At 62.3% G+C, this 101,243-nt stretch carries 89 protein-coding genes, 1 tRNA gene and 2 pseudogenes; 41 read left to right on the forward strand and 51 right to left on the reverse strand.

Annotated features, from left to right (window positions below; translation table 11 throughout):
• Positions 1-166: 166 nt before the first annotated feature.
• A pseudogene (tnpC, locus tag KG088_RS10590) lies at positions 167-1,117 on the reverse strand (IS66 family transposase); the annotation flags it as partial.
• A 324-nt stretch (positions 1,118-1,441) separates the two neighbouring features.
• On the opposite strand from tnpC, the gene KG088_RS10595 reads away from it, so the two are divergent.
• Positions 1,442-2,224 (forward strand): alpha/beta fold hydrolase, encoded by a 783-nt coding sequence (locus tag KG088_RS10595; RefSeq protein ID WP_213825500.1) that lies wholly within the window; start codon positions 1,442-1,444, stop codon positions 2,222-2,224.
• Between the two features lie 75 nt (positions 2,225-2,299).
• Here KG088_RS10595 and KG088_RS19580 read toward each other — a convergent pair.
• Positions 2,300-2,567: pseudogene (locus KG088_RS19580) on the reverse strand (IS481 family transposase); the annotation flags it as partial.
• Between the two features lie 133 nt (positions 2,568-2,700).
• Here KG088_RS19580 and KG088_RS10605 point away from each other — a divergent pair.
• Positions 2,701-2,892: a hypothetical protein gene (locus tag KG088_RS10605; RefSeq protein ID WP_213825501.1), complete on the forward strand. Its 192-nt coding sequence runs from the start codon at positions 2,701-2,703 to the stop codon at positions 2,890-2,892.
• A 24-nt stretch (positions 2,893-2,916) separates the two neighbouring features.
• On the opposite strand, the gene KG088_RS10610 is transcribed toward KG088_RS10605, so the two are convergent.
• From KG088_RS10610 to KG088_RS10645, 8 genes are all read right to left on the reverse strand, one after another.
• Positions 2,917-3,549 carry a DUF938 domain-containing protein gene (locus KG088_RS10610; protein ID WP_213825502.1) on the reverse strand — a complete coding sequence of 211 codons (633 nt, stop codon included), beginning with the start codon at positions 3,547-3,549 and terminating at the stop codon, positions 2,917-2,919.
• A 34-nt stretch (positions 3,550-3,583) separates the two neighbouring features.
• The gene (gene rluF / locus KG088_RS10615; RefSeq protein WP_213825503.1) at positions 3,584-4,603 is read right to left on the reverse strand and encodes a 23S rRNA pseudouridine(2604) synthase RluF; all 1,020 of its coding nucleotides are present in this window, start codon (positions 4,601-4,603) and stop codon (positions 3,584-3,586) included.
• Between the two features lie 196 nt (positions 4,604-4,799).
• Entirely contained in the window at positions 4,800-5,117 is a 318-nt protein-coding gene (locus KG088_RS10620; protein ID WP_213825504.1) for a cytochrome C oxidase subunit IV family protein, read from the reverse strand.
• A 21-nt stretch (positions 5,118-5,138) separates the two neighbouring features.
• Positions 5,139-5,849, reverse strand: coding sequence for a heme-copper oxidase subunit III family protein (locus tag KG088_RS10625; RefSeq protein WP_213825505.1), 711 nt, complete (start codon positions 5,847-5,849; stop codon positions 5,139-5,141).
• 14 nt (positions 5,850-5,863) lie between these two features.
• On the reverse strand, positions 5,864-6,526 hold the full coding sequence (locus KG088_RS10630; RefSeq protein WP_213825506.1) for a cytochrome c oxidase subunit 3 family protein: 663 nt from the start codon (positions 6,524-6,526) through the stop codon (positions 5,864-5,866).
• Complete coding sequence (locus tag KG088_RS10635) at positions 6,523-8,313, reverse strand: cytochrome c oxidase subunit I (protein WP_213825507.1); 1,791 nt, start codon at positions 8,311-8,313, stop codon at positions 6,523-6,525. Before KG088_RS10635 ends, KG088_RS10630 begins: the two co-directional genes overlap by 4 nt.
• 3 nt (positions 8,314-8,316) lie before the next feature.
• Entirely contained in the window at positions 8,317-9,717 is a 1,401-nt protein-coding gene (locus KG088_RS10640; protein WP_213825508.1) for a c-type cytochrome, read from the reverse strand.
• Positions 9,718-9,776: 59 nt separating this feature from the next.
• Positions 9,777-10,313, reverse strand: a complete 537-nt coding sequence (locus KG088_RS10645) for a DUF1269 domain-containing protein (RefSeq protein ID WP_213825509.1) — start codon at positions 10,311-10,313, stop codon at positions 9,777-9,779.
• Positions 10,314-10,636: 323 nt separating this feature from the next.
• Here KG088_RS10645 and KG088_RS10650 point away from each other — a divergent pair, with 323 nt between their 5' ends.
• The 7 genes from KG088_RS10650 to KG088_RS10680 are packed head-to-tail and all read left to right on the forward strand — an operon-like array spanning position 10,637 to position 18,567.
• Complete coding sequence (locus KG088_RS10650) at positions 10,637-13,399, forward strand: cation-translocating P-type ATPase (RefSeq protein WP_213825510.1); 2,763 nt, start codon at positions 10,637-10,639, stop codon at positions 13,397-13,399.
• Positions 13,399-13,884 (forward strand): Na+/H+ antiporter subunit E, encoded by a 486-nt coding sequence (locus KG088_RS10655; RefSeq protein ID WP_213825511.1) that lies wholly within the window; start codon positions 13,399-13,401, stop codon positions 13,882-13,884. The genes KG088_RS10650 and KG088_RS10655 overlap by 1 nt, the downstream gene beginning before the upstream one ends.
• Positions 13,884-14,174, forward strand: a complete 291-nt coding sequence (locus KG088_RS10660; RefSeq protein ID WP_213825512.1) for a monovalent cation/H+ antiporter complex subunit F — start codon at positions 13,884-13,886, stop codon at positions 14,172-14,174. Before KG088_RS10655 ends, KG088_RS10660 begins: the two co-directional genes overlap by 1 nt.
• Positions 14,167-14,511 (forward strand): monovalent cation/H(+) antiporter subunit G, encoded by a 345-nt coding sequence (gene mnhG, locus KG088_RS10665; RefSeq protein WP_213825513.1) that lies wholly within the window; start codon positions 14,167-14,169, stop codon positions 14,509-14,511. Before KG088_RS10660 ends, mnhG begins: the two co-directional genes overlap by 8 nt.
• The gene (locus tag KG088_RS10670; RefSeq protein ID WP_213825589.1) at positions 14,508-15,434 is read left to right on the forward strand and encodes a hydrogenase subunit MbhD domain-containing protein; all 927 of its coding nucleotides are present in this window, start codon (positions 14,508-14,510) and stop codon (positions 15,432-15,434) included. The genes mnhG and KG088_RS10670 overlap by 4 nt, the downstream gene beginning before the upstream one ends.
• Positions 15,431-15,712 carry an NADH-quinone oxidoreductase subunit K gene (locus KG088_RS10675; protein WP_213825514.1) on the forward strand — a complete coding sequence of 94 codons (282 nt, stop codon included), beginning with the start codon at positions 15,431-15,433 and terminating at the stop codon, positions 15,710-15,712. The genes KG088_RS10670 and KG088_RS10675 overlap by 4 nt, the downstream gene beginning before the upstream one ends.
• Entirely contained in the window at positions 15,709-18,567 is a 2,859-nt protein-coding gene (locus KG088_RS10680; protein ID WP_213825515.1) for a proton-conducting transporter transmembrane domain-containing protein, read from the forward strand. Before KG088_RS10675 ends, KG088_RS10680 begins: the two co-directional genes overlap by 4 nt.
• Before the next feature lie 15 nt (positions 18,568-18,582).
• On the opposite strand, the gene hrpB is transcribed toward KG088_RS10680, so the two are convergent.
• Complete coding sequence (gene hrpB / locus KG088_RS10685; RefSeq protein WP_319941422.1) at positions 18,583-21,069, reverse strand: ATP-dependent helicase HrpB; 2,487 nt, start codon at positions 21,067-21,069, stop codon at positions 18,583-18,585.
• Positions 21,044-21,712: a TetR/AcrR family transcriptional regulator gene (locus tag KG088_RS10690; RefSeq protein WP_213825516.1), complete on the reverse strand. Its 669-nt coding sequence runs from the start codon at positions 21,710-21,712 to the stop codon at positions 21,044-21,046. Before KG088_RS10690 ends, hrpB begins: the two co-directional genes overlap by 26 nt.
• Positions 21,713-21,883: 171 nt before the next feature.
• Between KG088_RS10690 and xdhA the strand changes: the two genes are divergently transcribed.
• The 5 genes from xdhA (at position 21,884) to KG088_RS10715 (ending at position 29,386) form a co-directional block, all read left to right on the forward strand.
• On the forward strand, positions 21,884-23,374 hold the full coding sequence (xdhA, locus tag KG088_RS10695; protein ID WP_213825517.1) for a xanthine dehydrogenase small subunit: 1,491 nt from the start codon (positions 21,884-21,886) through the stop codon (positions 23,372-23,374).
• Positions 23,358-25,973: a xanthine dehydrogenase molybdopterin binding subunit gene (gene xdhB, locus KG088_RS10700; protein WP_250148200.1), complete on the forward strand. Its 2,616-nt coding sequence runs from the start codon at positions 23,358-23,360 to the stop codon at positions 25,971-25,973. The genes xdhA and xdhB overlap by 17 nt, the downstream gene beginning before the upstream one ends.
• Complete coding sequence (xdhC, locus tag KG088_RS10705; RefSeq protein WP_250148201.1) at positions 25,970-26,857, forward strand: xanthine dehydrogenase accessory protein XdhC; 888 nt, start codon at positions 25,970-25,972, stop codon at positions 26,855-26,857. Before xdhB ends, xdhC begins: the two co-directional genes overlap by 4 nt.
• A 9-nt stretch (positions 26,858-26,866) precedes the next feature.
• The gene (gene guaD, locus KG088_RS10710; RefSeq protein WP_213825518.1) at positions 26,867-28,192 is read left to right on the forward strand and encodes a guanine deaminase; all 1,326 of its coding nucleotides are present in this window, start codon (positions 26,867-26,869) and stop codon (positions 28,190-28,192) included.
• Between the two features lie 204 nt (positions 28,193-28,396).
• Positions 28,397-29,386 (forward strand): cytochrome-c peroxidase, encoded by a 990-nt coding sequence (locus KG088_RS10715; protein WP_213825519.1) that lies wholly within the window; start codon positions 28,397-28,399, stop codon positions 29,384-29,386.
• Positions 29,387-29,440: 54 nt separating this feature from the next.
• Here the strand turns inward: KG088_RS10715 and KG088_RS10720 are convergent, their stop codons facing one another.
• From KG088_RS10720 to KG088_RS10745, 6 genes are all read right to left on the reverse strand, one after another.
• A complete protein-coding gene (locus KG088_RS10720; protein ID WP_213825520.1) occupies positions 29,441-30,436 on the reverse strand; it encodes an adenosine deaminase in 996 nt (331 codons plus the stop codon).
• 82 nt (positions 30,437-30,518) lie between these two features.
• Positions 30,519-32,234 carry a thiol reductant ABC exporter subunit CydC gene (gene cydC, locus KG088_RS10725; RefSeq protein ID WP_250148202.1) on the reverse strand — a complete coding sequence of 572 codons (1,716 nt, stop codon included), beginning with the start codon at positions 32,232-32,234 and terminating at the stop codon, positions 30,519-30,521.
• Entirely contained in the window at positions 32,227-33,915 is a 1,689-nt protein-coding gene (gene cydD, locus KG088_RS10730; RefSeq protein WP_213825522.1) for a thiol reductant ABC exporter subunit CydD, read from the reverse strand. Before cydD ends, cydC begins: the two co-directional genes overlap by 8 nt.
• A 39-nt stretch (positions 33,916-33,954) precedes the next feature.
• Complete coding sequence (gene cydB / locus KG088_RS10735; protein WP_213825523.1) at positions 33,955-34,956, reverse strand: cytochrome d ubiquinol oxidase subunit II; 1,002 nt, start codon at positions 34,954-34,956, stop codon at positions 33,955-33,957.
• Between the two features lie 3 nt (positions 34,957-34,959).
• Positions 34,960-36,372, reverse strand: a complete 1,413-nt coding sequence (locus KG088_RS10740) for a cytochrome ubiquinol oxidase subunit I (RefSeq protein ID WP_213825524.1) — start codon at positions 36,370-36,372, stop codon at positions 34,960-34,962.
• A 306-nt stretch (positions 36,373-36,678) separates the two neighbouring features.
• Positions 36,679-37,662 carry a calcium/sodium antiporter gene (locus KG088_RS10745; protein ID WP_213825525.1) on the reverse strand — a complete coding sequence of 328 codons (984 nt, stop codon included), beginning with the start codon at positions 37,660-37,662 and terminating at the stop codon, positions 36,679-36,681.
• Between the two features lie 91 nt (positions 37,663-37,753).
• Between KG088_RS10745 and KG088_RS10750 the strand changes: the two genes are divergently transcribed.
• From KG088_RS10750 to KG088_RS10790, 9 genes are all read left to right on the forward strand, one after another.
• Positions 37,754-39,139 (forward strand): PqiA/YebS family transporter subunit, encoded by a 1,386-nt coding sequence (locus KG088_RS10750; protein WP_213825526.1) that lies wholly within the window; start codon positions 37,754-37,756, stop codon positions 39,137-39,139.
• Positions 39,136-40,833 carry an intermembrane transport protein PqiB gene (pqiB, locus tag KG088_RS10755; RefSeq protein ID WP_213825527.1) on the forward strand — a complete coding sequence of 566 codons (1,698 nt, stop codon included), beginning with the start codon at positions 39,136-39,138 and terminating at the stop codon, positions 40,831-40,833. Before KG088_RS10750 ends, pqiB begins: the two co-directional genes overlap by 4 nt.
• Positions 40,830-41,423, forward strand: a complete 594-nt coding sequence (locus KG088_RS10760) for a PqiC family protein (RefSeq protein ID WP_213825528.1) — start codon at positions 40,830-40,832, stop codon at positions 41,421-41,423. Before pqiB ends, KG088_RS10760 begins: the two co-directional genes overlap by 4 nt.
• Before the next feature lie 79 nt (positions 41,424-41,502).
• A complete protein-coding gene (locus KG088_RS10765; RefSeq protein ID WP_213825529.1) occupies positions 41,503-41,982 on the forward strand; it encodes a helix-hairpin-helix domain-containing protein in 480 nt (159 codons plus the stop codon).
• Positions 41,983-42,165: 183 nt separating this feature from the next.
• Complete coding sequence (locus KG088_RS10770; RefSeq protein ID WP_213825530.1) at positions 42,166-43,479, forward strand: DEAD/DEAH box helicase; 1,314 nt, start codon at positions 42,166-42,168, stop codon at positions 43,477-43,479.
• 96 nt (positions 43,480-43,575) lie between these two features.
• Complete coding sequence (locus KG088_RS10775; RefSeq protein ID WP_213825531.1) at positions 43,576-44,118, forward strand: hypothetical protein; 543 nt, start codon at positions 43,576-43,578, stop codon at positions 44,116-44,118.
• A 10-nt stretch (positions 44,119-44,128) separates the two neighbouring features.
• Complete coding sequence (locus KG088_RS10780; RefSeq protein ID WP_250148203.1) at positions 44,129-45,325, forward strand: MFS transporter; 1,197 nt, start codon at positions 44,129-44,131, stop codon at positions 45,323-45,325.
• 78 nt (positions 45,326-45,403) lie between these two features.
• Complete coding sequence (locus KG088_RS10785; RefSeq protein WP_213825532.1) at positions 45,404-46,444, forward strand: asparaginase; 1,041 nt, start codon at positions 45,404-45,406, stop codon at positions 46,442-46,444.
• A gap of 123 nt (positions 46,445-46,567) precedes the next feature.
• Positions 46,568-46,804, forward strand: coding sequence for a DUF2789 domain-containing protein (locus tag KG088_RS10790; protein ID WP_213825533.1), 237 nt, complete (start codon positions 46,568-46,570; stop codon positions 46,802-46,804).
• A 97-nt stretch (positions 46,805-46,901) separates the two neighbouring features.
• On the opposite strand, the gene KG088_RS10795 is transcribed toward KG088_RS10790, so the two are convergent.
• The 3 genes from KG088_RS10795 to trhP form a co-directional block, all read right to left on the reverse strand.
• Complete coding sequence (locus KG088_RS10795) at positions 46,902-47,213, reverse strand: hypothetical protein (protein WP_213825534.1); 312 nt, start codon at positions 47,211-47,213, stop codon at positions 46,902-46,904.
• Positions 47,197-47,607 carry an SRPBCC family protein gene (locus KG088_RS10800; protein ID WP_213825535.1) on the reverse strand — a complete coding sequence of 137 codons (411 nt, stop codon included), beginning with the start codon at positions 47,605-47,607 and terminating at the stop codon, positions 47,197-47,199. Before KG088_RS10800 ends, KG088_RS10795 begins: the two co-directional genes overlap by 17 nt.
• A 72-nt stretch (positions 47,608-47,679) precedes the next feature.
• Positions 47,680-49,104: a prephenate-dependent tRNA uridine(34) hydroxylase TrhP gene (gene trhP / locus KG088_RS10805; protein WP_213825536.1), complete on the reverse strand. Its 1,425-nt coding sequence runs from the start codon at positions 49,102-49,104 to the stop codon at positions 47,680-47,682.
• A 245-nt stretch (positions 49,105-49,349) separates the two neighbouring features.
• Between trhP and queC the strand changes: the two genes are divergently transcribed.
• Genes queC through KG088_RS10825 form a run of 4 tightly spaced genes read left to right on the forward strand, consistent with a single transcriptional unit; the run spans position 49,350 to position 51,905 of the window.
• Positions 49,350-50,126, forward strand: a complete 777-nt coding sequence (gene queC, locus KG088_RS10810) for a 7-cyano-7-deazaguanine synthase QueC (protein WP_213825537.1) — start codon at positions 49,350-49,352, stop codon at positions 50,124-50,126.
• Positions 50,126-50,770, forward strand: coding sequence for a 7-carboxy-7-deazaguanine synthase (queE, locus tag KG088_RS10815; protein WP_213825538.1), 645 nt, complete (start codon positions 50,126-50,128; stop codon positions 50,768-50,770). The genes queC and queE overlap by 1 nt, the downstream gene beginning before the upstream one ends.
• Positions 50,770-51,615, forward strand: coding sequence for a 6-pyruvoyl trahydropterin synthase family protein (locus KG088_RS10820; RefSeq protein WP_213825539.1), 846 nt, complete (start codon positions 50,770-50,772; stop codon positions 51,613-51,615). Before queE ends, KG088_RS10820 begins: the two co-directional genes overlap by 1 nt.
• Positions 51,612-51,905, forward strand: a complete 294-nt coding sequence (locus KG088_RS10825) for a YkgJ family cysteine cluster protein (RefSeq protein ID WP_213825540.1) — start codon at positions 51,612-51,614, stop codon at positions 51,903-51,905. Before KG088_RS10820 ends, KG088_RS10825 begins: the two co-directional genes overlap by 4 nt.
• A 35-nt stretch (positions 51,906-51,940) precedes the next feature.
• On the opposite strand, the gene KG088_RS10830 is transcribed toward KG088_RS10825, so the two are convergent.
• Positions 51,941-55,846, reverse strand: coding sequence for an AAA family ATPase (locus tag KG088_RS10830; RefSeq protein WP_213825586.1), 3,906 nt, complete (start codon positions 55,844-55,846; stop codon positions 51,941-51,943).
• A 33-nt stretch (positions 55,847-55,879) separates the two neighbouring features.
• The gene (gene miaE, locus KG088_RS10835; RefSeq protein WP_213825541.1) at positions 55,880-56,533 is read right to left on the reverse strand and encodes a tRNA-(ms[2]io[6]A)-hydroxylase; all 654 of its coding nucleotides are present in this window, start codon (positions 56,531-56,533) and stop codon (positions 55,880-55,882) included.
• Positions 56,534-56,872: 339 nt separating this feature from the next.
• Between miaE and acnB the strand changes: the two genes are divergently transcribed.
• From acnB to KG088_RS10850, 3 genes are all read left to right on the forward strand, one after another.
• Positions 56,873-59,476, forward strand: a complete 2,604-nt coding sequence (gene acnB, locus KG088_RS10840) for a bifunctional aconitate hydratase 2/2-methylisocitrate dehydratase (protein WP_213825542.1) — start codon at positions 56,873-56,875, stop codon at positions 59,474-59,476.
• A 274-nt stretch (positions 59,477-59,750) separates the two neighbouring features.
• A complete protein-coding gene (gene rraA / locus KG088_RS10845) occupies positions 59,751-60,239 on the forward strand; it encodes a ribonuclease E activity regulator RraA (protein WP_213825543.1) in 489 nt (162 codons plus the stop codon).
• A gap of 147 nt (positions 60,240-60,386) precedes the next feature.
• A complete protein-coding gene (locus KG088_RS10850; RefSeq protein ID WP_250148204.1) occupies positions 60,387-62,219 on the forward strand; it encodes a glycerophosphodiester phosphodiesterase family protein in 1,833 nt (610 codons plus the stop codon).
• Positions 62,220-62,284: 65 nt separating this feature from the next.
• On the opposite strand, the gene ggt is transcribed toward KG088_RS10850, so the two are convergent.
• The 3 genes from ggt to KG088_RS10865 form a co-directional block, all read right to left on the reverse strand.
• Positions 62,285-64,060: a gamma-glutamyltransferase gene (gene ggt, locus KG088_RS10855; protein ID WP_250148209.1), complete on the reverse strand. Its 1,776-nt coding sequence runs from the start codon at positions 64,058-64,060 to the stop codon at positions 62,285-62,287.
• A 250-nt stretch (positions 64,061-64,310) separates the two neighbouring features.
• Positions 64,311-66,695 carry a phosphoenolpyruvate synthase gene (gene ppsA, locus KG088_RS10860; RefSeq protein ID WP_213825546.1) on the reverse strand — a complete coding sequence of 795 codons (2,385 nt, stop codon included), beginning with the start codon at positions 66,693-66,695 and terminating at the stop codon, positions 64,311-64,313.
• Between the two features lie 203 nt (positions 66,696-66,898).
• Entirely contained in the window at positions 66,899-68,368 is a 1,470-nt protein-coding gene (locus KG088_RS10865) for an Nramp family divalent metal transporter (protein ID WP_213825547.1), read from the reverse strand.
• 94 nt (positions 68,369-68,462) lie between these two features.
• Here KG088_RS10865 and ppsR point away from each other — a divergent pair, with 94 nt between their 5' ends.
• Entirely contained in the window at positions 68,463-69,296 is an 834-nt protein-coding gene (ppsR, locus tag KG088_RS10870; RefSeq protein ID WP_213825548.1) for a posphoenolpyruvate synthetase regulatory kinase/phosphorylase PpsR, read from the forward strand.
• Positions 69,297-69,311: 15 nt separating this feature from the next.
• Here the strand turns inward: ppsR and KG088_RS10875 are convergent, their stop codons facing one another.
• The 5 genes from KG088_RS10875 to KG088_RS10895 form a co-directional block, all read right to left on the reverse strand.
• The gene (locus KG088_RS10875) at positions 69,312-70,517 is read right to left on the reverse strand and encodes a CaiB/BaiF CoA transferase family protein (protein ID WP_213825549.1); all 1,206 of its coding nucleotides are present in this window, start codon (positions 70,515-70,517) and stop codon (positions 69,312-69,314) included.
• 27 nt (positions 70,518-70,544) lie between these two features.
• Positions 70,545-71,726 carry an acyl-CoA dehydrogenase gene (locus KG088_RS10880; RefSeq protein WP_213825550.1) on the reverse strand — a complete coding sequence of 394 codons (1,182 nt, stop codon included), beginning with the start codon at positions 71,724-71,726 and terminating at the stop codon, positions 70,545-70,547.
• Between the two features lie 101 nt (positions 71,727-71,827).
• Entirely contained in the window at positions 71,828-72,733 is a 906-nt protein-coding gene (mmsB, locus tag KG088_RS10885) for a 3-hydroxyisobutyrate dehydrogenase (protein ID WP_213825551.1), read from the reverse strand.
• A gap of 86 nt (positions 72,734-72,819) precedes the next feature.
• Positions 72,820-73,959: an enoyl-CoA hydratase/isomerase family protein gene (locus KG088_RS10890; protein ID WP_213825552.1), complete on the reverse strand. Its 1,140-nt coding sequence runs from the start codon at positions 73,957-73,959 to the stop codon at positions 72,820-72,822.
• 21 nt (positions 73,960-73,980) lie between these two features.
• Complete coding sequence (locus tag KG088_RS10895; protein WP_213825553.1) at positions 73,981-75,147, reverse strand: acyl-CoA dehydrogenase family protein; 1,167 nt, start codon at positions 75,145-75,147, stop codon at positions 73,981-73,983.
• A 138-nt stretch (positions 75,148-75,285) separates the two neighbouring features.
• Here KG088_RS10895 and KG088_RS10900 point away from each other — a divergent pair, with 138 nt between their 5' ends.
• Positions 75,286-75,729, forward strand: coding sequence for a MerR family transcriptional regulator (locus tag KG088_RS10900; protein WP_213825554.1), 444 nt, complete (start codon positions 75,286-75,288; stop codon positions 75,727-75,729).
• 53 nt (positions 75,730-75,782) lie between these two features.
• Entirely contained in the window at positions 75,783-77,552 is a 1,770-nt protein-coding gene (locus tag KG088_RS10905; RefSeq protein WP_213825555.1) for an AMP-binding protein, read from the forward strand.
• 26 nt (positions 77,553-77,578) lie between these two features.
• Here KG088_RS10905 and KG088_RS10910 read toward each other — a convergent pair whose 3' ends face one another.
• The 4 genes from KG088_RS10910 to KG088_RS10925 form a co-directional block, all read right to left on the reverse strand.
• Entirely contained in the window at positions 77,579-78,157 is a 579-nt protein-coding gene (locus tag KG088_RS10910; RefSeq protein WP_213825556.1) for a hypoxanthine-guanine phosphoribosyltransferase, read from the reverse strand.
• Positions 78,158-78,258: 101 nt separating this feature from the next.
• Complete coding sequence (gene nagZ, locus KG088_RS10915; protein ID WP_213825557.1) at positions 78,259-79,272, reverse strand: beta-N-acetylhexosaminidase; 1,014 nt, start codon at positions 79,270-79,272, stop codon at positions 78,259-78,261.
• Positions 79,273-79,353: 81 nt separating this feature from the next.
• Positions 79,354-79,875 carry a L,D-transpeptidase gene (locus KG088_RS10920; protein WP_213825558.1) on the reverse strand — a complete coding sequence of 174 codons (522 nt, stop codon included), beginning with the start codon at positions 79,873-79,875 and terminating at the stop codon, positions 79,354-79,356.
• Positions 79,875-80,540, reverse strand: coding sequence for a TetR/AcrR family transcriptional regulator (locus KG088_RS10925; protein WP_213825559.1), 666 nt, complete (start codon positions 80,538-80,540; stop codon positions 79,875-79,877). Before KG088_RS10925 ends, KG088_RS10920 begins: the two co-directional genes overlap by 1 nt.
• Before the next feature lie 205 nt (positions 80,541-80,745).
• Here KG088_RS10925 and lexA point away from each other — a divergent pair, with 205 nt between their 5' ends.
• Positions 80,746-81,393: a transcriptional repressor LexA gene (gene lexA, locus KG088_RS10930; RefSeq protein WP_213825560.1), complete on the forward strand. Its 648-nt coding sequence runs from the start codon at positions 80,746-80,748 to the stop codon at positions 81,391-81,393.
• A gap of 24 nt (positions 81,394-81,417) precedes the next feature.
• Positions 81,418-82,464, forward strand: coding sequence for a DNA polymerase IV (gene dinB, locus KG088_RS10935; protein ID WP_213825587.1), 1,047 nt, complete (start codon positions 81,418-81,420; stop codon positions 82,462-82,464).
• A gap of 97 nt (positions 82,465-82,561) precedes the next feature.
• On the opposite strand, the gene KG088_RS10940 is transcribed toward dinB, so the two are convergent.
• Together KG088_RS10940 and purU are read right to left on the reverse strand one after the other, a co-directional pair.
• Complete coding sequence (locus KG088_RS10940) at positions 82,562-83,233, reverse strand: energy-coupling factor ABC transporter permease (RefSeq protein WP_213825561.1); 672 nt, start codon at positions 83,231-83,233, stop codon at positions 82,562-82,564.
• Positions 83,234-83,245: 12 nt separating this feature from the next.
• A complete protein-coding gene (gene purU, locus KG088_RS10945; RefSeq protein WP_213825562.1) occupies positions 83,246-84,100 on the reverse strand; it encodes a formyltetrahydrofolate deformylase in 855 nt (284 codons plus the stop codon).
• A 241-nt stretch (positions 84,101-84,341) separates the two neighbouring features.
• On the opposite strand from purU, the gene KG088_RS10950 reads away from it, so the two are divergent.
• A complete protein-coding gene (locus tag KG088_RS10950; protein WP_213825563.1) occupies positions 84,342-85,943 on the forward strand; it encodes a ribonuclease J in 1,602 nt (533 codons plus the stop codon).
• A 75-nt stretch (positions 85,944-86,018) separates the two neighbouring features.
• On the opposite strand, the gene KG088_RS10955 is transcribed toward KG088_RS10950, so the two are convergent.
• The 7 genes from KG088_RS10955 to mobA form a co-directional block, all read right to left on the reverse strand.
• Positions 86,019-86,309: an H-NS family histone-like protein gene (locus tag KG088_RS10955; protein WP_213825564.1), complete on the reverse strand. Its 291-nt coding sequence runs from the start codon at positions 86,307-86,309 to the stop codon at positions 86,019-86,021.
• Between the two features lie 202 nt (positions 86,310-86,511).
• Positions 86,512-87,510 carry a GTP 3',8-cyclase MoaA gene (gene moaA, locus KG088_RS10960; protein ID WP_213825565.1) on the reverse strand — a complete coding sequence of 333 codons (999 nt, stop codon included), beginning with the start codon at positions 87,508-87,510 and terminating at the stop codon, positions 86,512-86,514.
• A 2-nt stretch (positions 87,511-87,512) separates the two neighbouring features.
• On the reverse strand, positions 87,513-87,962 hold the full coding sequence (gene moaE, locus KG088_RS10965; RefSeq protein ID WP_213825566.1) for a molybdopterin synthase catalytic subunit MoaE: 450 nt from the start codon (positions 87,960-87,962) through the stop codon (positions 87,513-87,515).
• Positions 87,963-87,964: 2 nt separating this feature from the next.
• Positions 87,965-88,768, reverse strand: coding sequence for a cyclic pyranopterin monophosphate synthase MoaC (gene moaC, locus KG088_RS10970; RefSeq protein ID WP_213825567.1), 804 nt, complete (start codon positions 88,766-88,768; stop codon positions 87,965-87,967).
• A 22-nt stretch (positions 88,769-88,790) separates the two neighbouring features.
• Entirely contained in the window at positions 88,791-90,044 is a 1,254-nt protein-coding gene (gene moeA, locus KG088_RS10975; RefSeq protein WP_213825568.1) for a molybdopterin molybdotransferase MoeA, read from the reverse strand.
• On the reverse strand, positions 90,041-90,634 hold the full coding sequence (gene mobB / locus KG088_RS10980) for a molybdopterin-guanine dinucleotide biosynthesis protein B (RefSeq protein WP_213825569.1): 594 nt from the start codon (positions 90,632-90,634) through the stop codon (positions 90,041-90,043). The genes moeA and mobB overlap by 4 nt, the downstream gene beginning before the upstream one ends.
• Entirely contained in the window at positions 90,631-91,236 is a 606-nt protein-coding gene (mobA, locus tag KG088_RS10985; protein ID WP_213825570.1) for a molybdenum cofactor guanylyltransferase MobA, read from the reverse strand. The genes mobB and mobA overlap by 4 nt, the downstream gene beginning before the upstream one ends.
• Positions 91,237-91,485: 249 nt before the next feature.
• On the opposite strand from mobA, the gene KG088_RS10990 reads away from it, so the two are divergent.
• Positions 91,486-92,079, forward strand: a complete 594-nt coding sequence (locus KG088_RS10990) for a cupin domain-containing protein (protein WP_213825571.1) — start codon at positions 91,486-91,488, stop codon at positions 92,077-92,079.
• Positions 92,080-92,085: 6 nt separating this feature from the next.
• Here KG088_RS10990 and KG088_RS10995 read toward each other — a convergent pair whose 3' ends face one another.
• The 6 genes from KG088_RS10995 to KG088_RS11020 all read right to left on the reverse strand — a co-directional run bounded on the left by KG088_RS10995 (position 92,086) and on the right by KG088_RS11020 (position 97,689).
• Entirely contained in the window at positions 92,086-93,330 is a 1,245-nt protein-coding gene (locus KG088_RS10995; RefSeq protein ID WP_213825572.1) for a uracil-xanthine permease family protein, read from the reverse strand.
• Positions 93,331-93,463: 133 nt separating this feature from the next.
• Complete coding sequence (gene upp / locus KG088_RS11000) at positions 93,464-94,093, reverse strand: uracil phosphoribosyltransferase (protein ID WP_213825573.1); 630 nt, start codon at positions 94,091-94,093, stop codon at positions 93,464-93,466.
• 106 nt (positions 94,094-94,199) lie between these two features.
• Positions 94,200-94,898 (reverse strand): uracil-DNA glycosylase, encoded by a 699-nt coding sequence (gene ung, locus KG088_RS11005; protein WP_213825574.1) that lies wholly within the window; start codon positions 94,896-94,898, stop codon positions 94,200-94,202.
• 61 nt (positions 94,899-94,959) lie between these two features.
• The gene (locus KG088_RS11010) at positions 94,960-95,505 is read right to left on the reverse strand and encodes an adenine phosphoribosyltransferase (RefSeq protein WP_213825575.1); all 546 of its coding nucleotides are present in this window, start codon (positions 95,503-95,505) and stop codon (positions 94,960-94,962) included.
• A gap of 39 nt (positions 95,506-95,544) precedes the next feature.
• Complete coding sequence (locus KG088_RS11015; RefSeq protein ID WP_213825576.1) at positions 95,545-96,849, reverse strand: NCS2 family permease; 1,305 nt, start codon at positions 96,847-96,849, stop codon at positions 95,545-95,547.
• A 201-nt stretch (positions 96,850-97,050) separates the two neighbouring features.
• Entirely contained in the window at positions 97,051-97,689 is a 639-nt protein-coding gene (locus tag KG088_RS11020) for a riboflavin synthase subunit alpha (RefSeq protein WP_213825577.1), read from the reverse strand.
• A gap of 206 nt (positions 97,690-97,895) precedes the next feature.
• Between KG088_RS11020 and KG088_RS11025 the strand changes: the two genes are divergently transcribed.
• The 4 genes from KG088_RS11025 (at position 97,896) to KG088_RS11040 (ending at position 101,026) form a co-directional block, all read left to right on the forward strand.
• Positions 97,896-98,939, forward strand: coding sequence for a methionine ABC transporter ATP-binding protein (locus KG088_RS11025; protein ID WP_213825578.1), 1,044 nt, complete (start codon positions 97,896-97,898; stop codon positions 98,937-98,939).
• Positions 98,920-99,573, forward strand: a complete 654-nt coding sequence (locus KG088_RS11030) for a methionine ABC transporter permease (protein ID WP_213825579.1) — start codon at positions 98,920-98,922, stop codon at positions 99,571-99,573. Before KG088_RS11025 ends, KG088_RS11030 begins: the two co-directional genes overlap by 20 nt.
• A 98-nt stretch (positions 99,574-99,671) precedes the next feature.
• Positions 99,672-100,466, forward strand: coding sequence for a MetQ/NlpA family ABC transporter substrate-binding protein (locus tag KG088_RS11035; protein ID WP_213825580.1), 795 nt, complete (start codon positions 99,672-99,674; stop codon positions 100,464-100,466).
• Positions 100,467-100,552: 86 nt separating this feature from the next.
• Entirely contained in the window at positions 100,553-101,026 is a 474-nt protein-coding gene (locus tag KG088_RS11040; RefSeq protein WP_213825581.1) for a GAF domain-containing protein, read from the forward strand.
• Between the two features lie 41 nt (positions 101,027-101,067).
• On the opposite strand, the gene KG088_RS11045 is transcribed toward KG088_RS11040, so the two are convergent.
• Positions 101,068-101,144: transfer RNA gene (locus KG088_RS11045), tRNA-Val, on the reverse strand.
• Positions 101,145-101,243: the final 99 nt, after the last annotated feature.

Consider the following 101,243-nt stretch of genomic DNA (forward strand, 5'->3'; position numbering starts at 1 on the left):
GGCGAACCGCCAGTTGGTCGCCTGACAACCAGGGAAGCTCCACTTACGGTGCTGTCCAGTTTTACGGGTCCATTTCTGAGCCACGCTCTTCCAGAATCTCAAAGGCCGGAATCCAATAAACGCCGGTAGATTCCATGGCCACGTTGGTGATGTGTTGCTCGGTGAGCCAGTCGCCGAGGAAGTCGCGGGCACGCTGGCCGCCACGCCCCTTGTTAAAGTCGTAGATCACCGCCTTCAATCCGGCGTAGGGCGTGCTGGCGTAGGCCCAGAGGTAGGCCCTGTGGGTTTTCTTCTTCCCCGGGGCCAACATCGGTACCGGGGTCTCGTCGGCATGCAGTACTGGCTCACTGAGCAGCAGGTCACGTAAGGCATCGATCAGCGGCTGAAGCCGCACGCCGCAGATGCCGACCCACTCGGCCAGGGTGGGGCGCGGAATCGGTACGCCGGCGCGGCCAAAGATCTGCTCCTGGTGATAGAGCGGCAGATGATCGGCGTATTTGGCGATCAGCACCTGAGCCAGCAGGCCGGCGGTGGCTATGCCCTTGTCGATGATCTGTGCCGGTATCGGCGCCTGGGTCAGCGTTTCGCACTGGTCACAGACCCACTTGCCGCGGACATGGCGCTCGACGTGGAACACGCCCGGCGTGTCGTCGAGCTTCTCGCTGATCTCCTCGCCGATCCGCCGCCGCTGGCAACCGCAGTCACAGTGCTCGCTCTCCGGGTCGTGGCGGATCTCGGTGCGCGGCAGTTCGGGAGGCAACGGCGCGCGCTTGGGCGTCTTCTTGGTCGCTGGCGGTGTCGCGGGCGTAACCAGCGCCTCCAGCTCGGTCTCGATGGCGGCGATGTCGGCATCCACCCCATCGTCCAGCAGACTGATCTGCAGGAGATTGTGCTGCTCGCTGCGCTTGCCGAACGCGTGGCGCTTGAGCAGCGCCAGTTCATAGGTCAGTTTCTGGTTGACCTGCTCGGTGTGACGCAGCGTCTTCTGGCTCTGCGCCAACGCTTGATCACGTTCTTGCAGGGACGGCTCCTGCTGCTCGACCTGCGACATCAGCGTTGCCGCCAGGTGTCGGAGCTGATCGGGAGAGAGCTGGGACAGGTCGGATGGCGCGTTAATCTGGCGAGTATGCCAGCTGCCAGTGGATAGCGGGATTAGCGCATCAGCGAATAGCCTAGCGGTCGCATCTGTGCCGTTCATGGCGGATGCCCTAGACCACCGAGATCACGCCGTCGGGGCCGAGGCGTTGCCAGGGCAACCCCTGCACCAGGGCGCTGACCTGTTCGAGCGATAACTCGACCCGGTCCCCTCGCCAGGTCGCCGCCTAGTAGAACTTGCCCTGGTTCAGTCGACGGGCACACAGCCGGTTACGAGAGTTCGAAGAACACGACTAGATGAGTGTGCCACGGTCATCTATGGACCATCTCGATAAGGAAAGTTTGCATGACCAGCCTGCCCGGATATGTACTGCGAGATGAAGAGCAATGGGGAAGTCGCTTTATCGACGTGAGAGGCATGACTTACCACACCCGGTGTCGTCTCACTGACTCAGCGAAGGGGACGAATCCGATTGTGCTGGTACATGGGTTGGGAATGTCCGGCAACTACTTTATGCCCACTGCGAAGCGACTCCCCGCCAAGGGTGCCGCCGTTTACGTGCCCGATCTACCCGGTCATGGCAAAAGCGATACACCCGAATCGCCCTTGAATGTGCTCGGCTTGGCTAATGCCCTGATCGATTGGCTGGATACCATGGGCATCGCACGAGCCGACCTGGTGGGGCATTCCATGGGGTGTCAGATAGTGGCTGATGTGGCTGTTCGCTTCCCCAATCGGGTAAGACGCTTGGCCCTGATAGGACCGACAGTCGATCCTTCACATCGAAACATCCGCGCTCAGCTGCCTCGGGCGCTCTACGCCTGCACCTTCGAGCGGCCCGGGTTGCTCCTACATGTCATGGCTGACTATTGGCGCATGGGAACGCGACTCTGGCCCGAAGCTATCGCCATGCTCCACGATCCTGTCATAGAGAAGCTTTCCTGCGTCGAGCAGCCAGTGTTACTGATTCGTGGCCAGCGAGATACGATCACGCCACAACGCTGGCTTGACCAAGTGAGCCAAATGACGGGGGCGGAGCGGGTAGTGATCATCCCTAAATGGGGTCATAGTGTCATTTACAGTGCGCCTGATGCGGTGGTGGCAGAGCTGCGAGCATTCTTGGGCTAGGTGTAGGGTCCCGCGTGATTGATTATCCGTTTGGTAAATAGTGCTGACCGTATGGCCTGCCATTCTTTCATCGATGCGATCGGTGAAGGAGCTGCCGTTGTCAGTCAAAAAAAACGATCCGCACCTTGAACGGTGCTTTCTCGACCACGCGTTTCTTGAAGGCTCGGGCATTCGTGGCGGACTGGCTGCTTCTGACCTCCAGATACACCCAGCGCCTTGCCCGATAGATGGTCACTTACAGGTAGAGCTTCTGCTGCTCGTCGGGCATCTGGGGCAGACGCTTGGTGTCGAGGTGCACCTTGAAGGGCTTGTGTCGGGGGTTCTCGTCACCGCCGGCACCCTCCGAGCCAGCACCCGATTGCCGCTGGAGCGTATCACTCGCGCGATCATTCCCTATCCATTGGGGCTGATCGTGATACTGCTGCTGGTGGTCTATGTCCCGATACTGCTGGATCTCTCCGGCTAAGGAAGCATTCATGCATCAATCGACAAAGCTGGTTACCGCGGGTCTCGCCCTGGTAATGCTGGCAAGCTGCACCACTTATACCTACGAGGATGGCCGCAAGGAAACGGTCTGGGGCGTGCCCACCGAAGACGAAACGAAGACCCGGGAAGAACGACAGGTGGAAGGCGTGAGATATCGCGAGCCGGGAAAGATCCCCGAGTGATCGAGTTCGACCCTTGTGAACCGCCTACTGCTCAGATAATGCCGATGTCTCGTGTATTGCCTGCTTCCTGAAGACAACGCTCAAGTTGTTGGCTGGCATCTCCACGACTCGCTCCAACTTGAAGCCACGCCGTTCGGCTTCGGCCCACACGCTTTCCAGATGCCGTATTCCCCAGCGTGAATCGTGAGCCTTCAGGTCCGCATCAAAGGCCTCGTTGCTCGGCGCCGTATGACGTCCCTCTCGCTGATAGGGACCGTAAAGATACAGCACACCGTTATCTACCAACCGCTCCCCCGCACGTACCATCAAGGTCTCGGTCACGTCCCACGGCGAGATGTGCACGAGATTGATGGCGACAACGGCATCGAAACGCATTTCAGGCCAAACGCCCATTACGTCAAGCGCGATCGGCTCGCGAAGATTCGCCAACCGAACGTCATCGCGCCATGCTGCAATGGAGGCAAGCGCTTGGGGCGCCGGGTCGCTGGGCTGCCATGCCCAGCCTGGCATGGCACGGGCACAATGCACGGCATGCTCGCCACTGCCGCTTGCCACCTCGAGTACGCGAGCCGTCTCAGGGAGGACTTGCACAAGCACCTCGAGAATAGGCTGGCGATTGCGCACCGCGGCAGGGCTTTGTAGACGGGGATCGCTCATTGGGCGCCTCATGGCCTGGTGGTTTCGGAAAGCACTACTTCCTGCCCCTTGGTTTGCGACGTGGGCCACCAGCTTGCTGACGGGGTCCCGGCGAGCGGGAAGTCCTCGCCGATTTGCGGAGCTTAGCCTTGCCGGCCGGCGTCGCCTTGGTATGGACCTTGTCAGGATGTGTCGTACCGGCCGCCCTGCGCTTCGACGCCTTACCGGCGGTGGATTTTCCGCCTTCGCCCCGGCGGGGTGTGCCACGCTTCTGCGCACTCTGCTTGCCGGGACTTTTTTTGTGGCCCTTGTCTTTAGTGGACTGGCGGCCGTTGCCCTGGACCTGGGAAGAGGAGTGCTCCGTCAGGGAAAGGATCCTCGTCACCTCTTTTGACGTTAGGTCCCGCCAGTCCCCCGGCGCCAGCCCCTTGAGTGACACGTTCATGATGCGGATGCGCTCAAGTTTCACGACGTCATAGCCGAACACCTCGCACATGCGTCGGATCTGGCGATTCAGCCCCTGGACCAGGGTGATGTTGAAGATGAACCGAGACTCTTTGACCACCCGGCACTCGCGGGTGACTTCACCCAGGATCAGCACACCTGCGCCCATGCCGGCGATGAAGTCATCGGTGATTGGCTTGTTGACGGTGACCCGATACTCCTTCTCGTGGTGGTTGCTCGCTCGCAGAATGCGGTTGACCAGGTCGCCGTTGTTGGTCAGGAAAATCAGCCCCTGGGAATCCTTGTCCAGCCGGCCGATGGGGAAGATCCGAACGCCATGCTTGACGAAGTCGACGATATTGGCCTTCTCGCTGGGCTCGGTGGTGCTGACGATGCCCACCGGCTTGTTGAGGGCGATGAACACCAGGTCCTCTTCTTCCAGTTCCAGCGGCTCAACAACCTGGCCGTTAACCTTGACCACGCTGCCTGGAAAAACCTGGTCACCAGGGGTGGCGCGCTTGCCGTCGACATGGACATTGCCCAGCTCGATATACCGGTCCGCTTCTCGCCGTGAGCACAGCCCGCTCTCGCTGATGTACTTGTTGATCCGTTTCGAGGGCTGGTATGGCATGGGGCGCGTCCGGGACGAGAATGGCAAGGACCGCAGTCGGGCGGTACCTTTCCCGGCAGTGTAAGGGGTGGCTCGCCTGACCACCAGCGGATCCAGAGGGCCCGCCAAGGCTATCGCCGCTGGCAGTAACCCTCGAGGCGGTTCCGGCGACAGTTCCGGACCGGGAAGACTCCATGGCGCCAGGCGTGTCGGGGCCTTATGGCAGAATCCCCGCCAGTCGGCTCGACAGCACGTGCTGCCCCTCGATGGCCATCAGCAACGCCAGGAACATCAGTACGCCGGGCGGCACCAGCACTGCCAGTATCAGCGCCAGGCGCTCCCAGACCAGGTGCATGAAGACCGCCATGATCAGGCCCGCCTTAAGCAGCATGAACAGGGTGATCAGGAACCACTTCAGGTACCCCTCGAGGCCCGACACGTCCACCAGGTAGGAGAACACGCTCAATACGAAGAGCAGGAACCATACCCAGAGGTAGGTGCCGAGGGGATGTTGCTGACTGTTGTCGCTTGCCATCACGACCTCCGGGCTCGCGCCTCACCATAGATAGAAGAATGCGAAGATGAAGACCCAGACCAGGTCGACGAAGTGCCAGTAGAGGCCAAGGTTTTCGACCATCTCGTAGCGACCGCGACGACCGGTCAAGAATCCCGGTTTCTCCTCGTCCAGGGAGCCGCGCCACACCTTGGCCGCCATGATCACCAGGCAGAGCACGCCGATGGTGACATGGGTGCCATGAAAACCGGTGATCAGGAAGAAGCTTGCACCGAATTGCTCCGCTCCCCAGGGGTTGCCCCAGGGACGCACCCCTTTATGGATAAGCTCGGTCCACTCGAAGGCCTGCATACCCACGAAGCTGGCCCCGAGCAGGGCGGTGACGATCAGCAGGACACCGGTAGCCACACGCCGGCGTTCATAGCCGAACTTGACCGCCAGGGCCATGGTGCCGCTACTGCTGATCAGGATGAAGGTCATGATGGCGATCAACAGCAGCGGTATGTCCTGCCCCCCGACATGCAGGGCGAAGATCTCGCTGGCATTGGGCCAGGGATCCACGGCGGTAATACGAACCGTCATGTAGCCGACCAGGAAGCAGGCGAAGATGAAGATATCGCTGAGCAGGAAGGCCCACATCATGACCTTGCCCCAAGGGACTTCCTTGAAGGCTCGCTGGTCGGAACCGAAATCACGAACCATTCCCCGCAGTGCGGTCTCTGTGAAGGGGTCGCGCAAGGTGGAATCAACCATGGAGTGCTCCTCCTTCAGGTCGTCAGCAAGAGGCCGAACAGCAGAGCCCAGACCAGCAGCAGGAAATGCCAGTAGAGCGCGCAGAGTTCGACGCCGGCGCACAGCCAGGCCGCATCGGCATTGCCGTGTAACCTGGCCAGCACCCGCGTCCAGGCCATCAGCCCCCCCAGCAGGTGCGCCCCGTGCAGAGCGGTCAGCAGGTAGAAGAAGGCATTGGCCGGGTTCGCCACCAGGTAGTAGCCGGCCGCCTCGAGCTGTTGCCAGGCCAGCAGTTGGCCGGCCAGGAAGGCCAGGGTGAAGCCGCCACCCGCGGCCAGCAGTTGGCGTAAGCGTCGTGCCTGGTCACGGGCTGCAGCACGCCAGGCCAACTGCAGGGCCAGGCTGGCCAGTACCAGGGCCGTGCTGTTCGCCCAGAGCAGGCCCGGTACCGGCATGGAGCGCCAGTCCGCCCCCATCTCCATGCGCATCAGGTAGGCGCTCACGGTCAGGGCGAAGACCGAGGTCACCACCGCCAGAAAGGCCAGCAGCCCCACCCGCGGTGCGGTAAAGCCAGCGGGAAGGGGTGCCGACTGCGGTCCCGACGCCGCGACCCAGGGCCGTTCGGCGATCGACTGGCGCAACAGCCAGCCGACAAGGGCCGCCATCATCGCCACGATCAGGATCAGGCTCACGGTCATGCGTCACCTCCCCGCCCAGCGTCGGGCTCACGCTCCACCGCCTGGGGCGGCACGTTCTGGGGAATGAAGTCCGCCTTCACCCCAGGCACGCTGTAGTCGTAGGGCCAGCGATAGACCACCGGAAGTTCTTCGCCGAAATTGCCATGGCGCGGCGGAGTGTGTGGCGTCTGCCACTCCAGGGTGGTGGCCTGCCAGGGATTGGGGCCCGACTCGCGGCCGTGTCGCAGGCTCCAGGCCAGGTTGAACAGGAATAACAGCTGGGCGAAGGCGACGATGAAGGCGGCCACCGTGATGCCTGCGTTCAGGGCCTGGACCGAGTCGGAGATGAAGGTCGTTTCGCCGAAGGCATAGTAGCGCCTCGGAACGCCCTCCAGCCCGATGAAGTGCATCGGATAGAAGATGGCATAGGTGCCCAGAAAGGTGACCCAGAAATGAATCTTGCCCAGAGTATCGTCGAGCAGGCGACCCGTGATCTTGGGATACCAGTGATAGATGGCACCGAAGATCACCAGGATGGGCGCCACGGCCATCACCATATGGAAGTGCCCGACGACAAAATAGGTATCGGAGAGCGGCACGTCCACGGTGACATTGCCCAGGAAGAGCCCACTCAAACCGCCGTTGAGAAAGGTGAACAGGAAACCGATGGCAAACAGCATGGGCACGGTAAAGCGAATATTGCCCTGCCAGAGGGTCAGTACCCAGTTGTACACCTTGATCGCCGTGGGCACGGCGATGATCAGGGTCGTGGTGGCAAAGAGGAAGCCGAAGTAGGGGCTCATGCCACTGACATACATGTGATGGGCCCAGACCACGAAGCTCAGCGCCCCGATGATGATGATCGCCCAGACCATCATGCGATAGCCGAAGATGTTCTTGCGTGCATGGGTGGCAATCAGGTCGGAGACGATGCCGAAGGCCGGCAGCGCCACGATATAGACCTCGGGATGGCCGAAGAACCAGAACAGGTGCTGGAAGAGCAAGGGACTCCCCCCCTGGTGCTCTGTCCCCCCCTCCGCCGCGAACATCTCCGGCATGAAGAAGCTGGTACCGACCAGACGGTCCATTAGCATCATGAGCACTGCCACAAAGAGTGCCGGAAAGGCCAGCAGGGCCATCACCGTGGCCATGAAGATCCCCCAGATCGTCAGCGGCAGGCGCATCAAGGTCAGGCCCCGGGTGCGCGCCTGGAGCACCGTCACCACATAGTTGAGCCCGCCCATGGTGAAGCCGACGATGAACACCGCCAGCGACACCAGCATCAGCACGATGCCGGCGTCGATACCCGGGGTCCCCGGGCTGATCGCCTGGGGTGGATAGAGGGTCCAGCCCGCGCCGGTACTGCCGTCGGCCACGAAGAAGCCTGCCACCAGGATCAGTACCGACACCAGGTAGACCCAGTAGCTGAGCATGTTGAGGTAAGGGAAGGCCATGTCGCGGGCGCCGCACATCAGCGGTATCAGGTAATTGCCGAACCCGCCCAGGAAGATGGCGGTGAGCAGGTAGACCACCATGATCATGCCGTGCATGGTCATGAACTGCAGGTAGCTGCCCGGATCGAGGAGGGAAAGGCTATTGGGAAACCCCAGTTGCAGGCGCATCAGCAGCGACAGGACCAAGGCCACCAGGCCGATCGCCGTGGCGGTCAGGCCGTACTGGATGGCGATGACCTTGGCGTCCTGGCTCCATACATACTTGCTGATGAAGCCCCGGGCATGGGGCAGCTCCATTTCCTCCACTTCGGCGGGTGGGGCGTAGCGACTGGCATCGTACTCGCGCTCGGCCATGGTTCACTCCTCGGTGTCGTTGTTGCTGCTCGCCAGTACCTCCCCGTCCCCGGCCAGGGTGCCGATATAGGCCACCACGTCGCGCACGGCGGCATCGTCTACCAGGACCTGGGCCATATCGACCATCTGATTGCCATAGACGTCGCGCGGATGGCGGCCGCGAATCCCCTCGCGGAAGTGGTGAAGCTGGCGCACCAGGTACCAGTCGTCCATGCCTGCTAGGCGCGGCGCCTTATGGGCGTTACGGCCCGTGCCGTCGTCGCCGTGGCAGCTGGCACAGCTGCGATAGAGCACCTCGCCACGGCGCAGGTCCCCGACGATAGTGGCGCGCGTGGGTTCGACCGGCAGCGTCTCGACATGGGCTGCCAGGTCCCGGATGGCTTGGGAATCCTGGAGGGATTGGGCAAAGGGCCGCATTTGTTGCCCAAAGCGATCCGCCTCTTGTTCGCCCCGGGCGCCGCTGCGGAAGTTGCGCAGCTGGCGCTTCAGGTAGTCGGCATCAAGCCCGGCCAGGCGGGGGGCATTGGTGGCCTGCTGACCCCCACCTTGGGGGCCATGACAGGCCACGCAGGCGGCGAAATGCTCCTGGCCGGCCTCGGGATCCCCCGGGCCGCGCTCGACCAGTTCGCCGTAGGTGGGCTGTTCGGCGAGCCAAGCATCGAAACGCTCGGGTTCCACCACCTCGACCCGGCCGCGCATGGCGAAATGGGCGATGCCGCACAGCTCAGCACAGACAGCCTCAAACTCCCCGGTGCGGGAGGGAGTGAACCAGAAGTAGGTGGTCTGTCCGGGGACGGCGTCCATCTTGGCGCGGAAGGGGGCGACCTTGAAGTTGTGCAGTACGTCCTTGGAGCGCAGCAGCATCTTCACGGGACGGCCGACGGGCAGCTGCAGGTGGGGCTCGTTGACCAGGACGTCGTCTTCGCCGCGGGGATCCCCCGGGTCGATGCCGTAGGGGTTGGACTCGTCCATCAAGCCATTGCGCGCCCTGCCGAATTCGCCATCCTCGCCGGGGAAACGGAAACTCCAGTGCCACTGCTGACCGACCACCTCAACCTCGTGAGCGTCATCCGGCACGCTGACGAAGGCGCCCCAGACGAAGAGTCCCGGTGCCAGCAGGGCCGCGATGCCCACCGTGGTGATCCCCGTCAGCCAGAGTTCCAGCCGCTTGTTCTCCGGCTCGTAGTGAGCTCGCCGCTGTCCTCGGTCACGGTAGCGGATCAGCGCCACTACCATGAACAGGGTCACTGCCAGGAAGACCGCCCCGGTAACAAGGAAGGTAATGGTAATGGTCTGATCGATGGCGCCCCAATTGGAGGCCAGCGGCGTCAACTGCCAGGGACTCAGGAAATAGAAGAGTATTGACCCTCCCGCCAGCAGGATCAGCGCAATTGCAATCGCCATAGACGATTCCTCCTACACCACAGCATCAGGCGTGCCAACCAACCGCCAGCGATACTGGATCAGGCGCCGGTGCCCCAGTGATGCTTGAGCTCCGAGCGGGTCACCTTGTCGATCACCACCTCGGGGTGATGGCGGTGGATGATCGAGTAGATCGACTCCTCCCGCTCGTCGGGCACGTCGACCATCATCAGGAAAGCACCGTCGTGGATTTCCTGCTCGTACTTGTCGACTTTCACGTCGTGCACGGAAACCCCGACCATGGTGCTGGTCCATATACCAAAGAGACCGCCGAAAACCCCCATGCCCGCGATCAGGGTAGCGATACCCCGAGGACCGAACTCCTCGCCAAGACCGAAGTAGACCGCGACGCCCAGTACGCAGCCCAGCGGCAAGCCGTACTTGAGCCCACGCCAGGCGGCATGCACCACATCTGAGGTCTGACGCAGGGTGGCGTTGTTGACGCCTCTTTCCTGCAGTGCCTGCCAATCGTTTCCGGTGACGTGCACCTGCTTATGGGTCAGGCCGAGCTCCTCCAACTCGTGGGCGATATTGACCGTAGTATCCAGGTCAGGGGTAAGAAAGTAGAGACGTTGCATGTTACGCCCTCCGTTTTCCAGACGGACTGCCAGGACCACCGGACAACCTGGCTCTGCCCTGTGCGCGATGCACCACTTCCTTTCTTTCAGGGGTGTCGGGCGCGGCGGGCCAAGTCTTGCCGCCCTTCAATCGTTGTTTGCCTTTATAGAGTTGTCGATAATCGCCCGGTCGGCAAGTTCCAGATCATGGACGTCCAGCCCAGGGCCCCACCACCCCCCTTGCTTCAGTGGCTTGCCACGGTGTCTTGCCCTGGATCACTGCACTGCAACAACTGCTGGTCTAAGCTTAACGTTATCGCTTTTCTTTCGCTGGGAGACATTGGATGCCAAATCAGACGCTCGATCATCGCAAGCCCTGGCATGCCATGACAGCAGACGAGGCGTTGCGAGACGTCGAGAGTTCGCCCCAGGGCATCAGCATGTCAGAGGCCGAGTCGAGACTTGCCCAGTACGGGGCCAATCAGCTCAATCAGCAGAAGGGCCGCCCCTGGTGGAAGCGCCTGCTGGAGCAATTCAACAATATCTTGATGATGATCCTCATTGTCGCCGCCGTGGCCAGCTTGTGGCTGGGTCATACGCTCGATGCCGCGGCCATCTTCGGCGTGGTGTTGATTATCGCCCTGATCGGTTTTTTTCAGGAAGGCAAGGCTGAGCAGGCGCTGGATAGCATCCGCAACATGCTCTCGCCACGGGCTAATGTGCTGCGCGACGGCAGGCGCGAGACCATCCCCGCCGAGCAGTTGGTGCCCGGCGATATCGTGCTGGTGGAGAGTGGCGACCGGGTCCCGGCGGACCTGCGCCTGTTGGAGGCACGGCGCTTCCGCGCCGAGGAGGCCTCGCTGACCGGCGAGTCGACCCCGGTGGACAAGGACACAGCTGGCGTGGAAGCTGAGGCGGACCTGGGCGATCGAACCGGCATGGCCTATGCCAGCACCATCGTCGTCCAGGGCAATGCCCGGGGCCTGGTGGTAGAGACTGGCGCCCATACCGAGATCGGTCGCATCTCGGAGATGCTGCGCGGGGTCGAGCAGCTCAAGACCCCGCTGCTGCGCCAGATCGACCGCGCCGGCCGGGTGTTGGCAATCTTCATCCTGGCCGCCGCGGCGCTCACCGCGGCCTTTGGCGTGCTCGTCCACGACCAGCCTCCCAGCGAGATGTTCATGGCCGCCGTGGGCCTCGCCGTGGCCGCCATCCCAGAGGGGTTGCCCGCCATCGTCACCATCGGCCTGGCGCTGGGCGTGCAAACCATGGCGCGCCGCAACGCCATCATCCGCCGGCTGCCCGCGGTGGAGACCCTCGGCTCCATCTCCACCATCTTCTCCGACAAGACCGGCACCCTGACACGCAACGAGATGACCGCCCAGGCGATCTGGCTGCCCGACGGCGAGATCGGCATCGACGGCACCGGCTTCTCGCCCGAGGGCGACTTCCACCAGGTGCGCGATGGCGAGCGCCAAGAGACGGCAATGAACCTGGATGATCACCCTGCCCTGCGCCATTTCCTCAAGGTAGGCGTGCTGTGCAACGACGCCGAGCTGGCAGAAGAAGATGGCCGTTGGAGGATCCACGGCGACCCCACCGAGGGCGCCCTGGTGGTAGCCGCAGCCAAGGCCGGGCTGTCCGCCGCAACGCTGCGCGACGACCACGACCGCCACGACGCCATCCCGTTCGAGTCCGAGCGCAAGTACATGGCTACCCTCCACGTGTTAGAGGGTGAACAGACCCTGCTGGTCAAGGGAGCCCCGGACCGCCTGCTGGAGATGTGCCACCGAGTACGCACCGAGGAGGGGGAACAGGATCTGGATGTCGAGACGTGGGAAGCGCGCATCCACGATCTTTCCTCGCGGGGCCTGCGGGTACTGGCCCTGGCCGAGAAGCCGGTACGGGACGTCAATGAGCTGACCGACGAGCACGCCGAGGAGGCGCTGGTACTGCTGGGGCTCGTCGGCCTGCTCGACCCGCCCCGGGAGGAGGCCATCGCGGCGGTGAAGGACTGCTTGACCGCCGGCATTCGTCCGGTGATGATCACCGGCGATCACGCCGCCACCGCCCAGGCGATCGCCAGGCAGCTGGGGTTCGCCCATACCGACCGCGCCATCAGCGGACGCGAGATCGAAGCAATGTCCGACGCCGACCTCGAGGCGATCATCCTCGAGGTGGATGTCTTCGCCCGCGCCGCGCCAGAGCACAAGCTGCGACTGGTGCAGGCCATGCAGGCACGAGGCGGAATCTGCGCCATGACCGGCGACGGGGTCAACGACGGCCCGGCGCTGAAGCGTGCCGACGTCGGCGTGGCCATGGGCATCCAGGGCACCGAGGCCGCCAAGGAGGCCGCCGAGATGGTGCTGGCTGACGACAATTTCGCCACCATCGTCGGAGCCATCCGCGAAGGCCGCAAGGTCTACGACAACATCCGCAAGACCATTACCTTCCTGCTGCCCACCAACGGCGGCCAAGGCCTGGCCATCATGCTCGCCGTGTTGGCCGGCACCACCCTGCCGGTGACGCCCCTGCAGGCGCTGTGGGTCAACATGGTGGTGGCGGTAACCCTGGGCCTGGCACTGGCCTTCGAGGGGGCTGAGAAGGACATCATGGCCCGCCAGCCACGGGACCCCGACGCCTCGCTGCTCGACCTCTTCCTGCTGTGGCGGGTGGTCTTCGTCTCCCTGCTGCTGCTGGCCGGCGTGTTCGGCATGTTCGGCTGGATCCTCCAGCACGGCGGCAGCGAGATGCTGGCCCGCACCGGCGCGGTCAACATGCTGGTGATGGGCAGCGCCGCCTACCTGATCAACAGCCGCTTCCTGGTGCGCAGCACCCTCTCTCAGGACGGCATCTTCGGCAGCCGCCCGGTGTGGATCTCCATCGGCCTGATCGTGACGCTGCAGTTGGGCTGGACCTACCTGCCCTTCATGCAACTGATCTTCGGCAGCGAAGGGCTCTCGGCGGGCCACTGGGGCGTGATCCTGGCTGGTAGTCTGGCGATCTACCTGATCGTCGAGGTCGAGAAACGCGTGCTGCGTGGGGTCAATAGCCGTCCGACTACCGACCACGGCGGCCATGACCGCTCGGAGCTCGAGTCCTCCTAATGGCGGTCCGCCTGGTACGCCGCCTTGCCCTGCTGGCCCTGATCTGGTGGATAATCAGCGGTGCTGCCACTGCCTGGGCCTGGGGCTTGCCGGTTATCCTGGTTACCGCCCTGGTGATACCGAGCAGCGGTGCGGCGCGGATCCGCCCCCTGGCACTGCTGGCCTTCCTGCCTTTGACCCTATGGCTGGCTCTGCGCGGCGGCATGCAGGTCGCCACGCTAGCCTGTACGCCGCACCTGGATCCCGCTATCCGGGTCATCGATCATCACTGGCGCCACCTGCCCGAGGGGCCGGGGCGGCTATTCATGGCCAGCCTGATAAACCTGCTGCCCGGCACCCTGACACTCCGCCTGACGCCCGATAGACTGACTGTGCATGTGCTGCAGATGGACGCCAACACCCGCCCTGGGCTCGACCGGCTCGAGGCGCGTATCGCCCGCCTGTTTGCCCAAGACGCCGACCTCGAGAAAAAGGAGCCCCGCTGATGTTGCATACGACCACCGCCGCCCTCTTGCTGCTCAACGCCGGGGTCGCGCTGTGGCGCCTGCATCGAGGCCCCACCAGCGCCGACCGAATGCTGGCCGCTCAACTGGTCACCACCTCCTCCATTGCCGTGCTGCTGTTACTGGGCGCCGAACTCGAGCAGCCTGCGCTGGTGGATGTAGCGTTGCTGTTTGGATTGCTGGCGGCAGTGGCCACCGCTAATTTCGTCACCCGCACCTGGACGCTACTCCACGAGGAAACCGGCAGCCGTGAGGAGGCGAGCCGTGACTGAATGGATCGCTGGCCTGGGCCCCTGGCTGATCGCCGCCGGCACGCTATTCTTTTTCGCCGGAAGCCTGGGGCTGATCCGCTTTCCCGATCTCTACGCCCGTCTGCACGCCCTGACCAAGGTCGACAACCTTGGCTTAGGGCTGATCTGCCTGGGCCTGGCCTGTCAGGCGTCGGGGCTTGCCGCCGCGCTCAAATATCTATTGGTATGGGGATTGGTGCTGATCGCCTCGAGCATCAGCGCCACCCTGATTGCCTCCACCGCTATGGCCTGCGGCCTGAGGCCCCACCAGCATCGCCCCGCTATGCGGACCGGCACGACCAAGGAGTCACATCCGTGAGTCACCTGGTGCTCGGCTTCGACCTGGTGATCGTCGCTGGCCTGGCCTGGCTAGCCTGGCAGGCACTGTTCGACCGTCACCGATTCTCCGCAGTGGTCCACTTCATGGCCTTCGGCCTGGTGATGGCCCTGGTCTGGGTAAGACTCGACGCCCTGGATATCGCGCTGGCCGAGGCTGCCATTGGCGCCGGGGTCACTGGTGCCTTGCTGCTGGCAGCCCTCGGGCGGCTGCCCGCCACCAGTGGGCATGCACCCGGCTGGCGGGACTCCCAGTGGCCGCTGGTGCTGCTGGCGCTGGTCACGACCCTGGCGGCCACCCTGACCCTGGCGTGGGTGGCCTGGCAGTTGCCGCGACCGGGTCTGGCGGCTCCGATAGGCGAAGCGCTTCCGAATAGCGGTGTGAACCATGCGGTCACCGCAGTGCTGCTCAACCTGCGCGCCTGGGACACCCTGCTGGAGATGACCGTGATGTTGACTGCGGTGTGCCTGGTCTGGTCACTGGGGCCGGCCCTCATGCCCTATGCGCCGGCCACGTCGCTGCCCGGTCTGCCGGCCCTGGCCAGGCTGCTGCACCCACTCTTCCTGCTGGTCCCCGCTTACTTGCTATGGCGCGGCAGCCACGCCCCGGGGGGCGCCTTCCCCGCCGGCGCGGTACTCGGTGCCGGCGGTGTGTTGCTGGTGCTGACCGACGCAGTCCCCTGGATGCACGAGCCCCGCCGCCAGCCGCTGCTGCGCCTGCTGCTGGCCGCAGGGGTATTGCTGTTCCTGGCCGTGGCCCTGGGCGGCGTGCTGCTAGCAGGTACCTTTCTGGTCATTCCTGCAAGCGTGGCGGGAACCGTGATCTTGGCCGTAGAGGTTGCCGCTGCCCTTTCCATTGCCCTGATGCTGATGGCCTTTTACCTCTACGGCGAACCGGGCCGATGATCGAGCTGTATTTGCTGCTGGCCGCCTTGATGACCGGGATGGCGCTAGTGGGCCTGTTTCGTACCACGGACCTTCTGCGTCGGGTGTTGGCGCTAAACGTGCTCGGCAGCGCCGTCTTCCTGCTATTGGTCACCCTGGCGCGCACCGCCGAGGGCATCGACCCGTTGCCCCATGCCATGGTCCTCACCGGTATCGTGGTAGCGGTCAGCACCACCGCCGCCGTACTCGCCCTTACGGTGCAGGCTCATGAGCGAGGTCGCCGCGGAGAGGGGCCGTGACAACGGCGGATTGGCTGCTACCACTGCTCGTCGTCCTCCCCCTGGCCCTGGCCATCGCCGCCTTCCTGGGCCAGTTAACGGCGCGCCAACAGGTCATCATCACCCTGATCGGGCTGGGACTCTGTGGGCTAGGGCTCCTGAGCGTCACCACCGAGATCACGCTGTGGTTGGGAGGCTGGGCGCCGCCAGTGGGCATCGCCTGGCAACTAGATACGCCTGCCAAATTGATGCTCGGTATGGTCGGGCTGCTGATGGGGCTGGCCAGTCTGGCACTGCTGGCCGAGCCGGACAGCCAAAATGACCGCTACCTGTGGAGCCTGTGTTGGCTGCTGTGGGCGGCATTGAACGCCCTGCTGCTCTCCCGCGACCTCTTCAACCTCTACGTCACCCTGGAGCTGATGTCGTTGGCGGCAGTGGGCTTGGTCAGCCGATCCCAGGAGGACCCTTACCACGTGGCGGCGATACGCTACCTGATGGCCTCGCTGCTGGGCTCGCTGCTCTACCTGCTGGGGGTCGCCCTGCTCTATGGCCAGTTCGGGCGGCTGGACCTGGGGCAGCTGGCGGCGGTTCTCGAGGACGGACCGGCTGCCCGCCTCGCCGCCCTGGCAATAACCCTGGGGCTATTGATCAAGGCGGCAATGGTGCCCCTGCACGGCTGGCTGCCAGCGGCTCACTCCCGGGCTCCGGCCCCGATCAGCGCCCTCCTCTCCGGGGCGGTGGTGGCCGCCGCCCTGATGGTGCTATGGCGGTTGTGGCTGGAGCCCTTCGCCGACCTCGGCACCCTGATGCGCCAGGCACTGGCCGCCCTCGGCGCCCTGGCCATGGTGTGGGGCGGCATCCAGGCCCTGCTGCAGAACCGACTCAAGCTGGTGATCGCCTGGTCGACGCTATCCCAAAGCGGGTACGCGCTGCTACTCCCGGCGCTTGCCGGCCCCGCCGCCTGGCAGAGCATCGGTGGGCAAGGGGCCCTGCTATTGCTGGTCGCCCATGGCCTGGCCAAGGGCGGACTCTTTCTCGCCGCCGGCCGGCTTCATCACCGCTTCGGCCATGACCGTCTGGCGGGACTGTCCGGCAGCGCGGATCAAAAGCCGCTGCTCTGGGCGGTTATCGCGCTGGGCGGACTCTCCCTGATGGGGCTGCCGCCCAGCGGCGGCTTCATGGGCAAGTGGTGGCTGCTGCGCGCCGCCCTGGATGCCGGCCAGCCGCTGCTGGCCGTTGTGATGCTGCTGGGCACCCTGCTCACAGCCACCTGGCTGTGGCGCCTCGTTTCCATTGCTCTGGCGCCTTCCACCCAGCCAATTACGTCTGCGTTGCCCCCCGCCTCGGACAATTGGCGCGAGGCAACCCCGGCGCTGCTGCTCGTGGCACTGGCCTGGCTGGCTGGCCTTATCGCCTTGGGCGGCGCCCCCGGGCTCTCGCTGGTTCTGCCGCGTTTTGATGCAGACCGGCTCGCCTGGCTGCTGCCGGCATTGCTGATCTGGCCGCTTGCCCTGGCCGCCGCTGAGTCGGGAAAGCAGTCGGGTGCTGTCACAGGCTCGCCCCGGGGGCTTTCCAAGCTGCTCGGTCTCACCGCCGCGGCCCACCTGATTATCCTCCTGGCAGGAGACCTGTTCACCTTCTACCTGGGTGCCGCCTGGCTGGGCCTTGCGGGCTGGAGCCTGGTGCGCCTGGATGGGCCTGCGGCAGCCCGGCGCGCTGCCGCGGGATATCTTGCCATGATGATGATCGCCGAGGTGAGCCTACTGCTGGGCCTGACCCTGACCTGGCAGGCATCCGACTCGCTAGCTTTCAAGGATCTAGCCGCCACACAAGTACCGGCCTCAGCGCTGGTGGCCCTGGGCCTGGGGCTCGCCATCAAGGCGGGCGCTATCGGCGTGCATGCCTGGCTGCCACTAGCCCATCCAGTGGCGCCACCGGTCGCCAGCGCCGTGCTCTCAGGGCTGATGATCAAGGTGGGTGTGCTGGGGGGCGTGCTCCTGGTCCCCGGCACAGCGCCAGAAAGCCGACTGGGTCTGGCGCTGGTCGTCGCAGGTCTTGGTGGAGCACTCTACGCCGCCCTGCGCGGGCTTGCCCAGGTTGCACCAAAGCCACTACTGGCCTGGTCCAGCGTCAGCCAGATGGGCCTGGCCACTTCCCTGTTGGGCCTCTACCAACTGGGCAGCCCGGCCGCCCTGCCGGCCCTGCTCGGCCTGGTGGCCGCCCACGCCCTGGCCAAGGCGGTGCTCTTCCTGGGCGCGGGGTTGGCAGGGCGCAGCACAACGAGGCGGTGGCTGCTGCTCGGCGCCCTGGTCCTGCCGGCCCTGACTCTCGCGGGGCTGCCACCCAGCGCCGGCATGGCGGTGAAAACCGGCATGGAAGAAGCGCTAGCCGAGGCGACGCTCGCTGCCTGGCCGGTCACGCTGAGCGGCGTGCTGACGGGCCTGCTGATGCTGCGGCTGTTCTGGCTGATGCATCGCGCCAGTGCGCCCGTGTGGGGCGGCGTTCCTCCCGGCTGGCTGCTGGCGGCGCTGTGGGGCCTGGGTTTGCTGGCCGCGCTATTGCCTTGGGCCTTTGTAGACGCGCCGAGGAATCTTCTGGCCTCGCCGGGCGGCTGGCTCAAGGCAATGTTGCCCGCATTGCTCGCCCTGGTAGTTGCGACCGCGCTGATGGTCGCCACGCCGCTGCATCGACGACTGGCGACACTGGGCTGGCGCCGTCGAGTGCAAGCCCGAGCACGCCGGCTCGCCGCCAGGCGAGCAGCACTGCGCTGGCGCTGGCGGCTACGCCGCGGCGATGCCTGGCTAATGCCCTGGCCCGCCTTCGGCGTCTGCCTGGGGCTGACCGCCCTGTTGCTGGGCCTGGCCGGGCTGGTGTAAACGCGTTTCCCTCTATTAGCGGCGCCGCTTGGTGCGGCCGGTCGCCTCGGCCGACAGTGGGTCCTCCGGCCAGGGGTGCTTGGGATAGCGGCCCCGCATCTCCTTGCGAACTTGCGGGTAGCCGTTACGCCAGAAGCTTTCCAGGTCGCGAGTCACCTGCAACGGCCGGCGCGCCGGCGATAACAGATGCACCAGTACCGGAACCTGCCCTCGCACCAGGCGTGGCGTCTCCCGCCAGCCGAATAGCTCCTGAAGCTTGGCGGCCAGCACCGGCTCGCCATCCTGCAGGCAGGGCGTATAGTCCACCGGCACGAACGACCCGCTGGGGACGGGCAAGCGTTCGGGGACCAGCGCCTCAAGACAAGCGCGCAGGGACCCGTCCAGGCTATCCAGCAGGAAGCGCCCCAACGGCAAGCGATCGAGGGCATCGAGCCGGTTCTCCCGATCGAGATAGGGGGCCAGCCAGGTATCGAGGCGATCCAAAAGCGACGCCGTCGACCAGTCGGGCCATGTGTCACCCTCGATACGCCGCAAGAGCGCCATCCGTCCGCGCAGCTGATCATCTGCCGCCGTGAAAGCCAAGGTGCCACGCCGACGCACTGCCTCGAGCAGCGCCTGACGCGCCGCCTCGCGCGGCATCTGCTGCAGCGGCTTGCACGCCAGGACCACCGCCCCCAGACCACGCACCTGCTCGCCGATCAGCCTACCCTCGCTGCCGGACCATTCGAGGCGGATGCGCCACTCGAGCGCCTGGGGATACAAGGCCTCAAGCCGCCGGGAACACAGCGACACGGCGCGAAAGATGCACGCCTCACTGTTTTGCCCATCGAGCTCGACCGCTACCAGCAATTCACTATGGGCCAAGGGGTTGTCTTCCGGCAGCGTCGCGAGCCCACCGCCGACCAGGCGAAAGCGACCCGGCTCGAGCCGTTGGCCGATGCGCTCCGGATACGCCAGCGCCAGCAGCTCCCCCAGCGGGGCCAGACTGGCAATCTCCAGCCCACAGCCGGCAATCCGCGTCAGCCGCCGCGCGTCTCGCTGCCATGGCCCATGGGATCGCTCCGCCAGACGTGACTGAAGAGCGCGCTCCAGATCGCGCTCGCCGTCCAGCTCGCGGGTTTCGAGGGTGGCCACCAAGGCGCAGGCCAGCGGCCGTGCCTTTAGCTCTTCGGCGCGCGCCAGCATCACGGCCAGCCGCGGATGGGTCGGCCAGCGCACGCAGGCGTGCCCCAGCGTGGTAAGGTGATAGTCGTCATCGAGCACACCGAGACGCTGCAGCAACTCGCGCCCAGCCGCCAAGGGCGCGGCGGGCGGCGGCGTCACCCAGGCCAGGGCCGCTGGATCGCTGATCCCCCAACGCGCCAGCTCGAAGGCCAGCGGCGTCAGGTCGGCTTGGCAGATTTCCGGCTCGCCGTGGGGTATCAAGGGTTGCTCCTCGGCCCACAAGCGCAGACAGAGCCCAGGACCCTGGCGACCAGCTCGGCCACGGCGCTGATCGGCGCTGGCGCGATTGACCCGCCGGGTTTCGAGTCGCGTGAGCCCGGTACGCGGCTGATACACCGGCACCCGTTCCTGTCCGGCGTCGATCACGATGCGCACGCCATCCACGGTCAGGCTCGACTCCGCAATGGCAGTGGCCAGGACGACGCGACGACGGCCCTCGGGATCGCGACGCAAGGCGCGACGCTGCTCGTCCAGCGGCAATCGGCCGTGCAGCTCCCTCACGTCGAACGATGCCGCCTCGACATCGAGTTGCCGGGCCAGGCGGCGTATCTCACGCACCCCGGGGAGAATCACCAGCACATCGCCGCCTTTGAAGCCATCAGACTGCAAGGCTTCCCTCACCACCGCGGCCTGCTGACGGGCGTTATCCTCGCGACTGTTCAAGGGCCGATACATGGTTTCGACGGCAAAGCTGCGCCCCGGGCAGTCGATCACCGGCGTCGACTCGCCCAGCACCGCCAGCAGGGCGTCCACGTCCAGAGTCGCCGACATCACCAGCAGTCGCAGATCCTCACGCAGCCCTTGCTGGGCATCGAGCGCCAGCGCCAGCCCCAGGTCGCCCTCCAGGCTGCGCTCGTGGAACTCGTCGAAGACCACCCCGGCCACGCCCTCGAGCATTGGATCGTCCTGGAGCATGCGGGTCAGCACCCCCTGAGTGACCACCTCGAGCCGGGTGGACGGACCCGTCCGGCTTTCGCCGCGCATGCGGTAGCCGACGGTTTCGCCCACACGTTCGCCGAGCTGCTCGGCCATGTAGCCGGCTGCCAGGCGGGCGGCCACTCGGCGCGGTTCCAGCAACAACAGCTTGCCATTACCGCACCAGGACTCGTCGAGCAGTGTCAGCGGTACCCGCGTGGTCTTGCCGGCACCAGGGGCGGCGATCAGCAGGGCACGTGTATGCTCGGCGAGTACCGACCGGATGGTCTCGAGCCGGGAATCAATGGGGAGTTCGGTCATCACCACGGCAAGTGGGTCACGCCTGACGCGGCGCGACGCCACATCCCTTGAGAATGACCTGGGTCAGAAAACCGGTGATGGCCTCCACGTCATTGTCCGTCAGCGTGTCCTTGTCGGTGATGCCGAGTACCTGGGCCTCGAAATCGGCATAGTGCTGGGTGGCCGACCAGATCAGGAAGATCAACCAGACAGGATCGACCGGGTCCATCAATCCGCGTGCGCTCCATTGCTCGAAAATCAGCGCTCGCGCCTGAACCCAGTCGCGCATTTCGCCACGCAGATAGTACTGAAGAAAGGGCGCACCGCCTATGATTTCGGCGGCGAAGAGCCGCGAACCTTCGGGGTGACGACGAGACAGCTGCATCTTGCTGCGAATGAAACCTTCGAGGACGTCCGCAGGGTCGTCCTCCACCGAGATATCATCCAGCAGGGCATTCCAGCGCGCCATCATACGCTCCAGCAAGCGGACATAGAGGCCACGCTTGCTGCCCATGTAATACAGCACGTTCGACTTGGGCAAGCCCGCTTCGTGGGCGATGGCCTGAAGGCTGGCGCCACGATAGCCGTGCCCAGCAAAGATCCGTTCGGCAGCAGCAAGAATCTCGCGCTCGTTTCGCTCTCGGATCGCGCCGTTGGCTTCGCTTTTTTCTCCGTCCCCTGCAAAGGGCGTCTTGCGTGGTGTCATCGACTGTGGCCTCACTACCCTGACGGGGCGTTGCGATGGCCCGGGAGGGACAAGTGACGGCGATAGTGCCCCACCCCGCCGCGGCGTGCAAACGACCTTGCAAAGCCTCCTGTTTTGAACCAAGCTTGAAACATCCTGACCACATGGTCAGCTCAGAACAAGAGACCGGCCATGATCGACTTTCTGCTCAACGGCCAGCCACGTCACTTCGCGGCTTCCCCCGATACCAGCGTGCTCGAGCTGTTACGCGAGGGCCTCGGCCAGACCGGCACCAAGGAAGGTTGCGCCTCCGGCGACTGCGGGGCCTGTACGGTGGCCATCGGCGAGACCGGCCCCGGCGGCCAGGTTCGCTACCACAGTGCCAACGCCTGCATCACGCCCGCCCATCAATTGCAGGGTCGGCAGCTGGTCACCGTCGAGGGCCTGGCTCAGGGCGTCACCCTGCACCCCGCCCAGGCGGCCATGGTCGAATGCCACGCCAGTCAGTGCGGCTTCTGCACCCCGGGCATCGTGATGTCGCTGTTCACGCTTTATGAAAACAAGCACGAGGGCGAGACAACGTCCCCGGCGCCGCTGACCCCGCAGCGTCTCGAGGCGGCACTGGGCGGCAACCTCTGCCGCTGCACCGGCTACCGGCCGATTCGCGACGCCGCCCTCTCCATGAACGAGTATCCTGAGCAGCCCCCGCCATGGCGGGATGCGGCAGCGCCGGCCCCCAAGGCCGAGGATGCCGATGCCGCCTTCGCCCAGCCACGGACCCTCGCCGAGCTGGTCGAGCTGCGTCGCCGTTATCCCGAGGCGCCGATCGTCGCCGGCGGCACCGACCTGTGGCTCGAGGTCACCCAGCGCCTGGCCCGCTTCCAGCGCGTGGTCGACGTCACGCGCGTCGCCGAACTCCAGGTCATCGAGGCAACCACCCTGGAGGACGGCCGCGAGGGCTGGTGGATCGGCGCCGCCGTGACCTACTCGCGCCTGGAACCGCTGCTCGAAGAGCACCATGAGGCCTTCGCCCACCTGCTGCACCGCCTGGGCTCGGCCCAGGTGCGCAACCGCGGCACCCTGGGAGGCAACATCGCCAACGCCTCGCCCATCGGCGACACCCCGCCGGTGCTGCTGGCCCTGGGCTCCCGGCTGTGGCTAGCCGGTCCGGAGGGTGAGCGCGAGCTGCCCCTCGACGCCTTCTTCCTCGACTACAAGAAGACCGCGCTGAATCAGGACAAAGAGCACGAAGGTGAGGTAATCCGGGCGATCTTCCTGCCGCGTCCCGAGCCAGGCCGACACCTCAGGGTCTGGAAGCTGTCCAAGCGGCGTGAGGACGACATTTCCGCGGTGCTCGGCGCTTTCAGCTGGCGGCTCGAGGATGGCGTGATGCGCGATGTGCGCCTGGCCTTCGGTGGCATGGCGTCGACGCCCAAGCGGGCCGTCGCGGCCGAGGCTGCTCTCGAGGGACAGGCGCCGTCCCCCGGCGCCTTCCAGGCCGCGAGACTGGCGCTGGCGCAAGACTTCCAGCCGATGAGCGATGTGCGCGGCAGCGCCCACTACCGCCGGCTCTCCGCTGCCAACCTGCTTGAGCGCCTGCGTCTGGTCCTTCTCGGCGACGGCCAGGCGCAGCAGGGCGACCACACTGACCGGGATGTGATGCTCCATGCGTACGCTCACTAGGCTTTTTAAGGCGCCCGAAGCCGCGCCGAACAAGGCGTCCGAAGATACGCCGACTCAGGCGCACGAAGACGCGTCGACTGAGGCGCACGATGCCTTGACGGAAGAGAACACCGAGGCAAACATTGATGTGGCAGCGGAATCGACCCGGGTCCGCGAGGCCCAGCAAGGGCGGATAAAGGGCGACGGTCCCCTCGCCCGTGAGGTCGAGGCCGCCGCTTCCCGCGGTGGTGCCGGCAGCGCCCTGGCCCACGAGAGTGCGGTAAAACACGTTACCGGCCGCGCTGCCTATATCGATGACATCAAGGCCCCGGCCGACACCCTGCATGTCGCCCTCGGCCTCTCCCCGGTCGCCCACGGCAGCTTGACCCGGCTGGACCTGGACAAGGTGCGCGCAATGCCGGGCGTGGTCGACGTGGTCGGTTTTCACGAGGTGCCCGGTCATACCGATATCGGCCCGGTCTTTCCGGGCGATCCGATCTTCCTCGAACACGAGATCAGCTACCTCGGCCAGGTACTCTTCGCCGTGGCGGCCGAGAGCCAGCGTGCTGCCCGCGAAGCGGTGAAAACTGCACTCGACACCGGCGTGGTAGAGATCGACGAGAAGCCCGCCAACCTCGACCCGGTGGCGGCCGCCGAGCGCGGCGAGTTCGTGCGCCCTACCCATGTGCAGCAGCGCGGCGACTGGGAACAGGCCCTGGAAAGCGCCACCCATTTCATTGAGGGCGAGCAATTCGTCGGTGGTCAGGAACACTTCTATCTGGAAGGCCAGGCCTGCCTGGTGCTGCCCACCGAGGACGAAGGGGTCATCGTTCATACCTCCAACCAGCACCCCAGCGAGACCCAGAAACTGGTCGCCGAGGTGCTGGGCATCCCCTTCCATGCGGTCACCGTGGAGGTACGCCGCATGGGTGGCGGCTTCGGCGGCAAGGAGACCCAGGCCTCGCCTTGGGCCTGCATCGCGGCGCTGATTGCCCGGCGTACCGGCCGCGCCGCGCGTGTGTGCCTGCCGCGTGCTGAGGACATGCACGTCACCGGTAAACGCCACCCCTTTCATAACCGCTATCGCCTGGGCGTCGATGCCGAGGGCGTAATCCAGGGCGGCGAGATCACCCTGATCGGCGATTGCGGCTACTCCCCGGATCTTTCGGACGCCATCGTCGACCGTGCGATGTTTCACGCCGACAACGCCTATTCTCTCGGCGAGGCGCGGGTCACCGGCCACCGGGCGCGTACCCACACCGCGTCCAACACCGCCTTCCGCGGCTTCGGCGGCCCCCAGGGCATGATGGCGATCGAGGCGGCCGTGGACGACATCGCTCGGCGTGTCGGCGAGGATCCGCTGACGATCCGCAAGCGCAATCTCTACCGGGCCGGTCGCGACGTCACCCGCCGGGATATTACCCATTATGGCCAGACCGTGGAGCAGGTTGCACTGCTGCACCATGTCGTCGAGCGGCTCGAGGCAAGCAGCGACTACTGGTCGCGCCGCCGGGATATCACCGCCTTCAATGCCACAAGCCCCGTGATTCGCAAGGGACTGGCGCTGACGCCGGTGAAGTTCGGCATCTCCTTCACCGCCAAGCACCTCAACCAGGCGGGGGCCCTGCTGCACGTCTATACCGACGGCAGCGTGCAGATCAATCACGGCGGCACCGAGATGGGACAGGGCCTGCACACCAAGATCTGCCAGGTGGTGGCGCGCGAACTGTCGCTCGATGCCGACAGCGTGCGCATCACCGCCACACGTACCGACAAGGTGCCCAACACCTCACCCACCGCCGCCTCCAGCGGCGCCGATCTCAACGGCATGGCCGCCCGTGACGCCTGCCTGAAGCTCAAGGAAAGGCTATTCGACTTTGCCAGTGAGCACTTCTTCGCCGAGTTCGGTGGCCTCGACCGCGAGGGCATGCACCTGAAGGCCGGCCACCTGGTGGCAGGCGTTGGCGAGAGCGAGCGGCGCATTCCCTGGGGCGAGCTGGTGCAGGCCGCCTACCTCGGTCGGGTGTCGCTCTCAGAGAAGGGCTTCTATGCCACCCCGCTGATCCACTACGATCGTGAGACCGGCCAGGGACGCCCCTTCTACTACTTCGCTTATGGGGCGGCCGTTGCCGAAGTCAGCGTCGACACCCTGACCGGCGAGCATCAGGTCGATCGCGTCGACATTCTTCATGATGTGGGCGATTCCCTGAATCCGGCCATCGATCTCGGTCAGATCGAGGGTGGCTTCATCCAAGGCATGGGCTGGCTGACCAGCGAAGAACTCAAGTGGAATGACGCCGGCCGGCTGATCTCCGACGGTCCGGCCACCTACAAGATCCCCACCTTCGGCGACCTACCGCCGGTGTTCAACGTCGAGCTGCTCCAGGGCCATCCCAATTCCATGGCCAGCATCTACCGTTCCAAGGCAGTGGGTGAGCCGCCCTTCATGCTCGCCATCTCGGTGTGGTCGGCGCTGCGCGATGCGCTAGCAAGCCTGGCCGACTACCGAGAGGCCCCACGGCTCGATACCCCGGCGACGCCAGAGCGGATACTGCTGGCCGCCGAGGCGCTGCGTGCCGGCCAGGTTCCCCGGCCGCTGGACAAGGGTGAGCCTCGATGACGACCGCGCCTCCCTGGGACATGCGCCCCGAGAGCTGGCATGCCGCCCTGCACCGACTGCAGCGTGAGGGCGTGCCCCATGCCCTGGCCACCCAGGTGACCAGCGCCGGCTCCACGCCACGGGAACCCGGGGCACGGATGGCGATCACCGCCGACGCGGTCTACGACACCCTGGGCGGTGGCACCTTCGAGTACCAGGTGATCGAGGCGGCCCAGAAGCGCCTGGCGGGCATTGAGGGAAGGGCCGTGGCCGGCATGACCCTCGAGGCCTTTAGCCTCGGGGGACGCAGTGGCCAGTGCTGCGGCGGCTTCGTCAACGTGCTGCTCGAAGTCTTCCCGGGCAGTACCACGACGCTCGCCATCTTCGGCGCGGGGCATGTGGGCCGGGAACTGGTGCGCCTGGCCGCCCCGCTGCCCTGGCGAGTCCTGTGGCATGACAGCCGCGACGGCGTCTTCCCCGACTGGGCCGAGCTGCAGCCGCGTCTAACCTGTCGCCACGCAGCGGACTCGCGAGCCGCCGTGGCTACACTGCCCGTGAACAGCCACGCGTTGGTGTTGACCCATGACCACGCCGAGGACCGCGAGCTGATCGATGCCCTGCTCGCCCGCGGCGATACGGCCTCGCTGGGTCTGATCGGCTCAAGGAGCAAGTGGGCCAGTTTTCGCTCGCGGCTCACCGATGCGGGACACGACGAAGCGACGCTGGCCACGGTGCGCTGCCCCATCGGCACGGCAAGTGGTGGCACCGGAGGCGACAAGACCCCCTATGCCATCGCTATCGCCGCCATCGCCGAGCTGTTGCCACTGGTCGAGTCGCCCGAACGAGGCGATCAACGCGGACTGAAACCAGACGAACTACGCGCCGCACTGAAATCCGAACGATGAGCCCTGAATATGTACCCGACCGACTCGCGCGTACTGCGCGCCGAACTGCTGAGCTTCGACGCCGACCCCGGCGAGGGCGACACACCCGCTGAGGGTAGCGTGCGACACATAAAGGATGGTGCCCTGTGGGTAGAGAACGGTCGCATCCGCGCCGTCGACCATTTCGAGCGCCTGGCGCCGACATTCCCGGCGGGCCTCGAAGTGATCGACCATCGCGGCAAGCTGATCATGCCCGGCTTCATCGATAGCCATGTCCACTACGTGCAGCTCGAGATCATGGCCTCGTTCGGCCGCCAGCTGCTCGACTGGCTTAATGAGTACACCTTCCCCGAGGAGTGCCGCTTCGCCAATCACGAGCATGCCGAGGCGATCTCCCATGCCTTTCTCGACGAGATGCTCAAGGTCGGCACCACCACCGCCCAGGTATTCTGCTCGAGCCATCCGGTATCGGTGGACGCCTTCTTCTCCGCCAGTCGCCGCCGGGACCTGCGCATGCTGGCGGGCAAGGTGCTGATGGACCGCCATGCGCCAAAGGTGCTCACCGACGACACCCAGGGCGGCATCCGCGACACCGAACGACTGATCGCCGACTGGCACGGCAAGGGGCGACTCGGCTACAGCCTGACGCCACGCTTCGCCCCCACCTCCAGCCGGGCCCAGCTGGACGCTACCGGCGGGCTGATGCGCAACGACCCGAGCCTGTGGCTGCAGACCCATCTGGCCGAGAACACCGGCGAGCTCGACTGGGTGGCCGAGCTCTTTCCCGAAAGCCGTGACTACCTGGCGGTCTACGAGCAGTCGGGCCTGGTCGGTCCGCGCAGCACCTTCGCTCACGGCGTCCATCTGGACCAGCAGATGCGTGGCCGATTAGCCGAGCGGGGGGCGAACCTCGCCTTCTGCCCGAGTTCCAACCTCTTTCTCGGCAGCGGCCTGTTCGACCGGCTGGCGGCACGCGAGGTGGGGCTCAATATCACCTATGCCAGCGACGTAGGCGCCGGCACCGACCTCTCGGGCCTGGCGACCCTCAAGGCCGCCTACCAGGTGGGCCAGCTACGCAGCCAACCGCTGACCGCCTGGCAGGGCTTCCATGGGCTGACGCTCGGCAACGCCCGGGCGCTTTCCCTCGACGACCAGATCGGCCGCCTGGCGCCAGGCATGGAAGCCGACTTCGTGGTGCTGGACCCAGCCGCCACCCCGCTGCTGGCACGGCGCACAGCCCGCAGCCATTCGCTTTCCGAGACGCTCTTTGCAGTGATGCTGCTCGGTGACGACCGTACAGTGGCCGAGACCTGGGCCGGTGGACATCGCCAGCATGTTCGTCATGCCCACGGGTGACGCCCGCGCGTCAGATTCTACTTAACAAGAAAACGTCACAAGAAACCACGGATCGGCACCCTGGATGCCCCTCTTGTCGGCGAAACTTGACTCAAAACAAGGATGGGTCAATACGCCGTTGCCCACGGTTCCCCGGACGTCCGCACAACACTAATGTGAGGGACACAAATGACGTTGACCGCAAGGGAACCATAGGGAATTGCCATGACCTTACACAAACCTCATCTGTTGAGCGCGATCATAGTGGGCGGCGCGCTATCTGTTTCTGCTGCCGCCCTGGCCGACGACCTGGAAGACTACCGCGAACGCTTTGACCCGCTTCCCTACTTCCCGCCGATACCCGACGATAACTCCCTGACGGAGGAGAAGGTCCAGCTCGGCAAGATGCTGTTCTTCGAGCCGCGCATCTCCTCCAGCGGCGTGATCAGCTGCGCGACCTGCCACAACCCGGCGCTCGGCTGGGCCGACCGAATCCCCCGGGCCACCGGTCACGACGGCCAGATCGGCGAACGCAACACCCCCACGGTGCTCAACTCCGGCTTCCTGGACTCGCAGTTCTGGGATGGCCGCGCCGCCGACCTGGAGGAGCAGGCCCTGGGACCCATCGAGGCCGATGTGGAGATGGCCATGGAACTGGAGCAGGCACTCGAACGCCTGGAGGGCTTCACCATCTACCAGGAGCGTTTCGCCGAGGCCTTCCCGGAGGAAGACGACCCCCTGCATGCCGATAACCTGGCCGTTTCCCTGGCCAGTTTCCAGCGCACCCTCAACACCCCGAACTCGCCCTTCGACCGCTACCTGCGTGGCGATATGGACGCCCTGAACGAGCAGGAGAAGGAAGGCATGGTGGCCTTCGTCGACAACGGCTGCATCGCCTGCCACCGCGGGCCGAACCTCAGTGACAGCCAGTTCCACCGCATCCAGGTGCCGGGTTCCACCGATGTCGGGCGCTTCGACGTCACGGGAGAGGAGAGTGACAGGCACAAGTTCCGTACCCCGACGTTGCGCAACGTGGCCGTGACCTATCCATACATGAACAATGGCGCCACCGAGTCGCTCGAGGAGGCCGTGGCAATCATGGGCCAAGAGATGCTGGGTCAGGAATTCGAAGACGAAAAGATCGACAACATTGTTGCCTTCCTGCATACCCTGACTGGCGAGATGCCCGACTTCGAGGTACCCGCCCTGCCCTGACCCGGCTCAGACTCACGAAGGAAACGAACCCTGGTTGAGGCGGGGTTCGTGTGTCTAGTGGGCATGCGCCAGTTGGCGACGCAGTTCAAGACGCCGCTCCTGGCTGATGAAGGCGGCCTCGATGGCCGTACCGGCAAGCTGGATGAAGACCTCCTTCGACCAACCGAAGGCGTCGGTGCAAGCCTCGAAGTTAGCCAGCATGCCACCGCCGAAATAGGCTGGATCGTCGGAGTTCAGCGTGAGCCGCAGCCCTGCATCGAGCAGCTTGGGCAAGGGATGATCCTCGAGTCGCTCGACGACCTTGAGCCGTACATTCGAAAGCGGGCAGACGGTCAGCACGACGCCTTCGTCACGCAGGCGAGAGACCAGCGCCGGGTCCTCCAGGCAGCGCACGCCGTGATCGATACGGCAGACGTCCAGCAGATCCAGCGCCTCACGGATATAGTCGGCTGGCCCTTCTTCACCGGCATGCGCAACACGGGGAATACCCAGACGCCGAGCTCGCTCGTAGACCTCGATGAATTTTGCTGGTGGGTTGCCCTGCTCGGCGCTGTCCAGCCCCACGGCATCAAGCATTTCCCAGTAGGGAGCGGCCGTCTCGAGTACTGACATCGCCTCCTCCGCGGGACGATCACGCAGGAACGCCATGATCAATGCCGAAGAGAGGCTTAGCTCGCGCTCGGCATGACGGCGTGCCAGGTTCAGCCCTTCCATTATGACCGGCAGCCCAACGCCACGGGCCAGGTGCGCTTGAGGATCGAAGTGCATTTCTACATGGACCACACCTTCGGCTCTCGCCCGGCGGAAATAGTCCATTGCCAGGTCATGGAAATCCTCGGCGGTGCGCAGCACGCTCATGCCTTGGTAGTAGAGATCCAAGAAGGACTGCAGGTCGGAGAAGTCATAGGCAGTCCGGACCTCCTCCACGGAGGCATAGGGCAGGCTGACGCCGTTGCGCTCGGCCAGGGAGAACATCAGCTCGGGCTCCAGCGAGCCCTCGATGTGCAGATGGAGTTCGGCCTTGGGCAGGCGCCTGAGGAAATCACGCATGGCACACCTCGTCGGGGAGTGGTGAGTCTCATCCTGAAACATCCTGACCATTCGTGCAAAGCCGGCCGTCGCGCAGGGGCTATCAAAGGGGCACTAGCCTTCCTTCCCGCATCATCAGCTGGCGATCGATACCTGGTGGGTCTACTTTTTCGCCAAGGTCGTGCACTAGATAGAGCACTGTGCGTCCGTTGAGCCAGCCATCGAGATGCGCGGCAATCCTTGCTGCAGTTGCCGCTTCCAGACCGGCGAAGGGCTCATCCAGGATCACCAGGCCGGGATCGCGCAGCACCAGCCTCGCCAGCGCCAACCGCCGGGATTGCCCGCCAGAGAGCTGACGCCCGCCCTCGCCCACTCGGGTGGCGAGTCCGTTGGGCAGTCCCGCCGCCCAATCGGATAGCTCGACCATCGCCAGGGCGAGCCAGAGCCGGGTCTCATCGGCGCCGGGATCGGCCAGGCGTAAATTGGCCGCCAGGCTGTCATCGAAAAGATCGATGCGCTGCGTCAGAACCGCCACGCACTGGGCCAGCGTCGTCGGCGTCACATCCTGCAAGGGCTTGCCGTCAAGCATGACCTCACCCTGCGTGGGTCGCAGCTGGCCGGCGAGCAACGCGGCGACGCTGGATTTACCGGCCCCCGAGGCGCCACACAGCGCCACTCGTTCTCCCGCCGCCACGCAAAGCGAAACGGACGACAATGCCGGTACAAGGGCGCCCGGGTAGCGCAGCGTGACGTTATCCAGCCTCGCCGGGAGTGGGCCCGAGGATATTATTCGACGCTGCGTTCCTGTCTTGACGGCAGCAGCTTCCAGGTCATTAAGCCGCGCCGCTGCGACACGCGTCGCTCCGAGGTGAGTGAAAGCCATGGCCAGCGGTGCCAAGGCCTCATTGAAGGCCAGCACCGCCACCGGCATCATCACCATGACCGGGCCGGAAAGTTGCCCGCTGGTATAGGCCAGCGCCGCTAGCCAGAGCACTACCGTCACGGTTGTTCCGACGGCGAGCCCTGCGACGGCATTGCCGAGCGCTGCCAGCCTCCCCAGGCACCGCTGGTCTGCCTCCAATTGCGTCTCGATGCCGTCCAAGCGCTGGCGGTGCGAAGTCAGGCTATCGTAGGCCTCGAGCTCGGCAAGTCCTTGCCACTGCTCGATCAATCGACCACGCAATTGCTCGAGGTCTTCCATGCGCCGTCGACTCGCCGCCATACCGAGACGCGACTGACCCACGATCAACCAACCGATCGCGACACCGAGCAGGCCACATATCGCGAGCCCGACCGCTGGCAGCCAGAACGACAAGAAAGCCGATAGCGCAATGACCGACGCCACCGCCACCAACGGCGGCGCCAGCAGACGCAGGTAAAGGCTATCCATGGCATCGATGTCGGCCGTCAGGCAGTGCAACCAGTCGCTGGCGCGCCGCCGTGACAGGCGATGTTCATCGAGCCCGGCCAGGACGCCGAACAGACGCGTGCGTAGATCGGCCAATAGCCTGAGAACCGTGTCGTGGTTATAGAGTCGCTCGACATAACGTGCCACCGTACGCGTCAGCGCAAACGCGCGTATCCCGCCCCCAGGCACATAAACGTTCAGGCTGATGGCCACTCCCCCCGCCGCCATCGCGGTACCGGCCAGGGCGCTGGCGGTGATGAACCAGCCGGAGAGCGCCAACAGGCCGATCGCCGAGACCAGCGTCAACGCCATGAGCAGGGTGCCGATGCTCAGGCGTCCCCGGCGCTGCGCCAACAGGCGCAGCCAGGGAGCAAGGGTCGCCCTCAGGGACATCGCGTGCTGCTCAGTCAATCGCCGCCTCCTTGACTCGGGCATCGCCGAGATCGATCCGCTGATTCGCCAGGCGCATCAGGGCAGGGTGGTGCGTGGCGACCACCAAGGACCGGCCTTCCCGCGCAAGTTCATTCAAGGCCACGGCGAGTTCGGCCTCGGTATCAGCATCCAGATGGGCGGTGGGTTCATCGAGCAGGACCAGCGGAGCCGAGGACAAGAAAATACGCGCCAGCGCCAGACGCTGGGCCTGCCCGCCGGACAGGCCAATCCCACGCTCGCCCAATGACGTTGCCAACCCCTCGGGCAACGCCGCCAATAGTTCGGCCAGGCCGGCGCGCTCCAGGGCCGCTCGCATGGCCTCGTCAGTGACTTTGGGCGCTGCCAGACGCAGGTTATCGGCCAGGCTGCCCTGGATCAGCAAGGGGCGCTGGTCCATCCAGGCAAAACGCAGGCCCGGCATGACGCAACGCCTGCCGCGTGAGGGGTCGACAAACCCCGCCAGCAACTGCAGCAGGCTCGACTTGCCGGCACCGGAGGCGCCGGTGACCACCAGGATATCGCCGGGTCGCACCGTCAGGGTCAGCGGGCCGAGGATGGTCCCTCGACCAGGATACGTCAGGGTGGCAGCCTCGAGGCTCACCAAGACGCCAGGAGGCGTGGGCGGCGATTCGACACCCGGCACTCTCCCCGGATCGACCGGCATGGTCAGCAGTGACACCATGCCCTCGGCGGCGCCCAGGGCCGCTGCACGGTCATGATAATGCTGTGACAGGCTGCGCAAGGGCTGAAAGAACTCAGGCGCCAACAGCAGCACCAGCAGGCCGGTAAAGAGTGTGAGCTCGGTCGACGGGCCATAGGTGATATAGCCGAGCAGCCCGAAGCCAACGTAAATGGCCACCACGGCGATCGCCACCGAGGCGAAGAACTCCAATACTGCCGAGGATAGAAACGCCAGCCGTAAGGTCCGCATACTGAGGCGGCGATAATGATCGGCCGCCTGCTGCACGTCCCGGGTGGCCTCTCGAGTGCGGCCGAACAACTGCAGGGTCGAGATGCCACGCACCCGATCGATGAAGTGGCCCGAGAGGCGTGCGACGGCCGCAAACTGATCGCGGTTAAGACGCTCCGCGCCCATGCCGACCAACGCCATGAACAGGGGGATAAGCGGTGCCGAAATCAGCAGAAACGTCGCCGCTAACCAATCGAGCCAGACCACGACGCCGAGAATCATCAACGGAACCGCCACCGCAAGGCGCATTTGCGGAAGAAAGCGAGCAACGTAGCCATCCAATGCCTCGACCTGCTCCACCAGCTGGTTGGCCAGCGAGGCCGAATGCCGACCCGCCAGCCGCACGGGACCAAGCAACGCCAGATGATCGAGCAGTTGGGCACGCGCACGCCGGCGTATCCGCAGGCTAGCCTCGAGCGCCATGGCTTCCTGAGTCCACTGAGCCATGGCGCGAAGCAACACGACCGTCACCAGGGCGACAAACCCTGGCCATAGTATATCCAGCCCCGCCTTTGCCTCCAGCAATTGCGACAAAAGCCACGCCAGAAGCCCCATTTGCAGGATGGTAAAGCCTCCTGCCATCATCCCGCAGAACGACGCCAGGAACAGCAGCGGGCGTTCTCTCGCAGCGAGCTCGGCAAGCCAACCCCTTGGTTTCAGGTCCGTCGCGTCATCGTTGGTTCTAAGCATCAGCCAACGCATCAACCAACGCATCAATCAATGCATGATTCAATGGTAGCCTTCACCGACCTTGACCTTGCCCCGGAACACCCAATAACTCCAGGCCGTGTAGGTAAGTACGACCGGAATGACGAACAACATCCCGATCAGCAGGAAGAGTTGCGATTCCGGGGCCGACGCCGCATCCCAGATCGTGTAGTTAGGCGGCACGATGACCGGCCACTTGCTGGCGACCAAGCCAAGGTAGGTGAAGATGAACAGGCCCAGGGTCGCAATGAAGGGTAACCCCTCATCGCGACGACGCACGGAGCGAAAGATGGTGAAAGCGCATGCCATCGACAACGCCGGCAGCACCCAGATCAGCTGGATGTGATCGAACCACCGCGACCAGACATTCGGGTCGAGGAATGGCGTCCAGACACTGATGATCGCGAAGACCGCGAGCACGGCAATGAGTAGCGTCGGCGCGATTCGATACGCCCAGTCCTGCACATGACCTTCGCTCTTGAGGATCAGCCATGTCGCCCCAAGAAGAGCATATCCCGCCATCATGCCAAGCCCGGTGAGCACCGTGAACGGCGACAGCCAGTCGAAGGCATCGCCTACGTAGACGAAATCCTCGACGGCAAATCCCTGGATATAGGAGCCAACGACCGCGCCCTGAGCAAAAGTTGCCACCGCAGACCCCCAGCAGAACGCGCGGTTCCACCAGATCCGTCGCCGGCGTGATTTGAAACGAAACTCGAAGGCGACACCGCGAAAGATCAATCCCGCAAGCATCAGGAAAACGCCGATGTAGAGGGCCGGCAGAAACACCGAATAGACCAGCGGGAAGGCCGCCAGCAGACCAGCGCCGCCCAGCACCAGCCAGGTTTCATTGCCATCCCAGACCGGTGCCACGGAATTCATCATCACGTCGCGGGCGTCTTCGTCGGGCGCGAAGGGAAAGAGAATCCCCAGCCCCAGGTCGAAGCCATCCATCACGACGTACATGATTACCGCAAAACCGATGATCAATGCCCAGATCAACGACAAATCGAACGTTTCCATGCTTCAGCCTCCCATCGTGGTGCGCGAGGCATCGTCGAAGGTCGCATGCGCCGCCGACAGCGGCCGCGAGGGTCGCTCGATGTCATCGGAAAAGTCAGGCTGACCCGGGAGCATCCCCTGGCGTACCACGCGAGTCAGGTAATAGACCCCGGCACAAAACACCACCGCGTAAACCGCCATATAGCCGATCAGCGTGAAAAGCGCCATTCCCCCGGTGAGCGAGGGCGTCAGCCCTTCGGCATGCGACATGACGCCATACACCAGCCAGGGCGCTCGTCCCGTCTCGGTGACGATCCAGCCGGCCAGCACGGCGATAAAGGGGGCCGCCGTCATCACGCGCAGCGTCTGGAGATAGCCGCGGTGCTCAAAGACACGTCCGCCACGCCGCAGCCACAGCCCCATGAAGACTACCGCGATCATCAGGAACCCGAGCCCGACCATGACCCGAAATGACCAGAAGACGATAGCCACGGGGGGCTGCTCTTCCGGCGAGGCCTTGCGGATCCCCGGCACCTCGCCGTCGGCGCTATGCGTCAGGATGATGCTCGCCAGGCTGGGAATCCCGATCTCGAAATGGTTCTGCTGAGCCTCCTGATCCGGCACGGCAAACAGCAGCAACGGTGCATTGCGCATGGTTTCCCAATTGCCTTCCATCGCCGCCACCTTGGTCGGTTGGTGCTCCAGGGTATTGATGCCATGGAAATCGCCCACCACGGCCTGCACCGGGGCCAGAAAAAGCAACATCCACAGGCACATCGAAAGCGCTTTCTTGTTGGCCTCCGCATCACGGCCGATCAGCAGGTACCAGGCACTTACCCCGGCAACGACAAAGCCCCCGGTGAGGAACGAGGCGATGACCATGTGTGAGAAGCGAAACGGGAACGAGGGATTGAAGATCGCATCGCTCCAGTCGGTAATCTGGAAGCGACCATCGATCACCTCAAAGCCGGTGGGCGTATGCATCCAGCTGTTGGCGGAAAGGATCCAGAACGATGAAATGAAAGTGCCCAAGGCCACCATGATCGACGCGAAAAGATGCACCCCTTGCGGCACTTTACCGCGACCGAAGAGCAGTACGCCCAGGAAGGCGGCCTCAAGGAAGAAGGCCGTTACCACCTCGTAGCTCAGCATTGGACCGAGGAAGTTGGCGGTCGCCAGCGAGAAGTTGCTCCAGTTGGTACCGAACTGAAAAGACATGACGATGCCCGATACCACGCCCATACCGAATACCACGGCAAACACGCGAGTCCAGAACAACGCCAGCCTATCCCAAGCCTGATTCTCGGTCTTGAAGAAGAGCCCGTTGAGAAGTGCGATATAGGAGGCCAAGCCAATCGTGAACACGGGGAAGATGGCGTGAAATGCCACCACAAACGCGAATTGAATTCGCGATAACAGCAGGGGATCCAGTTCCATTACGCATGCCTCGTTACCAGAATGGATTCGAGTCGCAAGGCAAGCAGCCTCCTCCGGGAAGCTGTCGACGCTTGCGGTCCCATGTTTTCGCTTCATTTCCCGCCGTGCCGGGGCACCTGCCACTTCGACACCTGTGTCACGTCAATCCTAGTCCAGCGCAACGCTCTTGATGAGAGTCACCAGGACCGTAACACTTGACGGAAAACCACTGGGCACGACTCACCACACCGTAATGAACTCATCGTACAAGCAAGTCGCGAGAAATCGACATAAAGTTACGCCATTGGCCCGTGTCGCGTTGTCGCATCAACCGCCCCCTCCGGACATGACAAGATGAATCATCCACCCGGTATAAGCGACAAACATGCTCAGCAGTGCGGCCCCTTCAAACCGGTTGATACGTCCTGGCCGACCACGCCAGCCCAAGGCGAATATCGCCATCACTACGGTCATGACGGCCATCAGACTCCAGTCGCGCAACAGCACTTCGGTCCCAACCTCGATCGGCGCGATAACGGCCGCCAGCCCGACCACCCCAAGCGTATTGAACAGGTTGGACCCCACCACGTTACCCAATACCAGATCATGCTCGCGACGTCGCAGGGCACTAATCGAGGAAGCCAGCTCGGGAAGCGATGTTCCCACGGCCACCACGGTCAGGCCAATGATCAGGTCGCTCACGCCGAATCCTTGGGCAATCGCCACCGCACCCCATACCAGTATCCGCGAACTGACAACCAGCAATAGAAGCCCGATGCCGGTCCAGGCGAGGCCGGCCCCCAGTGACATCGGATGCACCTCCAAGCTCTCCTCGGTTTCCGTCGCCAGTGGATCACCGGCACCGCGACGCGCCATGAAAATGCTGAACGCGATGAAAGCCGTCAGTAATCCCAGCAGCAGCACCCCTTCCCCTCTACTGATCACGCCACCCCACATCAGTAGCGCGGACAGCAGGGTCACGCCCCCCAATATCGGCAGCTCCCGGCGAATGACACCGGAATGCACGGCGAGTGGCGAGATCAAGGCGACCAACCCCAGAATCAAACCGATGTTGGCAATATTCGAGCCGTAGGCATTGCCCAGCGCCAGGCCAGGGTTGCCCTGTGCGGCAGCCAGTCCCGACACCATCAGCTCGGGCGCCGAAGTCCCAAAACCGATGACCAGCATGCCGATCAGCAGCGGTGATAGCCCCAGGCGACGAGATGTCGCCGCAGCACCACCGACAAAACGCTCGGCACTCCATACCAGCAGGACGAGGCCTGCCAAGACCGCCACGGCGGGAAGTATCATGCTGTCTCCTCGTGAACATTCAAGCGCGCATGTTTGTCTATGGTGTCATTCTGGCCAACATGTCACACTTTCGTTGTGGGTCGACTCTCTGATGGGAAGCATAAAAGCAGTGCCCAAGCGTTACCTTCGAGTCCCACCTCTCACGCGGGGTGAGCCCTTGGTGGACAGCCATCCGCCAGAGGTAAGGACATTACGCCGGCGTCTGCGAGCCTGTCATGAATGCGACTGGCTGGTGGCACTCCCACCCCTGCGCCCAGGCGAAAAGGCTGACTGTCCACGCTGTGGCCACACACTGGCCAATCGTCACTATCAACCGGCACAGCGCAGCATGGCCCTGGCGCTCTCCTCGCTTATAGCCCTCATGCTCGCCGTGTCCTTTCCCTTCGTCAGTTTCAGCGTAGGGGGTATCGGCAACCGTATCGAACTATCGCAGACTGCGACCACCTTGATCGGCTTTGACCAGCCGTTGGTGGCCATCGCGGTAATATTGACCATTGTCGTGTTGCCCGCCGTCTATCTCCTCGGGGTGATATGGTTGCAAACAGGACTCATGCGTAACGACCCGCTGCCGAAAAGTCGCGCCATCGCCAGGTCGCTTTCCCATCTGCATCCCTGGATGATGGCCGATGTCTTCATCATCGGTGCGCTGGTCAGCCTGATCAAGGTCGCCGGGATGGCCGAGATCGAACTGGGGATCTCCTTCTGGGCCTTCTGCCTGTTTGCACTGCTGCTGCTGTTCACTACCCAGTCCCTGGATGCTGATTGGATGTGGTTCTCGCTGGCCGGGGAACCACTGGCACCCAAGGGCTCTCGCACCGGCGAGACAGCCGCCTCCCAGGGACTGGCGGGCTGCGCCACCTGCGGGCTGGTCAACCGGCTGGATCACGGGCAATGTCGGCGTTGTGGCGAGCGTTTGCATCCTCGCCTGCCCCATAGTCTGCAACGCACCTGGGCGCTGCTGGCGACCGCCACATTACTGTATGTGCCCGCCAACCTCTATCCGATCATGACCACGACCAGCCTCGGCCAATCCACTCCCTCGACGATTGTTGGCGGCGTGGTCGAGTTGATCCAGATGGGCTCATGGCCAATTGCCGTGGTGATCTTCGTCGCCAGTGTGATCGTACCGGTGGGCAAACTGGTCGCCCTGGCCTGGCTATGCCTGGTCGTCAATCGCAGCGATGAGCTCAATGCCCTCACCCGCACGCGCCTCTACCGACTGACTGAATTCATCGGCCGCTGGTCGATGGTCGATGTTTTCGTGGTCGCGATTCTGGTCGCGCTCATCCGCGCGGGGGCGCTGATGTCGATCACGCCAGGGCCGGCGGCGCTGGCCTTCGGCGGCGTGGTCATCACCACCATGCTGGCGGCCATGACGTTCGACCCGAGATTGATCTGGGACCCACCCCTGCCGAAGCCGCAACGCCGCGACAACGGCCGACCGCACGAGACCGCGCGACAAGGAGCGCATGGATGAGTGACACCCCGCAACGCGACACCGGCGATCAGCACGACATGTATCGCGCCAAGCCCACCCCACAGGGACGACTGTCGCCGATCTGGATCATCCCCGTGGTGGCGCTGCTGATCGGGGCCTGGCTGGTCTTCGACAATTACCGCAGCCGTGGACCTCAGATCACCCTGACCATGAGAAATGCTGAAGGCATCGAAGCCGGCAGCACCCTGATCAAGACACGTAACGTCGAGGTGGGCCGAGTCGAGCGAGTCAGCCTCTCCGATGACCAGTCCGCCGCAGTGATCACGGCCCGCATGACCCCCGACAGCGAAGCCATGCTTGTCGAAGACAGCCGGTTCTGGGTCATCAAGCCACGTATCGGCCGCGAGGGAATCAGTGGCCTGGGAACCGTACTCTCGGGTGCCTTCATCCAGTTTGAACCCGGCACAAGCGAGGTCGCGGAAAGACAGTTCGAGGTCAGCGACCAGCCGCCGGTAGCACCACCCGGCGCCGAGGGCCTACGTATCAACCTGATAAGCCAACTCGGCAACTCGCTGAGCGTGGGCGATCCAGTGACCTACCAGGGGTTTACCGTGGGACGGGTGGAGAAGGCGAATTTCGTCCCCCAGAACCGAAGCATGCAGCACCGGATCTTCATCGAGAGCCCCTATGATGGACTGGTCACCGACAACGCCCGTTTCTGGTCGGCAAGTGGTATCGATGTGAGGCTCGATTCGGAGGGCTTTCGCGTCAACTTCGACTCGCTGGAATCACTGATCGGGGGTGGGGTCACCTTCGGGGTGCCCGACGATCTGCCGTCAGGCAACGAGGTCGAACCTGACTCTACCTTCACCCTCTATGCCGATGAGGATAGCGCCCGTCAAGGTACTTTCGACCGTTATCTTGAGTACGTGCTGCTGGTCGATGACACGGTACGGGGGCTGGGTCGCGGTGCGCCCGTCGAGTTTCGCGGCGTGCGTCTCGGCACCGTGGCAGCCGTGCCTTGGAACTTCACTGCCACGCAGCCCGACACCCGAGAGCGCTTCGCGATTCCCGTGCTGATCCGCATTGAGCCTCAACGACTGGGCATCGACCGCAGCGAGCTCGACCTCGAGGAATGGCAAGGGCGTTTCTCGCGCTTCTTCGACCTAGGGCTGCGCGCGTCGCTGAAGAATGGCAATCTGCTGACGGGGGCGATGTTCGTCGATCTCAATTTCCAGCGCGACCTCGCCGGTGAGCATGAGGAGGAACGCTTCGCGGAGCGCCCAGTCTTTCCCACCACCTCGGGTGGCTTCGCACAGATAGAGAGCCAAGTCACCGAATTGCTGGCCAAGCTCAATGGCTTGGAGATCGAACCCTTGCTTGACGGGCTGGAGCGAAATCTTGATGCCTCGGAAGCCATGCTCACCGAAGTCCGCGAGCTCACCGACAGCGTCAGCACGCTGCTTGACGACCCTGGCACTCGAGAGCTCCCGGGCACGCTGAACACAACATTAACCGAGCTGGGCAACACGCTGCAGGGCATCTCGCCGGAGTCCAGTGCCTATCGCGAGTTCTCTACCACCCTGCAGCAGCTCGAACGCTTGCTGCGCGACTTGCAGCCCACGGCCCGCACCTTGCGTGACAATCCTCGCGCCCTGCTCTTCGACAGTATCGACGGCCAGGATCCGCTACCCAGGGCACCGGGCTCCACGACACAAGGAGCGTCCCAATGAGTGTGACAAGACCCTTGGGGATCTGCCTGTTGATATGGCTCGCCGGCTGCGCCAGTAATGCCCCCGCCCCCAACCGTTACACCCTGCCCACGGGAGTGCCGACGACTCAGGTGGATACCGTAATAGCCGGCGCCGACGCGAAACACCAACTGCGAATCGCGCCCCCTCGCCTGGCACGCTTTCTCGACAGTGATGGCATCGTGCTGCAACTCGACGACATCACCCTCAATGAAGCCAACCATCACCTCTGGGCCGAACCGCTCGGTGCGCAGTTGGCGCGTGGCTTGCAAGCTCGGCTGGCGGCACGACTTCCCAATACCCGGGTCGTTGACGAACGAACCCCGACGGATGGTCAATCCATGACCCTCCAGATCGATGTGGACCGTTTCAATGGACGTTACGATGGCCGCGCGATAGCCAGCGGCCAGTGGCAATTGCGCAGTACCCAAGGAGACTTGCTCGCCATGTCGTCTTTCACCGTCGAGCAGACACTGGAAAGCGACGGCTATGCGCCGCTGGTGCGTGCGCTCGGGCGTAGCTGGGACGAGGTGGCCGACAGGATCGCCGCGGCTGTTCAACAGCGACAATAAGCCCGGCGGCGAGAATCGGCTACGCTTGCAAGGCATCCGCCTGCATATTTCCAACCGACTCGCACAGGGGCCTCTCATCATGCACGAAACCGAACCGACCACCACTCGCGAACACACCATCGCCCTCGAGCTAAAGGCCTTGGCCCAACAGGCCAGAGAGGCGCTTATCACCGCACTCGAAAGCGACCCTCCGGCGGCGATCACCGCACTGGAGAGCGCAAACGACCCGCTGACACGGATCGGTGAACTCGCCCACCAGCATGACTTCATCAACCTGCCGGTAATCGACGACGTTCAGCGGGACGTTGACCGCCTCGCCTGCTCGCTCTACCGTCAGGGCGCCTGCGACAGCCTGGACCAGGCCACACGCTCTGCCTTCGTGGACCGTCATGCCAAGGCGCTCACCGCCCAAGACGGCATCGGCCCGGTCAGTGCCCGCAAGCTGTTCGCCCACGGCATCAGCGACCTCGAGCAACTGCGCGCCCTCGGCCCAGACGGTCTCGACTCAGTAGAAGGCTTGAGCGCTGCCACCCTGGCGCGCATCAAGGCCAATATCTGACCCATTGGAAGCCTGGCCATGTAGACAAAGCTGAATTCCGCTTCCGGCTCTGGTAGAATGCGACTCGCGGCAACCGCTGGTCCCTCCTGCCGCGCCCCTGTTACCGAATTTTTTACGCCCCGGCCCGGGACTGGCCACACAAGTCATCGTGTGGCAAGGCTGAGGCGTTTTTGCGGAGACCGCATGACCTTTTCTGACCTCGGCCTGCGTGCCGAACTCCTGCGTGCCGTCGAGGCCCAGGGCTACACCACCCCGACCCCGATCCAGCTAAAAGCCATTCCCGCCGTGCTCAAGGGTGGTGACCTCTTAGCCAGTGCCCAAACCGGTACCGGCAAGACAGCCGGCTTCACCCTACCGATGCTGCAGCGTCTAGCTGAAGGACCCCGCCCGGCCAAGCGCCAGATTCGCGCTCTGGTGTTGACCCCGACCCGCGAATTGGCGGCCCAGGTTGGTGAGAGCGTGGCCGACTACGGTCGTCACCTGACACTGCGCTCCCACGTCATCTTCGGTGGTGTCGGCCAACAACCCCAGGTGGACGCTATCCGTCCCGGCCTGGATGTGCTGGTGGCCACTCCCGGGCGATTGCTCGATCTGCAGCAGCAGAAACATGTTGACCTGACGAAAGTCGAGATTCTGGTGCTCGATGAAGCCGATCGAATGCTCGATATGGGCTTTATCCACGACATCAAGAAAATCCTTCGCGTACTGCCTGCCAAGCGCCAGAACCTGTTGTTCTCGGCGACTTTCTCCAACGAGATCCAGGCGCTGGCCGGCAAGCTGCTCGATAACCCCGCCATGATCGAAGTGGCGCGGCGTAACACCACCGCTGAGCTTGTCGATCAAGCAATCTACCGTGTCGACCGCGAGAAGAAACGCGACCTCTTGGCCCACTTGATCACTCAGCATCAGTGGCAACAGGTGCTGGTCTTCACCCGCACAAAGCATGGCGCCAACCGCCTGGCCGAGCAGTTGTCCAAACAAGACATTCCGGCCATGGCGATCCATGGCAACAAGAGTCAGTCGGCGCGCACCAAGGCGCTAGGTGCCTTCAAGACCGGCGATCTTCAAGTGCTGGTGGCGACCGACATTGCCGCTCGCGGCCTGGACATCAACGAGTTGCCACACGTGGTCAACTTCGAGCTACCCAACGTGGCTGAGGACTATGTCCATCGCATCGGTCGCACCGGCCGCGCCGGAAGTGAAGGCAAGGCCGTTTCACTGGTCTGTGTCGACGAGCATGGTCTGCTCAAGGGAATCGAAAGACTGATCAAGCGCGACCTAGAGAAGCGCATTGAGCCCGGTTTCGAACCCGACCCTAATGCCAAGCCCGAACCCATCGAGAACGGTCGTGGCAACCGCGGTGGGCGCAATGGCAGCAATCGCGGTAACTCGGGGCGCGGTAATCCCCAGAGCAGCACTGCCCCCAACCGCAGTGGAGACGATACCCGGGCGCCACGCCGCCGTCGTAGCGGCGGCCAAGGCTCGCGCCAGGCTTGAAACATCTGGCTAAACCTGAGGCACTATGCAACCGTTAATGCTTGCTCGAAACAACGGCGAGCTTGGCGGCTCGCCGCTGCCTAATGAGTCATTAGTATGCTGAAGCGGCTATTGGGCAAGGCCCCAGTCGAGGTCTGGGTGATCAAACAGGTCGACGACGACCTGCTGCATCTCTGCGGCCAAGGCATCCTGGAATCACGTGACAAGCGCGGCAAGGTCATCAAGGCCCTCTCAGAAGGCCGTTTCGAAGGTGCCGTCCACATGAGTGGCGGCGGCGTAGTACTCAATAGTCGTCTTTTCGCTGCCCTGGTACCTATCAAGTCACTGAAACTGTTGCCTCAAGGCCAGGCCCGCTGGAAGGGTCGCGACTGGCTGGTGGCCCAGGTACCCCAGCGCTGCTGGGCGTTTCGCGGGCCCTTGGTCGCCCATACCAGCCCCGTTGGAGGCGGCCTGATAAGCAGCGAGGATGTTGCTGACATTCGCCAACGTGTCGATGAAACCACTCCACGCCCACCGGGCGAGGTGGTCTTTCGCCCTCTCAATGCCCATGAGAACGAAGCGCCTTCATTAACGCCCAAGCATGAGTCCAAAAACTCCACACGCCCAGGTTATGGACGAGAATGGCGTGGTAAAGACTAGCAATGGATACATGACAGGCCACAGCAGACTCGTGTTCATCGGCTTGATGGTCTTGGTGGGCCTCAACCTACGCCCCGCCCTTTCCTCCTTGGCTCCACTTCTAACGCGTATCCAGATCGATACCGGCCTGTCGGCACTCGCCATCGGCGCTCTGACTACCTTGCCTGTGCTCTGCCTGGGCCTGTTTGCCCCGATGGCACCCTGGCTTGCCAAGCGGCACGGAGCAGAACGCACCCTGTCACTTGCTTTGTTGGTGCTGGCCACAGGGTTATTGCTACGCGGTATACCGCTTTCACCGCTACTTTTCGCTGGCACCCTGCTGGTGGGCGCTGCCATCGGCGTGGCCGGCGCCTTGCTGCCCGCGCTGGTAAAGCGAGAGATGGCCGGTGGCGCCGACATCATGACGGGCGTTTACACCATGGCACTGTGCCTGGGTGGCGCTCTGGGGGCCGGATTGAGCATCCCGCTTGCCAACGCTCTCGGTGGCTGGCAGGTTGGACTGGCCAGTTGGTCGCTGCTGACGGCTCTGGCGCTGGCGGGTTGGGCTACCTTGATGCCGCGGCGTGCCATTGATGTGTCGATCGCCGATACTGCCGGCTCGATGCGCGCGCTGCTAAGCCAACCGCTGGCCTGGCAGGTGATGCTGCTCATGGGTAGCCAGTCGTCGCTGGCCTACATTGTCTTCGGCTGGCTGCCCACCCTGCTGGTGGCCCGCGGTTACAGCGAAGCCGAGGCCGGCTGGATGATGGGCGCCTCGGTCATGTGTCAGCTACTCTCTGCCCTGCTTGCCCCTTGGCTCGCTCGCCTGGGACGCGACCAACGACCCGCACTGCTGGTGGTGCTCGGCTGCATTGCCACTGGTATTTGGCTGCTGCTGCTGGGGCCTCTGGCATGGCGCTGGATGGGGGTGATCCTGCTCGGCCTGGGACAAGGCGGCGGCTTCAGCTTGGCATTGACATTGATCGTCTTGCGATCCGGCACATCACGGCTGGCCGGCAAGCTCTCCGGCTTGACCCAAGGCGGTGGTTACACCCTGGCGGCGCTAGGGCCGCTGGGCGTAGGTTTCATGCTGCATTTCGAGGTTGGCCTGGGGCGTATTACCTTCGTCTTGTTATTGATAACTGCCGTCGCCGCCGGTTTCGCCTGTCTGGCTGGTCGCAATCGACGCCTCGAGATCGATGACGCGGGACGCCTGGTGACCCGCTGAGAATAGCTCACTTGCCATGTTTGCGGCTGTGGTGCAGCGGTTTATCATCAAGTACGCTCATTGACTGCGAGGCGCACCATGACCGACGCCCCTACCCTGCTGATTCTTTACGCCGGCGGCACCGTGGGAATGGTAGATACGTCTCATGGCCTGGCGCCTGGCAAGGACTTTGCGGCGCGTCTAGACCTCGCCCTGGCCGGCCTTCCGCCGGCCCGCCGCTTGGCACTGCCGGATTTCAATGTAATCGAGCTCCCTGACCCCATCGACTCCAGCGCCGCCACGCCCCGCGACTGGCAGCGACTGGCGAAAGAGATCACCAGACGAAACCGGGAATACGCTGGCATCGTGGTACTTCATGGCACCGACACGCTGGCCTGGAGCGCCTCGAGCCTTGCCTATCAGTTGCAGGGAATCGACCGGCCAGTTGTGGTCACTGGCGCCATGCAGCCTTTGGAAGCACAGGGTAGCGATGCCCTGAATAATATCGAGATGGCGCTGCGCTTCGCCATCCTGCCTGCCCTGCAGGAAGTCACCATCGCCTTCGCCGGCAAATTGATGCGTGCTGTGCGCTCGCGCAAGCGACACACACAATCTCCAGATGCCTTCTTCAGCCCCAACTATCCCCTGCTCGGCGAATGGGTCAATCATGACGCCGTATTCTATGCCGATCGAAGCCTGACCACCCAACAACGCGGCGCCCCGCGTTTCGAGCTCCCCGACTACAACGCACTCGCCGATGGTGGGATCGCCCGCCTGGTACTCTGGCCAGGCATCAGCGCCCGGCAGGTAACTTACTGGCTGGAAGACGATCTCGTTCGTGGTGCCCTGCTGGAAGTCTGGGGAGGCGGCAACCTGCCGGACGACCCGGCATTGCTCGGTGTTCTGGCGCGAGCCAGCGGTGAGGGCAAACTACTGGCTGCAATCAGCCAGTGTCCTCAGGGCGGCATCGCTCCGGGCCATTACGCCGCGGGTCGCGCGTTGGCGGAAACGGGCGTGCTGTCTGGAGATGACATGACACCTGAGGCAGCGCTGACCAAGATCACCCATCTGCTCGCCCAGCCATTGAGCGAGGCTCAACGGCAGCAGCGCTTTCTCTCATCTCTGGTCGGCGAACGTTAGTGTCGCTGGCTCCCGACACCCCAAGCTGGCCCGATTGATTAGCGTTGACTTCACTCAAGCATCGCCCCAGCGAAACGGCTATGGTGAATGGGGATTATCACGACATGACGCAAGGAAAGAGTAATGGAACATCCAGACCACCCCTTTACCGAACTCTTCGAACAGCTCGGTCTCGCCTCTGATCCCGCGTCGATCAAACGTTTCATTGATCGCCATGCACCGATACCTGATGAGATCGCCCTACCTGATGCTTCCTGCTGGAATGAGGGTCAGGCTGAATTCCTGCGCGAAGCCATCGAGGAGGATGCCGACTGGGCGGAAGTAGTCGATCACCTGAATGCCTCCCTGCGCAAGGAGTGATTCAAGGATCCACGCGCCTCGCGAGCGATCCTCGTGTCATCACATGCCAACCCATAGCCCAACCCATAGCGCCATGCCCAAGGCCAAGCCATTTACCTCATGTCACACGGCCCGGCATCGCGCCGGGTTCCGGCGGTTCAGTCGCCATTATCAATAAATCATCGAGTTGCCCCGGGGCGATATCCGACATCCGCGGCATGGCGGCAACGCGTCTATCGAGATAATGCAGGACACCGAGTTGTGCGAACAGAACAACCAGACACAACAATAGGCCCGTTATCACCGTTGTTTCCTCATAAATGCCGATGAAGTCGGCATTTGAAGCGTAGTCCCAGCGGCCCTCGTGGCACAGATAGCCCGCTGATAATATTTTCCGATCAACGGTCAGAAGCTCATAGCCTGTCTCCAACGCGCGCCAGTATCTGCCGACTGACCTTGCCGACAAGTGGCGTCGCCGCCCTGTTGACCGCCTTCTCGACCAGACGGTTGCGCAGCGAGTAAGTCAGGGTCAAGGCCACCTCAGTGCCCTCTTCGACCGGCGTAAGGCGATAACGCCCTTGATTATCCACGCCGCTCAACGACTCCCAGGCCAACACCTCCGGCGCCCGACACTCGGTGATGACCACATCGAATGTCCAGTCACGCCCGACGGCATGGACATACCAGCGGTAACGGTCGTCGCCCAACGGTTCGATCCGCTCAATCAAGTCCGAGTAGTCGGCAAAGTCCTCGACCCTTTCGAGCAAGGCGAAGACGCGCTCGGGAGACGCCTTGACGATCGCGCTGTGTTCAATGGTGGCCATGCGGTTCCCTATTCGGCTAGCTATTGTCCCCACAATGTCGTTGAGTCAAGTGGATGTCCAGTTGCCAACGCCTCAGAGGTCACGCATCACCAGCGCGAACTCGATACGCTCAGGCGCGATTTCCTCGCCGGGCACCGGGATACGCACCACATGTCCAGAGCCCGGTGCCGCGGCGACGGATTCGCCCCGCCGATTCTCGATGTGCTCCAGGGTGAAGCGCCGGTTGCCGCCAGGCAGCATCAGCTCCATGGAGTCATTTACCTCGAAGCGATTCTTGACGTCGACTTCCAGCACGTTGCGATCGGGGTCGTAGCCGATGACCTCGCCGACGAACTGCTGATGGACGCCCACCGAGTTGCCCTGCTCGTAATTCTGATACTGGTCATGGACATGACGGCGGTAGAAGCCTTCCGTATAACCGCGGTTGGCCAGGTTATCGAGTTCGTCCATCAGGCGGATGTCGAACGGCCAACCGGCAACGGCGTCGTCGATGGCGCGCCGGTAGACCTGGGCGGTGCGGGCGACGTAGTAATGCGACTTGGTACGCCCCTCGATCTTCAGCGAAGTGACGCCCATTTCGGCCAGTTGCGGCACATGCTGGACGGCGCGAAGGTCCTTGGAGTTCATGATATAGGTGCCGTGTTCGTCCTCGTGCACCGGCATCAGCTCACCCGGACGGGTCCGGTCCTCAATCAGCGCCGAGAGCTCATCCTGCCCTTCGACGCCACCGGCGGTCGCTGTGCTTTGCTCGGCCGCACTGCCGCCGCCGGAGGCGATCAAGCCGCCCTGCTGCCCCCCGTCCTGGGGCGTCCAGATGCCACTGGCGGCATGGGCGCGGGCCGAGTTGGCCGGCACCAGATCGCCGGTTTCGTCCTCCGCTGCCGCCACGGTGTTGTACTTCCAGCGACAGGCATTGGTGCAGGTGCCTTGGTTGGGGTCGCGATGATTGAAGTAACCGGACAACAGACAACGCCCCGAGTACGCAATGCACAGCGCGCCATGCACGAAGGTCTCGATCTCCAGGTCAGGGCATTCGGCGCGGATCTCGCCGATCTCGGCGAGCGACAGCTCGCGCGACAGGATGATGCGGCTGATGCCCTGCTGCTGCCAGAACCGCGCCGCTGCCCAGTTGACCACGTTGGACTGGACCGAGAGATGGATCACCTGCTCGGGCCAACGCTCACGCACCATCATGATCAGCCCCGGATCGGACATGATCAGCGCGTCGGGCCCGGCCTCGATCACCGGCTCCATGTCCCTCAGGTAGGTCTTGAGCTTGCTGTTGTGCGGCGCGATGTTCGAGGCCACGTAGAACTGCTTGCCCCGATCATGGGCGTAGGCGATCCCTTTGTGCAGGTTATCGATCTTGAAGTCGTTGTTGCGCACGCGCAGTGAATAGCGCGGCTGACCGGCATAGACCGCATCGGCGCCATAGGCAAACGCATAGCGCATGTTCTTGAAGGTGCCGGCGGGCGACAGCAGTTCAGGGGCTTTCATGGAGGGTCACCGTTGTCAGGACGATGGCGCGGGAAGAAGAATCATCACGCATTCCATACGGAACATTCCTTACAGAACATTTTTAACATGAGTCGTGCAAGGCGCGAGAGTCTAGCAACTGGCACTCACTCTGGCCAGATCAGGAGGGGATGCGTAAACTGCGACTCGCCGGACCGGACCCCGGACAGCGCACCAGGTAGGCCATACCTGACCGCCCGACAAATTCTCCGACAAGAGTCTCCCTCATGACTATTTCTTCCGCTTGCCCGTCAGGCCGGGCTACCGTTGCCACCGTCGTGATTTACTCCGGCGGCATGGACTCCTACACGGTACTGCATCGCGCCCTACGCGAGGGTCTAACGGTACATGCCCTCTCCTTCGATTACGGCCAGCGCCACCGCCGCGAACTGGCGATGGCAACCCGCGTATGCCAAGCACTCGGGGTACCACACCAGGTGGTGGATATCCGCGCCATTCATGGCCTGATCGACAACTCGGCGCTCACCGATACCGGCCGCGAGATGCCCGAGGGCGACTACGACGAAGCTAATCTCACTGCCACCGTCGTGCCCAACCGCAACATGATCCTGCTCTCGCTAGCCATCGCCAAGGCGGTCAACATCGGCGCCAGCCGGGTCGATTATGGTGCCCATGGCGGCGACCATGTGCTCTATCCGGATTGCCGCCCCGCGTTCGTCGAGGCGATGAACGCGGTTGCCGGCATCGCCAACTTCGACCCCGTTCAGTTACATGCCCCCTACCTGCAGTCGACCAAGGCGGAAATTCTCGCCGAAGGCCTCTCCATGGGGCTGGACTACGCCGACACCTGGACCTGTTATCGGGGCGGGGAACTGGCCTGCGGTCGATGCGGCAGCTGCCGTGAGCGCCTCGCGGCGTTTGGCGCCAATGGCGTTGAGGATCCCTTAAGCTATCTACAGCGGCCCGATGATGCCGCCAAGTCACAGCGGCCCGATAAGGCCGCCAGGGCACAGCGGCCCGATCCCGCCGCGGGAGGCGCGTGATGTATCAGGTCAAGGAGGCCTTCTACACCTTGCAGGGCGAAGGTGGCCAGGCCGGCCGGCCGAGTGTATTCTGCCGTTTCTCGGGCTGCAATCTCTGGTCGGGACGTGAAAAGGACCGCGCCACGGCCGCTTGTCGCTTCTGCGATACTGATTTCGTCGGCACCGAAGGCCAGAACGGCGGACGCTTTGCGGATGCTCAGGCGCTGGCCAAGCACCTCGCCACACTCTGGCCCGACGAGAGTGGCCGCGCCACGCCCTACGTAGTGTTCACGGGTGGCGAGCCGCTCCTGCAGCTCGATTCACCCTTGATCGCTGCCCTGCATGCGAGGCATTTCGAGATCGCCGTGGAGACCAACGGTACCTTGCCGGCGCCGGCGGGCATCGACTGGTTGTGCGTCAGTCCCAAGGGAGGAAACGCCTTGGTGATAAACGCGGGTGACGAGCTCAAGCTGGTCTATCCTCAACCCGACGCTCCGCCGGAGCGTTTTACCGACCTGGGCTTTCGGCTGTTTTACCTGCAACCCATGGATCGCACGCCTCTGGGCCAGGCCAGCTCAAGCATGGAAGATACTCTGGCCTACTGTCTGAATAATCCGCAGTGGCGTCTGTCATTGCAGACTCACAAGATCACGGGGATCGCCTGATGACCCTCTTTGTCAACCGCCTGACGCAGCTCGACGTATCGCTATGGTGCCCGCGTCGCGGCCTGGTCGGCGCCAGCTGGCACATAGACGTGGAACTCGACGGCGAGCTCGGCGAGGATGGCATGCTCTTCGACTTCGGCGAGGTCAAGCCGTGGATCAAGTCCCGGCTGGATGCCGGCGCGGACCACACCCTGCTGGTACCCACTCGCGCTGCCGGGGTGGAATTGCATGATTGTCGCGAAGGCCTGTGCGTGCGCGCCTCCCTACCCTACGCGTTCGAGGTGCGCGCGCCTCGACAGGCGCTGACGCTGCTGCCCTGGCAAGAAATCAGCACCGAGCGTCTGGCTGCCCATATGGCGGCTGAATTGATGCGACGCCCGCCGCCGAGGGTCAGCGACATCCGCCTTCACCTGCGCGAGGAAACCATCGAGGGGCCAGCCTATACCTACAGCCACGGACTGAGACGCCACGCCGGCAACTGCCAGCGCATCGCCCATGGCCATCGCTCACGCCTGCATGTCTGGCAGCAAGGCCATCGTGTCCCGGCCCTCGAGCAACAGTGGTGTGACTGGCTTAACAATCGTTACCTGTTCGATCAACGGGATATCGTCGATAGCGGCGAATCCGGATCTCGAGACCAAGTCGCGAGCCACTACCTGTCGCCGCAGGGCAGCTTTTTCCTGAGCCTACCTCGCGAGCGTTGCGCGGTACTGCCGACACCGACCACCGTCGAGCAGATTGCTGCCTGGCTCGCCGAGGCAATCACCCGAGAAACCGGTACCGCCACACGCGTCCAGGCCTTCGAGGGTATCGACAAGGGCGCCATCGCAGAGGCACGGCCATGAGTCACGATGTAGACGCACAAGAGGCGGATACCGTCACCGGCGATGGCTGCCGTCCCGGTTGTGGTGCCTGCTGCATTGCGCCTTCGATCAGTTCAGCAATTCCCGGTATGCCAGACGGCAAGCGGGCCGGGGAGCGCTGTTTACAGTTGGACGACGCCAATCTTTGCCGACTCTTCGATGACCCACGTCGGCCGAGGGTATGTGAAGCATTCCGCTTCGATCGTGACCTCTGTGGCGACCACCGCCACCAGGCACTGGAAAGAATCGCCACCATGGAACTGGCCACCTGATCGTCACCATCCTCGCTCGCGTCACTATCACGGCCTTATGAAGAGACGCTCGCCGCCTGGGGGAGCCGCTTGTCCAGCAGGGTCCGCCAGCGCACCAGTACCGGTGCATCGCTATGACTCACCTCGCCGAGTAAACGCCGGAATCGCTCGCGCGCACCGTGGTCTTCTGGGTCGATATGGGTCAACCAGAGTTCCAGGGCACCCAACTGCTGGTGCAGGTTACCGTCCTCGTGGGCCTGGGTCAGTGCCTGTTCAACCAAGGCCTTGACCTCATTGCTGTCGTGGCCAAGGCTCAGACGAACGCGGGCCAGATGCACGGCCAGCTCCGGTACGAAGAGCGTAGTACGCTCCCGGGCGATCAGCAGCGTCTGATCAAGATAGTCTTCTGCCTTGGCCATTTCACCGAGTGCAATACAGGCATCCACATACCATAGCGCAGGGCGCTGGTAGCGATCGCGGCCGGTGACTTCGGCGAGTTCTTCAAGAGACCCATCGATCTGAGCCAAGCCGTCTCTGTCACCGGCTAGCGCTCGCTGCCATCCAAGCACCCCACGAGCGGCGTTCTGCCAGAGATGAAGATCCGGCGTACCGGTCAGCTCGAAGGCACGCTCCGCCCGCATGGTCGCCAGATGGACGTGCCCCAGTTGCCGGTATAGGGCCGCTGCATACATCAAGGCCATGGCCAGGCTGCCCGGGTGGTTGATACGTTCGGCGAGACGAACCGCCGACTCCACCTGAAGCTCGGCCCGGTGATAGTCACCCCGCAGGCACAGCGCCCAACCCTGGAAACAGGCCGCAGCGATCTGCGGATGATCCGAGAACGGCAGCCACTCGATCATCATCGGCGAATTGAGGGGGTCGATCTCTTCCAGATGATCGTAGGCCTGACCGATACGTCCCGCCCAGTATTCGCAGCTGGCGCGCGCGTAATCCGCCAGGCGCCGATAACGTGGATCCTCGAGACGACTCGCCTGATCGGCGAGTCGCGAGGCCAAGGAAAAGGCGTCGGCATGGGCATGCCGTTGGCTACACCCGACCCACAACCCCCAGTTGACGAGAAAGGCCTGTTCAAGGTCGGCGGCTTCGTCATCGCTATCGGCCAGCAGCTCCCTGGCTCGCGCGAAGCTTTCATGGGCCGTGGGCGAACCGTGTCCCTCCAGGGTAAAGGCAGCCTGTCCACGCACGGTAAGCAAGCTGATCTCACGTTCCGGTCGATGCGCCACATGGCGAAGGGTGGCCAGGCCGAAATCGGCCATTCTCAGCGCGGTTCGATTCGCGCTCACCTTCAACGCCTCCCGGGCGGCCAGTTCGAAATAGCGCGCCCCACGCGCATAGTGTCCGCTGCGTCTGAGATGAGTCGCAAACTCACCAGGATGACGGCTGATCCATACCGGGAAGTGCTCCTCGATCAGCTCCACCACCTGGCGATGAATCCGCACCCGAACATCACGCGGACACGACAGATAGGCGGCTTCCTGCAGTAGCTGATGGGTAAATTGGTATTCGCGCCGGCCTTCTTCGTTGTCGGCGTTTTCAATAATCTCCAGACGCAGCATCTGCTCGAGCGCCTGCGTCAGTCGGGGCATTTCCCAGCCGCTGCACTCCGAGAGGAAATCGAGTCGAAAGCGGCGGCCCAGTACCGCCGCGACATGGGCCACTTCGCGATCGCCATCGAGTTGATCTATTCGACTGGCAAGCAGCCCCAGCAGTCCGCGTGGCAGCTCATCAAGCTGCACGGTGCGCCCTTCGCGCCGATCCATATCGACTCGGCGGCAAAGCTCTTGCAGGTAAAGCGGAACACCGTCGCAGCGCTCGATGATTTGCCCCCGCAACCTCGGACTCAGGTGTAGCCGATAGCGACGCGCCAGTTGGGAGAGCAGTCGTGACGATTGCATCGCGTCCAGCCGCCCGAGGGTGATCTGCTGGTCCCAGTGGAGTCGTGCCGGTAATGCCTCGCGACCATGATGGCTAGCCACCAGCAGGAAAGGACAGTTGATCGGCAGGCGTGCCTGAAGACCCGCAAGCACCTTGAAGGACGGTTCATCGAGCCACTGCAGGTCGTCGATCATGACCACCAGCGGCCGCTCCTGGGTCAGTAGGGCAATGAGACGATGGACCATGCCCACTACCAGCTCGATGACCTCTCCACTTTGGGTGAGCACAGCCACTTCACGCGGTTCGTGAACCCCCAGCGCCTCCTCGAGAAGCTCGCGGCGAGAGGAATCAAGCTCCAGAAATCCGACCGACGAGAGCAGGGTATTCAATGCCTCAGCGTTAATCTCGCCCCCGAAGCGCCATCTGAGCAACTGGCGCGCCACGCCGTAGGGTTCCTGAACGGACATCCGCGTGGTGGGTTGCCAGCAGACTGCGGCCTCCTGGCACTGTTCGAGCTGGCGAAACCCTACCATAAGCGCCGACTTGCCCATGCCGGAGGGCCCGCGTACCAGCACGCTCTGTCTCAGGCCGATGCCGGCACGAGCCAGGGCATCCCGCAAGGTACGCAACGACGCCTCACGACCAATCAGGCTTGGCGGCACCGCTTCGCGCCCACCTTCATTGGTGCCCAGCACCAAGGCACGCAGACGAACTCGGCCATCGCTTGCGACCAGGCGCGACGATAAGCGAGGCTGGAGGTCGAGGGCCGGCGGCATGTGCTGGCTCGCTTCCTGAGAAATGACTAGCTCACTGCCCTCGGCGGCTCCCATCAACTCAAGCGATCCCTGGGTGACCTGCCCCAGTGGATCGACCATCTGGCGCTCCGGGAGGTATACCACCCGGCCGCTGTTGAGACCCGCCGCCAGTTCGATGCGCGGCGGCTCTCCCTCGCCACTCCAGTAGCGGTCGGTTTCTTCCGGCAACATACGCCGGCAATGCTCGTAGAGGGCCACAAGCTCGGCTAGCTGATGGGCAGGACCATGGGTGCCAAAGCATGCCAGCCCCATACCACCGGTGGCACCAGGCAACCAGAACCCGCCCAGATGATGACACTGCTGCTCGAGCCATCGCAGTAGTTCGAACTCCAGCATCAGGCAGGCGCGTGTCCCGGCGCGAGACGATAGATCCCCGATCAGGCGCAGGCGAATCGCCATCACCGATAACTGACGCTGTTCGATCTCCTCCTCGCGTAGGGGGGAGCTATCGGGTGCCAAGGCTCGGGAAAAATGGCTCTGATGGCCCAGCACGGCACTGTCTGCCTGGCTATCTGACCAGTAACGGGCCAGATGCAGAAAGGCCGGCTCGGGTTGCTGGCCAGAAAGCGCCAGAAGCTGCAGATAGGCATTATATTGTTCATGCGCGGCAGCAAGCTGCCCCTGTTCGGCGAGCTGACGCACCAGGCGCTCATGGAAGGGTCCGTACCCTGGGAAGCGACTCACCAACGAGTCCAGCAAGTGATCGGGAACCAGTTCGTGCTGCTCGACCACCGATTCGGCGAAGCGGATCACACGCTGCCGCCATTCGTTACGCATCTGCACGAGCCAGCGCTGGTACTCCGCACAAGCCGGAATCTGCAGCTCCTCGACCAGGTCCCCCCGGTATGAGCTCAGCAAGGCTTCCAGGGTAGTGACGTCAGGCGATTCCTCCAGCAGGGTCTGAACGTCGTGAAGATCAAAGCGCCAGCTCTCCGGGCGGCGAAAAGCAATGGTCTGGCGAGACACGACCAACACCCGCTCGGCTTCTTCGCCAAGCGACTGGCGCAGGCAGTGCAGTGCGTGCCGCAAGTTGGTGCGACCCGATGACAATCCCTGATCTGGCCACAGCAATTCGGCTAGTGTGGCTCGATTGACTGGTTGGCTATGCAGCAACAAGTAGACCAGCAGAGCCTTGACCTTGTCGTAGCTGAACTGCGTGAGCGCATCTTCCCCCAAGGTGAGCGAGAAGTGGCCAAACAGTGCCAGCTGATCTTGTTCCAAATGGTCGGCGACGTCGGAGGAATCCCGCATCATGATCGATCCTGGATGGCGAAAGCAGCGGCCTCAGGAAGGCACGCCGCTATGAAAAGGCACGCCGCTATGAAAACGAAACGCCGTATCCGGCGAGATGATCAGCGACGCTTCACGCTCGGCAAAGAAGGCGACACGCGGCTCGATGGGCTCTGAACCAAGGTGCCGAGCCAGCATCAGGTAATCCTCGTAGTGGCGTCCTTCGGACTTAACCAGAGTTCGATAGAACTTGGCAAGCTCGTCGTCCAGATGCGGGATGAGGCAAGCGAAGCGCTCACAGCTGCGTGCTTCGATGAAAGCACCGATAATCAGAATGTCGAGAAGACGCTCGGGGTCCTGAGGGCGTACCTCCTGGCGAAGCCCCTCAGCGTAGCGGGAGGCCTTGATATGCCGATAAACGATACCACGAGACTCCATTAGCGTGACCACCTGCTCGAAGTGCAGCAACTCTTCGCGTGCCAGCTGGGACATCTTGCTGAGCAACAGAGGTTTGTCCACATAACGATACAGCAGGCTCATGGCCGTCGATGCTGCCTTTTTCTCGCACTGAGCGTGGTCAATCAACAGCAGTTCGGGATTGGCCAGGGCCCACTCCACCCAGGCACCGGGTGTTCGACAGGCAAGAAAGGCGAGAAGCTCTGCCGGCAGCAGGGCATCAATGCAGGAATCGTCGTGAGTGGCATGCATGGTCGTCGACTCGTCAACTGACAGAAAATCGGTTGGCAACACCAAGGCAACAGAAAAGAAAAACGTAGGTACGGGGATCGCTTCTGCCTGCTACCTCGTCGTTGATTAGACGACAATGGTAACGCGCCAGGTCGCAAGTGACACCCCGGCAGGTCGAAGACCAAAGTTCAAGCCGGCCACCACGGCCCTTGCTTAACATTGTCGACAGTTTGCCGTAGAATCCTGGCTATTCGAAGAGACAACGCCGAACACGTCTGCTTCTCCCGCCAACGCTCCGTTTCGACGCCGATTGACGTAGATGCGATGTGCCTTGGCCGCCTACACCGATGAGGGCCCCCCGTGATTGAAGCCTATCGCCACCATGTTGAGGAACGCACCGCCGACGGCGTGCCACCCAAGCCGTTGAACGCTGAACAGGTCGCCGCGCTGATCGAGCTGCTCAATCGCCCGCCAGCCGGCGATGAAGAGTTTGTCCTCGACCTGATCACCAATCGCGTGCCCCCGGGGGTCGACGAGGCTGCCTACGTCAAGGCCGGGTTTCTCACCGCCATCGCCAAGGGCGAGGCCGAGTCGCCGCTGATCGATAAGGTGCACGCCGTGAAGCTGCTGGGCACCATGCAGGGTGGCTACAATATCGGCACCCTCGTGACGCTTCTGGACGACAAGGCGCTGGCCAAGGAAGCCGGTGAGCAGCTCAAGCACACCTTGCTGATGTTCGACGCGTTCCACGACGTCGAAGAGCGCGCTCGCAACGGCAATGACGTAGCCAAGAATGTCATGCAGTCCTGGGCCGACGCTGAGTGGTTTCTCTCAAAGCCGGCGCTGGCCGAGAAGATCACGCTGGCCGTTTTCAAGGTGCCCGGCGAAACCAATACCGATGACCTTTCGCCGGCGCCAGACGCTTGGTCACGCCCCGACATTCCGCTGCATGCCAATGCCATGCTCAAGAACGAGCGTGAGGGTATCGAACCGGTCGAGCCGGGCACCACCGGTCCGCTCAAGCAGATCGAAGACGTCAAGGCCAAGGGGTTCCCGATCGCCTACGTGGGCGATGTCGTCGGCACCGGTTCCTCGCGCAAGTCGGCGACAAACTCAGTGCTATGGTTCTTCGGCGATGACATCCCCTATGTCCCCAACAAGCGTGCCGGCGGTTTCTGCTTCGGCAGCAAGATCGCCCCGATCTTCTTCAACACCATGGAAGATTCCGGTGCCCTGCCCGTCGAGATGGATGTCTCCAAGCTCGAGATGGGCGACGTTATCGATGTCTATCCCTATGAGGGCAAGGTCTGCAAGCACGGCACCGACGAGCTGCTCACCACCTTCGAACTCAAGACGCAGCTGATCCTTGATGAAGTTCGCGCCGGCGGCCGTATCCCACTGATCATCGGCCGCGGCCTGACCACCAAGGCACGCGAGTCACTGGGACTGCCCCAGTCCGAGGTGTTTCGTCTGCCCGAGCAACCTGGCGATACCGGTAAGGGCTTCACCCTGGCTCAGAAGATGGTCGGCAAGGCGTGCGGCCTCTCCGGCGTTCGCCCAGGCATGTACTGCGAGCCCAAGATGGCCACCGTGGGGTCTCAGGACACTACCGGCCCGATGACCCGCGATGAGCTCAAGGACCTGGCCTGTCTCGGCTTCCAGGCCGACCTGGTGATGCAGTCCTTCTGCCACACTGCCGCCTACCCCAAGCCTGTGGATGTCGACACCCACCACACTCTGCCCGACTTCATCATGAATCGTGGTGGCGTCTCGCTGCGCCCGGGTGATGGCATCATCCACAGCTGGCTGAATCGCATGCTGCTGCCTGACACCGTAGGTACCGGTGGCGATTCCCACACGCGCTTCCCGTTGGGCATCTCCTTCCCGGCCGGCTCCGGCCTGGTGGCCTTTGCCGCCGCCACCGGCGTGATGCCGCTGGACATGCCAGAGTCTGTCCTGGTGCGCTTCAAGGGTAAGCGTCAACCCGGGGTCACCCTGCGTGACCTGGTGCATGCCATTCCTTATTACGCCATCCAGCAGGGCCTGCTGACCGTCGAGAAATCGGGCAAGAAGAATGCCTTTTCCGGCCGCGTGCTGGAAATCGAAGGCCTTGAGGACTTGACCGTCGAGCAGGCCTTCGAGCTCTCCGACGCTTCTGCCGAGCGCTCTGCCGCAGGCTGCACCATTACCCTGTCCGAGGACAGCGTGGCCGAGTACCTCAAGTCCAATATTACCCTGCTCAAGTGGATGATCGCCAATGGCTACGGCGACCGTCGCACCATCGAGCGCCGTATCGAGGGCATGGAGGAGTGGCTGGCCAACCCCAGCCTCATGCGCGCCGATCAGGATGCCGACTACACCGAGATCATCGAGATCGACCTCGAGGCGCTCAAGGAGCCAGTCCTGTGCGCCCCGAACGACCCGGACGACGCTCGCTTACTCTCCGAAGTAGCCGGCGAGAAGATCGACGAGGTCTTCATCGGCTCGTGCATGACCAACATCGGCCACTTCCGCGCCGCCGGCAAGCTGCTCGAAAAGCTGCCGGCCGACAGCCTGAAGACTCGACTATGGCTGGCCCCACCGACCAAGATGGACCAGCATCAATTGACCGAGGAAGGCTACTACGGCATTTACGGCCGTGCCGGTGCGCGCATGGAAATGCCTGGCTGCTCGCTGTGCATGGGTAACCAGGCCCGCGTGGCCGCCAAGAGTACCGTGGTTTCCACTTCGACCCGTAACTTCCCGAACCGCTTGGGCGATGGCGCCAACGTCTACCTGGCATCGGCGGAACTCGCCGCCGTGGCCGCGGTGGAAGGTCGTCTGCCGAGCGTCGATGAATACCGCCGCTATATGAGCGAATTCGATGCCATGGCGAGCGAGATCTACCGCTACATGAATTTCCACGAGATCGAGGAGTATCAGAATGCCGCTTCCAACGTGATTCCGATTGCCCAGGAAGCCTGATACCCTGTCCTACGACTCCGATGCTCGCAACATCAATGGTCGCCCTTGGCGGCGACCAGAGTCGATGACCGAAGCGCCCCGCCCTGCGGGGCGCTTTTTTATGGCTGTCTGGGCCATCAGCCGTTGCCCTACTCGACCCTTGGGGCTGATCAAGCTTTCTGTTCTAGCGCGAGCACCATCAAGTGCTTTTGCATCCAGACCACAGACGTGTGTCGAGGCCCTTGAGTGTGGCATGATGCCTTAGACTTCTTTACCGCTGACGAGGAACAAGATCATGAGTCATATCATCACCCCTGATCTATGTGACGAGTTCCCCGAGGTTCAGGTACTTGACCCGATATTCACCAACTTCGGTGGTCGGGACGCCTTCTACGGCCCGGTCCGAACCATCAAGTGCTTTGAAGACAATTCACTGGTCAAGCAGGCGGTAACCGAACCGGGCGATGGCGCCGTACTGGTAGTCGATGCGGGCGGCTCGCTACGCTGTGCCATGCTGGGCGATATGCTCGCGGAACAAGCCGCTGGCAATGGCTGGGCCGGAGTCGTGATGTATGGCTGTGTGCGTGACGTCGATGTGCTGTTCGAAACCGAACTGGGCATCCAGGCGCTTGCCGCTCACCCTCGCAGGAGCGAAAAGCGCGGTGAGGGCCAGCGAGAAATCGCCGTGACCTTCGCTGGCGTGACGATAGCTCCCGGTCAATGGCTCTATGCGGATAACAACGGCATTCTGATCGCCGAGGAGCCCCTGACATCGGTGCAGTGAATCGACCCCCGGCCTCGATCGTTTCCGGTCACGTGCAATTTGGCGTAAACCGCCTGGCGCTTCGTCCAGGTCCTCGCTATTCATGAACCTATATTCCTTACGCCCATGCTGGTTATCTCGCAGCTAGGCGGCGATGTATTGCGCAGCATGCGCGAGCACTTACGGCCGCTGATCGCTTATCACCTGTTCTTTACCCTGCTCGCCTCGAGCCTGCTGTTGCCCGCCGTCGCGTGGTCGCTGACGCGCTTGCTCGGCCAGTTCGGGCAACCGATACTTACCAACTCCGAACTACTCGACCTGCTCTTAAGCCCCGGAGGCGTCCTGTGGTTGCTGGCTGCCATCGGCACCACCTTTCTGGTGCTGTACTTGCAGCAGGCCGGCATGATTCTGGTCGCCGTGCGCCCGCGCGACAACCACTACCGCCTGGCCTTCGAGGCGCTATGGGCCACATTGAGACGGCTGCCGTCGCTTTCCGGGCTGGTTGTCCTGCAAGTAGGCAGCCATCTACTGTTGTTCGTACCTACCGTGATCGTCCTGGTATGGCTCTACGGTGTCTTCCTGGGTGGCCTGGATCCGTATTACGTGCAAAAAGTGCGACCACCGGCATTCTGGCAGTTTGTGGCGATCGGCCTGCCGGTGGTTGGACTCTGGATTGGTCTGGCAGCGACGCTGTATTTCCGCTGGCTGCTCGCCCTCCCCGTGATGATGCTGGAAAACCTCTCGCCCCGAGCCGCCCTCAAGCGCAGCCATTTACTCACCCAAGGTCGCAGGCGCCATATCGCCCTGGCGGTCCTCGCCCTGCTGGTGGTGATCATTGCCCTGCCGGTGCTGGCGACAACGCTCTTCGGTAGGGCGTTCACGCCAATGCTGTGGTGGCTGCCGGAGCGCAATGCCGTCCTGATCCCAGCCATGCTTGGTTACCTCACTGCCTATGTACTGCTGACCTTGGCCATCACCTTCGTCGGTATCGCTGCCAACGCGCTATTGGCCGCATGTCTCTATTTACGGCTGGAACACCGCGAGTTGCGTCCGGCGGCCCCCCCGGCAGACGCCCACCCGGGTCGCCTGGCCTGGGCGGTAGAAGTTAGCGTCATCCTGTTCGCGCTCTTTCAGGCTTGGCTCATCGTCAACAGTTTCGAGTTACGCGACGAGGTCGCCATCATCGCCCACCGCGGTAGTTCCATGGCCGCTCCCGAAAACACGTTGTCGGCGATGCTGCTGGCACTCGATGAAAAGGCTGATCTGATTGAGATCGATGTACGCTTGACCCGAGATGATCAGGTCGTGCTCTATCATGACCGCAGCATGAGTCGACTGACCGGCGATCCCCGGCAGCTGGGCGAATTGTCACGAGAGCAACTGACAGAGTTCGATGTCGGCAGCTGGTTCGGCGATGCCTATGTCGGCGAGCCCATCCCTGGGCTGGACGAGGCGCTGGAAAGTGTCCGGGGTCGTGGGCAACTAATGATCGACCTCAAGCCGGACCCTGGCCGAGAATTGGCCCTGGTCGATGCGGTGATGGACACCTTGCGCCGCGAGGCCGAGGCTAGAGAGGTCTGTCAAGAAGACGGTGGCACGGTCGCCACCTGCGGGAATAGGGACGTTATCGATGAAACCCTTCTGGCCACGATGTCGCCTTCGCTGGTGCGAGAGATCAAGGCCCGAGAGCCTGCCGTTGCCACGACTCTGCTTGCCCAGCTGATACTGCCTGGCACACTGGAACGGCGAGGCTTCGATGCACTCGGGCTACGGCACAATCGTATCACCGACAATGAGATTCGGCTCGCCCGACGCTTGGACTACGAGATCCATGCCTGGACCGTCAATGACCGGGCCCGCATGTCCCAGCTGATCGATCTGGGCGTCGATGCCATCATCACCGACCGACCCGCAGCGCTTGCCGAGTTGCTGGCGATCCGCCGTGAGATGAGCGACGGTGCGCTGCTGTTGGTCAAGTTGCGCAATTGGCTCAGAGGCTAACCGCCAAGCGCCACTTACCAACGACAATTTTGCCAAGGCTACTTACCCAGGCTGCTCGCCAAAGGCTACTCACCAAGGACGACCCCTTCCCGACGCGGATCGGCGCCCCCGAAGATGCTACCGTCTTCGGTGATTTGCAGGGCCTGCAGGCCGCTGACCAACTCGCGCTCGCTGACCTCGTGTCCCAGATTATTCAACGCCTCCAGCGTCGCTGGTGGGTAACCCCCTTGTTCCAGGAAGACCGGGCCGCCCAGGGTGATGGCATGGGGAAGATTCAGTGACTCTTGCGCATCGAGCCCCCAATCAAGCATTGCGATCAATGTCTTGGCGGTGTAGTGAATGATCGCCGCACCGCCTGGAGAGCCCAGGCTCGCGACCAGTTCGCCACTGTCTCCATCGAACACCAGCGTCGGGCTCATGCTCGAGCGCGGACGCTTGCCGGGTTCCACTCGGTTGGCGATGGGATTGCCTGCCTCGTCCTCGGGCTGGAAGGAAAAGTCGGTCAATTCATTGTTGAGCAGATAGCCGCCAGGCTCTCCCGTCCCCCCATCGGCCATGGTCCGCGAGCCAAAGGCCTGTTCGATGGTCGTGGTCATGGCGATGGCATTGCCCTCCTCGTCGATGATGCTGATATGGCTGGTGCCGGCTTCGGGCTGCTCGGGCTGAACGGCCCAGCTGGTGTCCATGGGGCCGGGATTGCCCGGCTTGGCAGCGTCGCTGCCCATACTCTGCTCACCGATCTGCTCGGCTCGCTTGGCCAGATAGTCGGGATGGAGCATATTGCTCCAGTCGCCGCCGGGCGCGTCGACAAATTCCGGGTCGGCGATGTACTTGCCGCGATCGGCAAAGGCCAGTCGTGAGGCCTCTAGGAAACGATGCAACCACTCCACGCCGGGGAGATCATCGTCCATCGGTGACTCCAGCGCTGGCAATGCCTCGAGCATGCCCAGTATCTGCATGATGGTCAGATGCCCCGAGGATGGCGGCGGAAAGCCACAGACGCGATAGGCCTGCCACTCGGTACAGAGCGGGTCGCGCGCCTGGGCAGCATGAGTGGCCAGATCTTCCAGCGACATGACGCCGGGACGGTCATGGTTCTGTACGCGAAACACCAGGTCTTCGGCGATAGGCCCGGTATGCAAGGCGCTGCTGCCTTCCTTGGCAATCTCGCGCAGGATCGCGGCGAGCGCCGGGTTCTTGAGCGTATGTCCCTCGGCCAGCGGCTCTCCCGCTTCGTCGTAGTAAAAATCGCTGCCGATCGGATCATCACGCAGGTGTTCCACCTCGGCCAGGCTGGTATGGAGCCGCTCACTGACCGCAAAACCCTCTTCCGCCAGGGTAATCGCCGGCTCGAATAGCACTTCCCACGGCAGTTGCCCGTGTTCGCGGTGGGCAAGTTCCAGCATGCGCAGCGTCCCCGGGACCCCAATCGAGCGACCACTGGCGACAGCATCCATGAAGTCCAGTGGCTCGCCCTCCTCATCGAGGAAAAGCGCACCGTCGACCCCACTCGGCGCGGTCTCTCGGCCATCGTAGGCCCGGACGTCCTCACCATCGTAATGCATAAGGAAGGCGCCACCCCCGATGCCACTGGATTGCGGTTCGACCAGGGTCAACACCATCTGCACGGCAACGGCGGCATCGATGGCGGACCCGCCAGCCTTGATCACCTGGTACCCGGCATCGGTGGCCAACGGATTGGCCGCGGCCACCGCGAAGTCGTCATTATCCCAGCCAGGTTTCTCGGTGACTTCCGAACTCGACTCCGGGGCGATGGCCGGCGCCTCATAATCGAGTTCCACCTCGGCGTGAACGGTCGAGGGCAACCAGACCATCAGCATCACGGCGACCGGGCTCACCAGCCGGCGGCAACAAGGAAGTGTGGGCATGGGCATACAACGTCTCCTGATCAGCATCGACCCTCGTCGGGTTCCCTAAATAACAGTCACAGCATAGGCCAGACTCGACACAAAAAGGCGATCAATACGGCAAGATGTCAAAAACCATACCGGCGTTAGGGCCAGAGACGAAAAAGCCCGGCTAGCCAATAAAGGCTGCCGGGCGTCATGCGGTTGCGTCGGGTGGCCGATTTCAGCCGATGGTTTCACCCGCCAGCATGAACCACGTCTCTAGCACAGCATCAGGATTCAGCGAGACCGAGTCGATGCCCTGCTCCATCAGCCACTTGGCGAGCTCAGGATGATCCGACGGCCCCTGACCGCAGATGCCCACGTACTTGCCCTGAGCCTTGCAGGCCTGAATCGCCATCGAGAGCAGCTTCTTGACGGCGGGATTTCGCTCGTCGAACAGATGCGCAACGATGCCAGAATCGCGGTCGAGGCCTAGCGTGAGCTGTGTCAGGTCGTTAGACCCGATAGAAAAGCCATCGAAGTACTCGAGGAACTCATCCGCCAGCAGGGCGTTGGCCGGCAGTTCGCACATCATGATCACCTTGAGGCCATGGGGGTCAGAGGAGCCACCACGGGCCAAGCCATTGTCGGCGAGCAAATCGACCACTTCGCGGGCCTCGTCGGTGGTGCGCACGAAGGGCACCATGATCTGGATATTGTCCAGGCCCATTTCCTCGCGCACGTGCTTGAGCGCTCGGCATTCGAGCTCAAAACAGGGGCGAAAAGACTCGGAAATGTAGCGGGAGGCGCCGCGGAAACCCAGCATGGGATTCTCCTCCCCCGGCTCGTAGAGCTTGCCGCCGATCAGGTTCTCGTACTCGTTGGACTTGAAGTCCGACAGCCGCACGATGACCGGCTGGGGGTGGAAGGAGGCGGCCAGGGTGGCAATCCCCTCCACCAGCTTGTCGACGTAGAAGCTCACCGGGTCAGCGTAACCGGCGGTACGCAGGTCGATCGTCTGTTGCAGATCCACGGGCAGGGTATCGTATTCGAGCAGCGCCTTGGGGTGCACACCGATCATGCGATTGATGATGAACTCCAGACGCGCCAGGCCGACACCGGCGTTGGGGAGACCCGCGAAGCCGAAGGCTCGATCCGGGTTGCCAACGTTCATCATGATCTTGAAGGGTATTTCGGGCATCGCATCTACGCTGGTGACCCGGCGGTCGAATTCCAGTAGCTCATCGTAAACATGGCCCATGTCACCTTCGGCACAGGACACCGTGACGTCGCGACCATCCGCAAGCAACTGCGTGGCATCACCGCAACCCACCACCGCGGGAATGCCCAACTCTCGGGCAATGATCGCGGCGTGGCAGGTACGGCCACCGCGGTTGGTGACGATCGCCGAGGCACGCTTCATGATCGGCTCCCAGTCAGGGTCGGTCATGTCGGTGACCAGCACATCGCCAGGTTTGACCTTATCCATGTCGTCGGGCGAAAAGACGACCTTGACCGCACCGCGGCCGATACGCTGGCCAATGGCACGGCCGGTGACCAGAGTCCTGCCCTTTTCCTTGAGCTGGAAGCGCTCGAGCTTGCCACCCTCCTGCTGGGAAACCACCGTCTCGGGACGTGCCTGGACGATATAGAGCTCGCCGTCATCCCCGTCCAGCGCCCATTCGATGTCCATGGGGCGATCGTAATGCTGCTCGATGGTCACCGCCTGGCGAGCCAGCGCCATGATCTGCTCATCATTGAGACAGAAGCGACCGCGATCGGCCAGCGCCACATCCACGGTAGCCACCGACTTGCCAGCGCTGGTGTCGTCGGTATAGATCATCTTGATCAACTTGGAACCGAGATTGCGGCGCAATACCGCCGGGCGCCCCGCCGCCAGCGTCGGCTTGTGCACGTAGAACTCGTCGGGATTGACGGCACCCTGCACGACCGTCTCGCCGAGGCCCCAAGAAGCGGTGACGAAGACCGCATCCCGATAGCCGGATTCGGTGTCCAAGGTGAACATTACCCCGCTGGCCCCGGTTTCGGAGCGCACCATCTTCTGGATGCCCGCCGAAAGCGCCACATTCTCGTGGGCATAGCCGCGGTGCACGCGATAGGAAATCGCCCGGTCATTGAACAGCGAGGCAAATACCTCATGTACGGCACGCTTGATGTTGTCGAAACCCTCAATGTTGAGGAAGGTTTCCTGCTGACCGGCAAAAGACGCATCGGGCAGGTCCTCGGCGGTGGCAGAGCTGCGCACCGCCGCCTTGAGATTGGGGTGTTGCGACGTCAGGGTTTCGTAGGCCGAGCGTAGATGCGCCTCGAAGGTAGGCGGTAGCGGGGTATCGATGACCCACTGGCGAATCTCTGCACCGGCCTTCGCCAGGGCGTTGGTGTCGTCAACATCCAGGGTCGCCAAGGTCTGGTTGATACGCTCGTTAAGACCTTCATACGAGAGGAATTCGCGATAGGCGTGGGCTGTGGTGGCAAAGCCGCCGGGCACCGTGACACCCGCACCGGAGAGATTGGAAATCATCTCGCCGAGAGAGGCGTTCTTGCCCCCCACTCGGTCAACATCGTTCATGCCCAGTTGATCGAACCACAGAATGTAATTGTCCACGAAACCCCCAAGATACCAACGACAGGATGCAGCATGCGCGGCGGCAATCAGCCGAGCGGCAAGCGGTGCGATGACGGCGACTCTAACAGCGGCCGCTCGTATTCGCCATTAGTCTAACCGCGAAGTCACTGGAGATTTTTTACAACAGCTCGGGATATGGTTTTTCTGGTCACCTGCATGGCGACTCACTCTGTCCTCATTAATTAGGGTTTGGCTAGAAACCCTGCAGCCATACCCAGCAGATAGACGATGGCGAACAGCAGGTAGAAGAGGCCCGAACACGCCATCATCACACTGTAAAAGGGGGGCGGCTTGAGCTCAGAGGGCAGCCGCATTAGATTGACCAGCAACGCGGTCAAGACGATGAAGGGGGTATGGGTTGCCGCGATGATTCCCGAGGCGGACATGACTTTCACCGGGTCTTCGAATAGCAGAATAATGATGGCAGGGAAAATCCCAGTCACCGTGAGGATGAAAAAACGCTTGAGATTGCGCCGGGCAAAGGGGGCTTGCCCGGTTCTGGCACCTAGCCAGGTCAAGGCCCGATAGGCCCAGCCAGAGCGGATTTCACGCTGGTCGCGTGTCAGGATTAACGCCATGTCCGCGAAGCTGCGACCCCAGCCATCCTGATTGGCGAGTACGCTGCCACCCAGCGCAATAACGATGGCTGCCAGGATAATGTAGCGTCCCGCCTCCCCCCATACTTCCGAAAACAGACGAGTCAGATCGAGGGCGACATCGGTTCCCTGGGGCACGACGCCTTCAGGTTGCAGCAATTCAGCGCCCAGGATCATGAACGCCGTGATCACCACCAGGCCACCCACCACCCCAAGCGTGGCAGCACCGCTCATTACCGACACCCATCGCGTGAGCCGCTCGACGCGTGTCGACTCGGCGTCACCAGTAGACGTAAAAGCCCGGTGATCGCCTTCAGCCGCCGGCTTTTCATCATCGCGCTCGCGACCTTCGAGTCCCCCGCCATAACCCCTTGTGGCAGTCCAGTAGGAGAACCAGATAATCCCCATCGACCCGGCCAGGATGGTGCCGACCCAGGGGGCAATGACATAGAAATCGGGTTCGTCAGGCCAGCGAAACGCCAGACCGCGAGCGATGGTCGCCAACTCAGGAAACACCGCGATCGCCGAGAAGATGGCCATGCCCATGAGGACGATGGCCATGTAGCGACTGATTCGCTCAATGAGCATGTAGTGGCCACTGGTCGTCAACCCGACGCAGAGCAGCACCACCGCCAGGGCATAGAGGGTATTGCTGCCGGGCAGGCTGACCGCAAAGGCGCTACCTACAATGGCGGCGAGCCCGGCAATGCCGATCGCAGCGGCGCACAACTGGGGCAGGAAGATCACCCAGACGGCCCAGTTTTTCGGGCCTGGCAGGGTGTGCATGCCGTCGAGTATCGTCTTGCCGGTCACGATGGTGAAGCGAGACATTTCACGAATCATGACCCACATGAAAAAAACGACAATGATCAACAACCAGAGAAGGTCATAGCCATAAACGGAAGCGACACGAGGGGTGAACAGAATCGACCCTGTGCCCACGGCCGATAGCATCCACAGCAGTCCCGGTCCGAACCAGTTCAGGCTAGCCTTACCCTCGGGGGGCGGGGGAACACGCTCTCTTGTCCACGTCTTGCTTACGCGCGTTCTGGTCATAACATATCCTTGTCATGGTTGGCTCGGCGCTCCTGCCGAACACGTCGTACCATGACCTTGGCAAATTCACCCCTTCCTGGCAATCGAGACGCTCATGACCCGCACCGCCTTCTTCATCTCCGACGGCACCGGCATCACCGCCGAGAGCCTTGGTCGCAGTCTGTTGGCGCAATTCGAGAACGTTGATATCCGCATGGTCACCAAGCCCTACGTCGACTCGGTGGACAAGGCGAGAAAACTGGCGGAAGTGATCGAGGCGACGGCGGTGCGCGACGGCGAGACCCCGATCATTATCGACACGATCGTCGATGAGCAGATACGTGGGGTGATTCGGGAGGCTACCGGCTTCAAGATCGATATCTTTTCGACCTTTCTGAAGCCCCTGGAAGAAGAACTGGCCACCCACTCGTCGTATAGCGTAGGGCGTACGCATGCGATCGGCAGCGACGACGTCTATATGGATCGTATCCAGTCGGTGCACTTTGCTCTGGATAACGACGATGGCGCGCGCACCCACCAGTACGACAAAGCAGACGTGATCCTCATCGGGGTATCACGCTGCGGCAAGACACCCACTTCGCTTTATCTGGCGCTGCAGTTCGGGATTCGCGCCGCCAATTATCCGCTGACCGAGGACGACCTCGACGAGGACGGCATCCTGAAGCTACCCAAGGCCCTTGACCCACACCGTCACAAGCTATTCGGCCTGACCATCGACCCACGGCGGCTGGCGGCGATACGCCACGAACGCCGCCCTGACAGCCGCTACAGCTCTATGGACCAGTGCCTGCAGGAAATCGGCCAGGCCGAAGGGCTCTATCGCCAGTTGCATATCCCCTTCATCGACACCACGCGGTTCTCGGTGGAGGAGATATCCACTCGTATGATTGCCGATAGAGGCTTGATGCGACGCTTCTCGCCACGCTGAATGAATGGCGGGCGTTTATCTCACCACGCCTTCCCGTTTCAGTCGGGCGATGTCCTTTGGCGTCAGGCCCATTTCGGCAAGGATCGCCGCACTGTCTTGTCCGAGCCTGGGGGGTGCCACGTTGCTGGTGGCTGCTTCGCCGTCGAATCGCAGCGGATTGGCTACCTGGGGAATATCAAGATCACCACGCTTGAGCACGCAGTGCAGGCCACGATGACGCACCTGAGGATCGTCGAAGACTTCCGCCAGGGTATTGATCGGACCCGCCGGGATGCCTCGGGCCTCTAGCTCGGCCAGCCACTCATCACGCTCGCGGGTCACCAGGATATCCTCGATCAATGGCACCAGCACATCGCGGTTGCCGACCCGGGCAGCATTGCTGGCATAGGCCGGATCGACTGCCCAGTCGGGATGACCGAGCAGCGAGGCCAGCCGAGAAAACTGAGTGTCGTTTCCGACGGTGAGCACCAGATAGCCATCCGCACAGGCGAAGGCCTGATAGGGCACGATATTGGGATGGGCATTGCCGTGACGCTGGGGTGACATACCGCTCACCAGCGTGTTGAGTGCCTGGTTGGCCAGCGTGGCCACCTGCACGTCAAGAAGTGCAAGGTCGACATGCTGGCCGAGACCGGTTCGTTCGCGCTCCTGCAACGCCGCCAGGACCCCGATCGTCGCATAGAGCCCGGTCATCACATCGGTGATCGCGACACCGGTCTTCATCGGCATGCCGTCGGGTTCGCCGGACAGGCTCATCAGCCCACCCATGGCCTGGATCATGAAGTCATAGCCGGCCCGGTGGGCATAGGGGCCGTCCTGGCCGAAGCCGGTGATGGAACAACCGATCAAGCGAGGATTTAGCACTTTCAGGCTGGCATGGTCGAGGCCATACCGCGCCAACCCACCTACCTTGAAGTTCTCGAGCAGGATGTCAGCGCCCTTGGCCAGCTCACGCACTAGTGCCTGGCCGTCCTCTGTGGCGATATCCACGGCGAGCGATTGCTTGCCACGGTTGGTGCACAGGAAATAGGCTGCCATCCGCTCGACGGTGTCGTCCTCGGCAAGCCATGGCGGACCCCAGCCACGGGTATCATCGCCACGCTGAGGATGCTCGACCTTGACCACCTTGGCGCCAAGATCGGCCAGTAACTGTCCTGCCCACGGGCCGGCCAGGACGCGCGACAGGTCCAGCACTACCAGGCCGTCAAGCGGTCGACTCATCGATAAGCTCCTCGTAATCGGCTGGATTTAATTGGCAAACGCCTGAATGCCGGTCTGGGAGCGACCGAGAATCAGGGCATGGACATCGTGGGTGCCCTCGTAGGTATTCACGGCTTCCAGATTCATGACATGACGGATCACGTGGTACTCATCGGAAATGCCATTGCCGCCGTGCATGTCACGTGCCTGGCGGGCGATGTCCAGCGCCTTGCCGCAATTGTTGCGCTTGATCAGCGAGATCGCCTCCGGCACCAGTTGCCCGTCGTCAATCATCCGGCCGACCCGTAAGGCCGCCTGCAGGCCAAGCGCGATCTCGGTCTGCATATCGGCAAGTTTCTTCTGAATCAGCTGGTTGGCCGCCAGCGGACGCCCGAACTGCTTGCGCTCCAGCGTATAATCACGAGCGGCATGCCAGCAGGCCTCGGCAGAGCCCATGGTGCCCCAGGCAATGCCGAATCGCGCTCGGTTGAGGCAAGAGAAAGGCCCCTTCAGACCCTGAACACCGGGAAGGCGCTGGTCGTCGGAGACGTCAACATCCTGCATCGCGATCTGGCCGGTGATGGAGGCGCGCAGGCTGAACTTGCCCTCGATCTTCGGCGCGCTGAGCCCCTTCATGCCCTTCTCGAGGATAAACCCGCGAACGATGCCTTCTTCATCTCTGGCCCAGATCACGAAGACATCGGCAATCGGTGAATTGGTGATCCAGGTCTTGGTGCCGTTGAGGCGCCAGCCGTTGTCGGTGCGCACCGCGCGAGTGCTCATACCGGCCGGGTCCGAGCCATGATCAGGCTCGGTGAGGCCGAAACATCCCACCCACTCGGCAGAGGCTAGCTTCGGCAAATATTTCTCGCGTTGCGTATCGCTGCCAAAGGCGTGAATAGGATACATCACCAAGCTCGACTGAACGCTCATCGCACTACGGTAGCCCGAGTCGACGCGCTCCACCTCGCGGGCGATCAAGCCGTAGCTGACGTAGTTCAGGCCGGCACAGCCATAGCCATCGATCGTGGCACCCAGCAGGCCCAGTTCGCCCATCTCGCTCATGATCTCGCGGTCGAAGTGCTCGTGGCGATTGGCTTCCAGTACCCGGGGCAGCAGTTTCTCCTGGCAATAGTCGTGCGCGGTCTGCTGAACCATGCGCTCGTCCTCATCGAGCTGATCGATCAGCCGGAAGGGGTCGTCCCAGGTAACGGGGGTAATCTGACTCATGGCAGTATCCTCAGGAGGGAATTAATTTCTACATTTTGTACAAATGTAGACTATAAAATCGTTCCTGCCAAGCCAAATGGCATCACACAACGGCACTACTGTCAGGTATGCGACTCTCCTGCTCGGTAAAGCGTCTGGATACTCGAGAAGTCCAGGCGCCCGCTGCCCTGGGCACTATGCAAGGCGAAGAGATTACGTGCCTGCGAGCCCATCGGAACGGTCGATTGCGATCCCAGCGCCAGCTCCCAGGCCAACCCCAGGTCCTTGGCCATCAGGTCGGTGAGAAAGCCGCCCTGGTAGTCCCGCGAAGCTGCGGAGCCCTCCATCACGCCAGGCCAGGGGTTGTAGACATTGAGTGCCCAGTTGCCGCCGCTGCTCTGACGCATGATCTCGGAGAGGACCGACGGGTCCATACCATTCTTCACCCCCAGCGCCAGGGCTTCCGCGGTCCCCGACATCAGGATGCCCAGCAGCATGTTGTTGCAGATTTTCGCGACCTGCCCCGAGCCGATATCCCCCGCATGGAAGATATTCTTGCCCATGGCCTGCAGTACCGGACTCGCCTGAGCGAAGCCAGCCTCACTGCCGCCGACAATGAACGTCAGCGTCCCTGCCTTGGCACCCCCGACGCCTCCCGATACCGGCGCATCGAGATAGGTCAGCCCCTTGTCGATGGCAGCGCGCCCCACGCTGCGAGCATCCTCGGGCGAGATGGTCGAGGCGTCGATGATCAAGGGGGCCCCAACCAGGGTATCGAGCAGGCCGGGAGCTTCGTCGTCGCCGAGGTAGAGCGCCCTGACATGGGCGCCGGCAGGCAACATCGAGATGATGATATCGGCGCCGGTAACAGTGGCCTGGGCGTTCTCGCCGCGGCTGGCTCCCTCTGCTTCTAGCGCCTGGATGGCACTCTCCACCAGATCGAATACCGTGACATGGTAGCCGGCCTTGAGCAGATTGAGCGCCATGGGGGCGCCCATGTTACCCAGGCCGATAAAGGCGATGTTCATTGGCGTGGCTCCTGATTGTGATTTGGTTATTTGGCATGACCGGTTGGCGTCAAGGCTCGCTGGACCAAGGCTCTGGAAAAGCCACCTCAGCCGTGGGACGTCTTGCGGCCGAGCGCCCGAAGAGGGTGGGTCGTCTCGGACCAGAGCGGCGCCAGCAGGGCATCGAGGTCCGCCTCCGGCACGCTGGCGGCGTCGACGTGCGACCAGCGCGGCGCCTTGTCTTTCTCGACCAGCAGGGCGCGCACGCCTTCAGCAAAATCGCCCAGGCGACAGCACTGTACCGAGAGGTTGAGCTCGTCACGAAAGGCCTCAGCCAGGCTGGTATGCGCGTGGCGTTCCAGCATGCACCACACCAGGTGTGCACTGAGCGGGCAGCCGGCCTCGAGGCGGGCGCGGTTGGCCGCCAGCCAGCGATCCTCGGTCCGATCGTCGAGGATTCGGCGTACCGCCGTCGCGGCATCGACCCGCCCCACCAATGCCTGGAGATGATCGAGGTGTGGCCAGACCTGGCCGTGTGGTATTTCGCGTCGGTCTTCCTGGTGATCCAGCACTTCCTGCACCGCGGCGCGCAGCGCACTTTGGCTGCGATCACCATAGTCGGCGTCTGCCAGTGCATCGAGCAGGGCCTCGCGGCGCTCTCGGGGGATGAAGCGGTCGGCCAGCCCCAGGTCCAGGGCGTCACGGGGGTTGAGCTGGGCCCCGGTCAGTCCCAGATACGCCCCCACACCAGGCGGCATGCGACCCAAGAACCAACTCGCGCCGATATCGGGATAAAGACCGATGGTGATCTCGGGCATGGCGATACGCGTTGTCTCGGACACCAGGCGCTGGAAGCCACCGGCCAGCAGGCCCAGACCGCCCCCCATGACGATGCCGTCACCCCACACCAGAATCGGTTTGGAAAAAGTATGAATTTGGTAATCGAGCCGATACTCGTCGGCGAAATAGCGCTCGGCGAAAGCGGCACCTGTCTCTCGCGACTCGATCAGCGAGCGATAGAGAGCCACCACGTCGCCTCCCGCACAGAAGGCCTTGTCGCCGGCGCCCTCGAGCCATATCGCCACGATACCCGGGTCGGCCGCCCAGTCGTTGAGTCTCGCCTCGAGTTGGCCAATCATCTCAAGCGAGAGCGCGTTGAGTGACTTGGGCGCATTGAGCATCGCCACGCCGATGCGGCTGCCATCGCGTGTGGGACGCTCGGTAAAGTGAACAGCAAGGTCCGACATCGACAGGTTCCCCTGGTCCGGTTACTGGAGCGACTCGATCACGCCGTCTGCCAGGAGGCGACGCGCAATGATCAAGCGCATGATCTCGTTGGTGCCTTCGAGGATCTGGTGCACCCGCGTGTCTCGCACCAGTCGCTCGAGGGGGTATTCGCGAATATAACCATAGCCGCCATACAGTTGCAGGGCCTCGTTGCAGACCGAGAATCCCACGTCGGTGGCAAGACGCTTGGCCATGGCGCAATACGCCGTGGCCTCCGGGTCTTCGTGGTCGAGCCGCCAGGCGGCATGGCGCACCATCCACCGCGCGGCCGTCAGCTCGCTGGCCATGTCGGCGAGCTTGAACTGTAGGGCCTGGAAGCTTGCGAGTTCACGGCCGAACTGCTTGCGCTCTGTCAGATAACCCCGCGACAGCAACAGCGCCTGCTGGGCTGCACCCAATGAGCAGCTGGCGATATTGACGCGACCGCCATCGAGCCCCTTCATGGCCAGCTTGAAGCCCTCGCCTTCGGCGCCAAGGCGATTGGCCACCGGCACCCGCACACCATCGAAGCTGACCAGGCGGGTCGGCTGGCTCTTCCAACCCATCTTGTCTTCTTTCTTGCCGTATACAATGCCCGCGGTATCGGCCGGTACGAGCAGCGCCGACACACCTCCCGCGCCACTGCCCGGCTCACCGGTCCTCGCCATGACCACGAGCACCTCGGTCGAACCGGCCCCGGAGATGAACATCTTGCTGCCGCTCAGCACATAATCCATACCCTCGCGGATGGCTCGAGTCGTCAGGTTAGCGGCATCGGAGCCGGCGCCGGGTTCGGTGAGACAGTACGAACCGAGACTTTCGCCTGAGACCATGCCCGGCACCCAGGCGTCTCGCAGGGCATCATCGCCCCAACGGGCGACCATCCAGGTCACCATGTTGTGAATGGTGAGATAGGCCGTGGTCGAGACACAGCCCTGAGCGAGTCGTTCGAAGATCAGTGAGGCATCGAGGCGAGACAGGCCCATGCCGCCATACGCTTCGGGCGTATAGAGACCAAGAAAACCCGTCTCGCCGGCACGGCGAATCACATCCACGGGAAAGTGCGAGGTGGCATCCCATTCGGCTGCATGATCGACCAATTCCGCCTCGGCAAAATCCTCGGCGGCAGCGACCAGCGCCTTCTGGTCATCGTTCAGCGAAAAATCCATGGTAATCCTCGTCTCGGCTATCGGGAATGGCAGGTGGCCGACAAGCACTTTACGTTAACGTAACCTTGGACTAGTGTTGCGATCATATTCAGGGTTTCAGCTTCGCCTGCACCGATCCAAAGGACAAGGAAAACGCTCATGCCTTCCCGCTCATCGGCTTCAGAAACCCACCAACTGCCTCGCCAACGGCGCACCTATGCCATTGGCGAACTGGCGCGCATGTTTCAGATCACACCGCGAACCATCCGCTTTTACGAGCAGGAAGGCCTACTCGCCCCCGAACGACGTGGCCAGACTCGCATTTATCAGGACAAGGACCGCGTCCGGCTCAAGCTGACCCTGCGCGGCAAGCGTCTCGGTTTCTCGCTGGCGGAAATTCGTGACGTCGTGATGATGTATGACGCCATGCCGGACGGTAACGCGCGCCAGCTCAAACGCTTGCTCGAGATCCTGGCCGACAAGCGGGCCAATCTGGAGCGCCAGCTAGAGGATATCCGGCTGATGCATCGCGAACTGGATGATGTCGAGAGCCAGGCCCGCGATGTGCTGGCAAACCTGGAACCGACGACGGTCGAGCGTTGAAGGTCATCTCCGCTCAAGGCCCGATCTAGCGTCAATAACAGAGATAGTTCATCATGACACGCCACTCCTCACCCATCAGCTATGTCAGCGGCATCAGCGACACGCCTCTCAAGGGACAGACCATCGGTGACTGTTTCGACGAGACCGTGGCACGCTGTGCCGATCGCGATGCACTCATCAGCCGGCATCAGGGACAGCGCTATACCTGGCAGGGCTTACAGGAGATCGTCGACAAGGCAGCGCGCGCCCTGCTCGCCCTTGGCGTCACCAAGGGGGATCGAGTCGGCATCTGGTCGCCCAACTGCGCCGAATGGACCATCACCCAGTTCGCCACCGCCAAGATCGGCGCCATCCTGGTCAACATTAACCCCAGCTACCGTACCCACGAACTGGAGTATGCGCTCAGGCAATCCGGCACCTCGACGCTGGTCGTTCAAGGTGCCTTCAAGGCGTCCGATTATGTGGCCACTCTCGCCGAGCTGGCACCGGAGCTCCATACAGAGCTGGCGCCGGAGCTCCATACAGAGCTGGCACCGGAGCTCCATGGCGAACAGGTTTCGAAGCGCAATGAACGTTCCAGCCGCAGCCGCCGGCTGGAAAGCGCGCGACTGCCCGACCTCAAGCGCGTGATCTGCCTGGACGACACCCGGACGCTGAACAACATGCTGACCTGGTCCTCCATGCTCGACCACGCCGATGAGGTATCTGCCCAGCGCCTGGCCGAGATCCAGGCATCGCTGCAATTCGACGAGCCGATCAACATCCAGTACACGTCCGGCACTACCGGTTCGCCCAAGGGCGCCACCCTGTCGCACCACAACATTCTCAATAACGGTTTGTTCGTTGCCCGCTGCATGGGGGTTACCGAACAGGATCGCCTGGTGATTCCGGTACCGCTCTACCACTGTTTCGGCATGGTGATGGGCAACCTCGGCTGCGTTACCCATGGTGCCACGATGATCTATCCCAGCGACGGTTTCGATCCGGAAGCCACGTTGCGGGCGGTTAGCGAGGAGAAGGCGACCGCTCTGTATGGCGTACCGACCATGTTCATTTCCGAACTGGAACACTCCGACTTCGAGAGCTTCGATCTCTCCTCCCTGCGTACCGGCATCATGGCGGGTTCGATCTGCCCCATCGAGGTGATGCGCAAGGTGATCGACAGGATGCACATGAAGGATGTCACCATCTGTTACGGCATGACCGAGACCAGCCCAGTCAGCCTGCAGACGCGCACCGATGCGCCGCTCGAGAAGCGAGTGACCACCGTCGGTACCATCCACCCCCACCAGGAGGTCAAGCTGATTGACCCGGAGTCCGGCGACGTGGTGCCGACAGGAGCAAGGGGGGAGCTCTGCACGCGCGGTTACAGCGTGATGCTGGGCTATTGGGAGAACCCGGAAGCCACCGAGAAGGCCATCGACAACAACGGCTGGATGCATACCGGTGATCTGGCGACGATGGACGATGACGGCTACATCGCCATCGTCGGGCGCATCAAGGACATGATCATCCGAGGTGGGGAAAATATCTATCCACGGGAAATCGAGGACTTCCTCTATACACACCCGGCCATCTCGGATGTACAGGTCATCGGCGTACCCGACGAGAAATATGGCGAAGAAGTGATGGCGTGGGTCAAGCTAGGCGAGAATGAAGACCTCACCGCCGACGAACTCAAGACCTTCTGCAGGGGCCGCATAGCCCACTACAAGATTCCGCGGTATGTGAAGTTCGTCGATGAATTCCCGATGACCGTGACCGGCAAGATTCAGAAATTCAAGATGCGCGAGGAGGCCACTCACGAACTGGGACTGGCCTAAGCCATTAAGCTTAAGGCGCAGCCGGGTCACAGCCCTTGCGGGGCAAAGATACCCGGCGCGTTGCGCCAATATCCCTTGATGTCCATCCCGAAACCGAAGACGAAGCGGTCGGCCACTTCTAGGCTGCAGTAGTCGGCCTTGAGGCCGGGAACCGCCTTGCGCTCGTGCTGTTTATCGACAAGAACGGCGGTAGCGATACTCGCCGCCCCTGCCTCGCGGCAATACGCCAGTATGGCGGCCAGCGTCGCGCCTTCATCGAGGATGTCATCGACGATCACCACATGACGTCCCGCCATGGGAATCTCCGGTGAGACGCGCCAGAACAGCTCGCCACCGCGCAGGCCACCGCGATAACGGGTGGCATGCAGATAATCGACCTCCAGGGGAAAGCCCAGACGGGTCAGCAAATGCCCCGTGGTGATCAGTCCACCGTTCATCACGCAATAAAACACCGGCAACCTGTCGCCCAGATCCCGAGTGATTTCCTCGGCCATGCGATCAAGGGCACGCTCGACCTGTTCATGACTGATCAAGCAGTCCGCGTTGTCCATCAGGTGTCGCATATCGGCAAGAGACTGGTAAAAATCGGCATCGAATCGGGACATCGGGAATCGGCTCGTCATCTTAACGGGGAACGACGCTGCCCGAGCGTCGCGAAAGGGAGGAAGCTGACCACAGGTGCCAGGAAGTCATTGGCGGCCAGGACTTATTCAGCCGCCAGGGCCTCAAGGCGAGCATGAACACGGCGCCAGCGTGAGATCGCCGTCAAAGCCTGCAACGCCGGCCTTGCTCGGGCATAGCGCAACTTGGACACACGTCGTGAAACACGCCCTTGGCAGGCCTCGATCACTTCGAGCGCCGCGTCACGATCGTTGCACACCAGCAACATGTCGCAGCCAGCTGCCAGTGCCTTCATGGCACGCTCGCCGGGGCTGCCTGCCGAGGCAGCACCGGCCATGCTCAAATCGTCGGAGAAAACGACGCCCTTGAAGCCCAGGCTCTCGCGCAGCATGCCAAGCCACGCCGGTGAGAAACCTGCGGGGCGGGCATCGAAGGCCGGATAGACCACGTGAGCGGGCATCACCGCGTCGAGCCTTGGCGCGAGTGCGGCAAAAGGTATCAGGTCATGGCGGCGTAGCTCATCCATCGAGCGCTCGTCGATGGGAAGCTCATGATGGGAGTCGGCCGACACGCCACCGTGGCCCGGGAAGTGCTTGCCCACCGCCACCATGCCGGCTTCATGCAAGCCATGGATGAAGGCGCCTGCCATCTCCGCCGTCGCCTGCGGGTCGGCCGAGAAACTGCGATCGCCGATCACGCTCGAGGCCCCGCTGTCGACATCGAGTACCGGGGCGAAACTCAAGTCAAGGCCGCAGGCAGCCATCTCCATACCAAGTAACCAGCCGGCATCCTGGCATAACCTCAGCGTCACTTCGGGCATCTTGACAACATCACGGCCCAGTCGGTTCATGGAGGGTATGCGAGTCACACCCTTGCGCAGTCGCTGTACCCGTCCCCCTTCCTGGTCGATACCGATCAACAGGCCCGGACCCTGGGCGCGTATCTCGGCACACAATTGGCTGACTTGGCCGGCCGAGTCGACGTTACGGCCAAACAGGATGACACCGCCGACTTCCGGTCGCGCCAGCAGTTCCCGCTCGTCCTGAGTCAGGCCTTGGCCCTCCAGGTCCAGCATCACGGGGCCAAGTGGTTGGGTCATGGTCAGGTTCCTTGGCGTGAAAGGGAGCCGATTCTAGAGCAAAGCCGAAAGCCGTAACAGCTCACTGGCGTCAAAAGGCTTTCAACCCGCATGAATCCAGACGGGCGTACCGGGCATCGCCACAGCAAAAACCGCCAGCAGATCATCGTCGCGCAAACGGATACAGCCATGCGAACCCGGCTTGCCGATGGGTTGATCCGGTGGCGTGCCATGAAGATAAATGTAGCGACGCTGGCTATCCACGTCACCCCCGCGGTTATGTCCTGGCTCGAGGCCGCAAAGCCACAGGATCCGCGTCAAGATCCAGTCACGTTGGGGATAGGCAGCCGCCAGTTGCGCAGAAAACCGCTCACCGGTGGGCCGACGGCCACGAAATACACAGCCTGTAGGCTCGCCTTCGCCGATGGCGGCACGCACGTAGTGCCAGCCAAGGGGCGTTTGGCCACTCCCCTCTTGCTGGCCAGTGCCGGCGGCACCCGTCGAAACGGGATAGACCGCCACGGACTCTTTCCCCCGCCAGACGCACAAGTGCTGATGCGTGGTATCCACCTCGAGCCAGATAGCCTGATCGGGAGGCAGACAATGAAGGAGTGGCGTTGACATCAGCTCGCCTCGGCAGTCGCGACGACGGTGTCCGGAAGCGGAGCGCTCATGGCAGCAACGACCACGGGGCGCATACGCCGCACGAGCTCGCGCACCGAGACACGGTCGCTATAATCCTTTTCGGCAATATCGCGCAAGGCGTCGAGCCCCGAGAGGGTGAAGATCACCGTGCCGAGCATGAAATGCAGCCGCCAGAAGCGCTCTGCATCGGGCAAATCGGGCGTGGCTCGCCGCACAAGCTCCGTGAAGCGCGAGAAGACGCTTCCGTACTCCTCCTGGATATAGCGCCGCAGATGACCCTGAGCCTGACTGTAGGCAAGCCCCAGCAACCGCATGAAGACCTTGAGGCTGTTGCGCTCGGCCGGTACCTCAAGCACCGTCCGCGCCATGGTTTCAAGCAATACCTCAAGCGGAATCACCTCGCCAGCATAGCGTGTCTCGAGCTCATCCAGAGCAGCATGAAAGCGCTCAGTGAACGGGGTAAGATAACGCGCGAACACCGCCTGAATTAGCGACTTCTTGGAACCGAAATGGTAGTTGACCGCTGCCAGATTGACCTTGGCCTTGCTGGTAATGTGGCGTAAGGATGTTTCGGCAAAGCCTCGCTCTGCAAACAGCACCTCGGCCGTGTCGAGGATCCGCGTAACGGTATCGGTCTGGCCCATGAAAGGTTTCATCCTGATGGTAAACAGATGTTTCAAATGTAAACCGAGTCTATGATAGCCAGTGCCTCGCCTCAATGGTGGAAGATGTCAGTTCGTATGAAACGCTGAACTGCGTCGACGATTTTTTACTGGATGAAACACCATGCTGTATACTTGAACAAGTACACGCGCGATATCCCGTCGCCACCCGTCACATGGAGGTTGTATGGTACGCCCCCTCACCGCACGTCAACAGAACGTTCATGACTTCATCGTCAAGACCATCAGTGAGTTGGGCTACCCGCCGACCCGCGCCGAAATTGCCCGAGCTCTGGGTTTCCGCTCGCCCAACGCCGCTGAGGAGCATCTCCGTGCGCTTGAGCGCAAGGGCGTCATCCGCATGATTCCCGGGACGTCTCGAGGCATCCGCCTTCCCGCCCAGGAAGCCGAAACCATCGAAGGGGCAGCCGCCCCACAGGGCCTGCCGATCATCGGCGAAGTGGCCGCGGGGAGCCCGGTGCTCGCCGCCGAACACATCGATCGGTACTGCCCCCTGCCGCCGGAATATTTCACCCCACGTGCTGACTATTTGCTCAAGGTGCGTGGGCTTTCCATGCAGGACATCGGGATTCTCGAGGGAGATCTGTTGGCCGTACATCGCACCGACCGGGCACGCGATGGGCAAATCGTGGTGGCGCGTCTCGAGGACGAAGTTACTGTCAAGCGCTTCTCGCGACAGGGACACCGCGTCACACTGCTCGCCGAGAACTCCGCCTTCTCGCCCATCGAGGTGGATCTGCGTCATCAGTCCCTGGAAATCGAGGGAATCGGCGTCGGCGTGATACGCGGCGGCAACGGCCAGGCACTGAATTGAACCGCGGCTCCGATGACCCGCCCGCTGCGAAAAATTCTTCACGCCGATTGCGACTGCTTCTATGCTGCCGTGGAGATGCGCGACGCCCCTGACTTACGGAATGTTCCTCTCGCGATAGGCGCCAGTGCCGAACGGCGGGGGGTCATCGCCACCTGTAATTACCCGGCCCGAGTGTATGGCATCCACTCCGCCATGCCGACGGCTCGGGCCCTGCGACTTTGCCCCCACCTGACACTGCTTCCCGGCGATTTCGACCGCTATCGCGAGGTATCGAACCAGATCCAGGCGATCTTTCATGAATTGACCCCTCTGGTGGAGCCCCTTTCCCTGGACGAAGCCTTCCTCGACGTCTCCGCCGTGACGCGTTTCTCCGGCAGCGCAACATGGATGGCGCAATGGCTGAAGGAGGAATGCTTCTCGCGCACCGGCATCACGCTTTCGGTAGGCGCCGCGCCAACGAAGTTTCTGGCCAAGATCGCCAGTGACTGGGAAAAGCCGGATGGCTTGACCGTCATCTCTCCCGAGCGGATCGACGACTTCCTGCGCAGTTTGCCAGTCAGCAAGCTCCATGGCGTCGGCCCCGCCACCGGTGCCCGTCTCGATGCGCTGGGTATCACTACCTGCGAGCAACTACGCACCCTACCGCTGGACGACTTGACCACCGAGTTTGGCAAGTTCGGGCATCGGCTGTTCGAACTGGCCCGTGGTATCGACGAACGCGACGTGAGGGTGGAGCGCGAGCGAAAGTCAATCAGCGTCGAGACCACCTTCGCTCGCAACCTGCCTGACATCGACAGCTGTCGCCCGGCACTGCCTCCCCTCTGCGAACGTCTCGAACAACGACTGGCGCGTCACGGCTACCCGCTCATCTCGGGCATCGTCATCAAAATACGCTTCGACGATTTCACCCTGACCACACTGGAAAGCCAGGGGCTGGCACCAAGCCAGGAAAGCTTCGACAGGCTGTTGGAACAGGCTTGGGCCAGGGCCAGGCGTCCAGTAAGATTGCTTGGCGTCGGCGCACGCTTGCTACCGGAAGCCAAGAAACGCCAACTTACCTTGCCCCTGTAACGATTGCTCTGGTCAGTCCCATTGTAGGGTCATCAAGTAGCCCCTTGAGGGTTCCATCGTGCAGCCACGGCATGTAGCTCTCCAGCGCTCGGCATCCTCACTTGGTGTCGATATAGCGATGGTCGTTGAAGGTGGCAACCCACTCGGGGCGATAGACCATCAGGATGCTCAGCAGCATGCCCGTGATGAAGGCTTCAGAGGGCATCAACAGGGGAAGAAAGCGAGCATATTCCACGGCCTGGTGCATCACCTGAGGGTCACTGGCCCCCACCGCCATCAAGCCTATCGCCACGGCACCCGCAGTCAGCGTCGCCAAAGCCGAGCCGAAAAAGCCGCAGACAAACATGAACACCATCAGATTGTCCGGCAGGTGTCGATCGACCAGACGCCAGACACCTACCGTCACCAGCACCGGCACTACCCCCGTGACAAGCAGGTTGACGCCGATCAGCGGCCAACCCACTCGCCCCAGGAACACCATGGCCAGGTTTGCCAGCAAGTTGGTCATCAACGCCAGCGGCGCCTTGAACAACAGCGCCATCAGCGACGTCAGCATCAGATGCAGGGTCAGCCAGTCCACTGCCTGGGCACGCAGTTGCCAAAGCAGCACTACCACCACACTGGCCCCCAGCCAGCGGTGCTGTAACGACGGATCGGAGAGCAATAGCCGCCAAGGGCGCTGGCCCAATGCCAGCCCGATGACGCATAGCGCAAGAAGCGTACAGAGCACCAACAGCCAGGGCTCAAGCACCACATCGGCAAAGGACATCTGACCTCCCTGTCAGGCGAAGACGACCGTCTTGTTGCCATGTATCAGTACCCGGTCCTCCAGATGCCAGCGCAAGCCTCTCGCCAATACCGACTTTTCCACATCGCGGCCGAATCGCACAAGATCCGCCGGCGTATGGCAATGACTGACACGGTGGATGTCCTGCTCGATGATCGGACCAGCATCCAGGGCCTCGGTCACATAATGGCAGGTCGCCCCGATCAGTTTGACGCCGCGCTGATGAGCTTGATGATAAGGCCGCGCGCCGGCAAAGGAAGGCAGAAAGCTATGATGGATGTTGATGACCCGACCCGTGAAGCGTTCGCACAGCACCGGGGGAAGGATTTGCATGTAGCGTGCCAGCACCACGCAATCGGCCTTGGCATCTTCCACCAAGCGCTGGACGGTGGCAAAAGCGGCTGACTTGTTCTCGGCCGGTACCGGAACATGATGGAAGGCAATGCCATGCCATTCCACCAAGCCTTGCAGGTCCGCGTGGTTGGAGATCACTGCGCTGATCTCGCAGTCGAGCTCGCCGGACGACCAGCGGTAAAGCAGGTCCGCCAGGCAGTGCGATTCTCTGGAAACCATCAACACCACACGCCTGCGCCGACGCGTATCGGGCAGCGCCCAGGTCATGTCGAATTCCCTGGCGATCGGCGCGAAGGCATCGCGTAATGCCTCAGCCGGCATGTCGATCGAATCGGAGAGAATTTCATAACGCATGAAAAAACGACCCGCTTGCAGGTCAGAGTGCTGACTCGCTTCGGTAATCGACCCACCGTGTCCGGCAATGAAGCTGGAAACACGAGAAACGATTCCCACGCGATCCGGGCAGGAAACCACCAGGCGATAGTAATGAGACATGTGCAATCCAAGGCGTGGAGGAAATTGGTGGCGATCACCGAATCCCCGCATTGTATCGAATCCCGTTGCCCTGGCACGACCTCCCGTCTCGCGTTGTGGCTGCCGTTGGCGATCCGTATAGTGTCTGCTTACACACTGCTTCATTCTGATTTCGATGCCACCACGCCCTCGCGTACAAATTCGTCCTCGCCGTCGCCCTCCCTTGCACATACTGCCGCTCGGCGGCTGCGGCAAGATAGGCATGAACCTGAGCCTTTATGGGATTGATCAGCACTGGGTCGCCGTCGATTGCGGCATGATGATCCGCCAGGATCTACCCGATAGTCCGATGCAGGTGCCCAACCTGGATACTCCGGCAACACGGGACATCATTCCCCAGGCATTGGTCATCACCCACGGTCATGAAGATCACATTGGCGCGGCCGTCTGGCTATGGCCAAAATGGCGCTGTCCGATCCATGCCACCCCCCTGGCAGCAGGCCTTCTGCGCGCCAAGTTCACGGAACGCGGCCTCGCCACCGATGCCATCCAAGTCATCGAGCCAGGTGAGGCTATCGAGAGCGGCCCTTTCACGTTTCGCTTCCTGCCGGTGCCGCACTCGATTCCCGAAAGCTGCGCCCTGTTGGTCGTTGCCGGTGGTTATCGTGTGCTGCATACCGGCGACTGGAAGCTCGATCCACATCCCCTTATCGGCAGACCGATTTCCACCTCGATGTTTCAAGCGATCGCCCCCGTCGACCTGGTGGTGGGCGACTCGACCAATGCCCCCATGCCCGGCCATTCCCGCAGTGAAGGGGAGGTGGCAGTAGCACTCGAACGCACCATTTCCGGCTGCCAGGGGCGGGTGGTAGTGTCCTGCTTTGCCAGCAATCTGGCCAGGGTGCTGGCCATCGGCCGAGCCGCACAACGCTGTGGTCGACGAGTCAGCCTGACGGGGCGCTCCATGGAGCGCATGGTCCAGGTGGCACGCGGACTCGGCTATCTAGACGACTTTCCTCCCTTGGTCCCGTCGTCCGACCTCGGCTATCTGCCTCCCGAAGAAGTACTTGTCATCGCCACGGGCAGCCAGGGCGAACCTCGGGCGGCGCTACATCGGCTTGCCCAGGGCCGGCATCCCTTCCTGGAACTGGAAGGCGGGGATAGCGTCATCTTCTCTGCCAAGGCCATTCCCGGTAACGAGCTTCTGATCGAGCGCCTCAAGAGCGGCCTGAAGCGACTCGGAGTCTCGTTGCTCGATGAATTCAATCACCCGGAGCTGCACGCATCGGGACACCCCGCCCAGGAGGAATTGCGCGCCCTCTATGGCTGGATCAAGCCGCGCCGGCTACTGCCCGTGCATGGTGAGCATCGACATCAACAGGCTCACTGCACGCTGGCCAACGCCGAAGGCATCGAAGCGCCGCTGATTCCCGTCGACGGCGACCTGATTCGTCTCGACCGCAATGGCCTTATCCTCGAGAAGCGCCATCCCCAACCGCCCTGCATCGTCACGAAAAACACGATGGCGCCTCACCCTGGGCTCAGCGGAGAGATCGGCTCCCGCTCGCGTCATGGTAGATTGTATGTGGCGCTGTCTGTCATGGTAACGGAAGCACTCGGCTGGACTCGCATCGGGGGCCTGATGCTTGACGCCAGCCACACAAGCCCCTTTGACGAGGAAGCCTTCGCCGACTGGCTCGACGAAGAACTTGAGCAGGTGCATGCCGAATCACTGGCCGAGCTGAGACTGGCATTACAGCCCCGTATATTGTCCTGGTTCGCCGATCATATGCGCCGTTTGCCCGATATCCATTTGCAGATTCTGGCTGTGGAAGCCGCGAGTCATGTGACCTCGGCTGAATGAGGCCCGCCAGTCTCATGCTGTGACATCGTAAGCACGACAAGCAAGCCAACAAGGCGTGTTTGCCACTGATCGCGATCACGCCTTGTTGGCATTCTTGGGTGGGCGTCCGCGCTTGCGACGAGGCGGTTCCGTCACCAGGTCATTCAAGGACAATCCGGCGTCATTGATCGCTTCGCGGATTTCCGCCAACTTGCGTTCCTTCTGGGCTTCTTCTTGCTGTCGGGATAATTCTTCATCCTTCTTTTGTGCAATGACTTCATCGATCACCTCGGCCAGCTTGTGAAGCTGTTCCATGCTGAGCTGACGTGCCGCAGCACGGGCCACATTCTTGTTGCGGGCGATACGCTCCAAGGGTTCGCTGGACATTAGCCCTCTCCCTGCCGGTTAAAAGAAAATCTTCTCCCCCATATACCTATAGAAAAAGTATATGCACAGCCGAACACTTGGCAAGAAAAGTCGCGCGCTTTAACGATAATAGTAAACGAATTCGGCCTATCGCCGATTCAAGCCTCAACATAAGAACGGCGCCATGTCGGCGCCGATGAATGAGAGAAAACCCGATGACTCGTCAGCCTCCTGTCATGTTCATGAAGCGTACCACCTGGATATCGCCATCGGTCGTGAAATGATGGCGCTCAGGCTTGAGCGGCATCGCCTGGACGATGGTCTTTTTGAGGATATCGATATCACCGGGATGGCGACGCATGACCTCGCGAAGATCCACGGAATGCTCGTTGCCCAGGCAAAGTAACAGGCGCCCTTCCACCGTCACTCTGACCCTATTGCAGGTCGAACAAAAGTTATGGCTATGCGGCGAGATGAAACCCACCCGGGAATCACTATCCGACATGCGGAAGTAACGGGAAGGACCCGGCGTCGTCTCGGTAGTGGGAATCAGGGGGTAGCGCGCCTCGATCAAGTCCTGAACGTCATCGCTCGAGCAATATGTCTCCGCTCGATCATGATCCGAGACATCGCCCAGCGGCATTTCCTCGATAAAACTGATATCCAGGCCTTCCGATCGCGCAAACTCGACGAGATCCACCACTTCGTCGTCATTGCGGCCCTTGAGAATAACGGCATTTAGCTTGATGCGAGAAAAGCCGGCCTGCTTCGCCACGCGTATTCCCTCGATGACCTTGCCAAGGTCACCGGTACGTGTCAGGCGGCGAAACCGCTCGGGATCCAGAGAATCCAGACTGATGTTAAGACGCTTCAGCCCACCATCGCGCAGTTGTGAGGCGTATTTCGGCAGGCTGGCGCCATTGGTGGTCATGGAAAAATCACGAAGGCCCGGCAAGGCGCCGATCTCGTCCACCAATTGGTTGATATCGCGTCTGACCAGTGGCTCACCCCCGGTCAGCCGGATTTTTTCCACGCCGAGTTCGACAAAGGCACGGGCCACTAGCGCCAGCTCTTCCAGCGTCAATACCTGAGCGCGGGGAAGAAATGTCATTTCTTCGCTCATGCAATAAACGCAGCGAAAATCACAGCGGTCAGTCACCGAGAGTCGCACGTAATTCACGCGTCGTCCGAAATCATCGATCAGCTCTGATGAGCTTGTCATTATCAAGTCCCCCAGCGATGGGCGTCGCGGTAATCGGATTCGCGTTCGGCTACCCAGTAATCCCCATCGCTGGCGTGTTCCTTTTTCCAGAACGGCGCGCGAGTCTTGAGGTAATCCATGATGAACTCACAGGCCTCAAAAGCGGCACGACGATGGGCACTGGCAACCACTACCAACACGATAGGGTCTCCAGGGGCCAGACGTCCAATCCGGTGGATCACACTAACCCCATCGAGCGACCATCGCGACTCTGCCTGCTCGACGATGTCGGCCAAGGCCGATTCGGTCATGCCTGGGTAGTGCTCGAGGGTCAAGGCTTGCACCTCGGGCCTTTCGTTAAAGTCGCGCACCAAGCCGGTAAAGCTTACGACCGCCCCGATACTTTTCCTTCCAGCCAGCATGGCCTGTTGCTCGGCACCGCTGTCGAAGGGCGCTTCCTGCACACGAATCATGCTCAGCCTCCTGTCACTGGTGGAAAGAAGGCAACCTCGTCTTCATCGGTGATCGGGGTGGCGTCCGCCGCCATGACCTGATTCACCGCACACATCACTCTGCCTTCATCAAGCCTGGCGAACCGAGGATCCCGTTCCTTCAGCACTTTCTTGAGCCCCGCCACATCCGCCCTTGCAAGACTCGCCAACGGCACAGAGAGTTCACCCACGCCCAATCGCTCACGCAATTCGGCCAGGCACTTGACGCGAATGCAGGGCGATTCGGTATCACAGCGGGGCCCCAGCGAGACCTCCCCTGCAGCGCACTCCCCGGTAACGATCGGCGTCCCGGTTACCAGCCGCTGATAATCGCCGGACTTTCCCCCAGTCTTGCTGTTGAGACGGATCTCGCCAATCTCCATGGATTTGTCCACCGCCTTGCACATGTCATAAAGCGTCAAACAGGCGATGGAGACGGCCGTAAGTGCCTCCATCTCGACACCGGTGCGGCCATTCAAGCGGCACGTCGCAGTCACTTCGACGCTTGATCTTGCTGAATCAAGGTGAAAATCGACGGTGACCTTGGATAGTGCCAGCGAGTGGCAGAGAGGGATCAGCTCGTGGGTCCGCTTGGCCGCCTGTATTCCCGCGATGCGGGCGGTTGCCAGAACATCTCCCTTGGGCAAGCCGCCGTCGGCAAGCAGGGCGAGGGTCGCGGGTTGCATCAGTATCACACCGGACGCGCTTGCCTCTCGCTGACTTTCCGGCTTATCGCCGACATCGACCATGTGGGCCTCGCCGCGCGCATTGAGATGAGTCAGAGCCATGAAATGAGCCTCATGAAAATCGTCATGGAAGTCGATACAGGGGATGAAGCGTGACCGCCTCGCCGGGTTCCACGCTCTTGCGATCGGCACTGATCTCGATCAGACAATTCGCCATGACCATGGAAGAAAGAATACCGGAACCCTGGGCGCCTGTGCTACGCACCGAAAGCTGCCCTTTGTTATCGCAGCTATAGACGCCGCGTACATAATCGACGCGTCCTTCCCGGCTTTTCATGTGATGTTCGGCCAAGGCGGATAAGGCAGGCATCGGTGCGGCATCGCGCCCCTGCAAGCGGGCCAATAACGGCGCGACCAGTTCGAGATAGGTGATCATGACCGCGACAGGATTACCGGGCAAACCCAGAAACGGCACGCGTCGCGAACCAATAGTACCGCAGGCGAGAGGCCGTCCTGGCCGGATGGCGATGCGCCAGAAACCCAGCTCACCGACCTCGGTCAGCGCAGAACGCGTGAAGTCGGCCTCACCCACCGAGACGCCACCGCTGGTGATGATCAAGTCAGCCTGACTGGCGGCCTGGTCGAGAGCTTCGATCAGTACATCCCGATCATCCGACAGAATGCCGAGATCGATAGGCTCACCCCCGCTCTCGATCACCAGCCCTTGCAGCGTGAATCGGTTGGCATCATAAAGTCCGGCAGGAGGCAGAGGAGATCCCGGCGCCGTGACTTCATTGCCCGTCGAGAACAACGCGACCCTGGGCCTGCGAACCACCCGCACCCGATCAAATCCCAGCGACGCCAGCAGCCCCAGTTCGGCGGCCGACACCCGCGTTCCTGCCGCCAGAGCCAGCTGGCCCCGCGCGATGTCCTCACCGGCTTGTCGGACGTGCTGGCCACGCTTGACCGTTTCGGACCGATTGACGACCACTTGGCCATCATGCTCCTCAAGTTGCTCGCGCATGATGACCGTATCGGCACCGGGCGGCATTGGAGCCCCCGTGGTGATGCCAAGACATTCACCCGCCGCGAGGCTTCGCTGATATTGCTGACCGGCAAACAACTGGCCAACGCGTCGCCAGAGGCTCGTGGCGTCTACAGTCGGTGACCATTCCAACGCGATACCGTCCATCGCCGCATTGGTATTGCCCGGCACATCGATCGGTGAGATGACCGACTCGGCAAGTACACGGCCATGCGCTCTGGAAAGCGGCAGGGCCTCGGAGGCCAGCGACGATGTCGCCAGCGCAAGAATCGCCTCACGCGCCTCCTCGACCGCCAACATTCGCTCGCCGAGATCAAAGCAGGAAAGGGTCATCGTGTCTCCTCCCGGGGCACGGGGCGAGGACCGTGCTGACTTGACCAGCGCGCGGGCCAGGCAGCGATCCATGCAACGAGCGAATCGTAGTCGTTGAGGTCGAGCGATTCGACACCAGCGGGCAATGTCAACGCCTGATCACTGGCGACCGCCTTGATCCACGGGTCCTCGCCGGCACGCAGTGGCTTGCCCAGTGAGGCTCGATAAAGCTCCAGCTTGGGCAGTGGCCAGGCCTTGAAGCCCTCCACCAATACCAGGTCCGGCGCCTGCTGGCGCACCATTGCGATCAACTCAACAAGGTTCGCCTCCCCGGCGCCAGGCGTGTCCATCATCAGGGCCACCCGTGAGCGTGAGGCGACCAGCATCGGCGACGCTCCCGCCTCTCGCAACCGGTAGCTATCCTTGCCTGGCTGATCGACGTCGAAGCCATGATGGGCATGCTTGATCACGGCGACACGCAGACCCTGCTGACGCAACCGTGGCAACAACCCTTCGAGCAAGGTTGTCTTGCCGGTGCCGCTCCAAGCAGCGATGCCCAGCAACGGCAATTTCTCGTCAAGCGTCAGCCGCTCATGGCAGGTCTCGCTCATTGGCGCGGGGTCTCCTCTTGCAGCGTCAGCTCCAGGCGGCGCTTCTCGTCTTCGGTATTGAGATTGGCGAAGGCCTCGGGACAGTCGGACACGTCCACCCGGCACCAGGCGTGGCGAGCATACCAGCGGTCGATCTTGCGTTCTCCGCCACTCAACGCCTCGCCCAGATCATCGGCTAGCGAGGTGCGGATCAAGGCCACAACAGGATGCAGCCGCTCGCCGTCAAACGCGACCGCGATATCGGCATCACCAATGCTGGCGACCAACCTCGCCACCAGATCATGCGGCAACGCCGGGCTGTCGCAAGGCACCACAACCAACCAAGGCGTGGTGGCGGCCAGCAGTCCGCTGTAAATGCCCATCAACGGCCCCTGAAAGCCCTCCTCGACGTCGGCAATCACGCGAGCGGCGAGAGGACGGTAAGCGTCGAGGTGACGGTTGGCATTGATCAACACCTCAGAAACCTGGCCTTCCAGTCGTTCGCGCACATGCATCACCAGCGGTTGCCCCGCGAAAATCTCCAGCCCCTTGTCACGTCCGCCCATCCGGCGTCCCTGACCTCCGGCCAGTATCAACCCGGTGAGCTCGCCTTGCTTGATCATCGATGCTCCTGCTGGTGACGTTTTTCTGTCACCCATGATGCCTGACCACGACAAGGCGCGCCACGCCGCCGCCCTCCCCGTGCCGTTGACAGGACGCAGGCCCGGGAACGGCTTATCGCCGACGGCCTTAAACGGTATCCTGTGTTCACTATTCTTGACGGTCCTGCGTATCTTGATGGTTCCGCGTCTCCACGACCTTTTCCACAGACCGCTCTCGACGTTCACCACGCTGGCACGACAGGAGTAAAGATGCAGACCACACAGGGCGGCTTCGATGTCGGCACCCGCCTGCGGCAGCTGCGCAACGCGCGAGGCCTCTCACAACGCGAGTTGGCCAAGCGCGCGGGCGTGACCAACAGCACCATCTCGCTCGTTGAGCAGAACAGCGTCAGCCCTTCGGTGAGTTCACTGAAAAAGATTCTCGATGCACTGCCGGTATCGATCAGCGCCTTTTTTGCCGGCGAAGAGACCAGCCAACCGCGCCCCTTCTATCGCGCCGATGAGCTCACCGAGATCGGTGATGGCCATCTTTCCTGGCGTCTGGTCGCGGCGCGCCAACCCGGTCGCAGCATGTCGATCATCCATGAGCGCTATCCGCCCGGCAGCGACAGCGGCGAGGAGATGCTCGAACACGAGGGCGAGGAAGGCGGTGTAGTGGTTGCCGGCGAGATCGAGATCACTGTCAGCGGAGAGGTTGCCGTACTCGAGAAAGGAGATGGCTACTATTTCGACTCGCGCCTGCCACACCGGTTTCGCAATATTGGCGAGACGGAGTGCGTGATCGTCAGTGCCAGCACCCCGCCAACCTTCTCGGACGGCGGGCTAGACGCGCATCACGCCTGAGGCGGTTTATTCGTCCTCTTCATCCCTTGGTAACACCCAATTGAGCAGAATACCGACCAGCGCCGCCAGACTGACGCCCTGAAGGGTGAAATGACCGCCTCCGAACTGCATGCCGCCGATACCAAACACCAACACCAAGGACACCACCACCAGATTGCGTGGAGCGGTCAGCGGCTTGCCGGCACGCACCAGGGTATTCATGCCGACCACAGCGATCGATCCGAAGAGCAGGGTCATGATGCCTCCCATGACCGGGCCTGGAATGGTCTGAAGCAGCGCGCCCAGCTTGCCGACGAAGGCCAGCACGATGGCAATGACCGCAGCCACCACCATGATCCGAGGGTCGAAGGCTCGCGTCAGGGTCACCGCACCGGTCACTTCCGAGTAGGTGGTGTTGGGTGGACCACCGAATAGCGCCGCTGCCGTCGTGGCCAGGCCGTCGCCCAGCAGGGTGCGATGCAGGCCCGGCGTCTCGAGGTAATTCTGTCGGGTGACCGAGCCGATGGCGACCATGTCGCCGATATGCTCAACGGCTGGCGCGATCGCCACGGGAATCATGAACAGGATGGCAGCCCAGTGAAAGCTCGGTGCGGTAAAGCTGGGCAGGGCCAGCCAGGCGGCCTCCTGAACAGGCGAAAAGTCGACCACCCCCATCAACAGGGCCAGCAGGTAGCCGGTGACGATACCGCCCATGATCGGGATCAGGCGCAGCAATCCGCGGCCGAACACAGCGAGGATCAAGGTCACCAGAAGGCTGACCATCGACAAGAAGATCGCCGGGCCATAACCGATGTTATCGCTGGTCTGGCCGGTGGCCATTTCCACTGCCACCGGCGCCAGGGCCAGACCGATCACCATGATGACCGGCCCGACCACTACTGGCGGCAACAACCGATGCAGCCAGCCAGTGCCCTTGAGTCGCACCACCTGGGAAATCGCCACGTAGACCAGGCCGGCCACCATCAAGCCGCCCAGCGTGGCGGAAACGCCAAAGCTCGCCACGGACCCCTGGATCGGTGCAATAAAGGCGAAGGACGACGCCAGGAACACCGGCACCGTAACACGCGTCACGCCATGGAAAATCAGTGTGCCGATGCCGGCAGTGAACAACGCCACATTGGGATCGAGACCGGTCAGGAGGGGCACCAGCACCAGGGCCCCGAAAGCTACGAAGAGCATCTGCGCCCCGGTCAACAGGGTCTTGAGCGGAGAATCGACCGAGGCCTGGGCAGCCGCCGTCTGGTTACTCATGGGAGGTCTCCATCATTATGGTGAAGGTTGGATACAGAAAAACGCCCCTGATCGATAATCGCAGGGGCGGAAAATCAGCATCAGATTTTTTGAGCTATTACGGCGACGAGCGCAGTCCGGGTGCTGCCAACGATCAACGAGTGCCGAAGATCTTGTCCCCGGCATCGCCCAGTCCCGGAACGATATAGCCATTCTCATCGAGATGGTCATCCACCCCGGCGGTGTAGATCTCGATATCCGGGTAGGCTTCCTGCACCCGCTTGATGCCTTCCGGCGCAGCCACCAGCACAATCACCCTCATGAGTTTGCAGCCCCGCTCATGCAACATGTCCAGTGTCGCCACCATGGTACCCCCAGTCGCCAGCATCGGGTCGATGACAATGGCCATGCGCTCGTCCAGCTCCCCTGCGAACTTGGCGAAATACGGTACCGGCTCCAAGGTCTGCTCGTCACGGTACAGTCCCACGACACTGACACGCGCGCTGGGTATGAGATCGGTGACGCCATCGAGCATACCGAGCCCCGCCCGCAGGATCGGCACGATGGTGACCTTCTTGCCTTTCAACAGCTGCACCGGAATCGGCACACCGCTCCAGCCATTGATCTCCTGCTCCTGCAGTTCCAGATCCTTGGTCGCCTCATAGGTCAGCAGTTTAGCCAACTCGCCGGCCAGCTCACGAAAACTCTTGGTGCTGATCCCGGCTTCACGCATTAGACCCAGCTTATGCTGGACCAGGGGATGCTTGATGGCATGGACGCTCATGGTCGGACCTCTTGGAAGACAGAACGGAAGGGGCGGTGGATGAGTCAGTCGCCCATGGAGCCAGGCAACAATTTGAGCGACATTCTACCCGTATCGTCGGTCCAGGTTAAGGCACGTTGGCGTCGGGGTTGGCGGGCAATTGCCAATCGATAGGCGACCGGCCCTGCTGCTCGAGAAAGGCGTTAGCTTGCGAGAAGTGGTGGTTGCCGAAAAAGCCGCGATGTGCCGAAAGCGGAGAAGGATGCGGCGACTCCAACACCAGATGGCGAGAGGTATCGACCAGGGCCTTTTTCTTGCGCGCAGGACTTCCCCACAACAGAAATACCGATGGTTTTGCATGCTCGTTGACCGTTGCGATGGCGCGATCGGTGAAGGTTTCCCAGCCCTTGCCACGATGCGAGCCGGCGTTGCCTCGCTCGACGGTCAGTGACGTATTGAGCAGCAGCACGCCCTGACGGGCCCAGTATTCGAGATTGCCGTGATTCACGGGTTCGACGCCAAGATCGGCGGCCAACTCCTTGTAGATATTGACCAGCGATGGCGGTACCGGCACCTCGGGGCGCACTGAGAAACACAGCCCATGGGCCTGTTTGGGGCCGTGATAGGGATCCTGCCCCAGTATCACCACCTTGACCTGATCCAGCGGTGTCAGCTCGAAAGCCCGAAACCAGTCGGACGAATGCGGGTAGATAATCTTGTGGGCAGATTTCTCGGCGGACAGGAAGTCACGCAGCGACTGCATGTAGGGCTTTTCGAACTCGGCGCCGAGCCACATCTGCCAGCTGTCGGGGAGCGGACTGTTCATGATTCAACGCCTCGCTTGATTGACCGGCGGCGGGCCTTTGGAGCTGTTCGCAGCGGTTGGGTCACTCGTTTTCGGTGAAGGAACAGACCGCGAAAACGCCGTAGCCAGCTTCCTTGATGCGCTGGGAGCCGCCCAAGTCCGGTAAATCGACGACGGTAGAGGTTTCCACCACCTGCCCACCGCTGCGGGTGATGAGCTTGGCGGCCGCCAGCATGGTGCCGCCGGTCGCGATCAGGTCATCGACGATTAGGATGCGATCGCCTTCCCGGAAGGCGTCGGAATGCAGCTCCACCTCGGCTTGCCCGTATTCCAGCGTGTAGGTCTCACTGATGGTCTTGAAAGGCAGCTTGCCCTTCTTGCGTACCGGCACAAAGCTGCAGTTCAACTCATAGGCCAGTGGGGCACCGACGATGAAGCCACGAGCGTCGATGGCGGCGATCGCGTCCAACTCCATGTCCTGGTAGCGATGGACAAAGCTGTCGATCAGTTTGCGAAACGCCGAACTGTTCTGCAGCAGCGGGGTGATGTCGCGAAAGTTGACGCCCGGCTGAGGCCAGTCGGGAACGGTACGGATCACGGTCTTGATATAGTCGCCGTAGATGCTCATCAATACGAGTCTCGGTGAGTGAATGCAGACGATGCAGGATCAGTCGAGGAATAAAAACTTGGCGGCAAACAGCAATGCCAGCAACACCACCGCAGGGTTGAGGTCCTGGAAGCGACCGGATAGTGCCTTGATGGCAGCATAGCTGATGAAGCCCAGCGCGATGCCCTCGGCGATGGAAAAGGTCAGCGGCATGGCCAGGGCGGCAATCAGCACAGGGGCGGCGTCAGTAGGATCGTCCCAGTTGGCGTGAGCCAGGCTGCCTGCCATCAGCACTGCCACATAGAGTAACGCCCCGGCCGTCGCATAGGCGGGGATCGACCCGGCCAGCGGCGCAAAAAACAGGCTGATCAGAAACAACACGGCGACCACCACGGCGGTCAGCCCGGTGCGCCCTCCCGAGGCAATGCCGGCGGTGGACTCGATATAACTCGTGGTGGTGGAAGTGCCAAGCACTGCGCCCGCCATCGATGCACCGCTGTCGGCCATCATTGCACGACCCAATCGCGGCAGTTTGCCATCCTTGTCGAGCAGGTTTCCCTTGTGGGCAACCCCCACCAGTGTGCCGGAGGTATCGAACAGGTCGACGAACAAAAAGGCGAAAATCACGCTGAGCATCGCCACGTCCAGCGCCCCAACCAGGTCCATGGCCATGAAGGTCGGCCCGATAGACGGCGGCATGGACATGAAGCCGGCAAATTCATTGTGGCCGAAGAGCATCGCCAGCAAGGTGACACCGAGGATGCCGATCATTACCGCGCCGGTCACCTTGAGATACGCCAGCGCCGTGATCACGAAGAAGCCCAGCAGGGCGTACAGAGCCGCGGGCTCTGAAAGGTCGCCGAGCGCCACGTAGGTCGCCTCGTTGGCAACCACGATGCCGGCATTCTGCAGGGCAATCATGGCCAGGAAAAGACCGATACCGGCGGCAATGCCAAGGCGTAGCGAGAGGGGAATCGAGTTAATGATCCACTCGCGAATCTTGAAAATACTGAGCAGGAAGAAACAGAAGCCGGAGAGGAAGACTGCGCCCAAGGCTGCCTCCCACGTATAGCCCATGCCCAGCACGACGCCATAGGTAAAGAAGGCATTAAGGCCCATCCCGGGGGCCTGGGCGATAGGATAATTGGCCCATAGCCCCATGATCAGACAGCCCACCGCCGCCGCCAGGCAAGTGGCGACAAACACCGCCCCATAATCCATTCCTGCCTGGGACAAGATGCTCGGGTTGACGAAGATGATGTAAGCCATGGTCAGGAAGGTCGTAATCCCTGCGATGACCTCCGTCTTTACGTTGGTATGGTGCTCGGTCAGCTTGAAATGATTGTCGATCAGGCGTTTCAGCATGGAGGTCGTTCCTGCGCACATGGCCAGTCAAGGCCAATGAGGGGGCGAGAAAAGCCGCCTATGGTAACCAAAGCCCCGCGGGGATGCGAGGCAGCGAACACCACTGTCAAGCGACACGATAAGACGCTACTAGCCACAAGCAAGCCACAGGCCAGTCTGTCACGATCTGACCATCACAGAACTAACGGAGCGGTGACTTCATCATTCCGATACGCTGAGGCGTAAGGCCAGTACACGTTCGACCGTCTCGACAATGGCTTGGGTCTGTGGATCGATCTCGATATTGACGCGATCACCCGGCTTGCGGTCCGCCAGGACGGTACGGGCCAAGGTCTCGGGAATCAGATTAACGCTGAAACGCGGGCCATGGGCGGCATCGTGCTGACGTACCTCGCCGATGGTCAAGCTGATGCCATCGACGCCGATATAACCCTTGTCGAACAGGAAATGCCCAAGCTCACGCGGCAGTTCGAACCAGAGGCGTCGATTGTTAGGGGCTTCATCAATCTCCACCAACTCGGCCATGGCGATCACATGACCCGACATGGCATGCCCACCGATCTCGTCGCCGAAGCGTGCTGCCCGCTCGATATTGACGCGATCGCCCACCTTTAATGCCCCAAGATTGGTCACGCGCAGCGTCTCGCGCATCAAGTCGAAGCGGACCCGCTCGCCCTCGAAGGCGGTCACTGTGAGGCAGACCCCGTTATGGGAAACCGAGGCGCCGGGCGCGAGTCCTGCTCGAAGCGCTTCGGGCATGGCGACAATATGCGTGCGAAACGCCTCAGCCTCCTCGATGGCCACGATTTCCGCCGTTCCCTGCACGATGCCGGTGAACATTGACGCTCCTCACGAATGCGGCAATGCGCCGCTGGGTTGAAACAGAGACAAGGCAACAGTCTAGAAAAATCTTGCCATGTTCGTCCATGCAAGAACCGTCGCCGTTTGGACGAATCTTGACAGCTTTCTGCTTTGGTCGTAGCCTTCGCGCACATTTGACGGCGCCGATTTGATCCCGAACGACGGGCGCCACTTCGGTTGCTCACATGATCCGACTTCGCACGGTTTCCAAGACCTATGGCAGCGGCCCGTCGGCCGTCACTGCCCTCAACAACGTTGACCTGCATGTCCCGAAAGGCCAGATCCATGGTGTGATCGGCCTCTCGGGGGCGGGTAAATCGACACTGATCCGCTGCGTGAACCTGCTCGAGCGCCCTACCCAAGGCGTCGTCAGCGTCGATGGCCAGGAGCTTACCGGACTTTCCGGGACGGCGCTGAATCAGGCGCGACACCGCATTGGCATGATTTTCCAGCATTTCAATCTGCTGACCAACCGCACGGTGTTCCGCAATGTCGCTTTGCCCCTGGAGTTGATGGGCATGCCGCGCGGAGAAATCCGCGATCGAGTCGACCCTCTGCTCAAGATGGTGGGGCTGGACGACAAGACAGACCAGTATCCGGCGCAGCTTTCGGGCGGCCAGAAGCAGCGCGTGGCGATTGCCAGAGCGCTGGCCAGCCGGCCCAAGGTGCTGTTGTGCGATGAGGCCACCTCGGCGCTCGACCCGCAGACCACCGGCTCCATTCTGGCGCTGCTTCGCGATATCAATCGCCAGCTTGGCCTGACCATTCTTCTCATTACCCACGAGATGGAAGTCGTCAAGTCGATCTGCCATTGCGTCAGCCTGATCTCCGCCGGCGCGCTGGTCGAAGAGGCCGATGTCGGCGACTTCTTCACCGCGCCGCGTACCAAGCTGGGCCGCCGCTTTCTCAATGACTTTCTGGAACTCGAGCCTCCCCGGGCGCTGATCGAACGCCTCGAAGCGTCTCCCGGCGAACACAGCCACCCGGTCGTGCGCCTCGCCTTTTCAGGGGATGCCGTCTCAACGCCCCTTATTTCGCGACTCGCCAGAGAATGTGGCGTTGACGTCAGCATTCTCCAGGCCAAGGTAGAGTCGATACAGGATCGAACGCTTGGGCTGATGATCGCAGAGCTGATGGGACCTGCGGAAAAGACCCGTGAAGCCATCGAGTATCTGGAAGATCACAACCTGAACGTGGAGGTGCTTGGCCATGTCCAACGCGATGCTTGAGCTGATTCTTGAAGCCACCCTGGACACACTGTACATGGTGGCACTGTCAGGCGTGATTTCAGCCTTGGTCGGCATACCGCTAGGGGTGTTGCTCTATGTTACCCGTCCGCGGCAGGTCATGGCCCATCCGCTGCTTAACCGCAGCCTGGGCATCATCACCAATATCGGGCGCTCGATCCCTTTCATCATCCTGATGGTGGCGATCATTCCCTTCACCCGCATGCTGGTGGGCACGTCGATCGGTACCAACGCCGCCGCTGTGCCATTGACCATCGCTGCCATCCCCTTTGTGGCACGCCTCGTCGAAGGTGCGCTCAACGAGATACCGCCTGGGCTGGTCGAGGCGGCTCAATCCATGGGGGCGACGCCATGGCAGGTCATCACCAAGGTTCTGTTGCCAGAAGCTCGCGGCGGCATCTTCACCGCCCTCACAGTGACGGCCGTCACCCTGGTCAGTTACTCGGCCATGGCCGGTGCAGTAGGCGGAGGAGGCCTGGGAGACCTGGGCATCCGTTATGGCTATAACCGCTTCAACCCCACTGTCATGTTGATCACGGTCGTGGTCCTGATCGTGATGGTGCAGGGCTTTCAAAGCCTGGGGGATTACCTGGTGCGCAAGAGCGATCACAAGTGACCAATGCCTTTAATAACTAAAAAGAATTACAGATTTTATCTTTATTCCTTTAGCATGCTTGGCGGTGATTCACGATTCTCAAGAAGGAGACACTCGAGATGCGCAAGACGCTGATTGGCACCCTGACCGCAGCCACCCTCACCGTAACTGCCGGAGCAACACTCGCCGACGAGCACGCCATCAAGGTAGGCACTGTGGCGGGGCCCGAAACCGAGGTCATGCAGGTCGCTGTGGATATCGCCGAGCGCGAGTATGGTCTCGAAGTCGAGGTCATCGAATTCACCGACTACGTGACGCCCAATGCCGCGCTGGCCGATGGCAGCCTCGATGCCAATGCCTACCAGCACGAGCCCTACATGCGCTCGATGGTCGAGGACCGCGGCTATGATTTCGCGGTCGCCGGCTATACGTTCGTCTACCCGATCGGTGCCTATTCCGAAAAATACGATAGCGTTGACGCCTTGCCGGAAGGCGCCATCATCGCCCTGCCTAATGATCCTTCCAACGAGGGACGCGCGCTGATCCTGATGCACAATGAAGACCTGATCACGCTGGACGACCCCGAGAACCTCGAGGCGACCCCCAACGATATCGTCGAGAACCCGCACGACTTCGACTTCCGCGAGATCGAAGCGGCGCAGCTGCCTCGCGTGCTGCCCGATGTCGACATGGCCTTCATCAACAACACCTTCGCCCAGCCCGCCGGCTTGAGCCTCGACGACGCGCTGATCAAGGAAGGCCCCGAATCGCCCTACGTGAACCTGATCGTGGTTCGTGACGGTGACGAGAATCGCGAGGCCATTCGGCAACTGGTCGATGCATACCAGAGCGAAGAAGTCGAAGCCAAGGCAGACGAACTCTTCGGACCGCAGGCGGTGCCCGGCTGGAAGTGATTATCCCTCATTAAGAGATGAACTGAGGCCGGCCGCTGCGCCGGCCTTTTTCGTCCAACCGACCCTTTTCATTCAAGGAGTCGCCCATGACACCGGACTATCCCTTGCTCGCCCGCCAGCTTCACGCCCTGCTCGACACGCGCGACTGGCTGACCAACAGCGCCCAGACCTGCGCTTTTATCATGCAGGAGGTCGGCGAGCTTAATTGGGTCGGCTTTTACCTGCATCGCCAGCCCAACATTCTCAGCCTCGGGCCCTTCCAGGGCAAGCCGGCCTGCCATCCCATCCCTTTCGACAAAGGCGTGTGTGGTACCGCGGCCCGCACTGAAAAGAGTCAGCGTATCGATGACGTGCATGCCGTGGCCGACCATATTGCTTGCGATAGCGCCTCGAATGCGGAACTGGTCGTCCCGATCATGGTGAAGGGCCATCTATGGGGGGTGCTGGATCTCGACAGCCCAGTGAGGGCACGCTTTAACGATGACGACCAGTCGGGTATCGAGGCTCTTGTCAAGGTGTTCATCGACAAGACCGAGCTACCCGAGATTGCGCCATCATAGCAAGACGCCCCCATAGCAAGACTAAGGGGGCGTCTTAGAACTGGTAGGACCAGGCGGATTTGAACCGCCGACCTCCACGATGTCAACGTGGCGCTCTAACCAACTGAGCTATGGTCCTTCAGGGAACGGTTGCCGGCAAGCTGGTAGGACCAGGCGGATTTGAACCGCCGACCTCCACGATGTCAACGTGGCGCTCTAACCAACTGAGCTATGGTCC

This window comes from Halomonas jincaotanensis, assembly GCF_018448785.1.
In the GTDB taxonomy this organism is placed as follows: domain Bacteria; phylum Pseudomonadota; class Gammaproteobacteria; order Pseudomonadales; family Halomonadaceae; genus Halomonas; species Halomonas jincaotanensis.

Coding starts and splice junctions, on each gene's coding strand:
- KG088_RS10890 (WP_213825552.1), bottom strand. CDS start 73,959: ATGTCGGACCTTGCTGTTCACTTTACCGAGCGTCCCACACGCGATGGC.
- KG088_RS10990 (WP_213825571.1), top strand. CDS start 91,486: ATGCAGACCACACAGGGCGGCTTCGATGTCGGCACCCGCCTGCGGCAG.
- KG088_RS11020 (WP_213825577.1), bottom strand. CDS start 97,689: ATGTTCACCGGCATCGTGCAGGGAACGGCGGAAATCGTGGCCATCGAG.
- nagZ (WP_213825557.1), bottom strand. CDS start 79,272: ATGACCCAACCACTTGGCCCCGTGATGCTGGACCTGGAGGGCCAAGGC.
- KG088_RS10785 (WP_213825532.1), top strand. CDS start 45,404: ATGACCGACGCCCCTACCCTGCTGATTCTTTACGCCGGCGGCACCGTG.
- KG088_RS10925 (WP_213825559.1), bottom strand. CDS start 80,540: ATGGGCCAGACCGATACCGTTACGCGGATCCTCGACACGGCCGAGGTG.
- upp (WP_213825573.1), bottom strand. CDS start 94,093: ATGAGCGTCCATGCCATCAAGCATCCCCTGGTCCAGCATAAGCTGGGT.
- ggt (WP_250148209.1), bottom strand. CDS start 64,060: ATGCTGATGGTCTGGTTGCCCTCGACCGTTCACGCCGAGGTGGAACTC.
- KG088_RS10660 (WP_213825512.1), top strand. CDS start 13,884: ATGTTGCATACGACCACCGCCGCCCTCTTGCTGCTCAACGCCGGGGTC.
- KG088_RS10715 (WP_213825519.1), top strand. CDS start 28,397: ATGACCTTACACAAACCTCATCTGTTGAGCGCGATCATAGTGGGCGGC.
- KG088_RS10690 (WP_213825516.1), bottom strand. CDS start 21,712: ATGACACCACGCAAGACGCCCTTTGCAGGGGACGGAGAAAAAAGCGAA.
- rraA (WP_213825543.1), top strand. CDS start 59,751: ATGAGTCATATCATCACCCCTGATCTATGTGACGAGTTCCCCGAGGTT.
- KG088_RS10765 (WP_213825529.1), top strand. CDS start 41,503: ATGCACGAAACCGAACCGACCACCACTCGCGAACACACCATCGCCCTC.
- pqiB (WP_213825527.1), top strand. CDS start 39,136: ATGAGTGACACCCCGCAACGCGACACCGGCGATCAGCACGACATGTAT.
- queC (WP_213825537.1), top strand. CDS start 49,350: ATGACTATTTCTTCCGCTTGCCCGTCAGGCCGGGCTACCGTTGCCACC.
- KG088_RS10895 (WP_213825553.1), bottom strand. CDS start 75,147: ATGGATTTTTCGCTGAACGATGACCAGAAGGCGCTGGTCGCTGCCGCC.
- xdhA (WP_213825517.1), top strand. CDS start 21,884: ATGATCGACTTTCTGCTCAACGGCCAGCCACGTCACTTCGCGGCTTCC.
- KG088_RS10830 (WP_213825586.1), bottom strand. CDS start 55,846: ATGCGGGATTCCTCCGACGTCGCCGACCATTTGGAACAAGATCAGCTG.
- KG088_RS11030 (WP_213825579.1), top strand. CDS start 98,920: ATGTCCAACGCGATGCTTGAGCTGATTCTTGAAGCCACCCTGGACACA.
- KG088_RS11040 (WP_213825581.1), top strand. CDS start 100,553: ATGACACCGGACTATCCCTTGCTCGCCCGCCAGCTTCACGCCCTGCTC.
- KG088_RS10620 (WP_213825504.1), bottom strand. CDS start 5,117: ATGGCAAGCGACAACAGTCAGCAACATCCCCTCGGCACCTACCTCTGG.
- KG088_RS10650 (WP_213825510.1), top strand. CDS start 10,637: ATGCCAAATCAGACGCTCGATCATCGCAAGCCCTGGCATGCCATGACA.
- moaC (WP_213825567.1), bottom strand. CDS start 88,768: ATGGCTCTGACTCATCTCAATGCGCGCGGCGAGGCCCACATGGTCGAT.
- KG088_RS10825 (WP_213825540.1), top strand. CDS start 51,612: ATGAGTCACGATGTAGACGCACAAGAGGCGGATACCGTCACCGGCGAT.
- miaE (WP_213825541.1), bottom strand. CDS start 56,533: ATGCATGCCACTCACGACGATTCCTGCATTGATGCCCTGCTGCCGGCA.
- cydD (WP_213825522.1), bottom strand. CDS start 33,915: ATGCTTAGAACCAACGATGACGCGACGGACCTGAAACCAAGGGGTTGG.
- KG088_RS10640 (WP_213825508.1), bottom strand. CDS start 9,717: ATGGCGATTGCAATTGCGCTGATCCTGCTGGCGGGAGGGTCAATACTC.
- KG088_RS10610 (WP_213825502.1), bottom strand. CDS start 3,549: ATGAGCGATCCCCGTCTACAAAGCCCTGCCGCGGTGCGCAATCGCCAG.
- moaA (WP_213825565.1), bottom strand. CDS start 87,510: ATGACAAGCTCATCAGAGCTGATCGATGATTTCGGACGACGCGTGAAT.
- KG088_RS10630 (WP_213825506.1), bottom strand. CDS start 6,526: ATGACCGTGAGCCTGATCCTGATCGTGGCGATGATGGCGGCCCTTGTC.
- rluF (WP_213825503.1), bottom strand. CDS start 4,603: ATGCCATACCAGCCCTCGAAACGGATCAACAAGTACATCAGCGAGAGC.
- KG088_RS10820 (WP_213825539.1), top strand. CDS start 50,770: ATGACCCTCTTTGTCAACCGCCTGACGCAGCTCGACGTATCGCTATGG.
- KG088_RS10720 (WP_213825520.1), bottom strand. CDS start 30,436: ATGCGTGATTTCCTCAGGCGCCTGCCCAAGGCCGAACTCCATCTGCAC.
- KG088_RS10625 (WP_213825505.1), bottom strand. CDS start 5,849: ATGGTTGATTCCACCTTGCGCGACCCCTTCACAGAGACCGCACTGCGG.
- mmsB (WP_213825551.1), bottom strand. CDS start 72,733: ATGAACATCGCCTTTATCGGCCTGGGTAACATGGGCGCCCCCATGGCG.
- KG088_RS11010 (WP_213825575.1), bottom strand. CDS start 95,505: ATGAGCATCTACGGCGACTATATCAAGACCGTGATCCGTACCGTTCCC.
- KG088_RS10905 (WP_213825555.1), top strand. CDS start 75,783: ATGACACGCCACTCCTCACCCATCAGCTATGTCAGCGGCATCAGCGAC.
- guaD (WP_213825518.1), top strand. CDS start 26,867: ATGTACCCGACCGACTCGCGCGTACTGCGCGCCGAACTGCTGAGCTTC.
- KG088_RS10920 (WP_213825558.1), bottom strand. CDS start 79,875: ATGTCAACGCCACTCCTTCATTGTCTGCCTCCCGATCAGGCTATCTGG.
- KG088_RS10740 (WP_213825524.1), bottom strand. CDS start 36,372: ATGGAACTGGATCCCCTGCTGTTATCGCGAATTCAATTCGCGTTTGTG.
- mobA (WP_213825570.1), bottom strand. CDS start 91,236: ATGATCAAGCAAGGCGAGCTCACCGGGTTGATACTGGCCGGAGGTCAG.
- KG088_RS10655 (WP_213825511.1), top strand. CDS start 13,399: ATGGCGGTCCGCCTGGTACGCCGCCTTGCCCTGCTGGCCCTGATCTGG.
- KG088_RS10605 (WP_213825501.1), top strand. CDS start 2,701: ATGCATCAATCGACAAAGCTGGTTACCGCGGGTCTCGCCCTGGTAATG.
- KG088_RS11015 (WP_213825576.1), bottom strand. CDS start 96,849: ATGCTGAAACGCCTGATCGACAATCATTTCAAGCTGACCGAGCACCAT.
- KG088_RS10780 (WP_250148203.1), top strand. CDS start 44,129: ATGACAGGCCACAGCAGACTCGTGTTCATCGGCTTGATGGTCTTGGTG.
- ung (WP_213825574.1), bottom strand. CDS start 94,898: ATGAACAGTCCGCTCCCCGACAGCTGGCAGATGTGGCTCGGCGCCGAG.
- KG088_RS10675 (WP_213825514.1), top strand. CDS start 15,431: ATGATCGAGCTGTATTTGCTGCTGGCCGCCTTGATGACCGGGATGGCG.
- KG088_RS10635 (WP_213825507.1), bottom strand. CDS start 8,313: ATGGCCGAGCGCGAGTACGATGCCAGTCGCTACGCCCCACCCGCCGAA.
- ppsR (WP_213825548.1), top strand. CDS start 68,463: ATGACCCGCACCGCCTTCTTCATCTCCGACGGCACCGGCATCACCGCC.
- xdhC (WP_250148201.1), top strand. CDS start 25,970: ATGACGACCGCGCCTCCCTGGGACATGCGCCCCGAGAGCTGGCATGCC.
- xdhB (WP_250148200.1), top strand. CDS start 23,358: ATGCGTACGCTCACTAGGCTTTTTAAGGCGCCCGAAGCCGCGCCGAAC.
- cydB (WP_213825523.1), bottom strand. CDS start 34,956: ATGGAAACGTTCGATTTGTCGTTGATCTGGGCATTGATCATCGGTTTT.
- KG088_RS10880 (WP_213825550.1), bottom strand. CDS start 71,726: ATGAGTCAGATTACCCCCGTTACCTGGGACGACCCCTTCCGGCTGATC.
- KG088_RS10595 (WP_213825500.1), top strand. CDS start 1,442: ATGACCAGCCTGCCCGGATATGTACTGCGAGATGAAGAGCAATGGGGA.
- KG088_RS10950 (WP_213825563.1), top strand. CDS start 84,342: ATGAACCTGAGCCTTTATGGGATTGATCAGCACTGGGTCGCCGTCGAT.
- KG088_RS11025 (WP_213825578.1), top strand. CDS start 97,896: ATGATCCGACTTCGCACGGTTTCCAAGACCTATGGCAGCGGCCCGTCG.
- KG088_RS10775 (WP_213825531.1), top strand. CDS start 43,576: ATGCTGAAGCGGCTATTGGGCAAGGCCCCAGTCGAGGTCTGGGTGATC.
- KG088_RS10850 (WP_250148204.1), top strand. CDS start 60,387: ATGCGCGAGCACTTACGGCCGCTGATCGCTTATCACCTGTTCTTTACC.
- KG088_RS10770 (WP_213825530.1), top strand. CDS start 42,166: ATGACCTTTTCTGACCTCGGCCTGCGTGCCGAACTCCTGCGTGCCGTC.
- KG088_RS10910 (WP_213825556.1), bottom strand. CDS start 78,157: ATGTCCCGATTCGATGCCGATTTTTACCAGTCTCTTGCCGATATGCGA.
- KG088_RS10750 (WP_213825526.1), top strand. CDS start 37,754: ATGGGAAGCATAAAAGCAGTGCCCAAGCGTTACCTTCGAGTCCCACCT.
- trhP (WP_213825536.1), bottom strand. CDS start 49,104: ATGAAAGCCCCTGAACTGCTGTCGCCCGCCGGCACCTTCAAGAACATG.
- KG088_RS10790 (WP_213825533.1), top strand. CDS start 46,568: ATGGAACATCCAGACCACCCCTTTACCGAACTCTTCGAACAGCTCGGT.
- KG088_RS10995 (WP_213825572.1), bottom strand. CDS start 93,330: ATGAGTAACCAGACGGCGGCTGCCCAGGCCTCGGTCGATTCTCCGCTC.
- queE (WP_213825538.1), top strand. CDS start 50,126: ATGTATCAGGTCAAGGAGGCCTTCTACACCTTGCAGGGCGAAGGTGGC.
- KG088_RS10645 (WP_213825509.1), bottom strand. CDS start 10,313: ATGCAACGTCTCTACTTTCTTACCCCTGACCTGGATACTACGGTCAAT.
- KG088_RS10955 (WP_213825564.1), bottom strand. CDS start 86,309: ATGTCCAGCGAACCCTTGGAGCGTATCGCCCGCAACAAGAATGTGGCC.
- lexA (WP_213825560.1), top strand. CDS start 80,746: ATGGTACGCCCCCTCACCGCACGTCAACAGAACGTTCATGACTTCATC.
- moeA (WP_213825568.1), bottom strand. CDS start 90,044: ATGACCCTTTCCTGCTTTGATCTCGGCGAGCGAATGTTGGCGGTCGAG.
- purU (WP_213825562.1), bottom strand. CDS start 84,100: ATGTCTCATTACTATCGCCTGGTGGTTTCCTGCCCGGATCGCGTGGGA.
- KG088_RS10760 (WP_213825528.1), top strand. CDS start 40,830: ATGAGTGTGACAAGACCCTTGGGGATCTGCCTGTTGATATGGCTCGCC.
- moaE (WP_213825566.1), bottom strand. CDS start 87,962: ATGATTCGTGTGCAGGAAGCGCCCTTCGACAGCGGTGCCGAGCAACAG.
- KG088_RS10800 (WP_213825535.1), bottom strand. CDS start 47,607: ATGGCCACCATTGAACACAGCGCGATCGTCAAGGCGTCTCCCGAGCGC.
- KG088_RS10900 (WP_213825554.1), top strand. CDS start 75,286: ATGCCTTCCCGCTCATCGGCTTCAGAAACCCACCAACTGCCTCGCCAA.
- KG088_RS10865 (WP_213825547.1), bottom strand. CDS start 68,368: ATGACCAGAACGCGCGTAAGCAAGACGTGGACAAGAGAGCGTGTTCCC.
- KG088_RS10745 (WP_213825525.1), bottom strand. CDS start 37,662: ATGATACTTCCCGCCGTGGCGGTCTTGGCAGGCCTCGTCCTGCTGGTA.
- KG088_RS10940 (WP_213825561.1), bottom strand. CDS start 83,233: ATGTCCTTTGCCGATGTGGTGCTTGAGCCCTGGCTGTTGGTGCTCTGT.
- mobB (WP_213825569.1), bottom strand. CDS start 90,634: ATGAGCGAGACCTGCCATGAGCGGCTGACGCTTGACGAGAAATTGCCG.
- KG088_RS10875 (WP_213825549.1), bottom strand. CDS start 70,517: ATGAGTCGACCGCTTGACGGCCTGGTAGTGCTGGACCTGTCGCGCGTC.
- KG088_RS11035 (WP_213825580.1), top strand. CDS start 99,672: ATGCGCAAGACGCTGATTGGCACCCTGACCGCAGCCACCCTCACCGTA.